Source organism: Litorivivens lipolytica, assembly GCF_014191715.1.
GTDB lineage: Bacteria > Pseudomonadota > Gammaproteobacteria > Pseudomonadales > Spongiibacteraceae > Litorivivens > Litorivivens lipolytica.
Genome location: NZ_JACHWY010000001.1, coordinates 1,666,830 through 1,779,931, shown reverse-complemented (window position 1 = coordinate 1,779,931; position 113,102 = coordinate 1,666,830). Strand labels below are relative to the sequence as shown.

At 55.5% G+C, this 113,102-nt stretch carries 111 protein-coding genes, 1 tRNA gene, 1 other RNA gene and 1 riboswitch (2 of these 114 cut by a window edge); of the genes, 81 read left to right on the top strand and 32 right to left on the bottom strand.

The genetic code is table 11. The annotated features are described in order from the left end of the window. The 3 genes in view from wrbA to sppA are tightly spaced (at most 16 nt apart) and all read left to right on the top strand, a layout consistent with a single transcriptional unit that may run on beyond the window. Positions 1-325 carry the 3' portion of an NAD(P)H:quinone oxidoreductase gene (gene wrbA / locus FHR99_RS08240; protein ID WP_183410023.1) on the top strand. 281 nt of this gene lie to the left of the window's left edge, so only the last 325 of its 606 coding nucleotides appear in the window; its start codon lies off the left edge, out of view; the stop codon is at positions 323-325. Further along, positions 318-737, top strand: coding sequence for a DUF2069 domain-containing protein (locus FHR99_RS08235; protein ID WP_183410022.1), 420 nt, complete (start codon positions 318-320; stop codon positions 735-737). The genes wrbA and FHR99_RS08235 overlap by 8 nt, the downstream gene beginning before the upstream one ends. Positions 738-753: 16 nt before the next feature. Beyond that, positions 754-2,547, top strand: coding sequence for a signal peptide peptidase SppA (gene sppA / locus FHR99_RS08230; protein WP_183410021.1), 1,794 nt, complete (start codon positions 754-756; stop codon positions 2,545-2,547). Positions 2,548-2,590: 43 nt separating this feature from the next. On the opposite strand, the gene glpE is transcribed toward sppA, so the two are convergent. Continuing rightward, entirely contained in the window at positions 2,591-2,899 is a 309-nt protein-coding gene (glpE, locus tag FHR99_RS08225) for a thiosulfate sulfurtransferase GlpE (protein WP_183410020.1), read from the bottom strand. A gap of 77 nt (positions 2,900-2,976) precedes the next feature. Here glpE and FHR99_RS08220 point away from each other — a divergent pair, with 77 nt between their 5' ends. Next, complete coding sequence (locus FHR99_RS08220) at positions 2,977-3,375, top strand: diacylglycerol kinase family protein (RefSeq protein ID WP_343067459.1); 399 nt, start codon at positions 2,977-2,979, stop codon at positions 3,373-3,375. A gap of 21 nt (positions 3,376-3,396) precedes the next feature. Here FHR99_RS08220 and FHR99_RS08215 read toward each other — a convergent pair whose 3' ends face one another. Beyond that, positions 3,397-6,528, bottom strand: a complete 3,132-nt coding sequence (locus tag FHR99_RS08215) for an efflux RND transporter permease subunit (RefSeq protein ID WP_183410019.1) — start codon at positions 6,526-6,528, stop codon at positions 3,397-3,399. 1 nt (position 6,529) lies between these two features. Then, positions 6,530-7,768, bottom strand: a complete 1,239-nt coding sequence (locus tag FHR99_RS08210) for an efflux RND transporter periplasmic adaptor subunit (RefSeq protein WP_183410018.1) — start codon at positions 7,766-7,768, stop codon at positions 6,530-6,532. A 245-nt stretch (positions 7,769-8,013) separates the two neighbouring features. Between FHR99_RS08210 and FHR99_RS08205 the strand changes: the two genes are divergently transcribed. The 3 genes from FHR99_RS08205 to FHR99_RS08195 all read left to right on the top strand — a co-directional run bounded on the left by FHR99_RS08205 (position 8,014) and on the right by FHR99_RS08195 (position 10,057). Further along, on the top strand, positions 8,014-8,472 hold the full coding sequence (locus FHR99_RS08205) for a MaoC family dehydratase (RefSeq protein WP_183410017.1): 459 nt from the start codon (positions 8,014-8,016) through the stop codon (positions 8,470-8,472). Between the two features lie 78 nt (positions 8,473-8,550). Next, the gene (locus tag FHR99_RS08200) at positions 8,551-9,393 is read left to right on the top strand and encodes a peroxiredoxin family protein (protein ID WP_183410016.1); all 843 of its coding nucleotides are present in this window, start codon (positions 8,551-8,553) and stop codon (positions 9,391-9,393) included. Then, the gene (locus FHR99_RS08195; RefSeq protein WP_183410015.1) at positions 9,386-10,057 is read left to right on the top strand and encodes an NUDIX hydrolase; all 672 of its coding nucleotides are present in this window, start codon (positions 9,386-9,388) and stop codon (positions 10,055-10,057) included. The genes FHR99_RS08200 and FHR99_RS08195 overlap by 8 nt, the downstream gene beginning before the upstream one ends. A gap of 92 nt (positions 10,058-10,149) precedes the next feature. On the opposite strand, the gene FHR99_RS08190 is transcribed toward FHR99_RS08195, so the two are convergent. Then, a complete protein-coding gene (locus tag FHR99_RS08190; protein ID WP_246386475.1) occupies positions 10,150-10,761 on the bottom strand; it encodes a lytic transglycosylase domain-containing protein in 612 nt (203 codons plus the stop codon). Beyond that, entirely contained in the window at positions 10,724-12,442 is a 1,719-nt protein-coding gene (locus FHR99_RS08185; protein WP_183410014.1) for a proline--tRNA ligase, read from the bottom strand. The genes FHR99_RS08190 and FHR99_RS08185 overlap by 38 nt, the downstream gene beginning before the upstream one ends. 86 nt (positions 12,443-12,528) lie before the next feature. Here FHR99_RS08185 and FHR99_RS08180 point away from each other — a divergent pair, with 86 nt between their 5' ends. The 17 genes from FHR99_RS08180 to queC all read left to right on the top strand — a co-directional run bounded on the left by FHR99_RS08180 (position 12,529) and on the right by queC (position 25,301). Beyond that, complete coding sequence (locus tag FHR99_RS08180) at positions 12,529-12,933, top strand: HIT domain-containing protein (RefSeq protein WP_183410013.1); 405 nt, start codon at positions 12,529-12,531, stop codon at positions 12,931-12,933. A 226-nt stretch (positions 12,934-13,159) separates the two neighbouring features. Continuing rightward, entirely contained in the window at positions 13,160-13,618 is a 459-nt protein-coding gene (locus tag FHR99_RS08175; RefSeq protein WP_183410012.1) for an HU family DNA-binding protein, read from the top strand. A 176-nt stretch (positions 13,619-13,794) separates the two neighbouring features. After that, positions 13,795-14,040: an FmdB family zinc ribbon protein gene (locus tag FHR99_RS08170; protein WP_183410011.1), complete on the top strand. Its 246-nt coding sequence runs from the start codon at positions 13,795-13,797 to the stop codon at positions 14,038-14,040. Between the two features lie 61 nt (positions 14,041-14,101). Next, positions 14,102-15,874: an aspartate--tRNA ligase gene (gene aspS / locus FHR99_RS08165; RefSeq protein WP_183410010.1), complete on the top strand. Its 1,773-nt coding sequence runs from the start codon at positions 14,102-14,104 to the stop codon at positions 15,872-15,874. A gap of 3 nt (positions 15,875-15,877) precedes the next feature. Continuing rightward, complete coding sequence (locus FHR99_RS08160; RefSeq protein WP_183410009.1) at positions 15,878-16,624, top strand: YebC/PmpR family DNA-binding transcriptional regulator; 747 nt, start codon at positions 15,878-15,880, stop codon at positions 16,622-16,624. A gap of 64 nt (positions 16,625-16,688) precedes the next feature. Continuing rightward, positions 16,689-17,216: a crossover junction endodeoxyribonuclease RuvC gene (gene ruvC, locus FHR99_RS08155; protein WP_183410008.1), complete on the top strand. Its 528-nt coding sequence runs from the start codon at positions 16,689-16,691 to the stop codon at positions 17,214-17,216. Further along, positions 17,213-17,815: a Holliday junction branch migration protein RuvA gene (gene ruvA / locus FHR99_RS08150; protein WP_183410007.1), complete on the top strand. Its 603-nt coding sequence runs from the start codon at positions 17,213-17,215 to the stop codon at positions 17,813-17,815. Before ruvC ends, ruvA begins: the two co-directional genes overlap by 4 nt. A gap of 63 nt (positions 17,816-17,878) precedes the next feature. After that, positions 17,879-18,949 carry a Holliday junction branch migration DNA helicase RuvB gene (ruvB, locus tag FHR99_RS08145; RefSeq protein WP_183410006.1) on the top strand — a complete coding sequence of 357 codons (1,071 nt, stop codon included), beginning with the start codon at positions 17,879-17,881 and terminating at the stop codon, positions 18,947-18,949. Next, the gene (gene ybgC / locus FHR99_RS08140; protein WP_183410005.1) at positions 18,949-19,350 is read left to right on the top strand and encodes a tol-pal system-associated acyl-CoA thioesterase; all 402 of its coding nucleotides are present in this window, start codon (positions 18,949-18,951) and stop codon (positions 19,348-19,350) included. Before ruvB ends, ybgC begins: the two co-directional genes overlap by 1 nt. Position 19,351: 1 nt before the next feature. Beyond that, positions 19,352-20,038 (top strand): protein TolQ, encoded by a 687-nt coding sequence (tolQ, locus tag FHR99_RS08135; RefSeq protein WP_183410004.1) that lies wholly within the window; start codon positions 19,352-19,354, stop codon positions 20,036-20,038. A 9-nt stretch (positions 20,039-20,047) separates the two neighbouring features. Then, the gene (gene tolR / locus FHR99_RS08130) at positions 20,048-20,467 is read left to right on the top strand and encodes a protein TolR (RefSeq protein ID WP_246386474.1); all 420 of its coding nucleotides are present in this window, start codon (positions 20,048-20,050) and stop codon (positions 20,465-20,467) included. A 3-nt stretch (positions 20,468-20,470) separates the two neighbouring features. Continuing rightward, complete coding sequence (gene tolA, locus FHR99_RS08125) at positions 20,471-21,208, top strand: cell envelope integrity protein TolA (RefSeq protein ID WP_183410003.1); 738 nt, start codon at positions 20,471-20,473, stop codon at positions 21,206-21,208. Next, a complete protein-coding gene (tolB, locus tag FHR99_RS08120; protein ID WP_183410002.1) occupies positions 21,205-22,500 on the top strand; it encodes a Tol-Pal system beta propeller repeat protein TolB in 1,296 nt (431 codons plus the stop codon). The genes tolA and tolB overlap by 4 nt, the downstream gene beginning before the upstream one ends. Positions 22,501-22,618: 118 nt before the next feature. Continuing rightward, a complete protein-coding gene (pal, locus tag FHR99_RS08115; protein WP_183410001.1) occupies positions 22,619-23,128 on the top strand; it encodes a peptidoglycan-associated lipoprotein Pal in 510 nt (169 codons plus the stop codon). A gap of 22 nt (positions 23,129-23,150) precedes the next feature. Next, the gene (gene ybgF, locus FHR99_RS08110) at positions 23,151-23,903 is read left to right on the top strand and encodes a tol-pal system protein YbgF (RefSeq protein ID WP_183410000.1); all 753 of its coding nucleotides are present in this window, start codon (positions 23,151-23,153) and stop codon (positions 23,901-23,903) included. A gap of 63 nt (positions 23,904-23,966) precedes the next feature. Continuing rightward, positions 23,967-24,617: a 7-carboxy-7-deazaguanine synthase QueE gene (gene queE, locus FHR99_RS08105; RefSeq protein WP_183409999.1), complete on the top strand. Its 651-nt coding sequence runs from the start codon at positions 23,967-23,969 to the stop codon at positions 24,615-24,617. 3 nt (positions 24,618-24,620) lie between these two features. Further along, positions 24,621-25,301, top strand: coding sequence for a 7-cyano-7-deazaguanine synthase QueC (gene queC, locus FHR99_RS08100; RefSeq protein ID WP_183409998.1), 681 nt, complete (start codon positions 24,621-24,623; stop codon positions 25,299-25,301). A gap of 72 nt (positions 25,302-25,373) precedes the next feature. Here queC and grxD read toward each other — a convergent pair whose 3' ends face one another. Then, positions 25,374-25,709, bottom strand: a complete 336-nt coding sequence (gene grxD / locus FHR99_RS08095) for a Grx4 family monothiol glutaredoxin (protein WP_183409997.1) — start codon at positions 25,707-25,709, stop codon at positions 25,374-25,376. A 196-nt stretch (positions 25,710-25,905) separates the two neighbouring features. On the opposite strand from grxD, the gene FHR99_RS08090 reads away from it, so the two are divergent. Further along, a tRNA-Lys gene (locus FHR99_RS08090) sits at positions 25,906-25,981 on the top strand. Positions 25,982-26,224: 243 nt separating this feature from the next. Here the strand turns inward: FHR99_RS08090 and FHR99_RS08085 are convergent. Beyond that, positions 26,225-26,701 carry an Lrp/AsnC family transcriptional regulator gene (locus FHR99_RS08085; RefSeq protein WP_183409996.1) on the bottom strand — a complete coding sequence of 159 codons (477 nt, stop codon included), beginning with the start codon at positions 26,699-26,701 and terminating at the stop codon, positions 26,225-26,227. A gap of 88 nt (positions 26,702-26,789) precedes the next feature. Between FHR99_RS08085 and FHR99_RS08080 the strand changes: the two genes are divergently transcribed. Further along, positions 26,790-27,938, top strand: coding sequence for an acyl-CoA dehydrogenase family protein (locus tag FHR99_RS08080; RefSeq protein WP_183409995.1), 1,149 nt, complete (start codon positions 26,790-26,792; stop codon positions 27,936-27,938). A 50-nt stretch (positions 27,939-27,988) separates the two neighbouring features. Here the strand turns inward: FHR99_RS08080 and FHR99_RS08075 are convergent, their stop codons facing one another. Together FHR99_RS08075 and FHR99_RS08070 are read right to left on the bottom strand one after the other, a co-directional pair. After that, a complete protein-coding gene (locus FHR99_RS08075; RefSeq protein ID WP_183409994.1) occupies positions 27,989-28,792 on the bottom strand; it encodes a sterol desaturase family protein in 804 nt (267 codons plus the stop codon). Between the two features lie 136 nt (positions 28,793-28,928). Continuing rightward, positions 28,929-29,444, bottom strand: coding sequence for a glycoside hydrolase family 108 protein (locus tag FHR99_RS08070; protein ID WP_183409993.1), 516 nt, complete (start codon positions 29,442-29,444; stop codon positions 28,929-28,931). Between the two features lie 124 nt (positions 29,445-29,568). Between FHR99_RS08070 and FHR99_RS08065 the strand changes: the two genes are divergently transcribed. Then, a complete protein-coding gene (locus tag FHR99_RS08065) occupies positions 29,569-31,359 on the top strand; it encodes a cation:proton antiporter (RefSeq protein ID WP_183409992.1) in 1,791 nt (596 codons plus the stop codon). Positions 31,360-31,424: 65 nt separating this feature from the next. Continuing rightward, on the top strand, positions 31,425-33,221 hold the full coding sequence (locus tag FHR99_RS08060; protein ID WP_183409991.1) for a carboxylesterase/lipase family protein: 1,797 nt from the start codon (positions 31,425-31,427) through the stop codon (positions 33,219-33,221). A gap of 27 nt (positions 33,222-33,248) precedes the next feature. Here the strand turns inward: FHR99_RS08060 and FHR99_RS08055 are convergent, their stop codons facing one another. From FHR99_RS08055 to serA, 5 genes are all read right to left on the bottom strand, one after another. Beyond that, complete coding sequence (locus FHR99_RS08055) at positions 33,249-33,791, bottom strand: lipocalin family protein (protein WP_183409990.1); 543 nt, start codon at positions 33,789-33,791, stop codon at positions 33,249-33,251. 188 nt (positions 33,792-33,979) lie between these two features. Next, positions 33,980-35,641 (bottom strand): energy-dependent translational throttle protein EttA, encoded by a 1,662-nt coding sequence (ettA, locus tag FHR99_RS08050; RefSeq protein ID WP_183409989.1) that lies wholly within the window; start codon positions 35,639-35,641, stop codon positions 33,980-33,982. A gap of 163 nt (positions 35,642-35,804) precedes the next feature. Beyond that, positions 35,805-37,409, bottom strand: coding sequence for an ABC-F family ATPase (locus tag FHR99_RS08045; protein ID WP_183409988.1), 1,605 nt, complete (start codon positions 37,407-37,409; stop codon positions 35,805-35,807). A gap of 66 nt (positions 37,410-37,475) precedes the next feature. After that, the gene (locus FHR99_RS08040; RefSeq protein ID WP_183409987.1) at positions 37,476-37,841 is read right to left on the bottom strand and encodes a hypothetical protein; all 366 of its coding nucleotides are present in this window, start codon (positions 37,839-37,841) and stop codon (positions 37,476-37,478) included. Between the two features lie 123 nt (positions 37,842-37,964). After that, positions 37,965-39,191, bottom strand: coding sequence for a phosphoglycerate dehydrogenase (gene serA, locus FHR99_RS08035; protein ID WP_183409986.1), 1,227 nt, complete (start codon positions 39,189-39,191; stop codon positions 37,965-37,967). Between the two features lie 114 nt (positions 39,192-39,305). Here serA and FHR99_RS08030 point away from each other — a divergent pair, with 114 nt between their 5' ends. Both FHR99_RS08030 and FHR99_RS08025 read left to right on the top strand, forming a co-directional pair. Then, positions 39,306-40,718 carry an FAD-binding oxidoreductase gene (locus FHR99_RS08030; protein WP_183409985.1) on the top strand — a complete coding sequence of 471 codons (1,413 nt, stop codon included), beginning with the start codon at positions 39,306-39,308 and terminating at the stop codon, positions 40,716-40,718. Positions 40,719-40,882: 164 nt separating this feature from the next. Further along, positions 40,883-43,285, top strand: coding sequence for a TonB-dependent receptor (locus FHR99_RS08025; protein WP_246386473.1), 2,403 nt, complete (start codon positions 40,883-40,885; stop codon positions 43,283-43,285). A gap of 64 nt (positions 43,286-43,349) precedes the next feature. Here the strand turns inward: FHR99_RS08025 and metF are convergent, their stop codons facing one another. The 4 genes from metF to FHR99_RS08005 form a co-directional block, all read right to left on the bottom strand. After that, positions 43,350-44,174, bottom strand: a complete 825-nt coding sequence (gene metF / locus FHR99_RS08020) for a methylenetetrahydrofolate reductase [NAD(P)H] (RefSeq protein ID WP_183409984.1) — start codon at positions 44,172-44,174, stop codon at positions 43,350-43,352. A gap of 61 nt (positions 44,175-44,235) precedes the next feature. Further along, positions 44,236-45,627, bottom strand: a complete 1,392-nt coding sequence (ahcY, locus tag FHR99_RS08015; protein ID WP_183409983.1) for an adenosylhomocysteinase — start codon at positions 45,625-45,627, stop codon at positions 44,236-44,238. A 104-nt stretch (positions 45,628-45,731) separates the two neighbouring features. Then, positions 45,732-46,940 carry a methionine adenosyltransferase gene (gene metK / locus FHR99_RS08010; RefSeq protein ID WP_183409982.1) on the bottom strand — a complete coding sequence of 403 codons (1,209 nt, stop codon included), beginning with the start codon at positions 46,938-46,940 and terminating at the stop codon, positions 45,732-45,734. A gap of 172 nt (positions 46,941-47,112) precedes the next feature. Continuing rightward, positions 47,113-48,096 carry an ArsR/SmtB family transcription factor gene (locus tag FHR99_RS08005; RefSeq protein WP_183409981.1) on the bottom strand — a complete coding sequence of 328 codons (984 nt, stop codon included), beginning with the start codon at positions 48,094-48,096 and terminating at the stop codon, positions 47,113-47,115. 204 nt (positions 48,097-48,300) lie between these two features. Between FHR99_RS08005 and tkt the strand changes: the two genes are divergently transcribed. From tkt to FHR99_RS07980, 5 genes are all read left to right on the top strand, one after another. Next, on the top strand, positions 48,301-50,295 hold the full coding sequence (tkt, locus tag FHR99_RS08000; protein ID WP_183409980.1) for a transketolase: 1,995 nt from the start codon (positions 48,301-48,303) through the stop codon (positions 50,293-50,295). Next, a complete protein-coding gene (locus tag FHR99_RS07995) occupies positions 50,292-51,287 on the top strand; it encodes a type I glyceraldehyde-3-phosphate dehydrogenase (RefSeq protein ID WP_183409979.1) in 996 nt (331 codons plus the stop codon). The genes tkt and FHR99_RS07995 overlap by 4 nt, the downstream gene beginning before the upstream one ends. A 114-nt stretch (positions 51,288-51,401) precedes the next feature. Continuing rightward, positions 51,402-52,571: a phosphoglycerate kinase gene (locus tag FHR99_RS07990; protein WP_183409978.1), complete on the top strand. Its 1,170-nt coding sequence runs from the start codon at positions 51,402-51,404 to the stop codon at positions 52,569-52,571. A gap of 165 nt (positions 52,572-52,736) precedes the next feature. Beyond that, positions 52,737-53,801: a class II fructose-bisphosphate aldolase gene (fba, locus tag FHR99_RS07985; protein ID WP_183409977.1), complete on the top strand. Its 1,065-nt coding sequence runs from the start codon at positions 52,737-52,739 to the stop codon at positions 53,799-53,801. Then, entirely contained in the window at positions 53,801-54,763 is a 963-nt protein-coding gene (locus tag FHR99_RS07980) for an alpha/beta hydrolase (RefSeq protein WP_183409976.1), read from the top strand. The genes fba and FHR99_RS07980 overlap by 1 nt, the downstream gene beginning before the upstream one ends. Here the strand turns inward: FHR99_RS07980 and FHR99_RS07975 are convergent. After that, positions 54,748-54,951, bottom strand: a complete 204-nt coding sequence (locus FHR99_RS07975) for a hypothetical protein (protein WP_183409975.1) — start codon at positions 54,949-54,951, stop codon at positions 54,748-54,750. The genes FHR99_RS07980 and FHR99_RS07975 overlap by 16 nt on opposite strands. A gap of 140 nt (positions 54,952-55,091) precedes the next feature. Here FHR99_RS07975 and FHR99_RS07970 point away from each other — a divergent pair, with 140 nt between their 5' ends. The 18 genes from FHR99_RS07970 to ribA all read left to right on the top strand — a co-directional run bounded on the left by FHR99_RS07970 (position 55,092) and on the right by ribA (position 71,226). Further along, complete coding sequence (locus tag FHR99_RS07970; protein WP_183409974.1) at positions 55,092-55,907, top strand: PhzF family phenazine biosynthesis protein; 816 nt, start codon at positions 55,092-55,094, stop codon at positions 55,905-55,907. Positions 55,908-56,061: 154 nt separating this feature from the next. Continuing rightward, positions 56,062-57,324: a serine hydroxymethyltransferase gene (glyA, locus tag FHR99_RS07965; protein WP_183409973.1), complete on the top strand. Its 1,263-nt coding sequence runs from the start codon at positions 56,062-56,064 to the stop codon at positions 57,322-57,324. 86 nt (positions 57,325-57,410) lie between these two features. Beyond that, positions 57,411-57,887, top strand: a complete 477-nt coding sequence (gene nrdR / locus FHR99_RS07960) for a transcriptional regulator NrdR (protein WP_183409972.1) — start codon at positions 57,411-57,413, stop codon at positions 57,885-57,887. After that, positions 57,884-58,996, top strand: coding sequence for a bifunctional diaminohydroxyphosphoribosylaminopyrimidine deaminase/5-amino-6-(5-phosphoribosylamino)uracil reductase RibD (gene ribD / locus FHR99_RS07955; RefSeq protein ID WP_183409971.1), 1,113 nt, complete (start codon positions 57,884-57,886; stop codon positions 58,994-58,996). Before nrdR ends, ribD begins: the two co-directional genes overlap by 4 nt. Then, the gene (locus FHR99_RS07950; RefSeq protein ID WP_183409970.1) at positions 58,996-59,682 is read left to right on the top strand and encodes a riboflavin synthase; all 687 of its coding nucleotides are present in this window, start codon (positions 58,996-58,998) and stop codon (positions 59,680-59,682) included. Before ribD ends, FHR99_RS07950 begins: the two co-directional genes overlap by 1 nt. Positions 59,683-59,704: 22 nt before the next feature. Then, complete coding sequence (ribBA, locus tag FHR99_RS07945; RefSeq protein WP_183409969.1) at positions 59,705-60,844, top strand: bifunctional 3,4-dihydroxy-2-butanone-4-phosphate synthase/GTP cyclohydrolase II; 1,140 nt, start codon at positions 59,705-59,707, stop codon at positions 60,842-60,844. A gap of 25 nt (positions 60,845-60,869) precedes the next feature. Continuing rightward, on the top strand, positions 60,870-61,343 hold the full coding sequence (gene ribH, locus FHR99_RS07940) for a 6,7-dimethyl-8-ribityllumazine synthase (RefSeq protein WP_183409968.1): 474 nt from the start codon (positions 60,870-60,872) through the stop codon (positions 61,341-61,343). Between the two features lie 8 nt (positions 61,344-61,351). After that, positions 61,352-61,807, top strand: coding sequence for a transcription antitermination factor NusB (gene nusB / locus FHR99_RS07935; RefSeq protein WP_183409967.1), 456 nt, complete (start codon positions 61,352-61,354; stop codon positions 61,805-61,807). Further along, positions 61,808-62,773 carry a thiamine-phosphate kinase gene (gene thiL / locus FHR99_RS07930; RefSeq protein WP_183409966.1) on the top strand — a complete coding sequence of 322 codons (966 nt, stop codon included), beginning with the start codon at positions 61,808-61,810 and terminating at the stop codon, positions 62,771-62,773. Next, complete coding sequence (locus FHR99_RS07925) at positions 62,770-63,240, top strand: phosphatidylglycerophosphatase A family protein (protein ID WP_183409965.1); 471 nt, start codon at positions 62,770-62,772, stop codon at positions 63,238-63,240. Before thiL ends, FHR99_RS07925 begins: the two co-directional genes overlap by 4 nt. Before the next feature lie 86 nt (positions 63,241-63,326). Then, positions 63,327-63,428: riboswitch (TPP riboswitch) on the top strand. Between the two features lie 64 nt (positions 63,429-63,492). Next, positions 63,493-65,373, top strand: coding sequence for a phosphomethylpyrimidine synthase ThiC (gene thiC, locus FHR99_RS07920; RefSeq protein ID WP_183409964.1), 1,881 nt, complete (start codon positions 63,493-63,495; stop codon positions 65,371-65,373). Between the two features lie 7 nt (positions 65,374-65,380). Further along, entirely contained in the window at positions 65,381-66,463 is a 1,083-nt protein-coding gene (locus tag FHR99_RS07915) for an FAD-dependent oxidoreductase (protein ID WP_183409963.1), read from the top strand. Then, positions 66,460-66,663, top strand: coding sequence for a sulfur carrier protein ThiS (gene thiS / locus FHR99_RS07910; RefSeq protein ID WP_183409962.1), 204 nt, complete (start codon positions 66,460-66,462; stop codon positions 66,661-66,663). The genes FHR99_RS07915 and thiS overlap by 4 nt, the downstream gene beginning before the upstream one ends. A 23-nt stretch (positions 66,664-66,686) precedes the next feature. Further along, the gene (locus FHR99_RS07905; protein WP_183409961.1) at positions 66,687-67,475 is read left to right on the top strand and encodes a thiazole synthase; all 789 of its coding nucleotides are present in this window, start codon (positions 66,687-66,689) and stop codon (positions 67,473-67,475) included. 40 nt (positions 67,476-67,515) lie between these two features. Further along, complete coding sequence (locus tag FHR99_RS07900; RefSeq protein ID WP_183409960.1) at positions 67,516-68,418, top strand: LOG family protein; 903 nt, start codon at positions 67,516-67,518, stop codon at positions 68,416-68,418. Between the two features lie 37 nt (positions 68,419-68,455). Beyond that, positions 68,456-69,934, top strand: coding sequence for a thiamine phosphate synthase (gene thiE / locus FHR99_RS07895; protein WP_183409959.1), 1,479 nt, complete (start codon positions 68,456-68,458; stop codon positions 69,932-69,934). Beyond that, the gene (locus FHR99_RS16455) at positions 69,931-70,566 is read left to right on the top strand and encodes a TIGR02281 family clan AA aspartic protease (RefSeq protein ID WP_183409958.1); all 636 of its coding nucleotides are present in this window, start codon (positions 69,931-69,933) and stop codon (positions 70,564-70,566) included. Before thiE ends, FHR99_RS16455 begins: the two co-directional genes overlap by 4 nt. A gap of 69 nt (positions 70,567-70,635) precedes the next feature. Beyond that, complete coding sequence (gene ribA, locus FHR99_RS07885) at positions 70,636-71,226, top strand: GTP cyclohydrolase II (protein WP_183409957.1); 591 nt, start codon at positions 70,636-70,638, stop codon at positions 71,224-71,226. A 9-nt stretch (positions 71,227-71,235) separates the two neighbouring features. Here the strand turns inward: ribA and FHR99_RS07880 are convergent, their stop codons facing one another. Together FHR99_RS07880 and ssrS are read right to left on the bottom strand one after the other, a co-directional pair. Next, positions 71,236-71,820, bottom strand: coding sequence for a 5-formyltetrahydrofolate cyclo-ligase (locus FHR99_RS07880; protein ID WP_183409956.1), 585 nt, complete (start codon positions 71,818-71,820; stop codon positions 71,236-71,238). Between the two features lie 73 nt (positions 71,821-71,893). Further along, a non-coding RNA gene (gene ssrS / locus FHR99_RS07875) (6S RNA) lies at positions 71,894-72,073 on the bottom strand. Positions 72,074-72,205: 132 nt separating this feature from the next. Here ssrS and FHR99_RS07870 point away from each other — a divergent pair. Beyond that, positions 72,206-72,832, top strand: a complete 627-nt coding sequence (locus FHR99_RS07870; RefSeq protein ID WP_183409955.1) for a 2OG-Fe(II) oxygenase — start codon at positions 72,206-72,208, stop codon at positions 72,830-72,832. A 9-nt stretch (positions 72,833-72,841) separates the two neighbouring features. On the opposite strand, the gene FHR99_RS07865 is transcribed toward FHR99_RS07870, so the two are convergent. Continuing rightward, a complete protein-coding gene (locus tag FHR99_RS07865) occupies positions 72,842-74,104 on the bottom strand; it encodes an inorganic phosphate transporter (RefSeq protein WP_183409954.1) in 1,263 nt (420 codons plus the stop codon). 26 nt (positions 74,105-74,130) lie between these two features. Continuing rightward, on the bottom strand, positions 74,131-74,811 hold the full coding sequence (locus FHR99_RS07860; protein WP_425488615.1) for a TIGR00153 family protein: 681 nt from the start codon (positions 74,809-74,811) through the stop codon (positions 74,131-74,133). Between the two features lie 153 nt (positions 74,812-74,964). On the opposite strand from FHR99_RS07860, the gene tfpB reads away from it, so the two are divergent. From tfpB to FHR99_RS07820, 8 genes are read left to right on the top strand one after another with little or no spacing between them, the layout of a single operon-like run. Next, complete coding sequence (tfpB, locus tag FHR99_RS07855) at positions 74,965-76,743, top strand: type IV pilus assembly ATPase TfpB (RefSeq protein ID WP_183409952.1); 1,779 nt, start codon at positions 74,965-74,967, stop codon at positions 76,741-76,743. 28 nt (positions 76,744-76,771) lie between these two features. Then, entirely contained in the window at positions 76,772-79,651 is a 2,880-nt protein-coding gene (gene glnE, locus FHR99_RS07850; RefSeq protein ID WP_183409951.1) for a bifunctional [glutamate--ammonia ligase]-adenylyl-L-tyrosine phosphorylase/[glutamate--ammonia-ligase] adenylyltransferase, read from the top strand. A 27-nt stretch (positions 79,652-79,678) separates the two neighbouring features. After that, positions 79,679-80,608, top strand: a complete 930-nt coding sequence (locus FHR99_RS07845) for a branched-chain amino acid transaminase (RefSeq protein WP_183409950.1) — start codon at positions 79,679-79,681, stop codon at positions 80,606-80,608. 8 nt (positions 80,609-80,616) lie between these two features. After that, positions 80,617-81,666: a lipopolysaccharide heptosyltransferase II gene (gene waaF / locus FHR99_RS07840; RefSeq protein WP_183409949.1), complete on the top strand. Its 1,050-nt coding sequence runs from the start codon at positions 80,617-80,619 to the stop codon at positions 81,664-81,666. Next, positions 81,666-82,667 carry a lipopolysaccharide heptosyltransferase RfaC gene (rfaC, locus tag FHR99_RS07835; protein WP_183409948.1) on the top strand — a complete coding sequence of 334 codons (1,002 nt, stop codon included), beginning with the start codon at positions 81,666-81,668 and terminating at the stop codon, positions 82,665-82,667. The genes waaF and rfaC overlap by 1 nt, the downstream gene beginning before the upstream one ends. Beyond that, the gene (locus FHR99_RS07830) at positions 82,628-83,779 is read left to right on the top strand and encodes a glycosyltransferase family 4 protein (protein ID WP_246386472.1); all 1,152 of its coding nucleotides are present in this window, start codon (positions 82,628-82,630) and stop codon (positions 83,777-83,779) included. Before rfaC ends, FHR99_RS07830 begins: the two co-directional genes overlap by 40 nt. Beyond that, positions 83,772-85,175, top strand: a complete 1,404-nt coding sequence (locus FHR99_RS07825; RefSeq protein WP_183409947.1) for a lipopolysaccharide kinase InaA family protein — start codon at positions 83,772-83,774, stop codon at positions 85,173-85,175. Before FHR99_RS07830 ends, FHR99_RS07825 begins: the two co-directional genes overlap by 8 nt. Then, a complete protein-coding gene (locus tag FHR99_RS07820) occupies positions 85,169-86,068 on the top strand; it encodes a glycosyltransferase (protein WP_183409946.1) in 900 nt (299 codons plus the stop codon). Before FHR99_RS07825 ends, FHR99_RS07820 begins: the two co-directional genes overlap by 7 nt. Positions 86,069-86,071: 3 nt before the next feature. Here FHR99_RS07820 and FHR99_RS07815 read toward each other — a convergent pair whose 3' ends face one another. Both FHR99_RS07815 and FHR99_RS07810 read right to left on the bottom strand, forming a co-directional pair. After that, positions 86,072-87,034, bottom strand: a complete 963-nt coding sequence (locus FHR99_RS07815) for a glycosyltransferase family protein (protein ID WP_183409945.1) — start codon at positions 87,032-87,034, stop codon at positions 86,072-86,074. Between the two features lies 1 nt (position 87,035). Continuing rightward, positions 87,036-87,917: a glycosyltransferase family 2 protein gene (locus FHR99_RS07810; protein WP_183409944.1), complete on the bottom strand. Its 882-nt coding sequence runs from the start codon at positions 87,915-87,917 to the stop codon at positions 87,036-87,038. 119 nt (positions 87,918-88,036) lie between these two features. On the opposite strand from FHR99_RS07810, the gene rfbA reads away from it, so the two are divergent. The 6 genes from rfbA to FHR99_RS07780 are packed head-to-tail and all read left to right on the top strand — an operon-like array spanning position 88,037 to position 93,290. Beyond that, positions 88,037-88,918, top strand: coding sequence for a glucose-1-phosphate thymidylyltransferase RfbA (rfbA, locus tag FHR99_RS07805; protein ID WP_183409943.1), 882 nt, complete (start codon positions 88,037-88,039; stop codon positions 88,916-88,918). Next, positions 88,915-89,463, top strand: coding sequence for a dTDP-4-dehydrorhamnose 3,5-epimerase (gene rfbC / locus FHR99_RS07800; RefSeq protein ID WP_183409942.1), 549 nt, complete (start codon positions 88,915-88,917; stop codon positions 89,461-89,463). Before rfbA ends, rfbC begins: the two co-directional genes overlap by 4 nt. Continuing rightward, positions 89,463-90,320, top strand: a complete 858-nt coding sequence (rfbD, locus tag FHR99_RS07795) for a dTDP-4-dehydrorhamnose reductase (protein WP_183409941.1) — start codon at positions 89,463-89,465, stop codon at positions 90,318-90,320. Before rfbC ends, rfbD begins: the two co-directional genes overlap by 1 nt. A 33-nt stretch (positions 90,321-90,353) precedes the next feature. Beyond that, positions 90,354-91,415: a dTDP-glucose 4,6-dehydratase gene (rfbB, locus tag FHR99_RS07790; RefSeq protein ID WP_183409940.1), complete on the top strand. Its 1,062-nt coding sequence runs from the start codon at positions 90,354-90,356 to the stop codon at positions 91,413-91,415. Positions 91,416-91,439: 24 nt separating this feature from the next. After that, positions 91,440-92,408: a glycosyltransferase gene (locus FHR99_RS07785; protein WP_183409939.1), complete on the top strand. Its 969-nt coding sequence runs from the start codon at positions 91,440-91,442 to the stop codon at positions 92,406-92,408. A gap of 54 nt (positions 92,409-92,462) precedes the next feature. After that, entirely contained in the window at positions 92,463-93,290 is an 828-nt protein-coding gene (locus FHR99_RS07780) for a rhamnan synthesis F family protein (protein ID WP_343067451.1), read from the top strand. 27 nt (positions 93,291-93,317) lie between these two features. Here the strand turns inward: FHR99_RS07780 and FHR99_RS07775 are convergent, their stop codons facing one another. From FHR99_RS07775 to FHR99_RS07760, 4 genes are read right to left on the bottom strand one after another with little or no spacing between them, the layout of a single operon-like run. Continuing rightward, entirely contained in the window at positions 93,318-94,241 is a 924-nt protein-coding gene (locus tag FHR99_RS07775) for a glycosyltransferase (RefSeq protein ID WP_183409937.1), read from the bottom strand. A gap of 17 nt (positions 94,242-94,258) precedes the next feature. Beyond that, positions 94,259-95,359 carry a DegT/DnrJ/EryC1/StrS family aminotransferase gene (locus FHR99_RS07770; RefSeq protein ID WP_183409936.1) on the bottom strand — a complete coding sequence of 367 codons (1,101 nt, stop codon included), beginning with the start codon at positions 95,357-95,359 and terminating at the stop codon, positions 94,259-94,261. Beyond that, entirely contained in the window at positions 95,359-95,766 is a 408-nt protein-coding gene (locus FHR99_RS07765) for a sugar 3,4-ketoisomerase (protein WP_183409935.1), read from the bottom strand. Before FHR99_RS07765 ends, FHR99_RS07770 begins: the two co-directional genes overlap by 1 nt. Before the next feature lie 42 nt (positions 95,767-95,808). Then, the gene (locus tag FHR99_RS07760) at positions 95,809-96,504 is read right to left on the bottom strand and encodes a class I SAM-dependent methyltransferase (RefSeq protein WP_183409934.1); all 696 of its coding nucleotides are present in this window, start codon (positions 96,502-96,504) and stop codon (positions 95,809-95,811) included. 228 nt (positions 96,505-96,732) lie between these two features. Between FHR99_RS07760 and rfaP the strand changes: the two genes are divergently transcribed. The 9 genes from rfaP to FHR99_RS07715 all read left to right on the top strand — a co-directional run bounded on the left by rfaP (position 96,733) and on the right by FHR99_RS07715 (position 106,053). Beyond that, positions 96,733-97,515: a lipopolysaccharide core heptose(I) kinase RfaP gene (gene rfaP, locus FHR99_RS07755; protein ID WP_183409933.1), complete on the top strand. Its 783-nt coding sequence runs from the start codon at positions 96,733-96,735 to the stop codon at positions 97,513-97,515. 136 nt (positions 97,516-97,651) lie between these two features. Further along, positions 97,652-97,927 (top strand): hypothetical protein, encoded by a 276-nt coding sequence (locus FHR99_RS07750; protein WP_183409932.1) that lies wholly within the window; start codon positions 97,652-97,654, stop codon positions 97,925-97,927. Position 97,928: 1 nt separating this feature from the next. Continuing rightward, a complete protein-coding gene (locus FHR99_RS07745; protein ID WP_183409931.1) occupies positions 97,929-98,606 on the top strand; it encodes an SDR family NAD(P)-dependent oxidoreductase in 678 nt (225 codons plus the stop codon). Continuing rightward, positions 98,606-99,901 (top strand): ANL family adenylate-forming protein, encoded by a 1,296-nt coding sequence (locus FHR99_RS07740; RefSeq protein WP_183409930.1) that lies wholly within the window; start codon positions 98,606-98,608, stop codon positions 99,899-99,901. The genes FHR99_RS07745 and FHR99_RS07740 overlap by 1 nt, the downstream gene beginning before the upstream one ends. Before the next feature lie 6 nt (positions 99,902-99,907). Then, positions 99,908-100,462, top strand: a complete 555-nt coding sequence (locus tag FHR99_RS07735) for a GNAT family N-acetyltransferase (RefSeq protein ID WP_343067449.1) — start codon at positions 99,908-99,910, stop codon at positions 100,460-100,462. A gap of 289 nt (positions 100,463-100,751) precedes the next feature. Then, positions 100,752-102,812 (top strand): acyltransferase family protein, encoded by a 2,061-nt coding sequence (locus FHR99_RS07730; protein ID WP_183409928.1) that lies wholly within the window; start codon positions 100,752-100,754, stop codon positions 102,810-102,812. A gap of 133 nt (positions 102,813-102,945) precedes the next feature. Beyond that, positions 102,946-104,262, top strand: a complete 1,317-nt coding sequence (locus FHR99_RS07725; RefSeq protein WP_183409927.1) for a glycosyltransferase family 4 protein — start codon at positions 102,946-102,948, stop codon at positions 104,260-104,262. Continuing rightward, on the top strand, positions 104,249-104,980 hold the full coding sequence (locus FHR99_RS07720) for a methyltransferase domain-containing protein (RefSeq protein WP_183409926.1): 732 nt from the start codon (positions 104,249-104,251) through the stop codon (positions 104,978-104,980). Before FHR99_RS07725 ends, FHR99_RS07720 begins: the two co-directional genes overlap by 14 nt. After that, positions 104,977-106,053 carry a prenyltransferase/squalene oxidase repeat-containing protein gene (locus FHR99_RS07715; RefSeq protein WP_183409925.1) on the top strand — a complete coding sequence of 359 codons (1,077 nt, stop codon included), beginning with the start codon at positions 104,977-104,979 and terminating at the stop codon, positions 106,051-106,053. Before FHR99_RS07720 ends, FHR99_RS07715 begins: the two co-directional genes overlap by 4 nt. Before the next feature lie 12 nt (positions 106,054-106,065). Here the strand turns inward: FHR99_RS07715 and FHR99_RS07710 are convergent, their stop codons facing one another. From FHR99_RS07710 to FHR99_RS07700, 3 genes are all read right to left on the bottom strand, one after another. Further along, positions 106,066-107,796, bottom strand: coding sequence for an alpha/beta hydrolase family protein (locus FHR99_RS07710; protein WP_183409924.1), 1,731 nt, complete (start codon positions 107,794-107,796; stop codon positions 106,066-106,068). A gap of 111 nt (positions 107,797-107,907) precedes the next feature. Continuing rightward, on the bottom strand, positions 107,908-109,599 hold the full coding sequence (locus FHR99_RS07705) for an alpha/beta hydrolase family protein (RefSeq protein ID WP_183409923.1): 1,692 nt from the start codon (positions 109,597-109,599) through the stop codon (positions 107,908-107,910). A gap of 159 nt (positions 109,600-109,758) precedes the next feature. Further along, complete coding sequence (locus FHR99_RS07700; RefSeq protein WP_183409922.1) at positions 109,759-110,370, bottom strand: class I SAM-dependent methyltransferase; 612 nt, start codon at positions 110,368-110,370, stop codon at positions 109,759-109,761. A 120-nt stretch (positions 110,371-110,490) separates the two neighbouring features. Between FHR99_RS07700 and hldE the strand changes: the two genes are divergently transcribed. The 4 genes in view from hldE to FHR99_RS07680 are tightly spaced (at most 33 nt apart) and all read left to right on the top strand, a layout consistent with a single transcriptional unit that may run on beyond the window. After that, entirely contained in the window at positions 110,491-111,927 is a 1,437-nt protein-coding gene (hldE, locus tag FHR99_RS07695; RefSeq protein WP_183409921.1) for a bifunctional D-glycero-beta-D-manno-heptose-7-phosphate kinase/D-glycero-beta-D-manno-heptose 1-phosphate adenylyltransferase HldE, read from the top strand. 33 nt (positions 111,928-111,960) lie between these two features. Continuing rightward, positions 111,961-112,578 carry a class I SAM-dependent methyltransferase gene (locus FHR99_RS07690; RefSeq protein ID WP_183409920.1) on the top strand — a complete coding sequence of 206 codons (618 nt, stop codon included), beginning with the start codon at positions 111,961-111,963 and terminating at the stop codon, positions 112,576-112,578. Next, a complete protein-coding gene (locus FHR99_RS07685) occupies positions 112,575-112,988 on the top strand; it encodes a gamma-glutamylcyclotransferase family protein (protein ID WP_183409919.1) in 414 nt (137 codons plus the stop codon). Before FHR99_RS07690 ends, FHR99_RS07685 begins: the two co-directional genes overlap by 4 nt. Further along, positions 112,985-113,102 carry the 5' portion of a GNAT family N-acetyltransferase gene (locus FHR99_RS07680; RefSeq protein WP_183409918.1) on the top strand. It continues 464 nt past the right edge of the window, so the window shows 118 of its 582 coding nt (coding positions 1-118); its start codon is at positions 112,985-112,987; its stop codon lies off the right edge, out of view. The genes FHR99_RS07685 and FHR99_RS07680 overlap by 4 nt, the downstream gene beginning before the upstream one ends.

The following is a 113,102-nucleotide window of genomic DNA, read 5'->3' as shown; positions in this document are numbered from 1 at the left end:
TCTCGACAGCAGCTCAGCGCTCTGGCTCAGCGGTGCGCTGATTGGTAAACCGGCAGCGGTCTTTACCTCCAGCAATTCCCTGCACGGCGGCCAGGAATCGACCTTGCTGACCATGATGCTGCCACTACTGCACCACGGCATGATGCTGCTTGGCTTGCCATACAGTCATGCGGAGCTGTCATCGACTACCACCGGGGGTACGCCCTATGGCGCGTCGCATGTGAGCGGTTCCAATAATCGCCCACCGGATAATACGGAACTGCATTTATGTCGCGCGCTCGGTGAGCGGGTGGCAACGACGGCGAGGGCTCTGCTCAATGCGTGAACCGAAAATACCCGATGCCAGTGCAGAATCCCTGCAAGCGAAGGCCGATCTCGCCTGGCGGGTGCTGCTCGTGTGTTTTGTCATCGAATTGGTCGTGCTGACCCTCACCACCTGGTGGCTGCATCAGGAGGGGCGTCAGCCCAGCCTGACGATCTGGCTGGTGCGTATTGTGCCCTTGCTGGTATTTGTGCCGGGGATGCTGAAGCGCAATCCGCGCAGTCTCGCCTGGCTGTGTTTTGTGATTCTGATGTACTTCATGATCGCGGTTACTGAGGCTATGTCGCCGCTGCGATTGTGGATCAATCATATTGAAGTGGCGCTGTCGGTGGTGATCTTTCTTAGCGCCATGATGACTATTCGTTGGCAGGCGCAGGCTGAACGAAAGCGCCGGGCTGTTATCAGACAGGAATAAACAAGCGGGGATAAACATGAGTCAACGCAGGGGCGTGTTTTCACGCATTGGCGGTTTTCTGGAAGGCCTGCGGCGCTTCCTGATCAATACCGTTTTTTTGTTGTTTTTGATCGCGCTGGGTTTTGCCCTGTTTTCCAAGGGGCCAACCCTGCCCGAGCGCTTTGCGCTGGAACTGAACTTGCGCGGTCTGGTGGTGGATCAGTTGAGTCCGGCCGATCCGCTGTCGGAGCTGGTGGAAGGTGAGGCACTGGCGGAAACGCGGCTGCAGGATGCGATTGATGCGATTGATCGCGCCAGTGGCGATGAGCGCGTTCAGCTCCTGCAGTTGTCGCTCGGTGAGCTGGAACATATCGGCATGAGTAAGACCTCCGAGCTGGCGGCGGCTATTGCCCGCTTCAAGGCTACCGGTAAGCCGGTTCTGGCGATCAGTGATGCCTACGATCAGGACAGCTACCTGTTGGCCAGTCATGCAGACGAAGTTTATCTCGACCCGATGGGTGGCGTGGTGCTCGAGGGTTTTGCGGTGTATCGCAATTACTTCAAGGCCGCCCTCGACAAACTGGCGGTCGACTTTCATGTGTTTCGGGTGGGCGAGTTTAAGTCCGCGATGGAACCCTTTATGCGAGATTCCATGTCCGAAGAAGCGCGCGAGGCGAACCGGTCCTGGCTCGGCTCTCTGTGGACAGACTATCGCGAGCGAATCCTGGTCAATCGCGGATTAAGTGAGGAAGCCTTTGATCACTATGTAAATCATATCGATCAGGTGATGGCGGAACACGAGGGCAATTTTTCCGAGGCGGCACATCTGTCCGGGCTGGTAGATCAGGTGGTGAGCCAGCGGCAGTGGTTGGGCATGATGCGCGCGAAGGTTGGCAGCGATGCCGATGGTGATTACAACCGGGTTGGCTTTCGTGAGTATTTGAGCCTCAGTGATGCGCCACTGGAAACGACTACTGACTCGGTGGGTGTTCTGGTCGCGCAGGGCGTGATCGCCGACGGCGAGGTCAGTGACGGTATTGGGGGCGACAGTTTCTCTGAGCTGGTGCGCCGTGCCCGCGAAGACGACAGCATCAAGTCGGTGGTACTGCGGATCGACAGCGGCGGTGGCTCGGCCTTTGCTTCGGAGCAGATTCGGCAGGAACTGCTGGAGCTGAAGCAGAGTGGCAAACCCTTGGTGGTGTCGATGGGTAGTGCGGCGGCGTCCGGTGGCTACTGGATCGCCGCCAATGCGGATGAAATCTGGGCAACGCCGGCCACCATTACCGGCTCCATCGGTATCTTCGGAGCCTTTCCCACGGTTCACCGCAGTCTCGAGAAAATGGGTATCAACACCGATGGTGTGGGCACTACCGCGGTGGCCGGCGGGCTGCGTCCGGATCGTCCGCTAAACCCGATCGTGAAGCGTGCCATGCAATCGGGTATTGAACACGGCTATCGGCAGTTTCTTGAGATCGTGGCCGAAGGTCGCGATATGCATCCGGAGCAGGTCGATAAGCTGGCGCAGGGCCGGGTTTGGACTGGTAGCGACGCCCGGCAGATGGGCTTGGTAGATCAGCTCGGTGGTCTGGAAGATGCAATTGCCTCAGCGGCGAGTCTGGCCGGCATGACCGATTACCGCAAGGTCTGGGTCGAGCCGCAGCTGCCACCGCTGCAGGCCCTGGTCAGTCATTTTCTTGAGCAGTCTGGGCTCGGTTCACGGATTAGCTTGCCGCAATGGTGGTCGCCAATCGGTCAGCTGGGCAAGCACTTGCAAGCGATGTCAGATCCGCGCGGACACTATGCCTATTGCGTTGAGTGCACGGCGCCCTGAGGCGCCTCCTCTCTATAATGAATCCGGCGTCAGGTTTGCTGATTTAAAGCTGCTGACGCCAGACTTCAAAGCCACCATCGATACTGTAAACCTCCGCGAAGCCCTGTTCGGCGAAATACTGTGCGGCGCTCTGGCTACTGTTGCCGTGGTAACAGTAAATGATCAGCGGCTGTTCGCGATTGGCTTCTTTCAGAAACTCTTCGACGGAATTGCCATCCAGGTGGGCCGCGCCGGGCACGTGGCTCATGGCATACGACTGGCCATCGCGGATGTCAGCGAGGGTGCAGGTCTGTTCGTTCAGCAGATTTTGAGCATCAGCGACGGAAATACGTTTAAAAGCAGGTGTTGTCATATGGCGTTATCGGCAAGTTTGCGAAAGCCCTAGGGTAACCGCTATGCTCGCTCGGCGAAATCCAAAAAGAGCTGCCTGTGTCGACACACTCCCACGAAAACTCCCCGTCTCGCTTTTCAGTGCGCGCCCGGCTGCGCAGCTTTGTCTTTGCCTGGCAAGGGCTTATGACGCTTTTGCGCGAGCAGCACAATGCCCGAATTCACTTGCTCGCACTGGTGGGTGTGGTGGGTTTGAGCATCTGGCTGGGGCTGAGTGCTCAGGAATGGGCTCTCGTTTTGCTGGCCAGTGCCTTAGTGATGGGGTTTGAAGCGCTGAACTCGGCCGTTGAATATTTGTGTGACCGGGTGGAGCCGCAACACGACCCGCTGATTCGCAAGGCCAAGGATGTCGCTGCGGCCGCGGTGCTGATCGCTGCTTTGGTAGCAGCGATCATCGCGCTGATTATTTATCTGCCAAAACTGCTGGCGTTTCTTTAAATTTTATTTGAGATCACGTGGTCAGGCTGAGGCGGGCTCTGCGTGAGCTGTCTCACTTGGGCGGCGAGTAAAATCCGCAAGGATGACGTACAGGCAGGGGATCAGTATCAGCGTGATCACGGTTGCGAAGATAATGCCAAAGCCCAGCGAAACCGCCATGGGGATAACGAATTGTGCCTGTACGCTGGTTTCCATCAGCATGGGCGCCAGACCAAAGAAGGTGGTCAGTGAGGTGAGCATGATGGCGCGGTAGCGCTGCGTTCCAGATTGCACCACCGCGTCGACAACCGACATGCCATTGGCCATCGCCCGATTGGTGAAATCCACCATAATCAGACTGTCGTTCACAACCACGCCTGACAGGGCGATGATGCCGAAGAAAGACATCATATCGACCGGCAGCCCCATCACCAGATGGCCAATAATGGCACCGATAATGCCGAAAGGAATAACGCCCATAATGATGATGGGTTGCAGGTAGGATTTAAGTGGCACGGCGAGAAGCGCGTAAATGCCGAACAGGGCCAGAGCAAAGCCCACAAAAAGACTGTTAAACACTTTGCTGGATTCTTCCGTCATGCCATCGGCCTGATAGTCCAGACCGGGATACCTCTGCTTCAGTTGGGGAAGGTAGTTGGCGAGCAGATCGCCGGCAATGCTGTCGGGCTCGGCGTAATTGCGGTCTACCGCGGCTCCAACCGTGACCGCGCGCTCACCGTCGATGCGCGTCAGCTTGCTGTAGCCGGGTTCGATGCTGGCGTTGGCGAGCACAGAAAAGGGTACGAAGTTGCTGTCGCCGGTTTTCAGATACAGGTTTTCAAGATCGGAGATGGCTTCGCGCTCCGCTTTCGGCAGGCGCGCCATGACTTTGACTTCGTCATTGCCGCGCTGCATGCGTTGTGCTTCCGCGCCGTAAAACGCATGGCGAACCTGGGTGGCGATATCCGCCAGACTGATTCCCAGTGCTTCCGCCATGGGTTTTGTACTCAATACAATCTCGTCCTGCGAGGCGTCAGCGCTGTTTCTGACATCGTAGGCGCCGTCGTAAGTTTCCAAGTAGGCGGCAAAGTCTCGCGCAGCGGCTTTGAGTTGCTGAGGCGAATTGCTGATCAGTTTGAACTGCACATCCTGACCGCCGCCCATATCTTGCGCGGTAGAAACTGAAATGACGCGAGCGCCCGGGATATTGCCGATTTTTTCGCGCCACTGTTTGGAAAGCTCGTCACTGCCCATGGTGCGTTGCTCGGCCTTCGTCAGCTCGGCCATAAAATTGACGAAACGCCCGCCATAGGCATAGGCGAAAATATGTTTGATCAGCCCTTCTTCGTTGCCGGTTTTCGCAATGTAGTCCGAATTGACTTCAATGATCGCCTCGTTAAACGCGCGGTAGCCGTCCAGCAATTGCGCTTCGGTGGTGCCCTCCGACATTTCCAGTTTTGCCTGAATAAAGTCGTTGGGTAGCGAGGGCATCATCACCAGTCTGACCAGTCCACCGGCGACCAGTCCGCCGGCCAGAATCATGGCGGCGACGAAGACGGAGGCAGTGATGTAACGGTTTTTGATGGCGGCCCGCAGAAAGGGCTGATACATGCCGAGCACGAAGGCCTGCAGCACCCGATTGCAGGTTCGCTGCAGAGCGTCGGTCAGGGCGAAAAAGCCGCGGGTGGAAGGCTTAGAATGCACTAGGTGGGCGGGCAAAATCAGCTTGGATTCGATCAGCGAGAAGCTCAAACAACACAGTACAACCCAGCCGAAGGCTGCGGGGAAGGGCGCGAATACCCCGTCGGCAAACAGGGTTGGCAAAAAGGCCATAATGGTTGTCAGGACGCCGAAAGTTGCGGGTGTTGCGACCCGTTTTGCCCCGGCGATAATGGCGTCGGTGCTATGCCCGTATTTCTGGGAAAAGTCTCCGGCGCTTTCACCGATAATAATGGCGTCATCGACGACGATTCCGAGCACCAGAATGAAGCCAAACAGGCTGATCATGTTGAGACTGACATCGATCATCGGCGTGCTCATCATGGCGAAGGTGCCAAGAAAACACAGGGGTAGACCGACCATCACCCAGAACGCGAGCTTAATATCCAGAAACAGGGTGAGAATGATAAAGACCAGGAGGGCGCCCATCCCGAGATTTTTCATCATCATTCCCAAGCGGCCTTCGAGGTAATACGAGATATCTGCCCAGTAGGCGATATTCACGCCCTCAGGCAATTCGAGTTTCTTGCGCTCGACGTAGGCCTTGGCGGCATCGGCGACTTTCAAGAGGTCTTGATCGTTGGCGGCATAGACCGTAACGCCCATGCTGAAACCGCCGTTGAACAATGAAAAGCCGCTGGATTCCTCGAAGCCATCATTGATTGTGGCGATATCCCCAAGTTCCAGACGCGTGCCATCCGGGTAGGTGATCAGCGGGATGCGTTCGAATTCGTGCTGGCGGTAGGCCTGGCCCTTGGTGCGCAGCATGATTTCGCCTGTATCTGTTTTTATCGCGCCGCCCGGCAGATTCAGTGATGAGCTGCGGATGGCCGCGGCGACTTCGGCCAGAGAGAGCTGGTATTTGAGCAGGTTGGCTTCCGGAACTTCGACGGATACTTCGTAGTTTCGACCACCAAAGGCTTCCGCGATTCGAATGCCCGGTTCCTGCAGCACTTCATTTTTGATCTGGTCTATCAGGGATTTCATATCCCGTTCGGAGAGATTGCCCCAGATCTGAATATTGGCCGCGTGTTCCTTGAATTCCAGATGATTGATAACGGGTTTCTCGGATTCTTCGGGTAGATTGGCAATCCCGTCGACCGCACTTTTGACTTCGTCGAGCACTTCATTGATGTCGACCTTGTCGTTGATATCCAGGCTCAGGGTTGCCAGTGATTCCTGTGCGGTGGCCTGGAGCGTTTCGATATCGTCGATATCCTTGAGCGCTTCCTCGATTTTCAGAATGATACCGAGCTCGACTTCCTCGGGGGAGGCACCAGGGTAGGGGGCCGTGATTTGGATGGTGTTCGTTTCAAACTGCGGCTGAACCGTCTTGGGCAGTTTCAGGGCTGCCCCGATGCCAGTGGCGAGAATCAGGGCCATCAGTAGATTGGCCGCAACGGAGTTGCGGGCAAACCAGGCAATCAGTCCGCGCTGAGTGTCGATGTTTTCCATATCAAGCTCCCGTGTCCCGGAAGCGGCTGTCTGACTTCGCCGATTTACCGGTGAGGAGCGAACTGGTTTTAACCTGATTGTTGAGTTCTACCTGAGTGCCGGCCACCGCGTGGGGCGCAGATGACAGCGAAACCCGCTCGCCTTCTTCAAGCCCCTGGTAGATATAGGCTAGTGCCCCGTCCGTGCGCAGCAGCTTGACCTGTCGATTGATCAGTCGATTTTTATCATCGATCACCCAGACCTGATTGCCGGTACGCAGAATATGCCGCGGCAGTACCACGATGTCGGGCATGGTTTTGCCCGAAATGGAAGCTTGGACAAAGGTGCCGACCCTGAGCGGTGTGTCCCGTGGTGTCAGGATACCGTAGGGGTCGACGACTTCGGCTACCGCGAACAGGACGCGACTGCGATCATCCAGCACGCCTTCGGTTCGAACTAATTTTGCCGGCCATTCCACGACCTGATCGCCGAGTTGCGCGCTCAGGGTGACGGATGGCAGAGCGCTCTGATCGCCTGTGAGGGTCGGCAGGTTGAGGTAGCTGAGGCGGTCGTCGGGAATCGGCAGGCGGACTTCTACAACATCAATGGCGAAGGTTTTTGCCAGTTGGGTGCCGACCGTAACATATTGTCCAATATCGACCTGCTTGGCCTGAACCATTCCGGCGTAGGGCAATTTTAGGGTGGTTCGCTCGAGGTTATCGCGAGCCCGCTGGAGATCTGCTTCTGCGGAATCGAGCTTTGCCTGCGCTTCGGCCAGCTGGGGTTTACGCTGTGCCAGCGCGTCGGCTTCGCTATTGCGTTTCACTCCGTTGGAAAACTTTAGCCAGTCGCGGTAGGCCACTTGCGCGCGACCCTTTTCCAGAGCGAGATGGCTGCGGGCGCTGGCGACGGCGGCTTCTGCCCGTTTCAGTTCGGCCCGATAATCGCGATCGTCAATTTGGAGCAGGGTTTCACCGGCTTCAAAAAAACCGCCGGCTTTAAATTTGTCGGACACTTGCACGACCCGGCCTGAGACTTCGGCGATCAATGTGGTCTGGGTGCGGGGGCTGACGCTGCCTTGTGAGTCGATACTGACCGGGACGTCTTGCTTTACGACTTCGGCCGCGTCGACGACCAGCGGGGTCGATTCGATCTCAACCTTGGCAGGTTCTGGGCGGTTCAAATACAGGGTGAGGGCACCGGCAGCGGCCAGGCCGAGAATAACCGCACAGAAGAAGAGGTTGTAAACGAATTTGCCCACAGGAAGCTCTCGGAAAATTTTAGTGATTACAGTGTTTTATAACACGTTCACCGGTGTCGATCATTACCGGACGCTTACCGGTGGGTTACTGATGAAGCCTACTCGTCAAGAGGTTTTACCGGCGGTTTGTTAGCGAATATGGCAAAAACGGACGATGTGATCCGTGGCGTGGGCGATGCTATAGTCCCGCAGCTTTGCAAAATCGATAACACGCAATGACGCAATCAAGGTAATAGGACATCATTATGACCAGAGTTTTCTCCCATCCCGCCGAATTGAAAGACGCGCAGGGCGAACACCTCGGCTACAGCGATTGGCTGGAGATCGACCAGAATCGTATCAATCTTTTTGCGGATGCCACCGGTGATCACCAGTGGATTCACGTCGATCCCGAGCGCGCCAAAGACGGCCCTTTCGGCAAGTGCATTGCCCACGGCTATTTGACTCTGTCGCTGGTCAACCTGTTTCTGCCGCAGATTATCGACGTGCAGGGCATCTCCATGGGGGTGAATGTGGGCTGCGAGAAAATCCGCTTTCCTTCGCCCGTGCCGGTAGGTTCGCGCGTGCGTGGTAGCGGTGAGCTGGTATCGGTTGAAGAGATGAAAGGCGGTATTCAGTCGGTTGTGCGGGTTACGGTAGAAATTGAAGGTCAGGACAAACCGGCCTGTGTTGTAGATACCATCAGCCGTTATTTTCCGGCGTAAAACGCCGGAAAAAGCCGCATTTGGCATTCCGTCGGCGCTCGGCAATAATGGCAGCATAATTATAAAGCGGCTGATTTCATGCACTCCTTAAAACGCTATTTTGTCGTTCCCTTTTTGCTCGCCTGCCTGCTGGGCGCGGCTCATTCACTGTGGCACATTGCGACCGCGTCTCCGGTTGATCTGGCGTGGTATGGCGCTGCTCTGGCACTGTTGCCGATGCTCGGCTTCATGATTTACCTCGGTGCGAGCTCACAGGCGCGGACGTCGGAGACGATGCCGCTTCAGGTGGGTGCCGCTGCAGTCGGGGCCCTGCTCAGCCTTGCCGGCGATCAACCGCTGCTGCCGATGATCTATGCGTGGGTGGTTGGGCTAGGCGGTGTTTTAGCCTATGTGTTCTGGTATTCCCGGCTTGGACGCAGCGATAATGCTTTGCTGAAGGCTGGGCAGGCGCTGCCGGATTTTGAGCTGGAGGATGCCGACGGCAACGCGATTCCCTCCAGAAAGTTGCTCGGTCGCAAACTGATTCTCCTGTTTTATCGTGGCAACTGGTGCCCGTTGTGTGTGGCCCAGGTGCGGGAGCTCGCCGAGCGGTATCGAGAGTTGGCGGAGCGCGGTGTCGATGTTGCGCTGGTCAGTCCCCAGCCTCACAAACAGACCCGAGAGCTCGCGGCGAAATTTGACGTTCCCCTGCAATTTTTTGTAGATCGCGATGGCCGGGCAGCGCGCAAACTGAATATTTTGCATGAGGGTGGCATTGCCGCGGGTATCAGCGGTTACGGTGTCGATACGGTTTTACCGACGGTCTTGATGGTCGACGAGCAGGGAACACTGCTGTATGCGGATCTGACCGATAACTACCGGGTACGCCCCGAACCCGAAGCCTTTTTATCCCTCCTCGATAAGGAAACAGCAAATGTCTGACAGCGCGGCGATTAGACCGGCCGCAACTCTGGTTTTACTGAGGGAAGCCAATGGCCAGATTGAAACCCTGTTGCTTCGTCGCCTGAGTAAAAGTGGTAGAGGTGCATGGGTTTTCCCCGGCGGTGTGGTGGAGCCACAGGATGGTGGCGATGCGGATGAAGAAAACTCTGCCCGCGCGGCTGCGGTTCGCGAAACCCACGAAGAGGCTGGCATTACGGTTGCTCAGGAATCCCTGCAGTTTATTTCTCACTGGACCACCCCCGATGCACCGGAAGTATCGAAAAAGCGCTTTTCCACCTGGTTTTTTCTGAGTGATCAGCCGGTGGGCGAGATCGAGGTTGATAAGGTCGAGATCGATGCCTACCGCTGGTGTGTGCCGGCGGATGTGATTGCCGAGCATCAGGCGGGTGAGTTGAAAATGCTGCCGCCAACGCTGGTGACCCTGACTGAATTGGCCGCGTGTGAAAGCATCGAAGACGCAAAGGCTTTTTATAAGTCACGCACGGTGCCTTACATTGAGCCCCGCATGGCCACAGCCGACGACAAAATCTGCATGTTGTATGCGGGTGATGCGGGTTATGAGGCTACAGACGGAACAGCGGCCGGCGCGCGCAACCGCTGTTGGCTGGAAGGGCATTACTGGCGCTACGACTTTACTGGTTAATGCCACGTCATTGCGAGGCGCGCAGCAACGAAGCAATCTAGTGGGTAGTTGGAGGTTGCTTCGTCGTTATACTTCTCGCAATGACAAATTCTCTATAGATTCCCCGCCCGCCAGCGCCGCTCCCAGGCATCAAATACCCGTCGTGGGTACCAGTACTTACCGTAGCTGCCGTTGTAGCGCGCCAGCGCATGCATCAGGTTGCCTTTTTCCTTTTCTACGTAATATTGAAGAATGCGGCAGCCGTAGCGCAGGTTGGTGTAGGGGTCGGTGAGGTTGTCTTCAGGCCGCCCAATCTCGTTTTTCCAGAAGGGCATGACCTGCATCAAGCCTTGCGCACCGGCGCTGGAAACCGCGTAGCGATCAAAGGCGCTTTCTACTTCGATGAGTGCCAGTACTAAATCGGGCTTCAGGTTGGCAGCGCGGGCCTCCTGATGAATAGCTCGGAGAAGGTCAAGGCGAGTCTGCGGATCATCGATAAAACGCTCCAGCCTGCCGGACATATCCAGCAGCCAGACTTCGGCGTCAAAGCGATCCTTGAAGCTGCTGGCTTCATTGATGGTATTGAGCAGGAATTGACGTAATTCCCGACGTTCAGTGTCGGCGGGCGTCGGCTGAGCCCATGCTGCGGTGGCGGTTAGCCACAGCAGCAGGGCCAGTAAGGCAGGTTTAAGCGAGCTTGCTCTGAATAAAGCTGACAACATCATCTAGGCTGATATCTTCGTTATTTTCCGCGCGGCGATGGCGGTATTCGAGTGTACCGTTATCCAGTCCGCGATCGCCAATCACAATGCGATGGGGAATGCCCATCAGTTCAATGTCTGCGAATTTAACACCGGGGCGCTCGTTGCGATCGTCCATCAGCACATCAATGCCGGCGGCCGTGAGTTCCTGATACAGCTTCTCGGCGGTCTCTTTAACGCGCTCGGATTTCTGCATATTCATCGGTACCAGCGCGAGCTGGAAGGGCGCAATCGACTCCGGCCAGATAATGCCCTGGGCGTCGTGGTTCTGCTCGATGGCAGCGGCTACCACGCGGGTAACGCCTATGCCGTAACAGCCCATGGTGACCACCGACTCTTTACCGGACTCATCCAATACTTTGGCATTCAGAGCTTTGGAATATTTATCGCCAAGCTGGAAGATATGACCGACTTCGATACCGCGCTTGATCAGCAGGTTACCCTTGCCATCGGGGCTGGGGTCGCCTTCAACCACATTGCGAATGTCGGCAACGGTGGCGCATTCTGCGTCCCGCTCCCAATTGGCGCCGGTGTAGTGGAAGCCGTCTTCATTGGCGCCACAGACAAAGTCGGTCAGGGCGCTGGCGCTGCGATCGACGATGACGGTGAGTTTCATGCCCACGGGGCCGATGGAGCCGGCGCTGCAACCCAGCGCTTTTTTGATGTCCTCGTCGGACGCCATGGTCAGGGGGGCATACACGGCGGGTTGTTTTTCGGCTTTGATTTCATTCAGCTGGTGATCGCCTCGCAGTACCAGTGCAACCAAGCCCTCGCGCTCGCCTTCTTCATTGACGCCATAAACCAGTAGGGTTTTGACGGTCTGTTTTGGGTCGACGGACAGGGTTTTGCAGACTTCCTCAATGGTTTTTGCATTGGGCGTGGCGACCTTTTCCAGGTCGGCAGTGGCGACGCCACGCTCGCCCAGCTGAACCGCCTCGGCCATTTCGATATTTGCGGCATAATCGCTGCTGTCGGAAAACGCGATATCGTCTTCACCGGAATCTGCCAGTACGTGAAATTCGTGGGAACCGGTGCCGCCGATCGAGCCGTTGTCGGCGATAACTGGGCGGAAATCCAGACCAATACGATTAAAGATGGCTGAGTAGGTCTGGTACATCACATCATAGGTCCGCACCAGCGAATCCTGATCCAGATGAAAGGAATACGCATCTTTCATAATGAATTCCCGCGAGCGCATCACCCCGAAACGGGGGCGAATCTCGTCGCGGAACTTGGTCTGGATCTGGTAAAGATTGATCGGTAGCTGTTTGTAGCTGCGAATCTCGTTGCTGACCAGATGGGTGATAACCTCCTCATGGGTTGGCCCCAGACAGAAGTCGCGGTCGTGCCGATCCTTAATACGTAGCAGTTCGGGGCCGTATTGTTGCCAGCGACCGGACTGTTCCCACAGCTCGGCGGGCTGAACCACGGGCATCAGCACTTCCAGTGCGCCGCTGCGGTTCATTTCCTCGCGAATGATCTTTTCAACCTTTTGCAGAACCCGCAGACCGGCTGGTAGCCAGGTATAAAGGCCAGAGGCGAGCTTGCGAATCAGGCCGGCGCGCAGCATCAGCTGATGACTGATCACCTCGGCGTCTGCAGGGGTTTCTTTCTGGGTGGCAATAAGAAATTGACTGGCTCGCATGCGACTCTTAGCCTTGCTGGGAAAATTTGCCGCATTTTACACGCTTCCCCGGTCGGATTGTTAGGGGCGGCGACACAGGAGAGAGCATGTTTCAACTGGACGAGCGATTAGCTGCCGATACGATTGAGCTGGGTGACCTCACCCTGTGCCGGGTGTTGCTGATGAATGATGCCCAATACCCGTGGGTCATTCTGGTGCCCCGGCGAGAAGGTATAAGGGAAATCTTTGAGCTGAGCGATACCGATCAGCAACAATTGTTGCGTGAATCCAGTGCGGTTTCGCAGGCGATGGCGGACTATTTTAAGGCAGAAAAAATGAATGTTGCGGCGCTGGGGAATATGGTTCCGCAACTGCACATACACCATATTGCGCGATTCAGTAGCGACGCGGCGTGGCCAAAACCGGTGTGGGGAGTTCATCCGGCAAAGGCCTACGATGAATCGGAATTGGCTTCGCAGGTCGAAGCGTTGAAAAGAATTCTGATCGGCTGATTTCGAAAGTCCGGTTTGGTACTCGGCATAAAAGCCGAATTTCTGATCAAATCGAACAAAATTTAAGCCTTTTTTGCCTGAAAACCCTTGTATTACAGTACGGGATGCGCTTATATCTTGCGCAGGCTCTATATATACAGTGTGAAATCAACAGATTGTCTACTGATATATGACCTAACGACCTGTCGGGGAAACCTACTCAAACAACAAAATGGGACTATCGCGTATGGCAAAGAAAGCTGCTCCGAAGAAGAAAGCACCGGCCAAAAAAGCTGCCGCCAAGAAGGCGCCTGCTAAGAAAGTCGCTGCTAAGAAAGCACCCGCCAAAAAAGTAGCTGCTAAGAAAGCAGCACCGAAGAAAAAGGCCACTGGCCCGATCAAAGAGAAAATGACCAAGAGTCAGATCCTCAACGAGATCGCTACCGCTACTGATCTGAACCGCAAGCAGGTATCTGCGGTGATGGACGAGCTGGAATCTCTGATCGGTCGCAGCGTGTCCAAGAAAGGCCTGGGTGAGTTCACCATTCCTGGCCTGATGAAAGTGGTTACTGTGAAGAAGCCTGCTCGCAAGGCACGCAAGGGCATCAACCCCTTCACTGGCGAAGAGACCACCTTCAAGGCCAAGCCTGCCAGCATCGCGGTGAAGATCCGCCCGCTGAAAAAGCTCAAGGAATACGCTTCCTGATAGCCCTGCCGGCCTCTTTCGGGGCCGGCTTCCGTTCTCTTGGCCCCTTGTCGGCCATTGCCATTTATCCCTCTCCTCTGTTTACGGTATAATCCGGCTCCTTTTTTGGGGCATCCTCCCCCGTTGGCTCTAGCGCCCCTGGCGCTAATGAAAGGTAAGGTAGCGAGGATTTCGTTATGCCAATTTACGAATACAAGTGCGAAGACTGTGCTCATGAGCTGGAAGCCATCCAGAAAATGAGTGATGACCCGCTGGTGGATTGCCCCAGCTGCAACAAGCCGACCCTGAAAAAGCGGATTTCCGCTGCCGGTTTCCGCCTGAAAGGCGGTGGCTGGTATGAAACCGACTTTAAATCCGGCAATCGCAAGAATATTGCGGGTGGGGGAGGTTCCGGCGGCTCCTCTAGCTCCGACGCCAGCTGATTTTACTTTAAGACGAATTCGGGTGCCTCGCGGCGGCCCGGAACGATACAGGACAGAACGAATGCGAAGCCATTATTGCGGCACTCTCCGCAAGGAACACATTGATCAGGAAGTCACCTTATGCGGTTGGGTAGACCGGCGCCGGGACCACGGCGGCGTTATCTTCCTGGATTTGCGCGACCGCGATGGCATCGTACAGGTGGTGTTTGACCCGGATACCGAAGAGCACTTTCAGCGCGCTGACAAGGTGCGCAGTGAGTTCGTTCTGCAGGTGAAAGGTCGCGTGCGCGCCCGTACCGAGAGCACCGTGAACCCAAATATGGCGACCGGTGAAATCGAAGTGCTGGGCAAGGAGCTGGAAATTCTGAATAGCTCTGAAACACCGCCCTTCCAGCTCGATACCCATACCGACGTGGGTGAGGACGTACGCTTGCGCTACCGTTTCCTCGACCTGCGCCGTAATGACATCGCTGACAAGCTGCGTCTGCGTTCGCGCATCACCTCGATTCTGCGCAACTATCTGGACAGCAACGGCTTTCTGGATATTGAAACGCCGATTCTGACGCGTGCGACCCCAGAAGGTGCCCGCGACTATCTGGTGCCCAGCCGTACCCACGCTGGCAAATTCTTCGCGCTGCCCCAGTCGCCTCAGCTGTTCAAGCAGCTGCTGATGGTGGCGGGCATGGATCGCTACTACCAGATCGCCAAATGTTTCCGCGACGAAGACCTGCGCGCCGACCGTCAGCCCGAATTTACCCAGATCGACCTTGAAACCTCCTTTATGGATCAGGACGAGATCATGGCCATCACCGAAGGCATGATCCGCGAGCTGTTCCAACAGGTACTCAACGTCGATCTCGGCGATCTGCCGCGCATGAGCTACGCCGAGGCTATGCTGCGCTTTGGCAGCGACCGCCCGGACCTGCGTATTCCGCTGGAGCTGACCGACGTGGAAGACCTGATGCAACAGGTCGACTTCAAGGTATTCAACGGTCCCGCCAATGATCCGAAAGGCCGCGTTGCGGCGCTGAAAGTGCCCGGCGGTGCCAAGCTGTCGCGCAAGGAAATCGACGAGTACACCAAATTTGTCGGCATTTACGGCGCCAAAGGTCTGGCTTGGATCAAGGTCAACGAACTGGCCAAGGGCGTTGAAGGCCTGCAGTCACCGATTCTGAAATTCATGCCCGACGACATCGTTATGCAGATGATGGAGCGTCTGGCGGTGGCCGATGGCGATATCATCTTCTTCGGTGCGGACAAAACGTCGGTGGTCAACGAAGCCCTCGGCGCGCTGCGGGTGAAGCTGGGCGAAGACCTGAACATGATCGAGCGCGAGTGGGCACCGTTGTGGGTGGTCGACTTCCCCATGTTCGAAGAAATCGATGGCGGCTGGACTTCACTGCACCATCCTTTCACCGCGCCGACCTGCTCGCCGGAAGAGCTGGAAGCCAACCCCGGTGCTGCCCTGTCCAAAGCCTATGACCTGGTGCTGAACGGCACCGAGCTGGGCGGTGGTTCGATCCGTATTCACAAGAGCGATATGCAGCAGGCGGTATTCCGCATTCTGGGTATCGGCCCGGAAGAGGCCGACGAGAAGTTTGGCTTCCTCTTGGATGCGCTGAAATACGGCTGCCCGCCCCACGGTGGTCTGGCCTTTGGTCTGGATCGCATCGTGATGCTGATGACCGGTGCCAAGTCTATTCGTGACGTTATTGCCTTCCCCAAAACCCAGACCGCCGCCTGTCTGATGACTGATGCGCCCGGTGTGGTGGAAAGCAAGCAGCTCACTGAACTCAATATCCGTCTGCGCAAAACCGAGGAAAAACAGGGGTAAGTCATGGCGGGCCACAGTAAATGGGCCAATATAAAACACCGCAAGGCCGCGCAGGATGCTAAGCGCGGCAAGGTGTTCACCAAGATTATTCGTGAAATTGTAGTCGCTGCCAAAATGGGTGGCGGACTACCCGAGGACAACCCGCGACTGCGCGCGGTCATGGACAAGGCCCTTGCGGCCAACATGAAGAAAGACACCATCGAAAAGGCCATTGCGCGTGGCACGGGTGATGGTGACGACAGCAACTACGAAGAAGTGACCTACGAGGGCTACGGCTCTGGCGGTGTTGCGGTGCTCGTGGAATGCATGACCGACAACCGCAATCGCACCGTGGCCGAAGTGCGCCATGCCTTCAGCAAGCGCGGCGGCAATCTCGGTACTGATGGTTCCGTTGCCTACTTGTTCAGCCGTGTGGGCCTGATCAGCTTCGCGCCCGGTGCCGATGAAGATGCGCTGATGGAAGCGGCATTGGAAGCCGGTGCGGATGATCTGGTGGCCACCGACGACGGCTCCATCGACGTCTATACACCGTGGGAAGAATTCACTGCGATCAAAAACGCCATCGTTGAGGCGGGTTTCGAACCGGCCAATGCCGAGGTGACCATGAAGCCCTCGACCACCGTTGAGCTGGATCAGAGCGGCGCGGAAACCATTCTGGGTCTGATCGATATGCTGGAAGATCTCGACGATGTGCAGAATGTCTACACCAATGCCGAGATTCCCGACGCAGTGCTGGAAGCACTTTCCTGATACACTCCCCTGCATAGAATAAGGATGACCGCTCCCCCGCGAGCGGCTTTCGCAGGCGGTGACCATGCGTATCATTCTGGGGATTGACCCCGGCTCCGTAAAAACCGGTTTCGGTCTGATTGCCTGTGAAGGCAGTCAGCATACCTATATCAGCAGCGGCGTAATCCGCCTGCCGGTTGGCCCTCTGCCTGCTCGCCTGAAAGTGATTTTTGAGTGTATTTCCGAGATTCTTGAAGAGCACACCCCCACCGAAGTCGCGGTGGAGGAAGTGTTTATGGCGAAGAGCGCCGGCAGTGCGCTCAAGCTGGGCCAGGCTCGCGGCGCAGCGGTAACCGCCTGCGTGAGTCGCGGCTTGCCGGTCGCGGAATACACCGCCCGCCAGATCAAACAGTCGGTGGTGGGAACGGGCGCAGCCAATAAAGAGCAGGTGCAGCATATGGTAAAAACCCTGCTGAAGTTGCCGGCCGCGCCGCAGGAAGATGCTGCCGATGCGCTGGCGGCGGCGCTGTGCCACGCCCACAGCCAGCAGAGTTTGAATAAATTGAATCAACCGACCGTGCGCGGTCGGATGCGACGGGGACGTTTGTCTTGATAGGAAGAATTCGCGGCACGCTAGTCGAAAAGCGTGCACCGGAAGTACTGGTTGAGTGCGCTGGTGTCGGTTACGAAGTGCTGGTTCCCATGACCACCCTCTATCAACTGCCGGAGGTCGGCGCCGAAGTTATTCTTCTGACGCATCACGTTGTCCGCGAGGATGCCCAGCAACTATTCGGCTTTATCGACGCACAAAGCCGGGCTCTGTTTCGCGATCTGATCAAGGTGAACGGCGTTGGCCCGAAACTCGCACTGACCGTTCTCTCCGGTGTCGATGTCGGTGAATTTGTGGCGCTGGTGCTGGCGGAAGATGCGGCGGCATTAGTGAAGTTGCCCGGCGTAGGCAAGAAAACTGCCGAGCGGCTGGTGATTGAAATGCGCGACAAGCTCAAGGATTACGAGCCCGTCGCCGGTGCGCCGGTCACTCATGCGTCAGCCGTTAAAGCTGATGCCGCAGGCGAGGCCGAAGAGGCCCTGATCGCGTTGGGCTACAAGCCACAAGAAGCGGCGCGAGCCATTGCCGCGGTTGAGGGCGAAGGGCTGGCCGTGGAAGACTTAATCCGTCAGGCCTTGAAGGCTATGATAGGTAAGAAATAGTCCTCTCTCCTGTGGGAGAGGGTTAGGGTGAGGGCATACCTCCCAAACTGAATGAACTGACTGATGATTGAAACCGACCGACTGATAGCGCCCGAGCAACAAGATCCCCAGGAAGAAAACCTGGATCGCGCGATTCGCCCGAAAACCTTGGCGGACTATGTCGGTCAGGAAGCGGTGCGCGAGCAGATGGAGATTTTTGTCAGCGCTGCCCGCAAGCGCGAAGAGCCGCTGGATCACACCCTGATCTTCGGTCCGCCCGGTCTGGGTAAAACCACGCTGGCTTCCATTCTCGCCAACGAGATGGGTGTTTCCTTGAAAACCACCTCCGGCCCGGTACTGGAAAAGGCGGGCGATCTGGCGGCGTTGATGACCAATCTTGAGCCGGGTGATGTGCTCTTTATCGACGAGATCCATCGTCTCAGCCCCCATGTGGAGGAGGTGCTGTACCCGGCGATGGAGGATTACCAGCTCGATATCATGATTGGCGAAGGCCCTGCGGCCCGCTCCATCAAACTGGATCTGCCCCCCTTTACCCTGGTGGGCGCCACCACCCGCGCCGGTCTACTGACCTCGCCATTGCGCGATCGTTTCGGCATTGTGCAGCGGCTGGAGTTTTATCAGGTTAAGGATCTGACGCATATTGTTAAGCGCTCGGCCGGGATTCTGGGTATCGGGATTGACGATGGCGGTGCCTTGGAAATTGCACGCCGGGCGCGGGGTACCCCCCGGATTGTCAATCGCCTGCTCAGGCGCGTTCGTGACTACGCGGAAGTGAAAGGCGATGGCTTTATCGATAAGGGCATCTCTGACCGGGCGCTGGATATGCTGAAGGTCGACGCCCTTGGCTTCGATCGTCTCGACCGCCGCTTGTTGATGGCGATGATCGAAAAGTTCGATGGTGGCCCGGTCGGTGTCGACTCACTGGCGGCGGCGATTAGCGAAGAGCGTGGCACCATTGAAGATGTGCTTGAGCCCTATTTGATTCAGCAAGGCTATATCATTCGCACCCCGCGTGGCCGGGTTGTGACCCAGAGCGCTTACCGTCACTTCGGTTTGAAGCTGCCCCAATCGCACAGCCAAGCTCACACCCAAGCCCAAGATCAACTGCCCCTTGATGATCGGGATGAGGGCTGATGCGTGAATATTCCCTGCCAGTTCGTGTCTATATAGAAGATACTGACGCTGGCGGTATTGTCTATTACGTCAACTACCTCAAGTTTATGGAGCGGGCTCGCACCGAATGGATGCGCTCGGCCGGTTACGGCAAAACGGCCATCTTCAGTCACGACAGTATGTTTGTGGTGACCGAGACCGCCATCAAATATTTAAAACCGGCAACGCTGGACGATGAACTTATCGTCACGGCTGCAGTCTCTGCGGTTCGGGGTGTTTCTATTACCTTTGAGCAATCGGTGAGACGCGGTTCTGAAATTTTATGTCAGGGGTCTGTTCAAGTCGCCTGTGTTGACCGTCAGAGCTTGAAACCCCGAAGAATTCCTGCTGATATGCGCGCGCAACTGCAAAACGGAGAATAAGGTGAACCACGAACTCACGATAATGGATCTGATTCTGAATGCCAGCCTGTTTGTACAGTGCATCATGGGCATTCTGGTGCTGGCGTCGGTTGTATCCTGGTTCGTCATTATCCAGCGCTGGTCCTATTTTAGTGCGGCCCAGCGTGCCTACCGTCTGTTTGAACAACAGTTCTGGTCTGGTATTGATCTCGGCGACCTGTATCAGGAAGGCAGCGCCAAGGCGGAAAAAGGCTATCGCGCTATCGGCACCGAAAGTATCTTCCGTTCAGGCTTTAAGGAGTTCAATCGTCTGCGCCGCAAGAATGCCAGCCCCGAAGTGATTATGGATGGTGCCGAACGCGCCATGCGTGTTGCGTTGTCACGCGAAGATGACAGTCTCGAGAAAAACCTGCCGTTTCTGGCCACCGTTGGTTCCACCAGCCCCTATGTCGGTCTGTTAGGTACGGTGTGGGGCATCATGGGTTCTTTCCAGGGCTTGGCGACCATGCATCAGGCCACGCTGGCGGTTGTGGCGCCGGGTATCTCCGAGGCCTTGGTGGCAACCGCAATGGGTCTGTTCGCAGCGATTCCTGCGGTGGTTGCGTTCAACCGCTTCTCGGCCACTGCGGATTCTCTCGAAAACAAGTACCAGACTTTTGCCGAGGAATTTTCCAGCCTGCTGTACCGTCAGGTACACAGCAGCCGCTAAGGGGGCGTTATGAAAGCCGCGCGCAAAAAACGCAAACCCATGGCCGAGATGAACGTCGTTCCCTATATCGACGTGATGCTGGTGCTGCTGATTGTTTTTATGGTGACGGCGCCGCTGCTTATGCAGGGCGTTAAAGTGGAATTGCCCAAAGCCCCGGCCGAGCCGATGGGCGAACAGGATGATGAGCCCCTGATCGTATCGGTCAAAGCCGACGGTACTCTCTACATTAATATGGGTGATGCGGAAAAGGCTCGTGCGCTGGATGATATTACCGAGCGTGTGCGCAAGGTCATGAAGCAAAAGCCCGAAACCAAAGTGTTGGTGTGGGGCGATGAGGCCGTCCGCTACGGTGAAGTGGTTACCCTGATGGCCGCGCTGCAGGGTGCCGGTGCGCCATCAGTTGGGCTTGTGACGGAAAATCCCCGCTAGCCTATGTGGCTCTCATTTATTAAACCGCTCCTGTTAACCCTGCTGATGCATGGTATTGGCATCGCTTTGCTGGTGTTTGGCCTTCCCGATGCTGAAGACAAGCTGCTGGCTCGCCCCATGCCCAAGTTCGTCAATGCTGAGTTGGTGGTGCTGGAAAAACCTCAGCCCAAACCCAAACCAGCGCCGAAGCCCAAACCAGAACCCAAGCCAGCACCAAAACCCGAGCCCAAGCCTGCTCCTAAGCCGGAACCCAAACCCCAGCCCAAACCCGAGCCGAAAAAAGAGCCGGCGCCCAAGCCCAAGGTCGATGAGGCTAAAAAGAAGGCTGAGCAGGAGAAGGCGGAGCAGGCGCGACGTGATGCCCTTAAAGAACAGCAGCGTCGGGAATTGGAAAGCGCCCTGTCTGAAGATGAAGAGCTGCTCGAGGCGCAGGAACAGCGTCAGGTCGCTGCGACTTACGAGAGCCGGATAGCGCGTGCGGTAGAGTTGGCCTGGAGTCGCCCGCCGAGCGCGCGTGACGGCATGCGGGTCAAGCTGCGTATTCGCCTGATTCCCACGGGCGAAGTCGTGGATGTTAAGGTTATCGACAGTAGCGGTGATGCAGCCTTTGACCGATCGGCCCTGCAGGCAGTGCAGAAAGTCGGCGGCTTCCCGGAGCTGCAGAATGTGGAATACCGGGTGTTCAAGCAGTATTTTGAAACCTTTGTCTTTGATTTCCGACCGGAGGATTTACGGCGATGAGAAAGATAGTGGCCAGCCTGCTGTTGTGTGGTGGCATGATTGTGAGCGCGCTGGCGCAGGCGGAGCTGACCATCGAAATCACCCGCGGCAGCGACAAGCCGGTCTCGATCGCTGTTGTGCCCTTCGGCTGGGAAGCCGGGGTCTCGCTGCCGGATGATATTGCGGCCATCGTCGGTTCCGACCTGCACCGCACCGGTCAGTTTGAGCCGATGAGTCCGGCCGATATGCTCAGTCAGCCCAAAACCGAGGCCGAGGTGTTCTACCGCGACTGGCGTTCGCTCGGTGTCGACTATCTGGTGATTGGCAAAACCCGCGGCCTGCCGGAAGGCGGTTATGCGGCAGAGTTCACCCTGTTCGATGTTAACCTTCAGCGCAAGATGATGACCGGCGAAGAGCGGGGTGGTCGCGCCAATGTTCGGGACATGGCCCACGGCATCAGTAATCAGATATATGAAAAAATAACAAATATAAAAGGCGCTTTTGCAACAAAGCTTCTGTATGTTTCCGCGCGCAGGCTGGAGGGTGGAAAACAGGTCTTCCGGCTGGTGATGAGTGATATTGATGGTGCCCGCGAGCAAGTGTTGCTCGAGCAGAGTGAGCCCATCCTCGCACCAACCTGGGCGCCCAATGGCAGAATCATTGCCTACGTCTCCTTCGAAACCACCCGTCCCGCTATTTACATGCACAATCTGGATACTGCGCAGCGCGTTCAGCTGACCAATTTCCGGGGTATTAACGGTGGGCCCGTGTGGTCGCCAGACGGTAAGTCGATGGCGATGGTGCTCTCCAAGGATGGTAACCCGGAAATCTACGTGATGGATTTGGCGACGCGCGCTCTACGGCGAGTGACCAATCACTTCGCGATTGACACAGAGCCGGACTGGATGGACAACAACTCCCTGATCTTTACCTCTGATCGGGGTGGTAAGCCGCAAATCTACCGCGTTGATTTGCGGTCCGAGCGAGTTCAGCGCCTGACCTTTGAGGGTGACTACAATGCGCGTGGTCGTGTACTGAAAGGTGGAGAGGGCTTGGTGATGGTGCACCGTGTAAACGGTCAGTTCCACATTGCCCTGCAGGATTTGAAGCGCAACCGGGTATCCATCCTCACCGAAACTTCGCTGGATGAATCCCCGAGTATGGCGCCTAACAACACGATTCTGCTGTATGCGACGAAGCATCAGGGCAGAGGCGTGTTGGCTGCGGTGTCGGTTGACGGCAATGTGCACTATCGATTGCCGTCAGATTATGGCGATGTGCGAGAACCGGCCTGGTCGCCATTTTTGAAGTAATTGTTGGCTACTTCACGAGTTATCGTTGACAGTAGTCTCAAAGCGTCACATTCTTTCGAACCAGATGAATGTGTTATTGTCTAGCCAGAGACACTTTTTGGAGAAATAGAGGAAGTCCATGGAAATCAAAAAATTGCAGATGTTGGGTGTGGTTTTCGCAGCGATGATGCTGGCGGCCTGTTCTAGCACTGATACTGAGGAAGGCGGTGAAGTAGACAGCGGTCAATCTCTGTCAGGTTTTGACGGTTCTGCCAACGTTCAGCCTGCCAAATCTCAGGCCGAGATCGATCGCGAAGAAGCAATGAAAAACCTGCAAACGGTTTTCTACTTCGAGTTTGATTCATCGACTCTGACTGCTGAAGCTCGTCGTAATCTGGATGCCCAGATTTCTTTCCTGAAAGACTCAGTAGGTACCATCCGTCTGGAAGGTCACGCTGACGAGCGCGGTACTCGTGAGTACAACATTGCTCTGGGTGAGCGTCGTGCCCAGGCTGTTGCTGACTACATGGTGCTGAACGGCATCTCTCGCTACCGCATCGAAACCGTTAGCTACGGTGAAGAGCGCCCGGTAGCCTTCGGTCAGGGCGAATCTGCCTGGTCACAAAACCGTCGCGTTGAACTGAAGTAATTCAGTCCGACTTAGCGGTTAAATGAACGTACTGAAATACCTGATGCCGGCAGCAGCAATGCTGTCGGCACAGTTGTGGGCCCAGGCGCCCATTTATGATGCTACCCAGCCCCCCGCCGGCAGAGCGCCCGCTCAAGCCGTGGGTGAAATCCCTACCGAACAATCCCTGCAGATGGAAATCTACAGCCAGCTGAAAACCCTTCAGCGGGAAATGATGGAACTGCGCGGTATTGTGGAGGAGCAGGGTCACGAGATTCGAACCCTCAAACAGCAGAGCCTGGATCGCTACATTGAACTGGATCGCCGCATCGGTGGTGCCGGTGGCAGTGCTAGCTCCCGCTCCAGCGGCTCCAGCAGCAACAAAACCGTTGCGACCGGAACCGTGCCGGTTGAGGAAGTCGATGCTTATCGTGAGGCCTATGAGTTGGTTAAGGCCAAGCAGTTTGAGCAGGCAATTGCCGGCTTTGAAGATTTTCTGCAGCGTTTTCCCCAAGGCAATTACGCACCCAATGCCATTTACTGGACGGGTGAGTTGCAGTTGGTGAAAACTCCGCGCAATCTCAAAGCAGCGGAAGCTGCCTTTAGCTCTCTGTTGAAGCAGTACCCGGATCACAGCAAGGTGCCCGATGCCATGTATAAGCTCGGTAAGGTGCATTTTCTGTCGGGTAATAAACCGGCCTCCAAGAAAATCCTGAGTGAGCTGATTGCCAAGCACGGCGACAGCAACCGCTCGGCGATTAAATTCGCCCGGCAATTCCTGCAGGATAATTTCTGACAATCGGGTATCATTGCCTTCCCCGGAATTCCAATCCCGGCTTATGCCGGGATTTTTGTATTTATGACCGATACCAGCCTGCGCATTACTGAAATTTTCTATTCCCTGCAGGGTGAGGCACTCACTGTGGGCCTGCCGACGGTCTTCGTGCGCCTGACCGGCTGTCCTTTGCGCTGCCAGTATTGCGATACCGAATATGCCTTTCACGGTGGCGAGCGGCTCACTCAGGCCGAAGTGCTGGAAAAAGTCGCGGCGTTTTTGCCGCGTCATGTCTGTGTGACCGGCGGCGAACCGCTGGCCCAGCCATCCTGTATACCCCTGCTCACGGCTTTGTGTGACGCCGGTTATGAGGTCTCGCTGGAAACCAGCGGCGCCATGCCGGTTAATAAGGTCGATCCGCGCGTATCCCGGGTGGTCGATCTGAAAACCCCGGATTCTGCCGAAAGCAGTCGTAACCTGTGGGACAACATCCCGCTGCTCACAGCACATGATCAGGTCAAGTTTGTTATCTGCTCGCGGCGAGATTATGACTGGGCTCGTCTCCAGCTTGATCACTATCAGCTGTCGGACAAAGTGGGTGCGGTGCTGTTTTCGCCGAGCTTCGGGCAGCAAAACGCATCCGAACTCGCAGACTGGATTGTCGCTGATAACCTTACGGTACGGTTTCAGCTCCAGTTGCACAAACTTCTCTGGAACGATGAGCCGGGCCGCTGAGTTATGACTGCTAAAAAACGCGCTGTTATTCTAGTCTCCGGTGGATTGGATTCCGCCACCGTACTGGCGATGGCCCGCGCGGAAGGCTATGAGTGCTATGCACTGGCCTTCGATTACGGCCAGCGTCACCGGGCTGAGCTGTTGGCAGCCAGCCGTGTGTCTACAGATCTGGGGGCCGCCGAGCACAAGGTCATTCCGCTGGATCTGACCGCCATTGGTGGCTCTGCGCTCACTGACGACAAGATCGCGGTGCCGGATCACAGTGATGAGGGCGGTATCCCCATCACCTACGTGCCGGCGCGCAATACGGTGTTTCTTTCCATTGCGCTGGGCTGGGCCGAAGTGCTTGAAGCGGATGATATTTTTATCGGGGTCAATGCGGTGGACTACTCGGGCTACCCGGATTGCCGCCCGGACTTTATCAAAGCCTTTGAGACTATGGCTAACTTGGCGACCAAGGCCGGTGTCGAGGGGCACCCCCTGCGCATTCGCACGCCACTCATCGATTTGAGCAAGGCCGAGATCATCCAGCGAGGCATGGCATTAGGGGTAGACTATGCCTTGACCGTATCCTGCTACCAGGCGGACAGTGACGGCCGTGCCTGCGGAAAATGCGACAGCTGCTACCTGCGGCGGGAAGGCTTTGTGGCGGCCGGGGTCAATGATCCAACCCGCTACGTTTGAGGCCTAGTTGACGACCAATAACAAAAACGCCCTGACTGATCATCAGGGCGTTTTTGTTATGGCGTAACGGGATTACTGCTGGGGAGCGGGGTGCTTTGCGGCAACTTCCTTGAGCAAGGTCTGCAGCTCACCATTCTCGTGCATTTCGCAGACGATGTCGCAGCCGCCAATCAGCTCACCTTCAACCCACAGTTGGGGGAAGGTCGGCCAGTTGCCTACTTTCGGCAGGTTGGCGCGCACGTCCGGGTTGGACAGCACGTCAACAAAGGCGAAGCGCTCGCCACAGGCCATAACCGCCTGTGAGGTGCGGGCCGAGAAGCCACACTGGGGCTGGTTGGGTGAGCCCTTCATGTAGAGGATGATGGGGTTGTCTTCGATCTGCTTTTTGATCGTTTCGATAATATCCATGGTTACCACCTGCTGAATCGGTTTCACAAGTACGCTAGGCGCGCCATTTTACAGGTTTAGACCACAAAACGCTCGCAATGACGGCGCTGTCGGCACACAAAGCTGATGCATTTTTAGTCAGTTTTAGCGCGCTTAAATTTCTCCAAAAAAAGGTTGTCTTTTGTCAGGAAATCATTACCATATGCGCCTTCTTTAAGGGTCGTTAGCTCAGTTGGTAGAGCAGTTGGCTTTTAACCAATTGGTCGCTGGTTCGAATCCAGCACGACCCACCATACACAAAAGCCTCGCTCAAATGAGCGGGGCTTTTTTGTATGCGGGCCTTTCTGGTTTTTGTTTCCTCAAGCTGGTTCGACAAAACGCACAGCGTTTTAGACGCCGCAGCATCGCTGAGGCGCCCCGCAGGGGTGATTGCGGCCCTGAGGCCGAAATCATCAATCCAGCACGACTCACCGCCGCCGTCGGGTCAGCAATTAAGCTCAAGAATTCCTACGGACAACTTTCATTTCCTAACCAGACTAAAGTTGAGTGTCGAGCGGCAGCTCTGTGGTATTTTTGATTTCCGTTACGGCAATGTGGGAGTGGGTTTCACCTACCATCGGCAGGCTCAGCAGGCGTTCGCGCACGAATACCTCGTAGTGGCGAATGTCTTTGGCCACCACTTTTAGCATATAATCCCAGACGCCGGTCATGGTGTAGCACTCGATCACTTCGGGCAGCGTGCGAACGGCGTCTTCAAAATCTTCCAGATATTGTCGACCCACAGTCGTCAGGTTCACGGTGGTAAACACCACCAGTTCCATGCCGAGTTTTTCTCTGTCCAACAGAGCAACTTTCTTCCGGACGAATCCGGCTTGCTCAATACGGTTGATGCGACGCCAGCACGGCGACTGTGACATATTCAGTGTTTCAGCAATTTCAGTCGAGGTTTTGCTGGCGTCTTTCTGCAGAATATCCAAGATCGTAATGTCCTGCTTGCTGAGTTCTGTAGCCATTTTCAGTCCTAATTAAAGAATAATTATTCCACTATATCGAGAATATAGGTCTACGCAACACGGGTCTCACACATGGGATAAGACAGGTATGGATTTTCAACTCAGCGAAGAACAAACCATGATTCGCGACACCGCCACTCAGTTTGCCGAAAGCGAACTGGCACCGCTGGCGGCAAAGTTTGATCAGGGTGAAGAAAAAGACGCCTTTATGGGCAATCTCAAAAAGCTGGCGGAACTCGGCTTTATGGGTTTAAACATCAAGGCTGAATACGGCGGCACCGAAGCTGGCGTGGTGGCCTTCAGTTTGGCGATTACGGAGCTGGCCAAGGCGTGCGCTTCAACGGCCGTAACGACCTCGGTCACCAATATGGTGGCGGAAGTGATTCAGGCGATGGGCAACGAAGAGCAGCGCCAAAAGTATCTGCCCAAAATTACCTCTGGTGAATATGCGGCCGGCGGATTCTGTTTGACCGAACCGGGCGCAGGTTCTGATCCGGCCGGTATGCGCACCACAGCCGTTAAAGATGGCGACAGCTATATCCTTAACGGTTCCAAAGCCTATATCACCAGCGGTGAATACGCCGGCGTGTTTGTAGTGTGGGCCGTGACCGATAAAACTGCTAAGCGTGGAAAGGGCATCTCGGTTTTTTTGGTGGAAAACGGTATCCCCGGTCTTGTGGTTTGCCCGGCAGAAGAAAAGATGGGCCAGAAAGCCTCGGCAACCAATGCGGTGTACTTTGAAGACTGTCGCATTCCCGCCAGTGCCCTGATGGGTGAGGAAAATCGCGGGCTGCAGGTGGCCCTCGGTGAATTGGCCGGCGGTCGTATTGGCATCGGTTCGCTGGCGCTGGGCATTGGCCAGGCCGCGTTGGACTACGGTCGTGACTACATTAAAGAGCGTGAACAGTTTGGTCAGCCCCTGTCGAACTTTCAGGGTCTGCAGTGGATGCTGGCCGATGGCTACACCGAAATGGAAGCGGCGCGCCTTCTGTTAATGCAGGCGGCCTGTTTAAAAGAGGCGGGCAAACCCTTCGCAACACAGGCCTCCATGGCAAAGTTGTTTGCCACCGAAGCAGCCAATAAAGCCTGTTATACCGGCCTGCAGTTGTTGGGCGGGAATGGTTATAACAAGGAATATCCGCTGGAGCGGATGGCGCGCGATGTGCGGATTACCTCCATCTATGAAGGTACCAGTGAGATTCAGCGCTTGGTGATTTCTAGGGATATTTTGAGCTGATCTTGTTTGCTGCGGGTAGTGTATACCCGCAGTGTTTTTGCGTGTTTGTTCTACTGGCCTGCCTTCGATTTTTCCCGAAATACCGGCCACGCGAGTTCCTCAAGTGTATTGAGTTTGCGCGGACCTAGGCCGAAGCGCTCTTGCTTGCCGTGCGGGAAGTAGGCTGTTCCGAATATCACATCCCATAAAATCAGTGAGGTCGCATAGTTGCTTTTAATGCGCCCATTTTTGCCGAGGCCATGATGCGCGTGGTGGGTGTCGGGCAGAGTGATCACGCGTTCCAGAACCCACATAAAAGGGCGCAACGACGGGATTTGGTGAAGTTTGAGATCCCAGCGCCACTGCACATGGGTGAGCAGTCCAATGCCGAAGGTCATGATGATAAAGGGCAGATAGACGTGTTCCAGCCCCAGGTAGATGGCGATAACCGCAAACCAGCCTTGTGGCTGCAGCATGGGCCAGAATATGTTGTAGCGGAACAGCACGGGCATGCCAAGTTGTTTGGCGGAATGATGAGTGCGGTGTAGCTTCCAGAAATGTTTGTTGGTGTGGGCAAAACGGTGCACCCAATAAAAGCAGAATTCCTCACTCACCCACAGTAACAGGAAGGCGGGCCAGAACGGCGCATCTTCCAGGCTCCCGGCATGCTGCGGAATCATCCAGACCAGCAAAAAGCCGAATAAGGCACCAACAACACGGCTGGAAATCGCCTGCCCGGTCAGGCCGCCAATAGAAAGCAGATAATCACGCGCGGTGGGCCGCTCTGGAAGCTTTCGGCTGTTAATCAGCTCTATGACAAAGCCGAGTACAAAGAGTCCAGCGACCGCTGTCAGGGCCCATTGTTGTGTTGTCATGGTGGTCTCCACTCCCGTGAGTCGCAATGGAGATTATCATAGGCAATAAAACATGTGTTTTAAAGTGGGTGCGCGCAAAATTTGCCGATTCTGAACGGCTTTTAATTTTAGGGGGTAGCTGTGAAGCGGTCGTTCCTTAGGCCACGCCCTTCAGGGTCCGATTGATCCAGCCCAGCAAAAACTTGGACTGGCTGCCGTCGCGATTGACGATTTCGGCGTAGCGGGCCACCTTCGCCATGGCGTAGCGGTAGAGGAATTCCTGTGCCGGGTAGGCGTTGAGCTTGCCGACGGTTATTGGGCCGAGAATGCCGTCGGGGTGGGTTTCGAGGACGTTCTGGGCCAGTTTGACCGCCGTGCCTAGACCGGCGTTTACCGCAAAGTCAAAGAGGGTTTCGGCAATCCGCTGGTCTGTAATCTCGTCGCCACGCAGGCGGCGCCAGAACTGGTCGCGGTAAAACGCTTTGACGCTGTCGCTGAGGGCGGGGTTCTGCAGGTCGTCATTGTCTATATATTGCCAGCCAGACCAGTGCGGATTGTAGCGCCGGGCTATGCCAGCGTAGGTGTCGCCGCCGCGATCACCGGGCACATTATGCAGAATGTAGCCACCCTCGTTGCGGATCATTTCCTCATAGGCAGGTTCGAATTCGGCCATTGTTATTCTCTTATTTACGCCTGTTGCCAAAACAATACACCCGTCTTTTGTGCGGCGTCAAAAATCACATGGCGCCATTTCTTACGTAGCACTAAGCTGAGAACAGTTGAAAAGGGGAGAAGGCATGGAGTTGTCACTGGCACTGGTGGTTATTCTGGTCAGCGGGATTTTGTGCCAATGGCTGGCCTGGCGCCTGAAAATACCCGCCATTGTGCTGTTGGCAACGGCTGGCCTGATTCTGGGGCCGATTTCCGGCTGGGTAAAACCGGCGGTGGACTTTGGCCCGAGTCTGAATGCAGTCATCCAGCTGTTTGTGGCAGTGATCCTGTTTGAAGGCGGCTTGAATCTGCAACTGCATGAGCTGCGCGAAGCCGGTCGTGTGGTGCGCCGCCTGACCTCGGTGGGGGTGGTGGTTGCCTGGGTGCTGGGTTCCGTGGCGGCACATTTTGTCGGTGGTTTAGGCTGGCCCGTGGCGCTGTTGCTGGGTGCCATTTTGGTCGTGACCGGGCCGACGGTCATTATGCCGCTACTTAAGCATGCCAACCTGAATCGTCGCACCGCGTCTTACCTGAAATGGGAGGGTATCATTAATGACCCTCTCGGTGTGATGCTGGCGGTAATCGTCTACCAGTACTTCCTCTATTCCGGCGAAGCGACCGGGCTGGGGCATGCCCTGTATACGCTGGCGGAAGCGATTGTTATTGCGGTATTGGTTGGCGGCGGCGGTGGCTACCTGCTGGGTTTTGCTTTTCGTCGCAGCTGGGTGCCGGAGTATTTAAAGGCGCCGATGATTATTGCGGTGGCGCTTGGCGTTTATGCCCTGTCGCATCTGGTGCTGCATGAAAGCGGCCTGCTGGCAGTCACCGTCATGGGTGTGGTGATGGGCAATATGGGGCTGCGCAGTATTGAAGAAATGCGCCGCTTCAAGGAATACATCACTATTATTCTGGTGTCCTTCCTGTTCGTGATTCTCACCGCCTCACTCGAGCCGCGCGTGCTGACCGAAATCAACTGGCAGCTGATTGCGATGTTGCTGGCCTTTCTGTTTGTGGTACGTCCGCTTACGGTTTGGATCTCCACTGCGCGTATCAACATGCCCTGGCAGGAGCGTTTGCTGGTGGGCTGGATTGCGCCGCGCGGCGTGGTGGCGGCCGCTTCAGCAGGTGCCTTTGCACCGGCCATGATTGAGGCGGGTTACGAGGGCGCTGAATTACTGGTGCCTGCGGTTTTTCTGGTGATCTTCGCAACGGTGATTTTGCATGGCTTCAGCCTCGGGCCACTGGCATCGCGCCTGCGCCTGCGGGCGGAAGGTTCTGGTCGGGTTTTGATTGTCGGTGCCTCACCTTGGTCGGTCGAACTGGCTAAGGTTCTAAAAGAATTGAAAGTTGATGTAATGCTGGCTGATACGGATTGGGCGCGCCTGCGACCTGCTCGCCAGCAGGGTGTGCCAACCTGGTACGGTGAGATTCTCTCTGAACGGGCTGAAGAAGCACTGGAACTCGATGGCGTAAAAGTCATGCTGGCCGCGACTGGTAATGTCGCCTACAACTCAATGGTGTGCAATCACTTTGCTTCCGAGATCGGTCGCAACCGTGTGTATCAGCTGACCGACTCCGAGAACAGTGAAGAGAACGAGCGTCGCAGGGTGTCACACGTTCGGCGCGGCGTTAGCGTATTTTCCCGTAAGGTGACCTTTGGCACCCTGTGGAACAATCTGATCCGCGACTGGCGCTTTCAGAAAACCCGTGTCACCGAAGAATACAGTGGCGATGACATCATCATGCAATTGCCTGATGACGCCATCATGGTAGCGGTCGTCGATAAAGAGGGGCGACTGAACTGGGTGGCAAAAGAAAACCCGAGTTTAAAAGTGGGTGATACCTTGCTGAGTTTTGTGCCGCCGGCCCAGAGCTGATTTGCCAGCGCCTGACGGCCAGCTTACTGTATAGCGCAACATCACAATAATGAGAGGGCGCGGTTATGCGCAAGGGATTGGTATTGGCGGTCATTGTTGTCGCGGCTGTGAGTGGTTATCTGTTTGTGGGTGGCGATGAGCCAGCGCCGGAACGAATTGCTGATCCGCAATCGCTGCGTAAGCTACCTGCGGGCGAAATAGTGGGCTATCGCGATAAATTCGAAACTCACGCCTGGCGTGGAGTCCCCTTTGCACAACCCCCGGTAGGCGAATTGCGCTGGAAGGCACCGCGATCTCTCGCGTCTTGGTCGGGGCAGCGCAACGCGCTGGAGGTCGGCCCACCCTGTGTGCAGTTTTGGGGTGGCAGTGCTGGGGTTCCCGGTGACGAAGGCGAGTTGGTCGGCTCTGAAGATTGCTTAACCTTGAGCGTCTGGGCGCCAGCGATGTTGCCTACTGAACTCGCGGCGGCGCAACTGCCCGTTATGGTCTGGGTTCACGGTGGCGGTAACAGCGTGGGTACCGGCAATACCTACAACGGGCATCATCTCGCGGGTAGTCAGCAGGTTATTGTCGTAACGGTAAATTACCGGCTTGGTGTGCTTGGCTGGTTCAGTCATGAGGCCTTGCGAAATGAAGATGCAAGTGCTGAAGATGTCTCCGGCAATTATGGTCTGCTGGATATTGTCGCGGCTCTTAAGTGGGTGAAATCGAATATTGCAGCGTTTGGTGGTGATCCGGATAACGTGACGGTATTTGGTGAATCCGCGGGTGGACGCAATGTTTACGCGCTGATTGCTTCACCGTCTGCCAGCGGTTTGTTTCATCGGGCTATTGTGCAAAGCGGTTCAACCTTAACGGTTGAGCGCAGTTGGGCGGAAAACACATCGGATCAGTCACCGCGCGGCGCACCCAACAGCTCCGGTAATGTCATTCAAGCATTGCGCGAGGCTGGTGTTCTAAGCACCGTGACTGAGAGCAGCTTGCGCGCTTTGTCCATCGCTGATCTGCACTCCGTGTTTGAAGCGGGAGGTTTCGGTATGTACTCGATTCCAAGCAATATTCGTGATGGTAAGGTGCTGCCGTTGACCTCACTGCAGGCCGCCTTTGCCAGCGGTAGCGGTTATAACCGGGTGCCAATCATGGTTGGTACTAACCGGGACGAGTCCAAAGTGTTTATGGCGCAGGATGAAACGTTAGTCACCCAGCGTTTTGGGCTGTTTCCGACAGTAAAAGACCAGGAGCACTACGACACCTTGGCTGCGCTGTATTCTGACCAGTGGAAGGTGCTTTCAGTGGATGAGCCCGCCCGTTTGCTGGCGGCCAACGATGGCCCAAACGTGTACGCTTACCGCTTTGATTGGGACGAAACGCCCTCTAACTGGTTGGTTGATATGCCCTCGGTACTGGGTGCCGGGCACGCCCTGGAATTGGGTTTCGTATTTGGTGATTTCGAAGGCGGCATCAGCCTCCCTTTTCTCTACAACGAAGAGAATCTTCCCGGACGAGAACAGCTTTCGCAAACCATGATGGGCTACTGGGGGGAGTTTGCGCGCAGTGGTGATCCAGGGCGTGGCAACGGCCAATCACCGCAATGGGAACCTTGGGATGCGCAGCATGAAGTACGGATGGTGTTTGATACCGATGCCGATAACGGCGTTCGAATGGTGTCTGAGTCAGACAGCGTGTCAGCCCTCAAACAGCGCCTGACATCATCCATTGCTTCCCATGACCTACGTTGCAAAATATATGTCGAGCTCTTCCTCACCGGATTCCAAAGTCGCGAATACTGGAGTCAGCAGGAATATACGGCAGCGCAGTGCTCAGAGATTGATCCCTATCAGCGCGCGTTTGCTTCGCCTTGATGTGAGTAAGCCAGCGCTCCGCGAGAGTCAGTGCCCGCTCAGCTCGGCGTCATCGCGATTTTGCTGATCGACAAAAATGAGCTCGTCGGTGTTAAAACCTTTGCTGGCGGCTTCGCTCAGGAAACGCTGCTTTAGCGCGTCGTCGATGGTTGGCGTGCGCGACAGCAGCCACAGGTAATCGTTGTTGAAACCGCTGACAAAGGCGTAGTCGTAATCCTTGCCCAGCTCGAAAATAACGTAGGAGCTGTAAAAAGGCCCAAAGAAGGAAACTTTTAGATAGCCCTGATTGGGTTCGGCGGCAAGCTTGGCTTTACCGACCGCTTCCTTCCACTCACCCTCATTGGTGTCGAAACCGCGATTGCGCACCTCAACCGTACCATTGTCTTGCAGGGTGTACTCGGCGGTTACCTGTTCCAGGCCGCGTTCAAAGGAATGATCGAGGCGGGCAACTTCGTACCAGGTGCCCAGATAGCGCTGAAGTTCAAAGTTATCGACGGGCTGGACCTTGTCGGGCATGCCCATGCAGCCACTGAGGAAGACAGTAGTAAGCAGAATCAGAAGAGGTCTCATGTGCGTGCTACCTTGTTGTTTTGCAGACTATTGTTTTTTAACAAGTGTAGCAGCAAACGCGTGAGGTCTATGCCATTCGGCTTGAGATTGCTTCGTCGTTGCACTCCTCGCAATGACGGTGTGGGCTTGTTGATAGTACAACACCCCGTCATTGCGAGCCTGGCGAAGCAATCTCGCGCCTTCACTGCTTACTTCAACTTTTTGTACTTCACCCGCTCTGGCTGAGCCTTCTCGCCTTTACGCGCGATCAGATCCTCGTGGTACTCGGTGTAGTTGCCTTCAAAGAACACTACTTCCGAGTTGCCTTCGTAGGCGAGGATGTGTGTGGCAATACGGTCGAGGAACCAGCGATCGTGAGAGATCACCATGGCGCAGCCGGGGAAGGTGAGCAGGGCTTCTTCCAGAGCGCGCAGGGTTTCCACGTCCAGATCATTTGAGGGTTCGTCGAGCAGCAATACGTTGCCACCTTGGCGCAGTGTGCAGGCCAGTTGCAGACGGCCGCGCTCACCGCCGGACAGTTCGCCAACGCGTTTTTGCTGGTCGGAGCCTTTGAAGTTGAAGCGGCCGATGTAGGCGCGCGAAGGCACTTCGTAGCCGTTGATGTTGAGAATGTCGTGACCGTCGCTGACGGCTTCCCATACGGTTTTGCTGTCGTCGAGGTTGTCACGCATCTGATCCACAGAAACCAGCTTGACGGTTTCGCCCATCTCGATGCTGCCGCTGTCAGGCGTTTCTTTGCCGGTGAGCATGCGGAACAGAGTCGACTTACCAGCACCGTTACCACCGATCACGCCGACGATGGCGCCCTTGGGCACGGAGAAGCTCAGGTTGTCGAACAGCAGTTGGTCGCCGTAGGACTTGCTGATGCCATTGACCTCAATCACCTTGTCGCCCAAGCGTGGGCCCGGTGGAATGTAGATTTCGTTGGTTTCGTTGCGGGTCTGGAATTCCTGACTTTGCAGTTCTTCAAAGCGCTGCAGACGAGCCTTGCTCTTGGCGCGGCGGCCTTTGGGGTTGCTGCGCACCCATTCCAGTTCCGACTCGATAGTCTTCTTGCGCGAGGCTTCGGATTTGGCTTCCATTTCCAGGCGTTTTTCCTTGGCTTCCAGCCAGTCGGAGTAGTTGCCTTCGTAGGGGATGCCGTGACCGCGGTCCAGTTCCAGAATCCAGCCGGCGGCGTTGTCGAGGAAGTAGCGATCGTGCGTGATGGCGACCACTGTGCCGCTGAAGTCGCAGAGGAAGCGCTCCAGCCACGCTACAGATTCGGCATCCAGGTGGTTGGTGGGTTCGTCTAGCAGCAGCATATCCGGGCCGGACAGCAGCAGGCGACACAAGGCGACGCGGCGCTTTTCACCCCCCGACAGATTAGCGATTTTGGCATCCCACGGGGGCAGACGCAGGGCGTCGGCGGCCACTTCCAGCTGGTGATCCAGATTGTGGGCGTCCGCGGCCTGAATGATGTTTTCCAGTTGCTGCTGCTTTTTGGCGAGTGCATCGAAGTCAGCGTCGGGCTCAGCGTAGGCGGCGTAGACCTTTTCCAGCTCAGCCTGGGCTTCTTTTACTTCGCCCAGACCTTCTTCCACGCTTTCGCGTACGGTCTTTTCTGCATCCAACTCCGGTTCCTGGGGCAGGTAGCCGACCTTGATGCCGGGCTGGGGGCGGGCTTCACCGTTAAATTCGGTGTCCACGCCAGCCATGATGCGCAGCAGGGTGGATTTACCGGCCCCGTTCAGACCGAGTACGCCGATCTTGGCGCCGGGGAAAAACGACAATGAGATGTCTTTAAGGATTTCGCGCTTGGGCGGCACAACCTTGCCGACCCGGTTCATGGTGTATACGTATTGGGCCATGTTGGGTTCCCGTGACTTGCGTTTGAGAGGTGGGCGCAAGTTAGCTGACTTGCGCCTTTGAATCAATTGCGAAGCAGTTTTCCCCTCTCCCTCGGGAGAGGGAACCTATATTCTGGCTTCAGTGCGCCCCCTCTCCAGAGGGAGAGGGCCGGGGTGAGGGGATTCATCCAGCCTTGCGGCTTTCCACTTCCTGCTGGGCCAGATACTCGTCGTAAGTACCCTGAAAATCGATCAATTGCTGATTCTTGATTTCGATCACGCGGGTGGCCAATGAGGAGACAAACTCCCGGTCGTGGCTGACAAAGATCAGGGTGCCGTCGTAGTGCTCCAGCGCGAGGTTCAGGGCCTCGATGGACTCCATATCCAGATGGTTGGTCGGTTCGTCCATGATCAGCACGTTGGTGTCCATCATCATCAGTTTGCCGAATAGCAGGCGGTTCTTTTCGCCCCCTGAGCAGACCTTGGCTTGCTTGTTGAAATCATCCGAGGAGAACAGCAAGCGGCCCAGTGTGGCGCGCACAATCTGGTCGTCGTGGTTGGGTTTGCGCCATTGGCTCATCCAGTCGAACAGGTTCAGGTCGTTGTCGAAATCGCTGCTGCTGTCCTGAGGGCAGTAGCCCAGCGTGGCGTTCTCCGCCCACTTCACTACGCCTTCGTTAATTTGCAGCTCATCCATCAGGCAGCGCAGTAGGGTGGTTTTGCCAGCACCGTTCTCGCCAATAATCGCCAACCGGCTGCCCGCCTCGAGAATCATATTGCCCTTGGCAAACAGGGTTTCGTCAAAACCGTGACCGATGTTTTCCAGCGTCAGCGCCTGACGGTGTAGTTTCTTTTCCTGTGTGAAGCGGATATAGGGCGATACCCGGCTGGAGGCTTTGATCTCGTCGAGCTGGATTTTCTCGATCTGCTTGGCGCGGGAAGTGGCCTGTTTGGCCTTGGAGGCGTTGGCGGAGAAGCGGCTGACAAATTGCTGCAGGTCGGCAATCTGCGCAGATTTTTTCGCGTTCTGGGCCTGCAGTCGCTCGCGCGCGGCGGTGGAGGCGGTCATGAAATCGTCGTAGTTGCCGGGGTAAACGCGCAGCTCGCCGTAGTCGATGTCCGCCATGTGAGTGCACACAGCATTCAGAAAATGGCGGTCGTGGCTGATGATAACCATGGTGCTTTTGCGCTGGTTGAGCACGTCTTCCAGCCAACGGATGGTGTGAATATCGAGGTTGTTGGTGGGCTCGTCCAGCAGCAAGATGTCCGGATCGGAAAACAGGGCCTGGGCCAACAGTACCCGCAATTTCAGGCCGGGAGCGACTTCGCTCATCGGGCTAAAGTGGTATTCCAAATCAATACCCGCGCCGAGCAGAATTTCACCGGCGCTGCTTTCGGCGCTGTAGCCGTCCAGCTCCATAAACCGGGTTTCCAGCTCGGCGACCTTCATGCCGTCTTCTTCAGACATCTCTGCCTGCGAATAGATACGGTCGCGCTCCTGTTTGATTTCCCACAGCTCGGTGTGGCCCATAATCACGGTGTCGATGACCGTGAATTTCTCAAAGGCGAACTGGTCCTGAGACAGCTTGGCGATGCGCTCATTCGGGTCGGTGGACACATTGCCGGAGGTGGGCTTGAGGCTGCCGTCCAGAATTTTCATAAAGGTGGACTTGCCGCAGCCGTTGGCGCCGATCAGCCCGTAGCGGTTGCCGCCGCCGAACTTTACCGAGATATTTTCAAACAGGGGCTTGGCACCAAATTGCATGGTGATATTGGCGGTGGTGATCAAAAAGAAAATCCTTTGCGCGTGCAGCGCAGCGAGAGAAATGTAGAGAGTTTGAAAAGCGTTTGGGAGTTAGCCTACAGTCGGCGGTACAGTACAGGGCACCCATTCCCACCATTCATGCTGACCTTCTTCACCGTCTTCCTTTTTGCGGTGAACATCCCAGGTCACCAGAAAATCCGGGTTTTCGATTTTCTGATCCTCGCTATCGGTAAACGCCCCCTTGGGGGCAATAAACCAACAGCTCAATTCCGGCGGCAGGGTAAAGTCGCGCTCGTCCTGCAAGGGGCGCAGCACAATGCCGTCTTCGCTGGCGCTGTACACCCGCGCGGCGAGCATGCGCTGGTTCAGCACCTCACCGGCGGGGTTGTAGTAGCTGAGGCCGAGAACGCAGGTTTTACCTGTGAGGTCGGCCAGATTGCTGACGGCGTTGGCCATTGTTAAATCATCTTTGGTTATTCAAGTGCCCCGTCATTGCGAGTATAGCGAAGCAACCTCCCATCTGTGGCTCCAGTAGCCTGAGATTGCTTCGTCGTTACACTCCTCGCAATGACGAGTAAATTAAAAAAGAATGCGGCAGCGCAGGGTGCCGGTCACATCTTTCAGTTTGCTCTTGGCCAGTTCGCCGTATTCCTGATCGACATCGATCACAACATAGCCGACATTCTCATTGGTTTGCAGGTACTGGCCAGAGATGTTGATGTTGTTTTCCGAGAAAATCTGGTTGATGGCGCTCATGACGCCCGGCACGTTTTTGTGCACGTGCAGCAGGCGGTGGCGACCGTCTTGCGAGGGCAGGGCCACTTCCGGGAAGTTGACGGAGGTGACGGTGGTCCCGTTGTCCGAGTACTTCACCAGCTTCTCGGCGACTTCCATGCCGATGTTTTCCTGGGCTTCCATGGTGGAGCCGCCAATGTGGGGCGTCAGGAAAACATTGTCGAACTCGCGCAGGGGCGAAATAAATTCGTCGCTGTTGCTCTTGGGCTCAACCGGGAAGACGTCGATGGCCGCACCCAGCAGGCGTCTTTCGCGCAGGGCGTCGCACAGAGCATCGATATCCACCACTGTGCCGCGCGAGGCATTGATCAGAATCGAGCCTTTTTTCATCTGCTCGAATTCTTTCGGGCCGATCATGTTTTTGGTGGATGCGGTTTCCGGTACGTGCAGGCTGACGATGTCGGCGGTGGTCAACAGCTGACTCAGGCTTACCTGCGTCGCATTACCCAGCGGTAGTTTGTTGACCGTGTCGGCAAACATCACTTCCATGCCGAGGCCTTCCGCCAGTACCGAAAGCTGCATGCCAATGGAGCCGTAACCGATAATACCCAGCTTTTTGCCACGAATTTCGTAGGAATCCGTAGCCGTTTTCATCCACTCGCCACGGTGGGCAGCGGCGTTTTTGGCGGCAATGCCGCGCAGCAGCAGGATGGCTTCGGCCAACACCAGTTCAGCCACCGAACGGGTGTTGGAGTAGGGGGCGTTGAACACGGCGACGCCGCGCTCGACCGCTGCGCCGAGATCGACCTGATTGGTGCCGATGCAGAAACAGCCAATGGCGTTCAGTTTAGGGGCGGCTTCCAGCACTTCGCGGGTAATCTGGGTGCGCGAACGGATGCCCACAAAATGGGCGTCCTTGATGCTTTCCAGCAGTTCGTCGCCTTCCAGCGCCTTCTTGTGGTACTCGATATTGGTATAGCCAGCGTTCTCCAGCAGGCTCACGGCGGACTGGTGTACGCCTTCCAGCAGGAGGAATTTGATCTTGGCCTTGTCGAGGGATTTCTTTGCCATGGGTGTCGGAGCGTCCAGCGGTACAGGAAAAGGCGCGTATGGTACCATAAGCGCCCTTTCGGAATCGCCCATTTCACGCCGTTTCAACTGCCAGATATTGAGGTTATAAGCTCCATGAATTCAGCCGCGTCCCGCGAGAGCGCCGAGGTCATTGTTTCCCAGTTACAAGAGATCGTTGGCGAGGCCAATGTGCGGGTTTCAGACGAGGATTTTGCCACCTTTGGTCGGGATTGGACCCGCGCTGTCGACCCCAATCCCGTCGCCATTGTCTTTCCACGCTCCATCGAGCAGGTGCAGGCGGTGATTCGCCGGGCCAACGATCTGGAGTTCGGTATCGTGCCCAGTGGTGGTCGCACCGGCCTGAGCGGTGGCGCGGTGGCGGCTAACGGTGAAGTCGTACTGGCGCTGGACTATATGAACGCTATCAGCGGTTTTGATCCCATCGACCGCACGGTGGTTTGCGAGGCCGGGGTGATCACCGAACAGCTGCAACAATACGCCGAGGAGCAGGGCCTGTTTTACCCGGTGGATTTCGCTTCAGCGGGTTCTTCACAGATTGGCGGCAATATCTCCACCAATGCTGGCGGTATTAAAGTGATTCGCTATGGCATGACCCGCGACTGGGTGGCCGGTTTGAAGGTCGTGACCGGAACCGGCGAGCTGCTGGAGCTGAACAATGGTTTGCTTAAAAACAATGCCGGCTACGACCTGCGGCAGCTCTTTATCGGTGCTGAGGGCACCTTGGGTGTGGTGGTGGAAGCGACTATTCAGCTCACCCGTCAGCCCCATGACCTGACCGCGCTGGTGCTGGGTGTGCCGGATTTTGATGCCTTGATGAAGGTGTTTAATCAGTTTCAGTCTGGCATTGATCTGACTGCCTTTGAGTTCTTCTCCGAGCAGGCCTTGCAGAAAGTGGTTGAGCATCAGGGGCTGGCCCGCCCCTTTGAAAGCGTCACGCCCTTTTACTGCCTGTTGGAGTTCGAACGCCTGAATGAACACGTGGAAGAACAGGCCATGGCAATGTTTGAAGCAGCGGTCGAGCAGGGCTGGGTCGTGGATGGGGTGATGAGCCAGTCACTGGAACAGCTGAAAAACCTGTGGCGCCTGCGTGAGGATATCTCCGAGACCATTTCCCGCTGGACGCCCTACAAAAACGATATTTCCACGGTGATCTCCAAAGTGCCCGAATTTCTGGTGGCGGTGGAAAACGTGGTTAACGCCCGTTATCCGGATTTCGAGATTATCTGGTTTGGCCATATCGGCGATGGCAATGTCCACCTGAATATTCTCAAACCCGATAGCCTCGACAAGACTACGTTTTTTGAGCAGTGCAGCGAAGTGAGTCTGGAAGTGTTTGATATCGTCGAGCGCTTCGGTGGCAGTGTGTCCGCCGAACACGGCGTCGGCCTGCTGAAAAAGCCCTACCTCAAGTACACCCGCAGCGCGGCTGAAATTGCGGCGATGAAGGCGATCAAGGTGGTGTTTGATCCCAAGGGTGTGATGAACCCCGGTAAAGTCTTTGACTGACCCTGCGTTATCGTCTACGCGTTAGATCTGACGCAGTTCCCAGTCGGGGCTGCCGGTTATTGATCTGGCGCGATTTCGCAATTGTTTTATGTTTTCCTTGATAACATTCGCCGCGGTTTGATCGCAGCGGTGGCTGCGATCCGTTGCTTTTCAGGGGAAATATTTTGTTGCGTCGAAAAAATTCTTACCGCTATCTGATGGCGGCATCCCTGCTGTCTGCAGGTGCTATTCAGGCTGCACCTGTGCTCGAAGAGGTGCTGGTCACCGCCCAAAAACGTAGTGAAAGCACACAGGATATTCCTGTCGCGGTTACCGGCCTGTCGGGTGATTCGCTGGATAAGCTCGGTTTTGATAACGCCGTTGATGTGGGTGCTCAGGTGCCGAATATGCAGGTCAGCGGTGCCTATGGTGAGGTCCAGCCGATCTTCGCCATTCGCGGTGTGAGCATGTCCGACTACAGCTCCAATCAGGCGAGTCCAATTGGGGTTTATGTCGATGAGGCTTATCTTGGCCCGACTTACAGTCACGGTGCCAACTTCTTTGATGTCGCTCGCCTGGAAGTACTGCGTGGCCCGCAGGGTACGCTCTACGGCAAAAACACCACCGGCGGCGCCATTAATATCATTACCCGCACGCCGGGCTTTGATGGCGAAGGTACTCGGTACCTAAAAGTCGGCACTGGCAACTACGATGCCCGCAGTGTTGAGGCGGGAGCGGAAGCTGAGTTGATTTCCGGTGTGCTGGCGGCGCGTTTGTCCGGCAAGATCAAGGAAAGCGACGGCTGGATGGAGATCAAAGGCCAGGACGAGAACGGCGCCGCGACCGATTTCAAAGGTGGACGACTGGCGCTGAACTGGTTGATCAATGATCGCTGGGATGCGGTATTCAAATACAGCGCATCGAAAAACGATGGCACCAGCACGTCGCCTAAAGGTGTGGGCCGTACCCGTACTTCTGATGGTGAAAGCATTGATTACACCGGTTATGACCGCCCGGAAAGCCTGGGTTTTCACGAAGTAGAATCCAATGAGTCCGGTGATCTGATTACTCACTCTGACCTGTCAGTGTTCACCGTGAACTACAACGCCGACAGTTATACCCTGACTTCGGTGAGTTCGTATCTGGATGCGGATTATTATCAGGAGCAGGATACTGACGGCGGCCCCAACGGTTTGCTGGAAATTCTGTGGGCCTCGGATTCCCAGAGCTATAGTCAGGATCTGCGTTTTACCTCGGCCTTCGAGGGCATGTTTAATATCATCGCCGGCCTGTACTACGGCTATGAAGATCTGGCCATGCGCAACACCTACTATATTTTCCGAACCACGCCGGACCCGCGTGTAGTCACAGCTAAACCGGATACGCTGGGTGATGCGCCTTACCTGATTGATGTGGGTGAAATCATTCACCGCATGGAAGTCGAGAAAGAAAGCGCCGCAGCCTATACCCAGATGCGTTTTGATATTACGCCGGACTTTGGTGTGGATATCGGTCTGCGCTATACCCGCGATACCAACACTATGCCCTACCTGAACCTGTCTCGTTACGACGACAACGGTAACGGCGTGGGCACCTGGGTGCCGGGCAACCCGACCGGCGTCGACAACGGTTGGATTCGTCTCGACCCCGCGACCGCCTTGCTGGCTTTGTCGAATCCAGCAGCTCTGTCTGCCATTACCGCAGGCGGTTACACCCACGGTCCTTTCACTACCGCTTCAGCGCCGGAGCTGGAATCTACCGAGCGTGAGTGGACCGGTAAAATCGGTGTCGACTATCGCTTCAGTGAAGAGTGGATGGCTTACGCGAGCTACAGCAAGGGATATCGTGCGGGCAGCTTTAACGGCGGTGTGTACTATGTCAGCCGCACGCTGGATGGTGGCGCCTATGCGGCACCGGAATATATCGATGCTTACGAAGTCGGGTTTAAAGCAGACCTGCTGGGCAACAGCATGCGCCTGAACGCGGCAGCGTTTTACTACGACTACACCGATCAGCAATTCATTAACGTGGTAGGTATTTCCAACTTTCTGGAAAATGCCGGCGCCTCAAGCATCAAAGGTGTGGAAGCCGAGTTGTGGGCGCGGGTCACCGAGCGCCTGACCGTGCAGGCAGCGATTGGCATGTTGGATACCGAGTTTTCCGAGCTGACGCTGGCCAATACCGAAACGTTGGATGATCCGGACGATCAGGTTGACCTGTCGGGTAATGAACTCATCTCAGCGCCGAAGTTGAATGCAAGTTTCTCCATCGACTACGACCTGCTGCTGACCGACTACGGTTATCTTAGCCTGAACACCAACGCCAGCTATCAGGACGAGCAGTGGTACAGCGCCTACAACGATCAGTACGGCTATGGCGAAATCCGTCAGGATGCCTACTGGCTGGTGAATGGCCGCTTGGGCTGGTATGCCAACGATGGCAGCTACAGCGTATCGCTCTGGGGCAAGAATCTGGCCGATGAGGAATATCACGTTTACGGCCTGAACCTGCAGGCGAACTTCGGCTTTGACGAATACATTGCCGGTGAGCCCCGCACCTATGGTGTTGAGGTTAGCTGGAATTTCTAAGCGGATGTTTGAAACTAAAAAGCCCGGCAAATGCCGGGCTTTTTTATTTTCCTGAAGCGCTGAATTACAGACCGAGATTGTTCCAGATAGAACGTACGGGCTCGACCGTATTCATTGTATAGAAGTGCAGGCCGGGTGCGCCGGCTTCCAGCAATTGCTCGCTGAGGCGGGTGACGACGTCAATGCCAAAATCTTTTGCAGACTCTGCATCATTACCAAAGCTTTCAAACTTCTGTGTCATCCAGCGGGGCAGCTCCGCGCCGCAGTTGCGGGAAAAACGCGCCAGATTGGCAAAGTTAGTGACGGGCATGATGCCGGGGTAGATCGGCTTGTCGATACCGGCTTTTTGGCAGTGATCCATAAAATAGTGCCAGGCATCGATGCTGTAAAAGTACTGGGTGATGGCACTGTTGGCGCCCGCATCCAGTTTGGCTTTCAGAAAATCGATATCTGCCTGATAGCTTTTCGCATCCGGGTGAATCTCCGGATAGGCCGCCACTTCCAGCTGAAAGTGATCGCCGGTGTGCTTGCGGATAAACTCCACCAGCTCCTTGGCGTACACCAGTCGGGTGGCACCCATGCCTGACGGCAGGTCGCCGCGCAGGGCTACGATGCGATCAATGCCCGCGTCTTTGTAGGTGTTGATCAGATCCAGCATGGAGGCTTCGTCGTCACCACCAAAAGACAGGTGGGGTGCAACCGATAAACCTTCGGCCTTCATCGCTTTGACAATGCCGAGGGTGTTGTCGCGGGTGGAGCCACCAGCTCCATAGGTCACAGAGAAAAAGCTCGGGCCGAGGGCGTTCAGTTCGGCGCGAACGGTCTGCAGTTTTTCCCGGCCGACATCAGTCTTCGGCGGGAAAAATTCAAAACTGTAGCGTTTGCTCATCTTGTTTTATTTCAATCCGTTTTCGCGAGCAGGGCAGTCATTGCCCCACCCGCGAAGGGTTTTAGTACTTGTAGCTTTCCGGCTTGTAAGGGCCGTCGACCGGTACATTGATGTACTTGGCCTGCTCGTCAGTCATGCGGGTAATCACGCCGCCAAAACCGCGTACCATTTCTGCAGCCACTTCCTCGTCGAGTTTCTTCGGCAGAACCTTCACATACAGGTTGGCTTTTTTCTCGTCGGCAGGCAGATCGGCAAACTTGCGCTCCCACAGGTACATCTGCGCCAGCACCTGGTTGGCGAAAGAGCCGTCCATGATGCGCGAGGGGTGACCGGTGGCGTTGCCTAGGTTAACCAGACGACCTTCAGACAGCAGGATCAGGTGGTCGCCGTTGGACTCGTCGCGAACAATGCGGTGAACCTGCGGTTTGATCTCTTCCCACTTCCAGTTCTTGCGCATGTAGGCGGTGTCGATTTCGCTGTCGAAGTGACCGATGTTACATACTACGCAGCCGCTCTTAAGGGCTTTCAGCATGTTGGCGTCACACACGTCAACGTTGCCGGTGGTGGTCACAACCAGATCAGTGGTGCCCAGCAGTTGCTTGTCGATGCTCGCCTCAGTGCCATCGTTAATGCCATTCAGGTAAGGCGAAACCACTTCGTAACCGTCCATGCAGGCTTGCATGGCACAGATCGGATCGATCTCGGTGACTTTAACGATCATGCCTTCCTGACGCAGTGACGCAGCAGAGCCCTTGCCTACGTCACCGTAGCCGATAACCAGTGCTTTTTTACCGGACAGCAGGTGGTCGGTGCCGCGCTTGATGGCATCGTTCAGGCTGTGGCGACAGCCGTACTTGTTGTCGTTTTTGGACTTGGTGACCGCATCGTTAACGTTGATAGCCGGAACTTTCAGTGTGCCTTTTTCCAGCATTTCCAGCAGACGGTGAACGCCTGTGGTGGTCTCTTCAGAGATGCCGTGGATCTTGTCCAGCATGTGCGGATATTTGTCGTGCAGCAGCAGGGTCAGGTCGCCGCCGTCGTCCAGAATCATGTTGGCATCCCACTCTTTGCCTTCGCTCAGAACGGTCTGCTCGATGCACCACCAAAACTCTTCTTCGGTTTCGCCTTTCCAGGCAAACACGGGAATGCCGGCAGCAGCGATGGCCGCAGCGGCGTGGTCCTGAGTGGAGAAGATGTTGCACGAAGACCAGCGGACTTCTGCGCCGAGCTCGATCAGGGTTTCGATCAGAACGGCAGTCTGAATGGTCATATGAATACAGCCCATGATCTTGGCGCCAGCCAGCGGTTGCTCGGCTTTGTACTTGGTACGCAGGGCCATCAGGGCCGGCATTTCGGTTTCCGCGATTTCAATTTCGCGGCGGCCCCATTCGGCCAGTGAAATGTCGGCGACTTTGTAGTCGGTGAAGTTGCTTTGTGCTGCAGTGGCAGTCATATCTATTTCCTCTTGTTGGGTTCTGTCCCCCCTCCCATCGGGAGGGGGTTAGGGGGAGGGGGTTCCCTCACCCCGGCCCTCTCCCAAAGGGAGAGGGGGAGTTCTTACAGCGCAGCTTTCAGGGCTTCAGCTTTGTCAGTTTTTTCCCAGCTGAACGCGGTGGCCGTTTCGGAGCGCTCTTCACCGTTCTCTTTAAATGTGTAAGTGTGCTCGAAGGGCTCGCGACCAAAGTGGCCGTAAGCGGCGGTCGGCTGATACATCGGGTGCAGCAGATCCAGCATTTTGGTGATGCCGTAGGGGCGCAGGTCAAATACTTCGCGCACAGCGGCGGCCAGTTTGTCTTCGCTCACCTTGCCAGTGCCGAAGGTGTTGATCGACACAGAAGTCGGCTCAGCAACACCAATGGCGTAAGACACCTGGATTTCGCAGCGATCGGCCAGGCCGGCAGCAACGATATTTTTTGCAACATAACGGCCCGCATAAGCGGCGCTACGGTCAACTTTTGAGGGGTCTTTACCGGAGAAGGCGCCACCACCATGACGGGCCATGCCGCCGTAGGTATCAACGATGATTTTACGGCCAGTCACACCACAGTCACCTACTGGGCCACCGATCACGAAGTTGCCAGTCGGGTTGATGTGGAACTGGGTGCCGGCGTGGAGCAGCTCGGCAGGCAGTACATGCTTGACGATTTCTTCCAGCACGGCTTCGCGCAGATCTTTCTGGCTGATCTCAGGGTTATGCTGGGTAGACAGAACGACCGCGTCGATGGCGCAGGGCTTGCCGTTTTCGTAGCGCAGGGTTACCTGGCTTTTGGCATCCGGGCGCAGCCAGGGCAGTACGCCATTCTTGCGCAGGTAGGCCTGACGCTCTACCAGTCGGTGAGAGTAGAACAGCGGTGCCGGCATCAGTACGTCGGTTTCGTTGGTGGCGTAGCCAAACATCAGGCCCTGGTCGCCAGCGCCTTGGTCTTCGGGCTTGGCGCGGTCAACACCCTGGTTGATGTCCACAGATTGTTTGCCGATGGCGTTCAGAACTGCACAGCTCGCACCGTCAAAACCAACGTCGGAGCTGGTGTAACCGATGCCGCTGATCACGTCGCGGATAATGTCTTCCAGATCCACGTAGCAGGAAGTCGTAACCTCACCAGCAACGACGGCCATGCCGGTTTTTACCAGTGTTTCCACCGCCACGCGCGCGTGTTTGTCGCGGGCGATAATGGCGTCGAGAACCGCATCAGAAATCTGATCCGCCATTTTGTCAGGGTGGCCTTCAGAAACTGATTCTGAAGTAAACAGTGCGTATTCGGACATTGCTCTTCCTCTTGTTAACGCTACTTATTAAAAGTGGTTGTGGTTAAAGTTAATCAATTCTCTAACTTCGCCGTCATTGCGAGGAGCATCGCGACGAAGCAATCTCCCGATCAATGGCAGCGGTCCTTGGAGATTGCTTCGCTAGGCTCGCAATGACGAGAGTCCTATAAATTCAGGGCTTCAGAAATTGTCTGAGTTGCACCCGAAAGCCATTTTTCTGGGCCAGAAACACGGCTGGCCCTTCCTCCAGACCGGCGGCTGCCGCCCAGTCTGTTAATTCGTCGGGGTCGATCCCCAGCCACAAATCGCCGCAGGCCTCTTTGGCCCAGCTCTGATTGTGCGGGCAGAGATCGGTAATGCTGAGCACACCGCCGGGTTTCAACCAGCGCGCTGCATCGGCCACGATGTCCGCCGGTGAGGGCACGTGGTGCAGCACCATGTTGATCACCGCACAGTCCACACTGTGCTCGTCAATTCCAGCACTGGCCGTATCTGCCAGTACAAAATCAATATTGTTCAGGCCGTTTGCCGCAGCGGCCTCGCGCGATTTGTCGAGCATTGCGCTGGCGTTATCCAGTGCAATTACGCCTTCGTATCGCTTGGCCAACTCCGGCAGAAAACCGCCTTCGCCGGGACCGACCTCAACCGCCAGTGCGCCACCGCGTTGGGTGCCGCCCAGCAGCTCGGCACTGGCCGGGCCGTACAGGCTGTAATCGACAATCTGTTCCTGCTGGCGACGAAATTCCCCGGCATGCTCTTCAAAGAAGGCGCGGGAGCTCTCGGCACGAGCCTCATTAATCAGTGCCAGTTGACGCTCGGCCACCGCATCCAGTGTCAACAGATCCGCGCTGGCGAGAATGGCTTCCTGCAGCTCAGCCAGTTCTGCTTCACGGGCGGTGTGGGCGCGTCGGTAAAAAATCGTGCTGCCTTCGCGGCGGGTGGTCACCAATCCTGCTGTCGCCAGAATCTTCAGGTGGTGGCTCATGCCGGGTTGGCTGACGTCCAGAATCTGGCTCAGCTCCTGCACGCTAAACGTGTCGCGCCGCAGAATCCGCAATACCGACAGGCGCAGCTGATCGGCCGCTGCCTTGAGCAGGCCGACCAGAGTGTCGCGGGTGTCGTTCCCGCTGCGTATGTGCAGGGCGGATTCAGTCATGGTTGGGGAGTGTAGCAGCGCCTCTCCAAATATCAAAATATTTTTATATAAGAAATCTTTGATGATTTGGAGTGCGCGTAATGGGGTGTGGCGCAGGCCACGTGAACTCTGGCCTCAAACCGATTTGCTGTATTGCGCTGAGTAGGGGAAAATAGCGCCTCTTTTTTTCCGGCACATGCACCAAATACCCCACAGGAGCCCTCAATGCCCTCACGCCGCGACCTTGCCAATGCCATACGCGTTCTGAGTATGGATGCTGTTCAACAGGCCAATTCTGGCCACCCCGGCGCACCGATGGGCATGGCCGATATAGCCGAAGTGCTGTGGCGTGACTTTCTCAAGCACAACCCGGCCAACCCCAACTGGGCTGATCGCGACCGCTTTGTGCTGTCGAATGGTCACGGCTCCATGCTTCTGTATTCGCTGCTGCACCTGAGCGGCTATGAACTTTCTCTCGACGATCTGAAAAATTTCCGCCAGCTCCACGCCAAAACCCCCGGTCACCCGGAATACGGTTACGCGCCGGGTGTTGAAACCACCACCGGCCCGCTGGGACAGGGCATCACCAATGCAGTGGGTTTTGCATTGGCAGAGAAAGTGCTGGGCGCCCAGTTCAACCGCGATGGCCATGAGATTGTTGATCACTACACCTATGCTTTCCTCGGCGACGGCTGCTTGATGGAAGGTATCTCCCACGAGGCCTGCTCGCTGGCCGGTACACTGGGTTTGGGCAAACTGGTTGCCATTTACGACGACAACGGCATTTCCATCGATGGTGATGTGGAAGGCTGGTTTACCGATGACACTCCCGGTCGCTTTGAAGCCTACGGCTGGCACGTGGTGCGCGGTGTAGACGGTCACGATGCCGAAGCCGTTAAGAAGGCAATTGAAGAAGCGCGCAGCGTGACTGACAAGCCGAGTCTGATCTGTGCCCGCACCGTGATCGGTTTCGGTGCCCCCAACAAGCAGGGTGGCCACGATGTGCACGGCGCCCCGCTGGGTGGCGACGAAATTGCGGCCGCGCGCGAGCATCTGGGCTGGAACCACGGCCCCTTCGAAGTGCCGGCTGACATTTACAGCGAGTGGGACGCCAAAGCCAAGGGCGAATCTGCCGAGGCTGAGTGGAACAAGGTGATGGACGCCTACCGCGCGGCCTACCCGGATCTGGCGGCGGAATTCGAGCGCCGTATCGCCGGTGAGCTGGTTGAAGACTTTGATGCCCGCGCCCAGGCGCTGGTGGAAGAAGCTCAGGCGGCCATGGAAAAAGTGGCGACTCGTAAGGCCTCGGAAAAAGCCCTGAACGGTTTCGGCCCCTTTATGCCGGAACTGCTGGGCGGCTCTGCCGACCTGACCGGCTCTAACAACACTTGGTGGAAGGGCTGCACCCTGATGTCACCGAGCGAGCCGGGTGCCAACTACATTTCTTACGGTGTGCGCGAATTCGGCATGGCCGCCATTATGAATGGCGTGGCTCTGCACGGCGGCTTTATCCCCTACGGCGGCACCTTCCTGGTGTTCTCTGACTACGCCCGCAACGCCCTGCGCATGGCGGCGATCATGAAACAGCGCAGCATCTTTGTGCTGACTCACGACTCTATCGGTCTGGGCGAAGATGGCCCGACCCACCAGCCGGTCGAACACGTGCCGTCGCTACGGATTATTCCGAACATGAGCGTATGGCGCCCCTGTGACGTAACCGAAACCATGGCGGCCTGGCGCTCGGCCCTGAGCCGCAACGACGGCCCGACATCGCTGGCCCTGACTCGCCAAGGCTTGGCACCGCAAGAGCGCAGCGCCGAGCAAGTGGCCAATATCGCCAAGGGCGGTTATGTATTGAGTGACTGCGACGGAGAGCCGGATGCCATCATTATTGCCACCGGTTCCGAAGTGCAGATAGCGATGGATGCCAAGGCCAAGCTGAGCGACAAGAACATCCGCGTGGTGTCCATGCCCTCGACCGACGTGTTTGAAAAGCAGGATGCGGCTTACCGCGAGTCGGTACTGCCGAGCCATGTGCTGGCCCGCGTGGCGGTGGAAGCTGCCCATGTGGATTACTGGTACAAGTATGTGGGCCTCGACGGTCGCATTGTCGGTATGAGCACCTTCGGTGAATCGGCGCCCGCCGGTCAGCTGTTTGAGTACTTTGATATCACCGCGGATGCGGTGGTTGCGGCGGTTGAGGATTGTCTGCCGGAATGATCCGTCTCGCGATCAATGGCTATGGTCGCATCGGGCGCTGCGTACTGCGCGCCCTTTATGAATCCGACTATCGTCGCCAGATGCAGATTGTGGCTATTAATGAGCCCGCCGATCTGGCGACGATTGTTCACCTGACCAAATACGATTCCACCCATGGCCGTTTTCCCGGCCAGGTGTCTGCCGCCGACCAGTCGCTGGTGGTAAATGGTGATCGCATTGCCGTAACCCACCATCGCACACTGGATGAAGTGCACTGGGCTGGCGTGGACGTTGTGTTGGAATGTACCGGCCATTACGACAGTCGCGAGACCGTGAGCGCGCATCTGGAGCAGGGTGCGAGTTACACGCTGTTGTCCCAGCCGGGGCAGTCCGATATTCCGGCGATTGTCTTTGGTATCAACGAAAAAACACTGGATGACAGCGCACATATTGCCTCGGCGGCGTCCTGCACTACCAACTGCATCGTGCCGGTGATTGATGTGCTGGATCGCGCCTTCGGTATCGAAACAGGCACCATTACCACCATCCACTCGGCGATGAATGATCAGCCGGTGCTGGATGCCTATCACCACACGGATTTGCGTAAAACCCGCGCGGCGGGGCTGTCGATGATTCCGGTGGATACCGGTCTGGCGGCGGGCATCGGTCGCATATTGCCGAATCTCGACGGGAAATTTACCTCCCGCGCCCTGCGCATTCCGACACACAATGTCTCTGCGATGGAAATGACCGTACACTGTCGCGAAGCTGCGACGGTCGAGGCGGCTAATCGGGCCTTGCTGGCTGCGTCAGAGGGTCAGCTGAGAGGCTTGCTCGGTGTCAGTAATGAGCCTCTGGCCAGCTGTGATTTCAACCACGATCCGCGCTCGGGAGTGGTGGATGCGGGACAGACCCGGGTGAGCGGGCAACTGATTAATGTGCTGGTGTGGTTTGATAACGAATGGGGCTACGCCAATCGTATGCTGGATGTGGTAAGTCACTGGCAGCAATAGAACTTTGTGAAATTGTTGCGTGACCCGCATGCAGTAATTTCGTTTGAATCGGCGTCGGAAGTCACGCGTCCGTTAGTGCCGCTTAAGAATTTTTACTAGAGGAAACAACAAGGAATGGCCCTTTCAGTACTGAAAATGAGCGATCTGGATTTGGCAGGCAAGCGTGTGCTGATCCGTGAAGATCTCAATGTCCCGGTCAAAGACGGGGTGGTGACCTCGGATGCGCGGATTCGCGCGGCCCTGCCAACCCTGAAACTGGCTCTGGAGCAGGGCGCCAAGGTGCTGGTGATGTCTCACCTCGGTCGCCCCACTGAAGGCGAGTACGATGAGGTCTTTTCTCTGAAGCCGGTAGCCAAGCGTTTGGGTGAATTGCTGGAGCGCGAAGTTGAGGTGATTCCCAACTGGCAGGATGGCGTGACCGTGGATGCCGGTCAGTTGGTGCTGCTGGAAAATGTGCGCTTTAACAAAGGCGAAAAGAAGGATGCGGAAGAGCTGTCGGAAGCCTATGCCTCGCTCTGCGATGTCTTTGTGATGGATGCCTTTGGCACCGCCCACCGCGCCCAGGCCTCTACTCACGGCGTGGCCCGTTTTGCGCCGGTGGCCTGCGCTGGTCCGCTGCTGGTGGATGAGCTGGAAAATCTGGAAAAGGCGTTGAAAGAACCGGCTCGCCCGATGGTGGCAATTGTCGGCGGTTCGAAAGTGTCGACCAAATTGGAAGTGCTCGATGCCCTGTCGGACAAGGTGGATCAGTTGGTGGTGGGTGGCGGTATTGCCAATACCTTTCTGGCGGCATCCGGTCTGAATGTAGGTAAATCCCTGTGTGAAAACGATCTGATTCCGGCAGCCAAAAAGCTGATGGAAAAGTGTGATATTCCGATTCCCACCGATGTCATCACCGGCAAGCAATTCGACGAGAATGAGCCTGCAACCCTGCGCCCTGCAGAGAATGTGGGTGACGATGATATGATTTTCGATATCGGCCCGGTTTCAGCGGCCTGTCTTGCAGAGATTTTGAAGCAGGCGGGTACCATTATCTGGAACGGCCCGGTGGGTGTATTTGAATTTGATCAGTTTGCCGATGGCACTGAAGCGATTGCCGAAGCGATTGCCGAATCACCGGCCTTCTCCATCGCCGGTGGCGGCGATACGCTGGCAGCCATCGACAAGTTTGGTATTGCCGATAAAGTCTCTTACATTTCGACGGGCGGCGGTGCCTTCCTGGAATATGTGGAAGGCAAGGTGTTGCCGGCGGTGGCGATTCTGGAAGAGCGGGCGAAGGGCTAGTTTTCGATAACTAACCCACCCGTCATTGCGAGGAGTGCAACGACGAAGCAATCTTGTGAAGTTGGCAGAGTGCTTGGTCAAGTTCACGGTGTGCGTCACGAGTTTGCTTCGCTTCGCTCGCAATGACGGAAGATTTTTAGACATTTAAAAATACAGAGGTAAACCATGGCACTTATCAGCATGCGACAACTGCTGGACCACGCCGCCGAGCACGGCTACGGCGTTCCGGCTTTTAACGTCAACAACCTGGAGCAGACCCGCGCCATTATGGAAGCGGCTCGCGAAACCGATAGCCCGGTGATCATGCAGGCTTCTGCCGGTGCCCGTAAGTACGCCGGTGCGCCCTTCCTGCGTCACCTGATTCTGGCGGCGATTGAGGAGTTTCCGGATGTGCCGGTGGTAATGCATCAGGATCACGGTACCAGCCCTGATGTTTGTCAGCGCTCCATCCAGCTGGGTTTTAGCTCGGTGATGATGGACGGCTCTCTGCGCGAAGACGGCAAAACCCCGGCAGAGTATGACTACAACGTCGATGTCACCCGTCGCGTTGTCGATATGGCCCACGCCTGTGGCGTTTCTGTAGAAGGCGAGCTGGGTTGTCTGGGGTCACTGGAAACCGGACAGGCTGGTGAAGAAGATGGCGTTGGCGCTGAAGGCACTTTGAGCCACGACCAGCTGCTGACCGACCCGGAAGAAGCGGCCGACTTTGTTGCCAAAACCAACGTCGACGCGCTGGCCATTGCCATCGGCACAAGTCACGGTGCCTACAAATTCAGCCGTCCGCCCTCAGGCGATATTCTGGCGATTGAGCGCATCAAGGCGATTCACAAGCGCATTCCCGATACCCATCTGGTGATGCACGGTTCGTCCAGCGTGCCGCAAGACTGGCTGGCCATCATCAATGAGTTCGGTGGCGAAATTCCGGAAACTTACGGTGTGCCGGTTGAAGAGATCGTTGAAGGTATCAAGCACGGCGTGCGCAAGGTCAATATCGATACCGACCTGCGTCTGGCGTCTACCGGCGCCGTGCGACGCTTTCTGGCAGAAAACCGCGCCGAGTTCGACCCGCGCAAATATCTGAAAGAAACCGTTAAGGCCATGAAGGATATCTGTGTTGCCCGTTACGAGGCGTTTGGTACTGCCGGCAATGCGAGTAAGATCAAGCCGATCTCGCTGGAAGGCATGTTCGAGCGCTACGCAAAAGGAGAACTCAACGCTAAGGTCAACTAATGAGTGACTGGGTAAGTCTAGCTGTTTCCAATCGCGACACACTGAACTTACCCCGGCTGGCCGCGGCGGAGGATTCCACGCCGCTGGCCGATGCCTATTTTCAGTTTTACGGCATTGATTTCGAAAACCGGTATGAGGGGTTGAAACACCACTTTGGTGTATTTGACTCGGCGGGTTTCGAGATCGCCGCACACGTCTTTATCCCCCCGCAGGCGAAAAAAACCGCTTGGCTCTATCACGGTTTTTACGATCACGCCGGGCTGTTTAAACACGCCATCGATTACTGTCTGCAACGCAACTGGGCAGTGGTGGTGTATGACTTACCCGGTCACGGTCTGTCGACCGGGAAGCCCGCCGAAATAGATAGTTTCGATCAGTATCTGCAGGTTTTGCGCGACGCCTTCGCGGCAGCTGCATGCTTTGACTTGCCTGCGACGCGGATCGCCATGGCTCAGAGTACGGGCGGCGCGATTCTAATGACGTATTTGCTGCAGGGCGGCGAGGCGTTTGAACACGCTGTCTTGCTGGCGCCACTGGTTCGCCCCAAGGGTTGGCGGCTGGGCAAGCCGCTTCATCACCTCATCGGGCGACGGATTGCCAGTTTGCCACGGCGCTGGGCGGAAAATTCCGGGGATGCTGAATTTTGTGCCTGGCTGCGCGAGGCCGATGCCTTGCAGTGCGGTGTGCTACCCATGAGCTGGGTGAATGCGCTGAAGCATTGGGAGCGGGCTTTTCATCGGCTGCCTACTTCACCCGTGAGTGTGCTGGTAGTGCAGGGTGATGCCGATGCGACGGTGGATTGGCGCTTTAACTTGCCGGTGATCCGGAAACATTTTCCGGAGGCTAGAATCTGTCAGCTGGAAGGAGCGCGCCATCATTTGGTCAACGAATCGGAAGGCATTCGGGAGCAGATCTGGGCGCAGGTAGATGAGTATCTGATGCCCGATCAGCTGTCGAGCTGACGCAGAATATCCAGGTTCTCTCGATGCACCGTGTCCGTTAAGCTATGGTAGTGGTTCACGTCCCATTGCACGGACGCGGAGGGCTTGTCGGCACGATAAGCTGCTTCAATTACAAGGGCTTCATTTGAAAGCCGTGCGTTACTGTCAGTGTGGCTGATAGCTTCAGGTTGCATGAGATAGCCTTCCATTACATTATTCCTTCTTATCTCTCAGGGTAAAGTTCTCCCAGCCAGTCAGGTATGAGAGCTTCTACTGCTTCCTGTCAGGGCTTCTACCTAGATGGCGTGCTGGCTGGAACAGGCTTTTCTGTATAGGAAGATTCCGCACAATGATGAAGATTTATCAGGTGGATGCGTTTGTCAGCGAGCGCTTCCGTGGCAATACGGCGGGCGTATGTCTGCTGAAAAACGCGTTGAATGAAGCCCAGATGCAGGCGATCGCCGCTGAGATGGGCTATGCCGAAACGGCCTTTGTTGTGCCTGAGGGAGACCATCGCTGGAATATTCGGTGGTTCACGCCGGCTGTTGAAGTGGCGCTTTGCGGTCATGCGACCCTGACCGCCGCGTGGGTTCTCGCTGAAATTGAAGGGGTGGAAGGTGAGCTGACCTTTTCTAGTCTCAGCGGTGATTTATCGGTGGCGGTTGAGGGGGAGTTTCTGACGCTGAATTTTCCCGCGTATTCGGCTGCGTCCCGGACACTGCCGGACGACATTCTGAAAGCGCTGGCATTGGAGTCTGATGCGCAAGGCTACTACTCCGAGGCCAATGGCGGCTATTGGATTGCCGAAGTGTCTACGGTTGGTGAAGTGCAGGCGCTGGAGCCAAATATGGCCGCGCTGCGCGAGGCGCTCCCCGGTGGCTTGATTGTGACCGCCCTGGGTGAAAACTGCGATTTCGTCTCCCGGTTCTTTGCTCCAGCGCTGGGGATTGATGAGGATGATGTGACGGGTAGCGCTCACTGCGCCCTCACGCCGCTGTGGTCAGAGCGCTTGGGTAAAACGGAGCTGTTGGCCCATCAACTGTCGGATCGCGGTGGCGAAATTCACTGCACCCTGAGTGGCGATCGCGTGCTGCTCAAGGGGCAGGCCCGACTGCGCACCGTGCGTCAGTTGAGTGGTTCCTTCTTCACCAACGATTTCGCTTGAAGATCGGGGCGACCGCCCGGTCGCTCGATCCCTTCCATTCCGCGGGATTTCAGGGTGCCCCAAAGGCCCAATTATTGTACAATGCGCGCCTTTTCCAGCCCGTGCCAGCCCAGTTAGCCGGCAGTATCTGAATCACATCTGTGGGAGACCGTGAATGTTTTCTAAAGACATGGCCATTGCCGGTTATGACGACGAAATTTGGAGTGCTATCCAGGAAGAGGAAACTCGCCAGGAAGAGCATATCGAGCTGATTGCCTCTGAAAACTACACCAGCCCCCGCGTTATGCAGGCGCAGGGCACGGCGCTGACCAACAAATACGCCGAAGGCTACCCCCGCAAGCGCTACTACGGTGGTTGTGAATACGTCGATAAAGCCGAAGAGCTGGCCATCGAGCGCGCCAAGGCCCTGTTTGGTGCCGACTACGCCAACGTCCAGCCCCACTCCGGTTCACAGGCTAACTCTGCGGTTTACCAAGCTCTGTTGCAGCCTGGAGAAACCGTGCTGGGCATGAGCCTGGATGCGGGTGGTCACCTGACCCACGGTGCCAAGCCCAATTTCTCCGGCAAAATCTACAACGCGGTGCAGTACGGTCTGAACCCGGAAACCGGTCTGATTGACTACGATCAGGTTGAAGCGCTGGCGCTGGAGCACAAGCCGAAAATGATCGTGGCAGGCTTTTCTGCCTACAGCGGCATCGTCGACTGGGCTCGCTTCCGCGAGATCGCCGACAAGGTTGGCGCCTACCTGATGGTCGATATGGCTCACGTTGCCGGTCTGGTTGCCGCCGGTGTTTACCCCAACCCGGTGCCCTTTGCCGACGTGGTAACTACCACGACGCACAAAACCCTGCGCGGCCCGCGCGGCGGTCTGATTATGGCCAAGGCCAACGAAGAGCTGGAAAAGAAATTCAATTCTGCGGTCTTCCCCGGTGGTCAGGGTGGCCCGTTGATGCACGTGATTGCAGCCAAGGCCGTCAGCTTTAAAGAAGCGATGGAGCCCGAGTTCAAAACCTATCAGCAGCAGGTTGTGAAAAACGCTCAGGCCATGGCGGCGACCTTTATCGAGCGCGGCATCAACATTGTATCTGGCGGTACCGAAAACCACCTGATGCTGGTGGATCTGATCGGCAAGCCCTACACCGGTAAAGACGCCGATGCGGCGCTGGGTGAAGCCAACATCACCGTGAACAAGAACGCCGTTCCCAACGACCCGCGCTCACCCTTTATCACCAGCGGTCTGCGCGTAGGTACCCCTGCCGTCACCACTCGCGGCTTCAAGGAAGACGAGTGCAAGCAGCTGGCGGGCTGGATGTGCGACGTGCTGGAAAGCCTGGAAAACGGCAATTCCGAGCAGGTCATCGCCGAAGTGAAGGCCAAGGTTCTGGAAATCTGCAAACAGTTTCCGGTTTACGCCTGATCCCTCCGGCAGCAGCGCGAGCGCGGGGTGAATCTCCGTGCTTGTGCTAAACTCTTGCCGCATAAAGCCTTTTTGAGAGCTGACGCATGCGTTGCCCGTTCTGTACCTTCGATGACACCAAAGTAATCGACTCGCGACTGGTCGCCGAGGGCGGGCAGGTTCGCCGCCGCCGCGAGTGTCTGTCCTGCTCAGAGCGTTTTACCACCTATGAGTCGGCTGAGCTGTTGATGCCGAAAGTCATTAAGAGCAACGATCGCCGCGAACCCTTTGACGAAGACAAGCTGCGTGCCGGCCTGCTGCGGGCGCTGGAAAAGCGTGCGGTTAGCGTCGAAAAAATTGAGGCCATGATCACCGATATAAAGCGGGTGTTGCAGTCCAAGGGCGAGCGTGAAATTCCCTCGCTGCTGATCGGCGAGCTGGTAATGGACCATCTGCAGCAGGTTGATCACGTGGCCTACGTGCGTTTTGCGTCTGTTTACCGCAGCTTTCAGGATCTCGATGAGTTTCGCGCCGAGATCGACCGTCTGTCAGCCAGCCCGGCTCCCGCGAAAAACGAACAATGAGCACTGCCCTCGATGCGCGCTGGATGGCGCGCGCCATCCAGCTGGCCGAGCGGGGGCATTTCACCACCAGCCCCAATCCGAAGGTCGGTTGTGTGCTGGTGCGTAACGACGAATTGCTGGCCGAAGGTTGGCATATCCGTGCCGGTGAGGGGCACGCGGAAGTGAATGCGCTGGCTCAGGTTGACGATGCCAGTGGCGCCACCGCCTATGTCAGTCTGGAGCCCTGTTCCCATCACGGTAAAACCGGGCCCTGCGCCGAGGCCCTGATTATGGCGGGCGTCAAGCGCGTGGTGGTGGCGATGGAAGACCCCAATCCCCAGGTGTCGGGGCGGGGCGTACAATTGCTGCGCGATGCGGGCATTGTGGTCGAAATTGGCCTGCAGCAAAGTGAAGCGGAAAAGCTGAATCCGGGGTTTATCAAACGGATGAAAACCGGTCTGCCGCGTACTCGGGCCAAGCTGGCAATGAGCGTGGATGGCCGCACCGCCATGGCCTCCGGCGAAAGTCAGTGGATTACCGGCGCTGAAGCGCGGCGCGATGTGCAGCGCTTGCGGGCCGCCAGTTGTGCCATTGTCAGCGGTGTCGACACCGTTATTTATGACGATGCGGCCCTGACTGTGCGCCCTGAGCAGGCGGAACTGGCGGAAGATCAATGTCGCCAGCCGCTGCGGGTGATTCTGGATTCAAAACTGCGCACGCCGGTAAAGGGCAAACTGTTTCAAGGGGGCGGCCCTGTGTTGATTGTTGCCGCCGCCGATATGCCCGAGGCGAGAGAAGCGCTGGAGCAGGCGGGCGCAGAAGTGATGATACTGGCGGGCGAGGATGGTCGGGTTGATCTCGCGGCCGTTTTGAAAGAACTCGGTCGCCGCCAATGCAATGAAGTGTTGGTGGAAAGCGGTGCGACTCTGGCAGGCGCTTTTCTGCAGGCAGAGCTGCTGGATGCACTGACGGTCTACATGGCGCCGACTCTGCTGGGCAGAAAGGCGCGACCGTTGTTTGAGTTGCCGCTGGATGACATGAACAGTCAGCGCCGACTTCATATTGATGACATCCGCGCTGTGGGTAACGATTGGCGTCTGGATGCCACACTGCATACGGTGGCCCACTGATGTTTACCGGGATTATTGAAGCCGTTGGTCATATTGCGGCCGTCGCCGACAGCGGGGGCGACAAGCGCCTGACCATTGATGCGGGTGCTCTCGATATGAGCGCCGTGAAGCTGGGAGACAGCATCGCCACCAACGGAGTGTGCTTGACGGTGACCAGTCTCAGCGGTTCGCGTTTTACTGCGGATGTTTCCCGCGAGACCCTGTCACTGGCGACACTGGGTGATTTAAAGGTCGGCGCGCCAGTCAATCTGGAGCGGGCCATGCCGGCTAACGGGCGGTTTGACGGTCATATTGTCAGCGGCCATATTGATGGCACTGGTGAGGTGATATCACGCGCAGAAGATGCGCGCTCGATACGTTTGTCGGTAGCGGTGCCGGAGAGTTTGCGCAAATACACGGCGCACAAGGGCTCGATCTGTATCGACGGCGTCAGCCTGACCATCAACGCCCTGAGCGATGATGGCGTAGAATTGAATATTGTGCCGCATACGGCGGCAGAGACGATCATTACCCACTACCAGAGTGGCACCAAGGTGAATCTGGAAGTGGACGTGATTGCCCGCTATCTGGAGCGTTTGTTGCTCGGTGGGCAGGACGGACAGGAACAGAGAACTTCGAAACAGAAAGCTTCGCGCTTGAGCGAAGGTTTTCTCGCAGAACACGGTTTTACCGGGCGCAAACGCTAGCGCCCAATCAACAGGAAGGCTTATGAATCTCAATACGGTGGAAGAACTCATTCAGGATATTCGCCTCGGCAAGATGGTGATCCTGATGGACGACGAAGACCGCGAAAACGAAGGCGATATCGTGATGGCGGCCGAGTGTGTAAGGCCCCAGGACATCAACTTTATGGCGATGCATGCGCGCGGCCTGATCTGCATGCCGATGACCCGCGATCGCTGCGAACGCCTCGGCCTGCCGCTGATGGTAGATCGCAATGCCTCCGGTTTCGGTACCAAGTTCACTCTGTCCATTGAAGCCAAAGAAGGGGTGACGACCGGTATTTCTGCGGCGGATCGCGCCCACACCGTGCGTGTGGCGGCGGCTAAAAATGCGACCAAGGATGATATCGTTCAGCCCGGTCATATCTTCCCGCTGATGGCCGAAAGCGGCGGCGTGCTGACCCGCGCCGGTCACACTGAAGCGGCCTGTGATCTGGCTCGTCTGGCAGGCTTTGGCCCGGCCGGTGTGATCTGCGAAATCATGAATGACGACGGCACCATGGCGCGACGCCCGGATCTGGAAAAGTTTGCGGAAAAGCACGATATCAAAATCGGCACCATCGCTGACTTGATTCACTACCGTGTGGTCAACGAGCAAACCATTCACAAACTGGCAGTGGAAACCATTAACACCGATTTTGGTGAGTTCCAGCTGCACAGCTATCGCGACGACGTGAATGACGATATTCACTTTGCCGTGACCAAGGGCGAAATCAATCATGAAACGCCGGTGCTGGTGCGGGTACACCTGGGCTCATCAATTCGCGATCTGCTGCATATCCAGCTGCCGGGCGAAAATAGCGGCTGGAACATGAACCGCTGCCTGAAAAAAATCTCGGAAGAGGGCGGTGCAGTGGTCTTGCTGGCCAATGCCGAATCCTCAGCGGATCTGATCAGCAGCCTCGATATTGCGCGCGGCAACAAACCGGCGCCGATGGGTGACAGCGCCCAGCATCAGAACACCTATATGAATGTCGGTCTGGGTTCTCAGATCCTGCGTGATCTCGGCGTTGGTAAAATCCGGCTGATGGGCGCGCCGATCAAGTATAATGCGATCTCCGGTTTTGATTTGGATATCGCCGAATTTGTCAGCGCCGACGGGGAAGTCACCCCGGCTGAACATTAATTTTTAAAGTTTCGGGAAACTGATTATGAGCACAAACAAACCCATCGAAGGCACCTTTGCGAACTGTGAAGGCAAATACGCGATTGTGGTCGGCCGCTGGAATGCCTTTGTCGTGGAGAGCCTGCTGGAAGGCGCCAAAGACAGCTTGATCCGCCACGGCATAGCCGAGAGCGATATCACTGTGGTGCGCGCACCGGGAGCGTTTGAGATCCCTCTGGTGTGCCAGAAAGTCGCCGAAACCAAAAAGTACGATGCGATTATTGCGCTTGGCGCGGTGATTCGCGGCGGTACGCCCCACTTTGAATATGTGGCGGGTGAGTGCACCAAGGGTCTGGCTCAGGTTTCCATGCAATACGGCCTGCCGGTGTCTTTCGGTGTGCTGACGGTTGATACCATTGAGCAGGCTATTGAGCGTGCCGGTACCAAAGCGGGCAACAAAGGCGAAGAAGCCGCCCTGTCTGCGCTGGAAATGGTCAGCCTGCTCAAGAACATCGGCTGAGGTTTTTCGTGTCGCAAGCCCCTGAAAACAATCTACCGGCGCTGCGTCGCAAGGCGCGGCACTATGCTCTGCAGGCTCTCTACCAGTGGGAGATGGCCAAGCAGCCCCTGCACGAAATTCAGGCCCAGTTCCTGACCGACTACGACATGAAGCATGTGGATACCGAGTATTTCGGCGAAATGCTGCATGAGATTCCGGCCAATCTGAATGAGCTGCAATCTGAGTTCGAGCCCTTGCTGGATCGCAAATTGAGCGACCTTGATCCCATCGAATTGAGTCTCTTGCGCATGGGTGTGTGGGAACTCAAGCACCGTATTGATGTGCCCTACAAAGTGGTGATCAATGAGTGCGTGAATCTGGCCAAGCGCTTTGGCGCCACCGATGGCCACCGCTACATCAATTCCCTGCTGGACAAGGTAGCGGCCAATACCCGTCAGATCGAGATCGCCGCTGCGCGGAAGTAAATGGCGCTCTCCGAGTTTGATCTGATTCGGCGGTACTTCACTTCCTTTCAACAAGGCCCGGCCGTCGTTACCGGCATTGGTGACGATTGCGCCGAGCTGGCACTGTCTCCCGGTCATACCCTGTTTACCTCCATCGATACCATGGTGGAGGGCGTACATTTTCCGAAGAACCCGGATGTGAACGGTCTTGGCTGGCGTGTGTTGGCAGCGGCGGTGAGTGATCTGGGTGCATGCGGTGCAAAGCCGCTCGGGTTTTGTCTTGCGTTGACTCTGCCAGAGGCCGATGAGCGGTGGTTGAGTGATTTCGCAGAAGGTTTGGCTGAAGCGTCTCAGCATTTCTCCATCCCTTTGGTCGGTGGCGATACCACTCGCGGGCCCTTGTGTTTGTCTGTGCAGGTTTTCGGCGAAGCACCCGCGGGTAAAGCGCTGCTGCGCAGCGGTGCCAAGGTAGGCGATGATCTCTGGGTAACCGGCACCTTGGGCGACGCGCGGGCGGCCTTGGATGTTTTGGAAAAAAAGAATCCGGCAGGCAGTGAACGACATTTTCTGCAGCAGTATTATCGCGCTGAGCCACCGCTGAGCTTTGCGGTCGGTCTGCAGGGTGTAGCGAGTTCGGCGATTGACCTGTCCGACGGCTTGGCGGCTGATCTCGGTCATATCCTTCAGGCCAGCAAGGTCGGGGCAGAACTGGATCTTGAAAGCCTACCCCTGTCAGATGCATTGATGTCGAGTTATAGCGCTGAACAGGCGCAATACTATGCGTTGACCGGTGGGGATGATTATCAGCTCTGTTTTTCAGCGTCTGTGGAGCAGCGTGAATTGATAAGTGATTTAGCACGAACTGAAAAACTGCGCTGCACTCGTGTTGGAACAATCACCGGGAGCGGTGAGCTCGCCGTAAAACGCGGCAGCATCGATGTGGATCTAAACGCCTATAAAAACAAGGGATACCAGCATTTCTCATGAATCAGTTTGCTCTGTGTCGTAACCCCATTCATTTAGCCAGTTTCGGTTTTGGTTCGGGTCTGGCACCCAAAGCACCGGGCACTTTCGGTACGCTGATGGCGGTACCGCTCTGGCTGGGCTTGTCACAACTTGAGCTGCCCATTTACCTCGCCGTGCTGGTTGCCACGTTTGTGTTCGGCGTGTTTTGCTGCGGCTATACCGCCAAAGCCATGGGCGTGCACGACCACGGCAGCATTGTCTGGGATGAGTTTGTCGGCTTCTGGATCGCGATGATCGCGGTGCCGGCAGAACCTCTGTGGATCATCGCCGGTTTTGCCTTGTTCCGCCTGTTTGATATCGCCAAGCCCTGGCCCATTAAATGGCTGGATAAAAAGGTGCATGGTGGCTTCGGCATTATGATCGACGATGTATTGGCCGGGGTGTTTGCGGCGGTAGTATTACAGATAGCCCTGCGATATCTGGTTTAGATAAGCAATTTTCCACTGCGGAGATCTAAGTCGACACCCCTGTCCACTTGCTCCTTGCGCCTGAGCCCCCACCAGCGCTACACTGCTCGCTCTTGTCGGGGTGCCGGTTCCCAAATGGAACGGGCTGAGAATCACCCGCTGAACCTGACCTGGATAATGCCGGCGTAGGGAACAAGACTTCTGCCCTTGCGGCCGCCCTCTGTTTCCCGCCCTCCATCCGTCCAGGTGCCACTGACAGCGCGCGAGGGTACTATGTCATCGTCTTCCGAATACCAGTTTCTGCGTGAGACCGCTCAGGTCGATCACGATTCCGTTCAGCCATTTCCGGCGTCCAGCAAAATCTATGTTGAAGGCAGCATGGAGGGCGTTCGCGTGCCGATGCGCGAGATCAAGCTGACGCCGACGCCGGTTGCTGGCCAAGACGGTGAAACCCGACTGGAGCCCAATGCACCGGTGCGGGTTTACGATACCTCCGGCCCCTACACTGACCCCAATGTTGAAATTGATATCCGCAAAGGTCTGGCACCCCTGCGTGAGCAGTGGATTGAACAGCGCGGTGATACCGAGGTGCTCAGTGGTGATACCTCTGAGTACAGCAAAAAGCGCGCGGCGGATCTGACCCTGGAAAAACTGCGTTTTGATCTGAAACGCAAGCCGCGTCGCGCACTGGCAGGCAAGAACGTGTCGCAGATGCACTACGCCAAGCAGGGCATTATTACCCCGGAAATGGAATATATCGCCATCCGCGAGAACATGGCGCTGGCCGAAGCCAAAGCTCAGGGTGTGCTCGACAAACAGCATCCGGGGAATTCCTTTGGTGCCGCCATTCCCGATGAAATCACTCCGGAATTTGTACGCGACGAAGTGGCACGTGGCCGCGCGATTATCCCCGCCAATATCAACCACCCGGAGCTGGAGCCGATGATTATCGGCCGCAACTTCCTGGTGAAGATCAACGGCAATATCGGCAACTCGGCCCTGGGTTCTTCCATCGAAGAAGAAGTGGCCAAACTGACCTGGGGTATCCGCTGGGGTGCAGATACCATGATGGATCTCTCTACCGGCAAGAATATCCACGAGACCCGCGAGTGGATTATCCGCAATTCACCGGTACCTGTGGGCACGGTGCCGATCTATCAGGCGCTGGAAAAAGTGGATGGCGTGGCCGAAGACCTGACCTGGGAAATTTTCCGCGACACGCTGATTGAACAGGCCGAGCAGGGCGTGGATTACTTCACCATTCACGCGGGTGTACTGCTGCGCTATGTCCCCATGACCGCCAAGCGCGTGACCGGCATTGTGTCGCGTGGCGGCTCCATCATGGCCAAGTGGTGCCTGGCCCACCACAAGGAAAATTTCCTTTACACCCATTTCGAAGACATTTGCGAAATCATGAAGGCCTACGACGTTTCCTTCTCGCTGGGTGATGGTCTGCGTCCGGGCTCCATTGCCGACGCCAACGACGAAGCACAGTTTGGTGAACTGGAAACCCTCGGAGAGCTGACCGAGATCGCCTGGAAGCATGACGTACAGGTCATGATCGAAGGCCCCGGCCATGTGCCCATGCACATGATCGAAGCCAATATGAAAAAGCAGCTGGAGCACTGCAAGGAAGCGCCGTTCTACACCCTTGGGCCGTTGACCACCGATATTGCCCCCGGCTACGACCACATCACCTCCGGTATCGGTGCCGCTCAGATTGGTTGGTATGGCTGTGCCATGCTTTGTTACGTTACCCCGAAAGAGCACTTGGGCCTGCCGGATAAGGATGATGTAAAAGAAGGCATCATCACCTACAAAATCGCCGCTCACGCCGCTGATCTGGCGAAAGGTCACCCCGGTGCTCAATTGCGCGACGATGCCTTGAGCAAGGCCCGCTTTGAATTTCGTTGGGAAGACCAGTTCAACCTTGGCCTTGATCCCGATACCGCTCGCGCCTATCACGACGAAACCCTGCCGAAGGAATCCGCCAAGGTGGCTCACTTCTGTTCCATGTGTGGTCCGAAATTCTGTTCCATGAAGATCACGCAAGAGGTTCGCGACTACGCAGCCCAGCAGGAACTGGAAGCGGAAATGGCGAAGAAATCCGACGAGTTTAAATCGCAGGGCAGCGAGATCTACCACAAGGTCTAAGCTGCATATGAAGGTGGGAATCGCTGGCGCTGGCCTGCTCGGTCGGCTGCTGGGCTGGCAACTGCAACGCCGGGGTCATCAGGTGACTTTGTTTGATGCCGGTGACGAGCTCGCTACGGACAGCGCCGCCTATGTGGCGGCGGCTATGCTGGCGCCTTACAGTGAAGCTGTGACCAGCGGCGCGGAACTGTTTGGTGTTGGCAAGCAGGCCGTGTCGCAATGGCGGGAGTTGTTACAGCAACTGTCGGAAAGCAGCGCGCACGCGGTGACATTGAATGACAGTGGCTCGGTTGTCATCGCCCACGAACTGGATCGCGCCAATCTTCAGCATTTTTCGCAGAAGCTGCGAGCCGCTGTAGGCGATGACAGCTCCATCAAGACGCTTGATCGTGCGGGTATTGCCGAACTTGAGTCCGAATTGCCGATCCGCTTCAGTCAGGGGCTTTGGCTGGCGGGCGAGGGCTGTCTCGATAATCGCGCTTTGCTGCGTGCATTGCACGATGTTCTCCAGGCAGGTGGTGCGGAGCTGCGCTGGCACTGTCCGGTGAGTCGGGTTGAGGCAGGGAAATTAAATACACCTGCCGGTACGGAAAGCTTTGACTGGGCCATTGATTGTCGCGGTCTTGGTGCTAAAACCGATTGGCCTGAGGTACGCGGTGTTCGCGGAGAAATCCTGTGGGTGCGGGCGCCGGAAGTGCAGTTGGGTCGGCCAGTCCGGCTGATGCATCCGCGCTATCACCTGTATATCACGCCGAAACCGGGTGATATCTATGTGGTGGGCGCTACCGAAATTGAAAGCGAATCCCAGGCCCCGGTCACTGTGCGATCACAATTGGAATTGTTGTCTGCGCTTTACAGTGTGCATTCGGGCTTTGCCGAAGCGCAAATCGTTGGCAGCTATGCCCGTTGCAGGCCGTCCTTGCCAGATAACCTGCCTCAGGTGCAGGTTAGTGATGGTCTGCTCAGGTTGAACGGACTTTATCGGCACGGTTACTTGCTCGCGCCAACGGTCGTAGAGTCGGCGATCAACGCGCTGGATGGCGACGTAACTGGAACCTTTGTTCAGAATGCTTTGACAGTCACATCATGATTGAAGTTAGCGTAAACAGCGAAAGCAAACAGATAGACGGCGCTAAAACCCTGGCTGAACTGTTAGGTGAATGGGGTTTTGAATGTCAGCGTGTAGCCGTGGCCGTCAACGAAGATTTTGTGCCGCGTTCCACTTACGCCAGTGTTTCTCTGAAGGCGGGCGATCGGGTGGATGTGGTGGCGCCTGTGCAAGGCGGTTAGGTAAGGGGAAGCAGAGGTAAATAATGACAGATACCTGGACACTGTACGGTCAGACTTTCAGTAATCGCTTGCTGATCGGCAGCGCGTTGTACCCCTCGCCACAAGTCATGAGTGAGGCGATCGAAGCCTCGGGTTCAGAGATTATTACCGTGGGGCTGCGGCGCCAGTCGCCGGAAGAAGCCGGTGGCCAGTCCCTTTGGACCCATATTCAAAAACTTAACAAAACTCTCCTGCCCAATACCGCCGGATGTCACTCGGTTAAAGAGGCTGTGACCCTAGCGCAGATGAGTCGCGAGATGTTCGAGACCGACTGGATCAAGCTGGAAGTGGTGGGTGATGATTACAACCTTCAGCCCGACCCAATCGGCACCATTGAGGCGGCTGAAAAACTGATTAATCTCGGTTTCAAGGTCTTCCCCTATTGCACGGATGATCTGGTGATCTGCCAGCGCCTGCGCGACGTGGGCTGTGAAGTGCTCATGCCCTGGGGCTCGCCGATCGGTACGGGGCGCGGTCTGATGAATCCCTACAACCTGCAGACTATTCGCGAGCGGCTGCCGGATATTCCCTTGATAGTCGATGCGGGGATCGGCAAACCGTCCCATGCAGTCATGGCGCTGGAATTGGGGTACGATGGAATTCTGCTGAACACGGCGGTGGCGCAGGCCACGGATCCGGTGCGGATGGCCAAGGCCTTTCGCGATGCGATTGCGGCTGGTCGTCAGGGCTATCTCGCCGGCGCCATGCCCGAGCGGCAAACAGCCAGTCCGAGCACGCCCACGCTGGGGATGCCGTTCTGGCACCAACAATAGCGCCCTTAACGGCGCTTCAGGCTGACAGTAAGGGTTGTGGATGAGTGAAAAAAAGAACCGCCGCAGTTTTGGAAATGTTGCCTTTCCCTCCGCCGCTGAAGACGCACATCGCGCGCGAGAAGTAGAAGAAACCCCTCAAACCCGAGCCTCCGCCTATCGGCTGGCTTTTACCGACGAAGAGTTTTTGCTGCGCAACGAGCTGCGGCCGATCCGCTTGCAGCTGGAATTATTGAAGCCGGAAATGACCATGCTGGAGCGGGAAATTGACGCCACGATTGTCATGTTTGGCAGCGCGCGTTTGCCCGATCCCGACAAGGCCGCTGAACAGATAGCTCAGGCCCAGCAACTGCTGAGCGACAACCCTGACGATCCAGCGATGCAGCGTCGCTTGGAGATTGTCGAGAAGCGAGCGTCGCTCAGTACTTACTATGAAGAGGCCCGTCGGCTGGCTGCCATCGTTGGTGAACATTACTCCGGTACACCGGGTAAACCACGGGTTCATGTGATGACCGGCGGTGGCCCCGGTATTATGGAGGCGGCTAACCGAGGTGCTGATGATGTGGGCGCAGAAAGCATCGGGCTCAATATTGTGCTGCCCCACGAACAGCATCCTAACGAGTGGATCACGCCGGAGCTGAGTTTCCGCTTTCACTATTTCGCCATTCGTAAGATGCACTTTCTGATGCGGGCGAAAGCGCTGGTGGTTTTCCCCGGCGGCTACGGCACCCTCGATGAGTTTTTTGAGACTCTGACCCTGCTCCAGACACAAAAAGTTAAAAGCCTGCCGATTCTGGTTTTTGGTAAACCGTTCTGGGAGCAGGTTCTAAACTTTGATGCATTGGTGGACTACGGCATGATCAGTGCAGAGGATATTCATCTCTTCACGTATGTCGATACTGCCGAGCAGGCGTGGGCGATTATTCGCCAACACTGCGAAAACTGATTTCCCCGTGTGAGCGGGCACCCACTAAGGACACCGTATGGCAACACACAGTAAACCCATCGCCTGGAGTATCGCCGGTTCCGATTCCGGTGGCGGCGCGGGTATTCAGGCGGATCTCGCAACCTTTCAGGATTTTGCGGTACACGGTTGCACCGTTATTACTGCCATTACTGCTCAGAACAGTTTCGCGGTAGGTTATGTGGCGGTGACCCATCGCCGGGCGCTGGCTGCACAGATCAACGCCCTCGACAGTGACCTCCCTGCCGATGCCATTAAAGTCGGCATGCTCGCCAGCGAGGAAGTGGTGGAGATGGTCGCCAAATACCTCAAGGAATATCAGGGCTTTGTGGTTTGCGATCCAGTAACGCGTGCCAGCAGCGGCGATTCCCTGATCACGGGGGATGCCACCAATGCCTTGCTGGATCAGTTGCTGCCACGGGTCGATCTGCTGACGCCCAATCGCAACGAAGCGGAAGCTATTCTCGGACGCCAGCTGCGTGGCCTTGAGGATGTAGAGAAGGCGGGTAAGGAAATCGTCAAGCTCGGTGCGCGTTCGGTACTGATTACAGGGGGGCACTTTGATGCCCTCAACGGCGAGCGTCTCGACTACTGGACCGACGGCGACAGCGGCTTCTGGTTGCACGGCCGCGATGTGCAGACCGTGAACAGCCACGGTTCCGGTTGTACCCTGTCGTCGGCAGTGGCCGCGGCGGTTGCGCGGGGCTACGACCTGAAAGATGCGCTGGTGCTGGGCAAGGCCTATGTGACCCAGGGTTTGCGCTTGTCGACCCAGTTGGGCGGCGGCCCCGGCGCAGTAGCCCACATGGGCTGGCCGACACACTGGTGGGATTTGCCTACCGTTAGCCCGACGCTTCGCCAAACAGCGATGAAGCCTTTCCCCAGTTGCGGTGGAAAACTGGGGCTGTACCCGGTGGTGGATAGTGCCGATTGGATTGAGCGTCTGTTACCGCTGGGCATCACCACCATCCAGCTCCGCGTCAAAGACAAAAGCGGCGAAGCCTTGCGTGCGGAAATAGAGCGCGCGGTAGCAATCAGTGAACGTTATAAGGCTCGCCTGTTTATTAATGACTATTGGCAGGAAGCCATCGCGGCGGGTGCTTACGGTGTTCACCTTGGTCAGGAAGATCTGCAGACCGCCGATATCAACGCCATTCGCGAAGCGGGTTTGCGGCTCGGCGTCAGTACCCACAGCTACTTTGAAATCGCCACGGCTCACAGCGTGAAGCCGAGCTATATCGCATTGGGGCCGATCTACGCGACGACCAGCAAGGTCATGCCATTTGATCCGCAGGGCTTGAGCCAGCTGCAGCATTGGGTTGAGCTGTTGGGCGAACAGTACACGCTAACGGCCATTGGCGGGATTGATGTGCGCCGGGCCAAAGACGTATTGGCAACGGGCGTCGGCAGCGCGGCGATGATCAGCGCCATTACTCAAGCCGAGGATGTTGAGGCGACGGTTGCTGAACTGATGGCGCTGCACGAGGCTGCCCAGTGAAGCGCCGGCTGGCCTACCTGCTGGCGGCGACTTGCATGCTGGCACCAATGGTCTGGGCCGATGTGCAGGTGAATGCGTTGTTTGAAGGGTCGGCCTATCTGACGGTCAATGGCCAGCAAAAGCTGCTGCGAAAGGGGCAGAGCTTTGAAGGCATCACATTGCTCGATGCCAATCCCTCGCGCGCGCTGGTGGAGATAGACGGCCAGCAGCAAGAGCTGACCCTGACATCCCGCATCAACGCCAGTTATCGGGCCAATGATACTCTCGAAGTTGTGCTTCGGCGGGATAGTCAGCTGAAATATATGACGCAGGCGGTTATCAATGGGCGCAGTATTGCTGCGCTGGTTGATACGGGTGCCAATGTGATGGCGCTCAGCAGTCGTCATGCCAGCCAGCTAGGCATAGATTTCAAAAAGGGCGAGCGTTCCGCCGTGACCACGGCGAGCGGCGTTGCCCCCTCCTATCGGGTGATCTTGCGATCGGTCAGTGTGGGTGGCATCAAGGTGCACAACATACAGGCGGTGGTGGTAGAGGGGGATTATCCTCAGGAGGTTCTACTCGGAATGAGCTACCTCACCCACGTCGATATGCAGGAACGGGACAACATCCTGACACTTCGGGCCCGTTACTGACATTGCGGTCGAATTTGCCTGCCAATCAGGCTAGAATTGCGCCTCCCTGCAATCTGGCTGGAGTTCAGCGTGTCCCTTAGGTTTGTCGAATCCTCCAAACTGCCCACTCAGTGGGGCATATTCGATATTCATGGTTTTGAGGATAGCGAAAACCAGAAAGAGCATATCGTGTTGACGCTGGGTGACGTCAGCACCGGCGGCCCGGTGCTGGGCCGTGTGCATTCCGAATGCCTCACTGGTGACGCCCTGTTCAGCATGCGCTGTGACTGCGGCCCGCAACTGCAGGCCGCGCTGCAGCAAATTGCGGCGGAAGGTCGTGGTGCGCTGTTCTATCTGCGTCAGGAAGGCCGTGGTATTGGCCTGCTCAACAAGATTCGCGCTTACAAACTGCAAGATGGCGGCGCTGATACGGTCGAGGCCAACGAAAAACTGGGCTTTCACGCTGATCTGCGCGACTACAGCATGTGTAAGGTCATGTGCGACCATCTGGGCATTACCCAGCTCAAACTGATGACCAACAATCCCCGCAAGGTGAATGCCCTGACCGAGCACGGGATCGATGTGGTTGAGCGCCTGCCCCTGCGCATCGGTGAAAACCCCCACAATGCTCGTTATCTGGCTACCAAGGCCGGCAAGCTGGGGCATCTGTTCGATCACTGATCGCCGCTGTCAGCGCTTCTTCAGCCAGATCACCCTTTTATCCGTCGCTACTGCATCCAGCGGGATATCCCAGCTCTGAACCGGGAGTTGTTCGACTTCCTGGCAGTGGTGGGCCAGCCCGATTAATAGCGGGCGGTCTGTTTTTGACAGGCCGGCCAGCGTCCGGTCGTAAAAGCCTCCGCCCATGCCAAGCCGATTCCCTTTTCGGTCAAAACCCACCAGAGGCAGCAAGATCACATCCAGTGCGTTTACCGATACAGCGCTGCCTCGGGTCGGCGGCGGTTCGGGAATCTGAAAGCGATTATTTTTCAGGGTTTGCCCCGGTCGAAAACGTCTGAATTGCAGGGCTTTGTTTTTGAGGCAGGGCAGGTAGCAGCGTCGACGCATGCGGGCGAGTCGTCGCAGGGTGATCTCCGGGGAGATTTCTCCGTCGTTGGCCAGATACAGGGCAAGCTTTGAGGCCTCGCGCAGCGCCGGTAGCGTGCGCAATTGGCGGTCGAGCGCTTTACTTGCGATGCGTTGCTCGATAGCGGAAAGGTTCCGGCGACGTTCGCGAAGTTGGCGGCGTAATTCAGATTTCTGCAGGGAAGTCATGCGCTTAGTGTGCGCAAAGGCCAGAGGCCGAGCAAGCGGAAAAATATAGAGGTAAAAAGAGCGGGCGGAAGATAAAAACCCCGGTGGTACCGTTGGCCGCGTGACCCTTGAACCCAGAGGTTCAAGGTGGCGGTTTCCGCGTCGCATCAGGCTTCCCGTCAAGCGGGCATGCACAACAGCAACGGCTGGAAACAGCCTGGGTAAAAAGCATCGGCTCAGGGATCTAGCGGCCTGACGCATACCCCAGGGTCGTTGCAGAGTATAACACTGGCGGTAGGCCACCTATAGGGGCTAACCACGATTCACAATGTGAATCTTTGCTTGAATTTGCGTGACAGCCGCAGGTTTTTGCCTTAAAAAGCCGCGTCCTTTCGCGAGTGCTGCCGTGAACAGTTTGCCCCCTGTGTTTTTGCCCGACGCCTTTGATCGGATCGCCGATGACTTGGCTCGCGACGGCTATAGCCTGTGTGACTCACTGGTGCCCGAGGATCTGTTGTGGGCGCTCTATGAACGGGTTGGGCCACGCAGCCGGGCGGGCTTCAAACGGGCCGGTGTCGGCCGTGAAGATAGTTTCAGGGTGAGTGAGCGTTTGCGCTCGGACACGATCCACTGGCTGGATCACGATTACCCGGCGGAGTCGGCATATTTGCATTGGATGGAGCAGCTGAGGCTGGAATTGAATCGGCGGTTGATGCTTGGCCTGTTTGATTTCGAGTGTCATTTTGCCCGCTATAAACGGGGCGCATTTTACAAAACCCACCTCGATGCCTTTGCCGGGCAGACCAACCGGATACTGTCGAGTGTGCTGTATCTGAATCCGACCTGGGCGCCGGATTGGGGCGGAGAACTGGTGATGTATCGAAATTTTGACGGGGATGTGGTGGAAACCGTAGCGCCCCTGTTCGGGCGTCTGGTGTTGTTTCTCAGCGAGCGTTTTCCCCACGAGGTAAAGCCAGCCCGGCGCCAGCGCTACAGCGTAGCGGGCTGGTTCCGGGTGCGGGAAATACTATAAGGGCGATCCTCAGCCGAAGATCGCTTTGAACAGAAAGAAGAATACGATAGCCAAAGCGGCACCGGCGGGCAGGGTGATCAGCCAGGACAGGAAGATATTGCCGATCACGCGCAGGTTCAGTGCTGCAATACCCCGGGCCAAACCGACCCCGAGAATGGCGCCAACCAGCGTGTGAGTTGTGGAGATCGGCAGGCCCGTGGCCGAAGCCAGTACAACGGTAGTTGCAGCGCCCAGCTCAGCAGCAAAACCACGGCTGGGAGTCAGCTCGGTGATTTTCTTGCCGACGGTGGCGATAACCTTAAAGCCGTATGTGGCCAGACCCACCACGATACCGCCGCCACCGAGCAGCAGAATCCACCAGGGCAGGGCTGATTTTGCGGCAACTTCACCGCCGGAATTGATTACCGACACCACAGCGGCGAGCGGACCAACCGCATTGGCCACGTCGTTGGAGCCGTGAGCAAAGGCCATGGCGCAGGCGGTGAAAATCATCAGTACCGCAAACACGCGCTCTACGTTGGCGTAGCGGAAGTTACCGGTAATGGGCTCTTCCTTGATGCGGCTCAGCAGGACGTAGCCCAGCCCCATGATGACCAGACCGACCAGCGCTGCGTAACCCAGGCATTCCTGAAAGCTCAGGCCCAGACCGATATGTTTGAGGCCTTTAACCATGGTGACCATGGCGATAATGAAGCCCACCGCAAACATGTAGAAGGGAATGTACTTCTTGGCGGCTTTAAAGGGCTCGGGGGCGTCCAGAATCAGTCGTTGGGCACTCATAAAGAGCAGGAAGGAGATGGTCCCGGCGAGGAGGGGTGAGACCACCCAGCTTGCAGCGATCTGACCGACCTTGCCCCAGGCGACCGCATCGACACTGATACCGACTGCCGCAAAACCGACCAGCGCGCCCACAATGGAGTGCGTTGTGGACACGGGCCAGCCCATAATGGAGGCGATCAGCAGCCAGGTTCCCGCTGCGAGTAGGGAGGCCATCATCCCATACACCAATAGCTCTGGTGTATCGGTTAGCACCGAGGAATCAATGATGCCCTTGCGGATGGTGGAGGTGACCTCACCGCCTGCCAGATAAGCACCGGCGAACTCGAATACCATGGCGATCAGAATCGCCTGTTTGATGGTCAGTGCCTTGGAACCTACCGAGGTCCCCATGGCATTGGCCACGTCGTTGGCGCCCACGCCCCAGGCCATGAAAAAGCCGAACAGGCAGGCCAGAATCAGCAAAATATGGCCGTGTTCTGCAATAACAGACATGTGTTATCCCCAATAATCGTAAGTCGTTAGCGTGCCAGCAGAATCTGCAGGCGCGCGCCTACTTTCTGTGCTTCATTGGCGAGTTCACCCACCCAGTCGATGATCTTGTACAGGAACATCACATTGACGGGGGGCAGCGAATCTTCCTGCTTGAACAGGACGGCTCTGATTTTGACCTGGGCCTTGTCGTTTTCGTGCTCGAGCTTATCCAACTCGTTGATCAGAGATTCTACAAAGTCGACTTCGCGGCCGCGGAAGCCGCTTTCCAGCAGCTCATCAAGCTCGTCGATAGCGCGGTGGGCCTGATTGACCGTGTCGATGGACAACTGCAGATAGTCGCGCATCAGATCGGTCAGTTTTTCCGGAATTTCCATCTGGCGGCCCAGCATCAGACCGGCGATGTCCTTGGACAGGTTGGCGATATGGTCCTGAATGCGCACCAGATCGAGCAGATCCGAGCGCGGTACCGGTAGAAACAGGTTCTTGGGCAGTTGAATCCGTACCTGCTTTTTCAGCTTGTCGGCTTCGTGTTCGAGTTTTGTGATGGCTTTCTGTTGTTCCTTGGCGGCATTCCAATCGCCCTCGACCGCGGCATCCAGAAACAGCCCCAGTGTCTGGGCGCAATCGCGCACACTGGTCATGTGTTGTTGGATGGGAGCGATCGGCGATTTGCCGAACAGATTGGTGAGAGGATTGCTGGCCATAATGCTCTCCTGAGTCGCGAGGGCGCCAGTATACTGGCTTGTCATCAAATTGTAACAGTTGACGTGTCAGGCCTTTCGAGGCAGGCCATTGGGCTGCTCTGGTAATTATGGGGCGGTGACTGTGATAATACGGTGAAAAACAGGCGGGAATTATTCATGCAGAACATGGCTTCAACCCTGTCCGGGCCTCTGTCGGTCAAAGATTTGCTGAACCGGCTGGAGCAGGAGGGCTATATCTCGACTGCCGACTTTCGCCGCATCCCTCATTTTACCTCCAAGCGCGAAGGCAAACCGGTGCACCCGGTGGAGCATATCGCCAACTTCGACTTGGAAAACCTCAAGCGTCCCGGTCGCCGGTTGACCGAAGAGTTTCTGATGCAGTGGCTCGCCGAGCACTGCGGTCTGGAATTTCGACATATCGACCCGCTGAAAATCGATGTGCCGGCAGTGACCGAGGTGATGTCTTTTGCCTTTGCCCAGCGCTACAACATTCTGGCGCTGGAAGTCACCGATGAAGAAGTCGTGGTGGCGGTGCTGGACCCCTTCGAGCGCAAGTGGGAGGACAATCTGGCGCCGACCCTGCGCAAACCCATTCGCAAGGTGCTGGCCAAACCCTCGGATATTGCCCGATACACTGTCGAGTTTTACACCCTTTCCAACTCGGTGATGGGGGTGCAGGGTGCCGAGAAGAAGGATTCCGGTGTCACCAATCTGGAGCAGTTGCTGCAGATGGGGGGCGGGAAGGATCTGGATGCCAATGACGGTCACGTCGTAAAAATCGTCGACTGGCTGCTGCAGTACGCCTTTGATCAGCGCGCCAGTGACATTCATATCGAACCACGCCGGGATATCGGCAATGTGCGTTTCCGAATTGATGGCGCTTTGTATAACGTTTACGAAATGCCCTCCAGCGTCATGGCGGCGGTGGTCAGCCGCCTGAAGATTCTCGGGCGCATGGATTTGGCGGAGAAGCGCCGGCCACAGGACGGCCGGCTTAAAACCAAAAACCCGCAGGGCGGTGAGATTGAACTGCGACTGTCGACGCTGCCGACTGCCTTTGGCGAGAAGCTGGTGATGCGGATTTTTGACCCGGAGGTGCTGCTGCGCAGTTTTGACCAGCTCGGCCTGCGCGGCGAGGATCTCAAGCGTTGGCAATCCATGATTAGCCAGCCCAACGGGATTGTGCTGGTCACCGGGCCAACCGGCTCGGGTAAAACCACGACTCTCTATTCCAGCCTGAAACAGATTGCCACTTCGGACGTCAACGTCTGCACCATCGAAGATCCGATTGAGATGGTGGAAGGCAGCTTTAACCAGATGCAGGTGCATTCCCAGATCGGCCTGACCTTTGCCGCCGGGGTGCGAGCCCTGCTGCGGCAGGATCCGGACATTATCATGATCGGTGAGATTCGCGATCGTGAAACCGCAGAAATGGCCGTGCAGGCGGCGCTCACCGGTCACCTTGTGATTGCTACCCTGCACACCAACGATGCGCCCAGTGCCATCACGCGTCTGCTGGAGCTGGATGTGCCCGCTTACCTGCTCAAGGCCACCGTGCTTGGGGTAATGGCCCAGCGGCTGGTGCGCACCCTGTGTCCTCACTGCAAACAGCCTGAAGAAACGGATCCTCTTGGCTGGCAGCAGTTGATTGCGCCCTGGCGTGCAGAGAATCCCAAACAGGTCCACCGCGCCGACGGATGTCTGGAGTGTCGCAACACCGGTTTTTATGGCCGCCAGGGTATTTATGAAGTGCTGACTATGGGTGATGGCGTAAAAGATATGATCAATGCCGACATGAACCTTGCCGGTCTGCGTCAGGCGGCTGTCAAAGGCGGCATGAAGACCCTACGCCTGAGCGGTGCCCAGAAAGTGGCTGCGGGTGAAACCACCATTGCCGAAGTAATGCGCGTGGCCCCCAGCCCGCAAAGCAACTGATCTACCACCTGCCTAGTTAAGGAGTGTTATGGCTCTGCTTGTCGATACGGTTCCGGAACTTCTGCGCGAAGATGCCACTCGCAATTGGCAGCAGTTGCTTGAGGCCTGCAGCGATGAACAGCGCAGCTGGTATGAAAACGCCGTAGAAAACACGGACTTTGCCCAGCGTCTTGCTTGCGTGCTGGCGGCCTCTCAAGCGTGGTTTGAGCTGGCGCGACAGCAGCCGCAGGCCGTTATTGATTTACAGGCGGCGGGTCAGTTGGACGCGGATCAGCCGGAGCTTGCCTTTGACCGTGAACTGGCCTCGGCCGCCGAGCTGGATAAGGCTCTGCGACGTTTTCGCAATCGTCATTGGTTGCGCATTGTCTGGCGTGACCTCAATCGGCTGGCCGATACCACGGCCACCACCCGCGATCTGAGTCTGCTGGCCGATCGCTGCCTGCAGCTGGCGCTGGATTATCACCACCGGGAACTGGCGGCGGAGTGGGGTGAGCCCCACAGCCGCAGCGGTGAGCCCCAGCGTCTGGTCGTAATTGCCATGGGTAAGCTCGGCGCCTGTGAGCTGAACCTGTCCTCGGATATTGATCTGATCTTTACCTACCCCGAATCCGGCGAAACCGTCGGCGGCGTCCGGCAGGTCGATAACCAGCAGTTCTTTATCAAACTGGGGCAGCGATTGATTGCCAGTTTGGATCAGCGCACCGCAGACGGCTTTGTATTCCGCATGGATATGCGTCTGCGACCCTATGGTCAGAGCGGTCCATTGGTCATTAATTTTGATGCCATGGAAGAGTACTACCAGGATCAGGGGCGGGAGTGGGAGCGCTACGCCATGATCAAGGCGCGCGCCGTTGCCGGCGACATCGACGCTGGCGAGCGTCTGCTGGCCGACCTCAAGCCGTTTGTCTACCGGCGCTATATCGATTTCTCGGTCATTGAAGCCCTGCGCGAAATGAAGGGGATGATTCGGCGCGAGGTGAAACGGCGCCAGCTACAGGACAATATCAAGCTCGGCAGCGGCGGTATTCGCGAGGTGGAGTTTATCGCCCAGTGTTTTCAGCTGGTGCGGGGGGGGCGCGAACCTGGGTTGCAGGAGCGACGTTTGCTAGTGGTGCTGAATGAGCTCTTGGAGCTGGAGCAACTGCCACAGGATGCGGTGCAAGAATTGACGGTTGCCTATGGTTTTTTACGTGACAGTGAGCACGCCATTCAGGCCTGGCTCGACCGCCAAACCCAGCATTTGCCCAAAGAACCCAAGGAGCGCGCAGCACTGGCCTGGGTGATGGGCTTTGACGACTGGGATGCCTATTACATGGCTCTTGAGCAGCACCGCGAAAATGTGACAGCTCACTTTGAGGCCGTCATTGCCGACCCGGAAGAGAGCGATGAGATTGAGTTGTCCGAGCGCCCCTGGGAAGACCTGTTGCACAGTGCCGATCACGCCTCGCTGCTGGCAGAGCTTGAGGATGCTGGCTTCGATGAGGCGGAAGAAATTGCCCGTCTGACCCTAGCCATGCTGGAGGGCGGGACGGTAAAGCGGATGCAGAGCATTGGTCGGGAGCGGCTCTACGATTTTCTGCCGCGTCTGCTCGATGCCTGCGCGGATGCACAACTGCCCGGCCGTTGTTACCTGCGCATTCTGCCCTTGGTGGAGGCGGTTTTGCGCCGTACTGCCTATCTGGTGTTGTTGATTGAAAACCCGGGCGCCCTGAGCCGGCTGGTGCGCTTGTGCGATGCCAGCCCGTGGATTTCGCGGCAGCTGTCGCGCAACCCGGTGTTGCTCGATGAGCTGTTAAACGAAGACACACTCTACTCCGTACCCGACAAGGACGGCCTCTATAGTGAGCTGCGCCAGCAACTGCTGCGTATTCCGGGGGATGATCAGGAAGCGCAGATGGAGGCCCTGCGTTACTTCAAGCTGGCTCATATTCTGCGGGTGGCGGCTTCGGAGATCGTCGGCACCTTGCCGCTGATGAAGGTTAGCGATTACCTGTCGGCTATTGCAGAAGTGGTGTTAAGCCATGTGCTGGAACTGGCCTGGCAGGATATTCAGGCCCGCCACGGCAACCTGCCCGGTTGTGAGCAAGAGCTGCCCTTTGTGGTGGTCGCATACGGCAAATTGGGTGGTTTGGAGCTGAGTTACGGCTCGGATCTGGATCTTGTCTTTATTCATGATCTGGAAGGTAGCGCCGTTTCTGATGGTAAACGACCCGTTGACGGGGCGACCTTTTTTACCCGCCTCGGCCAGCGCATGATTCATATCCTCAATACCAATACCGGTCTCGGCCAGCTCTATGAAGTGGATATGCGGCTGCGTCCCTCCGGTAATTCGGGGCTGCTGGTGTCGTCTTTCCGCGCCTTTGAGGAATACCAGCGCACCAGTGCCTGGACCTGGGAACATCAGGCTCTGGTTCGGGCCCGGGTGGTCGCCGGGGGTGAGGGGCTGGCCGCGCGCTTTGGCGAGCTGCGCGCCAACCTTTTATCCCAGCAACGAGACGAAGCGGCCCTGAGGGAGGAGGTGGTCGTGATGCGCGATCGCATGCGTGAGCATCTTTCCAGTGACGCTGCAGGCAAAAAAAATGAAAGCTTTGAGCTGAAACAGGGGCTTGGAGGTATCGTTGATATTGAATTTATGGTGCAATATGCGGTTCTCGCCCAGGCCTGTCGGTACCCTTTGCTGACGCGATATACCGACAATATCCGGATACTGGAGTCGCTGCAGGCCGAGGGCCTGTTGAGTGAATCCCAGGCGCTTGCTCTGATTGATGCCTACAAGACTTTCCGCAGTTTTGTTCACCGCTCAAGCCTGCAGGAGGAAAAGGGGGTTGTGCCCCTGGCCGAGGTCATGGAACAGCGCCAGCAGGTGCTGGATCAGTGGCAGCACTGGATGGTACCGGGCGAAGCGTAAAACGAATTTTCTTGAGGAGACTCTGCAATGTCCATGGCTGATCGCGATGGCGTGATTTGGTTTGATGGTGAAATGGTGCCCTGGCGCGAGGCCAAGGTGCATGTGCTGACCCATACCCTGCACTATGGTCTGGGGGTGTTTGAAGGGGTGCGCGCCTATAAAACCGACAGCCACGGCACGGCAATTTTTCGTTTAAAAGAACACACGGATCGCCTGTTCCGTTCGGCTCACATCCTGAATATGACAGTGCCTTTTTCCAAGGACGACCTGAATGCGGCTCAGCGCGCTGTGGTCCGTGAAAACGGCCTGGAAGAAGCCTACCTGCGACCGATGGTGTTCTTTGGTTCCGAAGGCATGGGCCTGCGAGCAGACAATCTGCAAACCCATGTCATCGTAGCAGCTTGGCACTGGCCGGCTTACATGTCACCGGAAGCCAAGATCAACGGCATCAAGGTTCGCACCTCGTCCTATACTCGCCATCACGTCAATATCTCCATGTGTAAGGCGAAGGCCAACGGTCACTACATCAACTCCATGCTGGCGTTGAAAGAGGCGCTGGACAGCGGTTGTGAAGAGGCCCTGTTGCTCGACAACGAAGGTTACGTAGCGGAAGGCTCTGGCGAGAACATCTTTATTGTTCGCGAAGGCAAACTCTATACGCCGGAGCTGACTAGCTGTCTCGACGGCATTACTCGCAACACCTTGTTCGCACTGGCCGAAGATCACGGCTACGAGATCATCGAAAAGCGCATTACCCGCGACGAAGTGTATATTGCGGATGAGGCCTTCTTTACTGGCACGGCGGCAGAAGTTCTGCCCATCCAGTCGCTGGACGGTCGTCGCATCGGCGAAGGCAAGCGTGGCCCGATTACCGAGAAGCTGCAAAATGCGTACTTCGATGCGGTAAAGGGGCGGGGTAATTTCCGTGCCGAGTGGCTTGCTCCGGTCGCTGACTGATCGGGCTCATGTCGAACCGTCGCATACTTATCATCGGCCCGTCCTGGGTCGGTGACATGGTGATGGCGCAGACCCTGTTCAAGGTGTTGCGCCAACTTCATCCCGGCTGTGAGATAGACGTACTGGCGCCGGCCTGGAGCAAACCCCTTCTTGATCGGATGCCGGAAGTGCGCAAGGGCTTGAGCATGCCGGTCGGTCATGGTCAGCTGCAGCTTGGCACACGCCTGGGTATCGGTCGTGAGCTGCGTGAGGCCGGGTATGATCAAGCCATTGTGCTGCCGAACTCCCTTAAATCGGCCTTGATTCCCTTCTTTGCCAAGATCCCCCAGCGCACCGGCTGGCGCGGAGAAATGCGCTACGGCCTTCTCAATGATGTGCGCAAGCTGAACAAAGCCCATTATCCGCTGATGATAGAGCGCTTTGTGGCGCTGGCTCTGCCGGAAGGTGCGGTATTGCCTCAGCCGATTCCTCGCCCGGCCCTGACCGTTGATCAGAAGGCGGCAGCAAAATTGCTGGAGGAAAAGGGGCTGGCAGGCAAGGTGCTGGCACTGTGCCCCGGCGCTGAATTTGGCCCGGCCAAGCGCTGGCCTGACAAGCACTACGCTGCGGTAGCCGCAGAGTACGTCGGGCGTGGTTGGCAGGTGGTATTGATGGGCTCCGCCAAGGACTCCGATGTGGCTGAGCGAATTCGTTCCGCACTGCCACCAACCGCTGCAGCACGCTGTGTGAACCTGTGCGGAAAAACCTCTCTGGGTCAGGCCATTGATATCCTGTCGCAGGCAACAGCGGTTGTGTCTAATGATTCGGGGCTAATGCATATCTCTGCGGCCCTCGGGCGACCGCTTGCTGTGGTGTACGGTTCCACCTCTCCCGGTTTTACGCCGCCGCTGGCTGAGCGCGTTGCGGTCGAGCAGATTCCTGTCGACTGTGGGCCCTGTTTCAAACGTGAATGTCCGCTGGGGCATCTCAAATGTCTCGTTGATCTCGAGCCGGCGCGGGTGATCCGCTCGCTGGATGCTCTCTTGGTCGACGGGCCGGTCAGTAAAGAATTGATCTGATGCGTGTACTGATTATCAAAACCTCGTCGATGGGCGATGTGGTTCATACCCTGCCGGCACTGACCGATGCTGCCGCCGCAATCCCCGGGATTGTCTTTGACTGGGTGGTGGAAGAGGGTTTTGCTGAAATACCGGGTTGGCATCCGGCGGTTGATAAAGTGATTCCGGTCGCCATTCGACGCTGGCGGAAATCGCCCTTGGCGGCGGTGAAAGGCATTGAGTGGAAGGCCTTCAAAACCCAGATTCGCAAGGAAAACTACGATCTGGTGATTGACGCACAGGGTCTGCTCAAGAGCGCAATTCTGATGCGCCTAGTGAAAGCTCCCCGCGCCGGCATGGACAGCGAGACTGTACGCGAAAAAATTGCAGCCTGGTTTTATCATCGCAAATTTCATATTCCGCGTGAGCAGCACGCGGTTGAGCGAACCCGTCAGTTGTTTGCGGCGGCCCTGAATTACGACCGACCGACAAGTCGTGGCGACTACGCCATTGATTGCAGCAAGTTTAAACTCGGCGGCGAGCGCGAGCCCTACGCCGTGTTTTTGCATGGTACGACCCGGCATGACAAACACTGGCCGGAAACCTACTGGCTGGAATTATGCAAGCAGGCAGTTGATGCGGGTTATGAAATCCGCTTGCCGTGGGGAAGCGATGCAGAGCGTGAGCGCGCGCAACGTCTTGCCGCGCTAACCGATCAGGTAAAAGTGCTCCCCCGCCTCAATCTGCAGGGAGTGGCGGCTGAACTTCAATACGCCAATTTTGTGGTGTCGGTGGATACCGGTCTCGGTCATTTGGCTGCGGCCCTTAACCGGCCGACGGTTGCTCTCTACGGCCCTACCTCGCCAGATCTGGTGGGTACCTATGGTGCCAATCAATGCCATCTGCTGGCGGGCGACTTTCCGCGAGGCGAGTTGCCGGCGACTGATCCGGTGGTGATGACCTCACTTACACCGCGCCGGGTATGGCAGGCGTTGACGGCACTGCTAAAGGAGAGCGCCTGATGCATTTCGGCTTTGCGCTGTTCAAGTTTTTCCCGTTTGGGGGCTTGCAGCGCGATATGCTGGCTATCGCCCGTGCCTGCATCGAGCGCGACCATCGTGTTACGGTTTTCTGCGGTAAATGGGAAGGGGAGCGCCCCGACGATATCGCGGTCGTGGAAGTCCCGGTTGCGGGCCTGACCAATCACGCCCGCGATCGCTCCTTTGCTGACGCGTTGCCCGCCGCGGTGGCGGCAAGCGACATTGATCGTCTCGTGGGTTTTAACAAAATGCCGGGGCTGGATGTGTATTACGCCGCCGACAGCTGCTTCGCTGCCAAGATCTACGAAGAGCGCGGAGCCTACTACCGCTTTCTGCCGCGCGCCCGCCAATATCAGCGGATGGAGGAAGCGGTATTTTCCCCGTCTGCAGCAACGCAAGTTCTGCTTATCTCCGAACCGGAAAAAGCGGTGTATCAACAGTATTACAACACGCCGGACAATCGTCTCCACCTTTTGCCGCCCGGCATTCGCCGCGATCGCATCATGCCGGACCATTACAACGAGCGCCGGGCCTTACTGCGTAAAAAGTTCGACTGGCAAGACGACGAAACCCTTGTGCTGTTCGTCGGCAGTGGCTTTCGTACCAAGGGGCTGGATCGTGCCATTCGCGCGTTCTCTGAATTAAAGGCTTCGCGCCCCAAAAGCCGCCTGCTGATTCTGGGCAAGGATCGCGCGGAGAAATTTGTAAAGCTGGCCACTCAGCTCGGCGTCTCCGAATCGGTTGAGTTCCTTGGTGGTGTTGATGCGGTCAGCGAGTATCTTTGGGCGGGTGACGTTTTGCTGCACCCCGCTTATCGGGAAAACACCGGCACGGTTTTGCTTGAGGCGATGGTTGCTGGTCTACCTGTGATTACAACAGATGCCTGTGGTTATGCGCGTTACGTGAAAGAGCAGGACATGGGGGCGGTGATTGAACGCCCCTTTGATCAAGCGCTACTTGATACGGCCCTGAAATCCATTGTCGAGGCGCGGGCCGAGCCCTGGCGTGAGCGTGGCCGCCATTTCGCAGAGACGTCGGATATTTTCAGCATGCCGCAGCGCGCTGCAGAATTTCTGGAGAAAGCTTATGACTGAGGCACTCCGCGGGACATTGGAAGCCAAGCATTGGCAGGTCACAGTTCCTATTGGCTATGAGCTCGACGGTGAGCCATTGGTGCTTGAGGAAAGCCTGAGATTGCTGCCGGGCAAACGCGCAACTTTTTCCGGACAGTGGGGGAGTCGTGCGGTTGTGGCCAAACTGTTTCTGCCCTCTGCCGAGCGAGAGCAGCAGGCAGAGATTGCCGGTTTCAATGCGCTGCAGAAAGCGAGCTTGCCCGCGCCAGCGTTGCTTTGGGCGGGCGGCTTGGATGATGGTCTGCTCGCGGTGGTATATGAAAAGCTGGAGGGTGCCGAGTCTCTCGGAGCGGGTTTGCAAGGCGAGCGTCGCAACGCTTTTCTGGCGGCAACCTGTGAACTGCTGGCCCGTATGCACCGCGCCGGTATTTGGCAGGATGATATCCACTTCGATAACTTTCTACTCGCCGATGGCAAGATGTATATCGTCGACAACGCCTCGCTGAAAGCCGTCGAGGGCGCTTTGTCGGTCGAGAAGTCACTGGATAATCTCGCGGCTTTCATTGCCCAGTTCCCCTGGCGTGAGCGACAGGCGCTGTTGGAGAGCCCTTACCTGCCGTTGTCGCTGGATATCGCTGAGGAAAAAGCGCGGCGCCTGCTCCATGAAAAAACGCGTAAAGGCTGGTGGGTTCGCACCAATAAGTATCTGGAAAAAATCTACCGCACCTGCACGGAAATTGTTGTCCGCCGAGATGGTGGCTGGTTTCTCGCCTTTAAACGCGGGCTAGATGAAAGCTGGATAGAGCAGTTCAAGGCCGCGCCAGACAGTGTGATGGTGCGCGCAGAGATGCTGAAAGACGGCAATAGCGCCACGGTGGTACGCACCGAGCTGGCCGGCCGGCCAGTGATTATCAAGCGCTATAACATCAAAAGCACGGGGCACAGGCTGCGCCGCCTGTTTCGCGAAACCCGGGCCAGCAATGCCTGGCGCGCCGCGCATTTGTTGCAGATGGCGGGTATCCGGACCCCGGCGCCACTGGTCTTGCTGGAGCAGCGGCGTGGTCCGCTACGTGGAGTGGCCTACCTGATTACCGAAGATGTCGGCGGTGACGAAATGCTGGATGCCTTCACCCAGCGAGAGCCGACGGAAGCGGAGCTTCAAGATGTCGGCGAGACCTTTCGAGTAATGCGGGAGTTGCAACTTTGTCACGGCGATTTAAAAGCGACCAATTTTCTTGTGACGGATCAGGGAGTGCAGTTGATTGATCTGGATGTGCTTCATGCGGTGTCTTCAGTGAGTAACTTCAAGCGCTGCCACCAGAAAGACCGCGAGCGTTTTTTGCGGAACTGGTATGCCCACCCCGGCGTTGAGCGTCAGTTTAAGCGGCTGCTCATTGGGCAGGAGCCAGCGTGGTGATCCGCTTTTCGATTGTCATTCCAGCCTACAACTATGGCGCGGTGGTGGAGCGCGCGGTGCGCTCGGCCTGTGAGCAGGCGGGCGATGATTTTGAAGTTATTGTGATCGATGACGGCTCCACTGACGATACACCGCAGGTTCTGGATCGTATTACGCAGGATTTTTTGACGCTGAAGGTGATTCATCAGGACAACGCCGGGCTTGCCGCAGTAAGAAATCGGGGTGTTAAGGAAGCTCGGGGCGACTACCTGATTTTTCTGGATGCGGACGATGCTTTCGAGGCGAATGCCTTGGCGGTTTTTCGAGCTGGTGCAGAGTCGCATCCGGATGCTGGGCTCCTGATTGCGCCGACCGTTTCGGTGTTTGATGATGGTCGAATGGTAAGCGGCGGCTCGGTGCACGTTGCCGAAGTGCCGCAGCAGCGGTTTCTGGATTATCTGTACAAACGGCTCTCAATCAGCAATGGTGCGGTGGCGATGCATCGCCGTGTGTTTGGGCTGGTATCGTATAATCCCGCGTTGCGTCAGACCGAAGATATACCCGTCTTTGCCCAGTGTCTGGCGAATTTCGAGGCAGTGGGACTCAGTGAGCCTACAACGCGGATTTACAAGCACGCGGGGAGTATGCGCCACAATGCGGATACGGCGCTGGCGGTTGGTTTGTCTCTGGTAGACGAAGTTTTTAACCCCGAGCGCCTGCCTTCTGAGTTTCAGCAGTATCGTGCGCATTACCGAGCTCGGCGGGCCCTGTCCGTATTTCGTATCTGCAAGCGCGCGGAGCGCTACCCAGAGGCTTGCGACTATTTCAAACTGGCCTGGCAAGCGGATTGGAAAGCCTGCCTGCGCAAGCCGGAGTATCTGTTGAAGTACCTGAGCTGTAAGATTAAAGCCTGAAGCTTAAAAACCTGTTAGCTTTTCCCACCAGCTTGGTGCGCGCGCCGGCTCCATCGTCATGGGCTTGCGGGCAAGCTCCATTAGTCGATCTGCAATGTGCTGGTGGCTGAAACTTGCGCGAGCATGGGCTTCGCCGTTTTCTGCGATCATCGAGAGCAATTCCGGTTTTGTCTGCAGTTCTCGTATTTTCTGGATGGCTTCATCGGCTGAGTCGTAGAGCACGATATTCTGCATATCAACTAGGCCCAGCGCCTCTTCCTCGCCGCTGCCCTGCCGAGCGGCGACCACGGCACAGCCGCAGGCCATCGCTTCAAAGTTTTTGGCCATGTACTCGCCAATGCCGACGTCAGCGCTGAGGAAAATCCGAATTCGGTTCAGGGTGTCGCGATAATCCTCACGACTCTCCGTGCGCAGCAGATGGACTCCTAATGCCTGATCAACAGCCTCCAATAGCTCACGGCGCTGGCTGTACACCGCCGACTGTACCCGGCCAATAAAGCCGATCTCGATATCGCGAGCTGTATTGTGGTTTTGCAATGTTGAGGCGTCGAAGCCCTTGGGAATAACTTCGTTCTCTATGCCCAACTGGCGGAATCGTTGTCCGGTCGCGTAGCCACTGAGTATGATCTGTGCGTGGGGTAGCTGCCTGTAGTAGTCGGCAAAGGCGCCCTTCCAGCGCGATTGCTCGAGAAAGTTCTGGCAGGCGTCCTCCTCGAAAATGATCAGGCCGGGTAGTGTTTGGAGCTGCTTGGCAAAACGGTGAACTTTGGCAAACGGCAGGTCGAGGATAATGCGATCATACTGGCGAGGTTTGAGTCGTCGGAGTGTTCGCGGAAGTGCCTTGATCTCTTTTTTGTTAAGCGAGGCAACCGTTGCGCCGGGCTGGCGCTGCACGTAACTGTATAGCCAGCTAAAGTCGATATCTCTGTCCTGCTGGCCGAGCAGAAGAATGCGGGGTTCGCTCATATCAGAACAACAGGCGGAGCATGCCGCGCAGGGTTTTTCGGGTGAAGTAGCGAGGTTGTATTTCCTTCAAAATGCTCCGAGCCAAGGGCTTCTGCTTTTGTTTGGCTGCGGTCAGGAACAGGCTGTTCATCTCTTTGCTGTAGACCGCCTCAAAACTGGGGTGGTCGCTGTATTCACGTAACGTTTTGCTGATGCAATCGCGCATAAAGGCTGTGTTTTTATAAGTGTTGCTGCCATGCTTGCGGTAGTAGAGCATGATGTCGTTGAGGGCGTAGAAGCGGTAGCCCTCCGACGATAGCTTCATCCACATGTAGATATCTTCCAGTGGGATATCCGGGCGGTAGCCACCCACCTTGCGCATGGCTTCTGTGCGAACCAGCGCTGTTGAAGCGGCGAAACCCGGCTTGCGGCCTTCAAAGAAGTCTTCGAATACGAGCTCTCGCGCCGGGTGGAAGACCTGACGTTTGTTCAGGAGGGTGCCGTCTCCATCGATATACAGAGCATTGCCGCCGCAGACGGTAAATTCGGGATTGGCTTCCAGAAAGCTGACCTGCTTTTCGATCTTGTCCAGAAAAGCGATATCGTCAGAGCCCATCTGAAAGAAATATTCGCCTTTGGCCCTTTCCAGTGCCTGATTCAGGGTGGCCGATAGGCCGATATTGGCTTGCGGCTGAAAGAAAAAGCCGTGCTGATCTGCCAGTGACTGCAGGATCGCAACGCTACTGTCAGATGAGCCGTCGTCGTAAACCAACAACTCTACCTGAGGGTAGGTTTGCCGCAGAATGCTGAGGACGGCTTCGCCGATGTATTTCTCGTGGTTGTAGCATGACAGCGCCACTGTTACCAAGGGTTGATGGCCAGAATCAGGGCTGGGGTTGTCCATAGGGGCTGTCTTTGCTGAGGGTGAGCCGGAATTCTACGGCATGAGCGCGGCGGGGTGCTACTTCGGCCCATAAAGTGAGATAATCCCGGGCTTAATTTTTCAGGCCCAATTTCAGCACAATGAGAAAAGGTATTATCCTAGCAGGCGGCAGCGGTACCCGCCTCTACCCTCTGACCAAGGCCGTCAGCAAGCAGCTGATGCCGGTTTACGACAAGCCGATGATTTTCTACCCCCTGTCGACACTGATGTTGGCGGGAATCCGCGATATTCTGATTATCACCACACCTCAGGATGCGCCCCACTTTCAGCATTTGTTGGGAGATGGTAGTCAGTGGGGTATCAGTCTGCAGTATGCCGTTCAGCCCAGTCCGGACGGGCTGGCTCAGGCCTTCATCATTGGTGAAGAATTTATCGGTAGCGACAGCGTATCGCTGGTGCTTGGCGATAATATCTTCTATGGCAGTGGTTTTGGCACCCAGCTGGAGGCCGCCAGCAAGCTGGAGCAGGGCGCTGAAGTCTTTGGTTATTATGTGGATGATCCTGAGCGCTACGGCGTGGTCGCCTGCGATGAGCAGGGCAATGTCACCAGCATTGAAGAAAAGCCGAAAAGCCCTAAATCAAACTACGCCGTCACTGGACTCTATTTTTACGACAATCAGGTGGTGGATATTGCGCGAAATATCAAGCCTTCGTCTCGTGGCGAGCTGGAAATCACCGACGTTAACAATGTCTACCTCAGTCAAGGCAGCCTCCGGGTGAATTTTATGCCCCGCGGAACGGCTTGGCTGGATACAGGGACCCATGAGTCCCTGCTGGATGCGGCCAACTTTGTACGTGTGGTCGAAGCCCGGCAGGGTTTGAAAGTCTGCTGCCCAGAAGAAATTGCCTGGCGCAAAGGCTATATAACAACTGAAAACTTGCTTGAAATTGCCCGAGAAACCGAGAAAAGCGGTTACGGCGCTTATCTCAAGAAAATCGTACAGCCGGGAACGCCCCAATGAAGGTACAGACGACGCAAATTGAAGGCCTCCTTGTCATCGAGCCGAAAGTCTTTGGCGACGAGCGCGGCTTTTTCTGTGAAACCTGGCAGGCGGAGCGCTACCGCGAGGCGGGCGTAGAAGGCGAGTTTGTGCAGGATAACCACAGCCGATCACGTCAGGGCGTGTTGCGCGGCCTGCACTACCAAATTAAACAACCGCAAGGGAAGTTGGTGCGGGTGACGCATGGTGAAGTGTTTGATGTGGCCGTTGATATGCGTCGTTCATCCCCGACTTTTGGTCAGTGGTACGGTGTAGTGCTGAGTGGCCAGAATCATCGTCAGTTTTGGGTGCCACCGGGCTTTGCCCACGGATTTTATGTGATGTCTGAATCGGCAGATTTTCACTACAAATGCACGGACTATTATGCACCTGAACACGAGCGCAGTCTGTTATGGAGCGACAAGCAGGTGGGTATTGAGTGGCCTCTGGTGGATACGGGGGAACCTGAGCTATCAGCCAAGGATGCTCAAGGCGTGCCGTTCGTGGACGCAGAGGCCTTTGACTGATGCGCGTGTTGATACTGGGGCGCAGCGGTCAACTGGCGCAGGCCTTGCTGGAAAGCTGCCCTGAAGGAATAGAGGCGGCCGCCTGGGGGCGGGCTGACTTGGATCTGTCGAAAACAGAAAACATTACCCCCGTTCTGAGCGATTACGGGCCAGACGCAATAATCAATGCCAGCGCCTATACCGCGGTGGACAAGGCTGAATCTGAAGCCGAGCAGGCGAGAAAGCTGAATGTTGATGCCGTAGAAAAAATGGCTGAAACAGCTAAGACTTTGGCCATCCCTTTTGTTCATGTCTCGACGGACTTTGTGTTTGGGGGTGACAAGACGTCAGCGTATCTGCCCGAAGATATATGTAATCCACTGGGGGTTTACGGTAAAACCAAGCGGCAGGGTGAGGAAGCGATACTTACGATTTACCCCCAGTCGGCGATAGTACGTACCGCGTGGGTATACCGAGCCGGTGCTGCGAATTTTATGTCGACGATGCTGCGTTTGATGGCTGAGCGGGATGAGCTGGGTGTCGTTAGCGATCAGATTGGTGCACCGACTTCGGCTGACAATTTGGCCAATGTATTGTGGCGAGTGCTAGATAAACAGCTGTCGGGTATTTGGCATTACACCGACGCGGGTGTTGCCTCGTGGTATGACTTTGCAAGTGCAATTTATCATGAGGCTCGCGAGGCAGGCTTGCTATCGAGAGCGGTTGAAGTAAAGCCAATACTTACTTCCGATTACCCCACACCTGCAAAGCGACCAGCGTTTAGTGTGCTCGATTCGCGTGAACTGCTTACGGCCATAGAGTGGCCAGCTGTGCATTGGCAGGTCGCGTTGCGTGAGCAGGTCCGCAAGCTCAAATAAGATGATTGAATTTAAAGACGGTAGATTAGATTAATGTTACGAAAATTATTGGTAACCGGTGGTGCCGGTTTTATTGGCTGCAACTTCGTTCACTACTGGTTGAAGCAGCACCCCGGCGACGAAGTAGTCGTGCTGGATGCGCTGACTTACGCCGGTAATCGCGCCAGTCTGGCGTCTGTGGAAGATAATCCACGCTTTACTTTTGTACATGGCGATATCAACGACACGGCGTTAGTGGAAAGCCTGTTGCGTGATAGACAACTCGATACGATTGTTCATTTTGCTGCTGAGAGTCATGTTGATCGCTCGATCACAGGGCCAGATGCCTTTATCGAGACGAACGTGTTGGGGACGCATTCCCTGTTGAAAGCCGCGCGCAGTGTCTGGTTGGCCGGTGATGGCATGCCCCATCGATTTCATCATGTGAGTACAGATGAGGTATATGGTTCGCTGCTGCCCGATGATCCGGCGTTTACTGAAGAAAACCAATACCAGCCAAACTCACCGTATTCGGCTAGCAAGGCTGCCTCAGACCATTTGGTTCGTGCGTATCACCATACCTATGGTTTGGACGTGACAACCAGTAATTGCTCCAACAATTACGGCCCCTATCATTTTCCCGAAAAGCTGATCCCGCTGGCGATTACCAATCTTCTACGTGGCAAGCAGATTCCAATTTACGGCGACGGTAAAAACATTCGTGATTGGCTCTATGTTGAAGATCATGCTCGAGGTATTGAAGCCGTACTTGAGAAAGGTGTTCCTGGTGAGGTTTACAATATCGGTGGGAATAACGAGTGGGATAATCTTGAGCTGATTCGGGTGCTTTGTGAAAAACTGGATGCGGCATTTGAGCAGGATCCGAGTCTACAAGCGCGCTATCCGGACGCTCCAGCATCGAAGGGCAAGAAGAGCGTCGACAGCATTGCCTTCGTGGCAGACCGGGCAGGGCATGATCGACGTTATGCGATCGACTGTGGAAAAACTACCAGTGAATTGGGCTATGTGCCGGCATTTCAGTTCGAAGAGGGTATACAGGCTACGATCAATTGGTATCTTGAGAATGAGAGATGGTGGATTAAACTTGTAGCGTAGAATTTAATAGAGAAGGGAATATCTATGATAGAGGCAGTGGATGAAAATAAGAATCCGCTAATTAGCGTAGTCCTCATCTCGTACAATGGTGCGCGCTACATAGGTGAACAGATCAGGAGTGTGCTCTCGCAGGATTACCCTAATATAGAAGTTGTGATATCAGACGATGGCTCCAATGATGAGACGTTAGAGATTGTTAATCAGTATGCTGCGGAGAACGAAAATGTCCGTGTTTATCCCAACGAAGGGCGTAGGGGGATACACGGAAATTTAAGTAATGGTCTGTCAAAGGCTAGAGGTCAGATAATAGCGATTTGTGACCAAGATGACATATGGCACACCGAGAAATTGTCGATATTAAACTCCTATATTCAGGGCTTCTCTGCCTCATACTGTGATAGCGCATTGATCGATGAAGTGGGGCATCCAATTGGTATCACGATGAGCCAGTTTATTGGCGGTGCAGACTTGGATATAGGAACAAACTACAAAGCTCTAATGATGGACAACTGCGTATCTGGACATGCAATGTTGTTCAGGCGTGAGCTCTTAGCCAGTGTGCTTCCCTTTGCTGATGTTCCGATGTATGACCAACAGATTGCGCTGGTCGCGGCATCGGAAAATGGTATCGCGTATGTTGATCGGGAATTGGTGCTTCATAGGCAGCACGAGAGTAACTCCAATAACCAGATAGTGGCAAAAAAAGTTAGTAGAAGAGACACTTCGCGAAATAGGAAAAAATTGGTAATGCTACGAGAAACCTCGAAGCTCCTTAGTCGTAGTTGTGGCTCTGTGTCCCTTAGGTCCAAAGATAGAAGTAGGTTCCATGCCATAGAAAGGCACCTCGATAATAAGTTCCTTGAGGGGCCTGCTAGGCAAACTTTTGACCTAAAATTATTTATCTTGTTGCTGCCGATCGCTCGTTCTTTGTTTTACTTTTCTTCTCGAAAGAGCGTTTGGCTCAAGCGTCTCTATAGGCTTTGCAGATATTGATGGGTGGGTGCATTTGCTCTCTGGTTTTTTTAGTTTGTGCTGGTTTGGTGTTGAATGATGACTAGACGAGCCATTCTTTTTGCGAGCTATTCTCGAGATGGAGTTGTTGGCTCTCATGTTCTCCGCTTGATTCGCGAATTGACACATTATGCTGAGACGATAATTTTCGTGTCCGCTTCAGGGAAGAGTATTGATTTGTCTAGTGTAAGACCGTTCTGTGATTTGGCTATTTCAAGAGAGAATGTGGGATACGACTTCAAAAGTTGGCATGTGGCATTAGGCGTGTTGGATAAGCCTGATCAATACGATCAGGTGATTCTAATGAATGATAGTGTTTTTGGGCCTCTCTACAGTATGGATCGTATATTTGGTTGGCTGGACGAGTCGGGGTTGGACTGTGCAGGCTTGAGTAGTTCGATGCAGCTTGGATATCACTTGCAAAGTTATTTTCTTTGCTTTAGTAGTCGCTTGATTAAAGATGGAGTGCTGGCTCGATTCTTATCGAGTGTTGTGCAAGAGGACTGCAAGAGCAGCATCGTAAGGAAGTATGAGGTAGGTTTGAGTCATATGCTGTTGGCTGAACACTGGAGGATTGGCGCATATTACGATGTTAAAGAGTTGAGAGGCTGGCAGCGCTTATTGGCAGTGTTCCGCAACGGGAAGAATAAAGGACGAGGTTACTTTCAGCTCTCAAAGCGGGCGCTTCGAGGCGATGTTGGGAATCCTTCGCTTAGCCATTGGAGAAGTCTTATCGAGTCAGGTGTCCCTTTTGTAAAGGTTCAGTTGCTGAGAGACAATCCTTTAGGCATGAACTTGGGGCGCATTCATAGGTATCTGGAGAGGTTTCCAGTGTATGATGATATTCAGGATTACCTGAAGTGACGAGCATTGTTTTAGTCAACCTGTTGTCTATGAAGTCAGCTTTTTCCTTTGGCGTAGGTAGATTCTTGGATGTATCGCCAAATAGATTAGAGACTTTAGAGGGGTCTCTAATAAGCTGATCTGGATGCTTGTCTTTAGCATTTCCCGGTGGAGTTTCTTTTCAATTGTTGCCTTATTCGGGTAATCAATACTTTGAGAGTCGCAAACTCTCTGTTTCAAGACCTCTCTATAAAGCCTTAGTTTATTTAATCTGGACGCCTTTTTTTCTTGTGGGCTCTTACCTTCATGTAGTTTCCATGAGATACCTACGTTTGTTCTGTATTTTACTAGTGGTTTGTCGATGTAAACCACTGCCTTGACTAGAGCTGAGCGGAATCCCCATACCAAGTCTTCGTAGGTCCTTTTGTTCTGTATGGGGGGGAATAAGGCAAGTAGTGATCTCGAGTACGCTGCGGTAGCACCTATGTAAAGTGCAGGGGAAAGGGCTGAATGTGCTATTTGAGGCTCACTGATTCCCCATTCTGGTTTTATTTCGCCGGCTTCAATGTCTTGGTGGTCTATCTGGATTGCGCTGCTATGTACCAAGGTCGGTCTTTCATTGTTTTGTAGGTACGCCTCGACAATCTGATTAACTCGGTCTGGTAGGCTAATGTCATCGCCGGCTGCAACTGCAATGATTTCACCAGTGACCATGCTGAAGGCTTTATTTATGTGCTCGATCAGTCCGAGGTTTTGTTCATTTCGATTTATTTTTACGGAGTGTCTGCCCGAATAGTCTTTTGTAATTTTCTCGATCAGAGAAAAAGTCTTGTCGGAAGAGCAGTCGTCGCTTATGAGGATTTCGAGTGGTTCATAGTTTTGAGATAGTGCTGAATGTACAGCACTTTCGATGTAGTCTTCTTGGTTGTATGCAAAGAGAATTAAGCTGGCGGGGATATTTCTAGGCTTCATACGGTATAACCTATGGGCTAACTAGGTGAAAAAGCATTTATGGCATTCACCACGGATTCGAGTTGTTTGGTTGTCATTCCTGGGTAGATCGGAAGACTGAGAACTTGATTTGACAGTTGTTCTGCTGTCTCAAGCCCGCTAAAGGATTGATGGCGGTAAGCTAGCTGTTTGTGGGGGGGGATAGGGTAGTGAATCAGTGTTTCGATCTCATGCTTTGCGAGCCAGAATTGCAGTTCATTCCGATGATTGCACCGAATAACATACTGATGCCAGACGGGTGTTGACCATATTGGAGTGGTTGGAAGTTGGCAGCTTTTGTTTGTTATATGCCTACTGTAATAGTCTGCATTGTTCTGGCGCTGGGTATTCCATGTGTCTAAATGTTTGAGTTTGACTGATAGTATGGCCGCTTGTATTGGGTCTAGGCGGCAGTTGTAGCCAATGGAGTCATTTACGTATCGTTTTGTGGATCCATAGTTCCGCAGTGAGACTAGGCGATCTCTCAACTCTAGTGAGTTAGTAGTGACGGCGCCTGCATCGCCTAAAGCTCCAAGGTTTTTTCCAGGGTAGAAACTCCAGGCCGTCATGTGACTAATTCCGCCTATCTTTCGCCCTTTGTAATAAGCACCATGTGCTTGTGCAGCATCTTCTATCACTACCAGGTTGTGAGCTTTGGCGAGTTCGATGATCGGGTCCAGATCGGCTGTTTGTCCGTACAGGTGTACAGGGATAATAGCCTTTGTGTTGGAAGTAAGTTTGTTGGCGATCTGGGCGGGGTCTACTAAGTGATTGAGACTGTCTGGCTCAACGGGTACAGGCGTCGCGCCACAGTGAGAGACAGCCAGCCAGGTTGCTATAAACGTATTTGAAGGTACGATTACTTCGTCACCAGGACCTATATTCGAAGCAAGTAGTGCCAGGTGAATGGCGCTTAAGCCGCTTGAAACGCCTACGGCGTATGAGGACTCGACGTACTCAGCGAATTCGTCCTCAAATTTATCAAGTGTTTCTCCTCCGACATAATGATTCGAACGGATAACTTGGATTGCTGCATCTTCTATATCTTGAAGGATTGGTTGGTGGAAGGCGTCGAAATCGAAGAAGCGAACTTTAGTCATTACTTTTGGGAGTCCGTCAAGAATTTATCGTAGTCTCGATAATAATCGTCTTCATCGTACAGGTTTGAGGCAAGTACTAGACAGACTGAGCCCGAGGAGAAATTGTCGAGTTCGCGCCAGATCATAGGACATATGTATAGGCCTTGGTAAGGCCTATTCAGCGTAATCGTGCGCCTTTTTGAGCCATCATCAAGCTGAACATCGAAGCTTCCTGCGACTGCAATAATGAGCTGTTCTAGGGCTTTGTGTGCATGGCCTCCGCGGTTTCCTCCTCCAGGGACGTCGTAGAGGTAATAGGTTCTAGAGATATCGAAAGGGATGTGGCGATTTTCTTCGATAAACGTCAGGTTTCCTCGGTGATCTTGGATTTTGGGAAGCTCGATAAGTCTACAGTTTTTAAGGCTCATTTATAGCTCTCGGGGTCGACCTTGTCGTTCCGTTCTTCTGGTTTAATCTGCTAGTACGCCGGAAATGATGCTTTTAACGTGTTCCATAGAGGCCCATTTTCTTTCTGCAAAGATCTTTTTGGTGTCTCGAACCACGGCGTCGTAGCCGTATCGTGGGTGTGCATCATGTACCGCTACTCTCGCTCCGGGGGCAAGGTATGGCTCAAAGGACTTGAAATCTAGGTACGCTTGGTCATGATTTCCATCAATCCAGAGGAAGTCGATTTTGATATCCGGGTTCCAGTTGCTGGCAACCTCCTGTGAATACCCTTCGATAAGCTCAAATAAGCCTTCAAAGCCATTCTTGTTTAGGCGCTGCTCCACAATTTTTTTGGTCGGCTTGTTTTCGAGTGGGACGCAGTCGTCCGTGAGCTCTGCTTGCTTGTCTAGGTCGGAGTTGAAAGGGTCTATAGCATATACTTTTCCACCGACGGAGCGCAGGCCTGATAGAAGGTAGCTGGTGGAGAGCCCTCCATAACATCCAATCTCTACCGCTGTTCCACCGCGGCGGATGCTGGATGCCCACTTTTTCAACATGGCAGCTTCTGTGTGGCGAATCATGCCGCCGTAGTCGCGTTTATTGTAGCGGTAGCCGTGCAGCAGGCCCATTAAGTTATGGTATAATGGGCGAGAAAATCCGCTAATTATTTTGGGGCCTTCGTTTGCCCAAGCTTTTTCGAGAAATTCGCTAGTGTCCATGTCCGGGCCTTCTGGTTTGGAGTCGGTGCTCCGCAATTTGGTTCAAGGATTTAGTTGGGCGTATGTTAATACAAAACTTGCAGAATTGCGCCTCGCTCTGCTGACAAAGTCTGGGTTTTGAGATGTTTTTGGCCGTGTTGTGAGGATGAATTGAACCCACTTCTACACTTTCTAGATCGAGTAAATATATGCCTTTTTGGAACGCCTCCAGAGGGGGTGCCGTTGGTTGTGTCTGGAAGTCTAAATGTGGGTTCCGCTCCCGAGGAGGCTTTTAATTTCGCAGCTTCTAGGGAAGGGAGGGTTTTTCGAGACTTGCCTGGTCGGAAGACCTTGCGGTTTGAGTACTGTGGTAAAAGCTATTTTCTGAAATATCACTCGGGCGTAGGTTGGAGGGAGATACTAAAGAACATCTGCCTGCTTAAAAGGCCAGTTATCTGTGCCCAGGACGAGAGACGAGCTATTGAGGTTTTATCGCAAGCTGGCGTAGATACTATGACGTTGGCGGCATTCGGTGTTAGGGGAGTGAACCCTGCGGCGATTGAGTCTTTTCTGATCACTGAGGAGTTAAAACCCACACTGAGTCTAGAGGACTTTATAGGGAGCGATAGGGCCGCAGATACCAGGTTAAGGCGGGGGATAATTAGGAAGGTTGCGAAAATGACATCAATCATGCACTCGGTTGGAATGAACCATAGGGACCTCTATCTATGTCATTTTTTGCTTGATACTGCATGCTTGGAAAAGGGGGGAATTAAAATATCACTTATCGACCTTCATCGCGCTCAGATTCGCTCTCAAGTGCCGGCTAGGTGGCGTGCAAAAGATTTGGCTAGCTTGTATTTTTCTGCGTGGGCAGCGGGCCTAACGGATCGGGAGAGATTACTGTTTCTTTCGTGTTATTTTGAGCTTCCGTTGAAAGTGATTTTTAAGCGTGAAAAACGCCTCCTGCAGTGGCTGGAGTTAGAATCATATAGGTTAAGGGTTAAATTTGAGCGAAAGTATGCTGGCTAGGGCAGGCTTGATACATATTAAGTATATGCGCCAATTCCGGATTGAGAATGTATGCGTTTGAGTGGAGTGGCTTGCGAGATTTGCTTGTGTAAGCTGGGTTCGATATTAGGTACGTGGAGTTAAGGAACGAGAGAAGATGAAGTTGGATGAGGCTAAGAAGCTGGTTATGGAAGTCGTTGATCAGGTTCTGGAGGGGAAGTTAACAGTCGATGAAGATATGCAGCTTATTGGTGATGGCTCGGTGCTCGACTCGATGAAGCTAGTTGAAGTGTGTCTCGCTTTGGAAGATCGCGCCGATGAGTTGGGGTTTGAGTTTGATTGGACCTCGGATGCGGCGATGTCTAAATCGCGGAGTATGTTTAGATCTATCTCGAGTCTTTCAGCTGAGTTTTCTGCTCAGTCGGAGAATTGATTTGATTGTTGTAACGGGAGCAAGCCGGGGGCTGGGCAGGGCAGTTGCTGATCGCTTGATAGAGCGAGGACACAACGTAGTGGGTTTGGTTCGGTCTACGGAAGGATTGCCTTTCGAGGCTATCAAGTGTGATGTAGCAGATTATGACACCGTAAAAAAAGCGGCGCGAACAGTCAAGAGGCTAGGAGAGCCTGTCGATGCGGTGATTAATGCTGCGGGTATCGCGTCAATGAATATGGCTGTCACAACAGATGCCATGACCGTTCAGAGGCTGATCCAAACCAACCTCATGGGGACTATTTATAGTTGTCAGTTGTTTGCGCCGATTTTGATGAGGCAGCGCGCAGGGGTGATAGTTAACTTCTCGACTATTGCAGTTGCTTTGGCGTTAAAGGGTGAATCAGTTTACTCCGCGTCTAAGGCGGGTGTGGAGGCATTTTCTCGCTCATTTGCTCGCGAAGTTTCTGATTTTGGGGTTCGTGTGAACTGTATCGCACCAGGGCCGATAAAAACTGATTTGTTGCGAGGGATTACAGATTCGCAAATCGAAAATATCACGTCTCAGCAAGTAATAACCCGGCAGTTTGAAAAGTCTGACGTTTGTGACCTCGTTGAACTTCTGATTGATCCGCGCGCATTGTCGCTAAGCGGGCAGACGTTGAACATCGGAGGGGTCTAATGAAAATTGTTGAGAGTTTGACCCAAAAGTGGGCTGGGCTGGAAAGGCCTTTTCTAATACACGCGGATGGTGAATTGAGGTTTAGTCAAATTGCTACGCAAGGCGATGTAGATTTGACTGAAATAGGTGATGGAGATGTGGTCGCGTTAATTGGGGATTTCGATCCGCGTTCCATTTCAACGCTTTTAAGGCTTATTGATAAGAACGTAATCCTTGTGCCGTTGACCAGTGACACCCGCAGTCAGCATGAGTATTTTTTTGAATCGGCCCTTGTGGATTTTGTCATAGAAGGCTCTCACGTCGAGAGGGTGGGGCATGGAGGATCACACCAGCTCCTAGATTGTTTGCGAGCCAAAAAGCATGCCGGGCTGGTGCTGTTTTCGACAGGTACAACAGGGCGTCCTAAAGCAATATTGCATGATTTGACTGTATTTTTAAAGCGTTTTTCGACGCCTCGGCCAACTTTTCGGACATTGAATTTCCTCTTGTTTGATCACATCGGTGGTCTGAATACGCTGCTGCATACCTTGTTTAATACAGGTACCGTGATAGCGCCGAGGTCGAGGCAGGTTGAGGATATATTGCGTTCTTGTGAAGAATTTGATGTTGAAGTGCTTCCGGCAACGCCAACGTTTCTGCGGATGATGCTGATGAGTGGGATGATACCAGAGCGCGTTCCTCCTTCACTCAAGGTTATCACGTACGGAACTGAGCGTATGGATCAGTCCACCTTGAATGCGTTGTGCGAGTTATTGCCAAGGGTTGATTTTAGGCAGACATTTGGCATGTCTGAGCTGGGTATTCTGAGGGTGAAGAGCAAATCACGGGATAGCCTTTTCATGAAGGTTGGAGGTGAAGGGGTAGAGACTAGGGTTGTCGACGGTGTGCTGGAGATAAAGTCCGAAAATAGGATGTTGGGTTATCTCAATGCAGAGTGTCCATTTGATGAAGAAGGCTGGTACAACACCAAAGATCTCGTTGAGGTTAGTGGTGAATACTACAAAGTGGTTGGTCGCACTTCTGAGATGATAAATGTGGGTGGCCTCAAATTTATGGCGTCAGAAGTTGAGCGAGTGGTGCTAGAGCTTGATACGGTTGAGCTTGTTAAAGCTGAGGGTAAGTCAAACCCCATAACTGGACAACATGTTGAGCTCAGTGTGCAGCCTCGCAGTGGAGAAAGCGTTGACCCGAGTGAGCTGAAACGCTTGCTGAAAGACACATTGCCTTCCCATATGGTGCCCAAAAGAATCAAAATAAAGAAAGTGGAAGTTGGGCACAGGTTTAAGAGAGGGTAGCGCAAAGTGAGATTGCGTAAGGCGAGTCTCGTGGAAGGGGTGAATGTTTCGTTGCGGAATGCCGTGATTAGTGATTCGGAATTTATCCTTTCTTTGAGGCTAGATCCAGACAAGGGGCGATATCTGAGCGCTACGGTGCCCTCTTTAGTTGAGCAGGAGGCCTGGATGCAAAAATACGAGAAAAGTTGCGATCAGGCCTATTTCATCATTCAGTCTAAAGACGGGCGCAGATTGGGTTGTGTTCGGATGTATAACCCCAGCGGGAAAAGCTTTGAGTGGGGATCATGGCTAATGATTAGTGGAGCTCCTCCTTTTGCGGCTCTTGAGTCAGCACTTCTGATTTATCGATATGCGGTAGATCTGGGCTTTGAGGAGGCTCGGCTTGAGGTTCGCCAAGACAATGTTAGTGTTTGGAAATTCCACGAGAACGTTTTTGGAGCGCGGTTGGTAGATGAATCGGAGCGAGATAGATTTTACATTGTTGAAAAGAGTATGATAAAGCGCGTTTTGCGCGTGCACGCGAAGCGTCTGCGATCCTATAAGAGCCTCCCGATCCAGTAGAGCAGGGTGCTCGTACTCCACTTATCTCGCGTGATTGCTGGCATTGTTTACGCTCTGGAATGATTCTCTTCGCCTAACTGGCTAGCCGGTATCGGGCAGGTTTGTGGTTGTGGCGAGGACCAGCCGATTTTTTGCCTCATGAATTTGTGACTGAAATCAACTAAATCGGTAATTTTACCGTTTATCATTGCACTTCCTTTTTGGGGGGCATTGAAGGCCTTTGTTCCCATCTGATTGCCGTGCGTCGATTAAAAGTGTGATTGCGGTATCGTGCAGCGAAGCAATGTGCATGGCTGGAAACGGAGGAGTGAGCGTGGTATCGCCGCTGGCATTTCGGGTTGAGCTAGAGGGTCTGCGAGGACTCCTAATGCTCATAATTGCCTTTTATCACGCTGGCGCGCAGCTTTTTGGCAGCAGCTTTTTTTCTGTTGATGCTTTCTTCGTCGTCAGCGGTTATCTAATGGCCGCAATCATCATCAAAGATATGGAGCTTGGCCGCTTCAGTCTAGTTGATTTCTACGAGCGGCGCGCTCGCCGCCTTCTGCCTGCGCTTTATCTGGTCGTGTTCACTGGTGTCGTATTCGCTTACTTTGTTCTGCCGCCAGTGGATTATGAGACCTTGGCGGAAAGCGGCATTTGGGCGCTTGCCATGGCTGGCAACGTGTTTTTTGCTGATGCGGGGCCGGGATATTTTAGTTCTAGCATCAGTTTACAGCCGTTCATGCACCTTTGGTCGTTGGGACTTGAGCAGCAGTATTATCTCCTAATTCCCTTGGTGTTTTTGTTTTTTACCCGAATTGGTCGAGGCTGGCTAACTTTTGCGCTGTTTGGGTTGATGCTCTTGTCTTTGTCTTTTGCTTTTTCCATGGCAACCAACGAGAACAGTGCACGAGCCTATTATATTTTCTCGGCTCGGGTGTGGGAGTTTCTTGTGGGCGGCCTAGCGGCAATCTACCAATGTCGAATACGCAAGCGAGTTCCGCTTGTTGCTCACCGTTGGTTGGCTGATCTTGGTTTTGCGATGCTTTTGGGCGTATGTTTTTTAGCCAGTGAGCACTCGCTTCACCCTGGTGGTATTACGTTGGTGCCGGTGTCCGGTGTGTTGCTGTTGCTGCTATTCGCCAGCGAGGGCAGTCTGGCGGTGCGCTTCCTAAGTTGGTCACCACTGGTTTGGTTGGGCGGTCTATCCTACTCGCTTTATCTTTGGCACCAGGTTTTTCTTGCATTTGGGCGTTGGGTTTTTATTGATAATTTCGACCTATTGATCGCTACGTCTTTGTTGGCTGTATCAGTCGCGTTATCTGCAGTTACCCGAAAATATGTAGAAGAGCCTTTTCGAAGCGCAACTCGAGTATCTAAGCCGAAGTTCTGGTGGGGGGTCGCTTGCTCAACATTAGTGGTTTTCTCAGTCGCTAATTATGTAGATAACAAGCATGGTTTTCGTCACCGATTGCCGATAGCTTTTGTGGAAGAAACGCTGCAGCGCAGTGGCTCTTCTAGTGTGTCAATGACTGCCGATGGTAGAGATTGTCGCTCCAAGATCGAGGCCGGAGAGATCTGCGAAATTGGTGATCCAGAAGCGATGCGTACATGGGCTTTGATTGGTGACAGTCATGCCTCCCAATATACGGCCTCCATAGATGCTTTATTTCGCGAGGCTAATGAATCCGGCTATCTTCTAGCTCGATACACCTGTGGCTATGCTATCGGGGTACGCTTGGTAGGAGATCATGAAGGTCTGTGTGAGGAGCACAACGAGAGTGTGCAAAAGTGGCTGCTCGATAACGCTGATATAGAGACAGTAATTGTGGCCGAGAGGGGGCCATATTATTACAGCAAGCAACGGTATGATAACGGGTCCGGCGCAAGAGAAAGCGGGCAGAAATACTGGTTTGAGCCGAAACAAAAGTTGCGAGATATGGCCTACGAAACGGCTGTTCTTAGTTCAATGATGCAGCCTCTCCGGACTCTGCTTGAGGCGGGAAAAAGGGTCGTGATTATACAGCCTATACCCGAGTTTGGCTGGGACGTGCCTAGGTATTTTTATCGACAGGTTATGAGAGGCCAGCAAGAGATTGATATATCAATAAAAAGTGCGGTCTATGATGAGCGAACTGCTCCGTTTCGGAGGGCGGTGGATCAAGTAGCAGGGTTAGAGTCAAATTTGGTGGTAGTTGATCCTAAGCCTGTTTTTTGTGATGAAGAGCGGTGCAAGGCATACAAGAATGGTTACTTGCTATACCAAGATGATGATCATTTAACGCGCTTTGGGGCTGACCAGGTGGTTGGTCGGGTTGCTTCAGAGTTGGGTATCGCTCCGCTATCCAGTCGTATAGTGACTAGATTTTGACCGTTTTTGTCGCTACACTCCGTCCTCGTTTTCAGTAATATAACAGCCTCTATAGGTTCATGACCCCTCGGCATCGCAGCCGAAAAGCCGCTACTGGCTATGCAGGGGATAACAACTCACGCCAGTATCGGATATGCGTTCAGAGCAGCTAGCCAAATCACAGCAGGCGCGGCCCCAGATTGCCGACGTCGTACCCATCGCCGAGGGCTTGCACCAGCACTCCCTGAAAATCTGCATCCTGGGATACCGCAGTCACCCCTATGGTGGCGGTCAGGGTATCTATATTCGCTATCTCAGCAAGGCCCTGCGTGAAGCCGGGCATGAAGTGGATGTGATTTCGGGTGAGCCATACCCTCATCTGGACGACGGCATTCGTCTTATCAAGATGCCGGGCCTCAACCTGTTCGAAAATGGACTCGGTTCCTTGCGGCCGCACCATCTGCGGTCGGCGACTAATATTATCGAGTGGACAAGCAAGCTGACGGGCGGCTTTGCCGAGCCCTATTGCTTTGGCCGACGGGTGGTGAAGTATCTTCGCGAGCACGGTCGTCATTACGATATTATCCATGACAATCAAAGTCTTAGCTGGGGCATGCTGCAGCTCCAGAAAGAGGGCTTTCCGCTGGTAACGACTATTCATCACCCGATCACCAGTGATTTGGACATTGCTCTCAAAGCTGCGCGCAGCGCTTGGCAGCGCGTGCTGATCCGCCGCTGGCATTCGTTTATCACCATGCAGCGCAAGGTGGCGCCAAAGCTGCGCAATGTCGTCACGGTGTCTGAGTGTTCGCGGCATGATATTGCCGAGGCTTTCGGGATGGCGCCCGAAAGCATTGATCTGGTGCATTGCGGCATTGATACCGATGTATTTCATCCCATGCCAGAAGTGGAGAAGAAGCCTTTTCGCTTGATGGCGACTGTATCTGCAGATGCGCCCTTGAAAGGTGCTCATTACCTGATTAATGCCTTGCCCGCTCTGATTGAGCGGTATCCTGAGCTTGAACTGCTGCTAGTCGGTAAGCCTAAGCCGGGTGGTTCAACGGAGCGCCTGATCGAACGGCTTGGTCTTGCTGAGCGCATTCGCTGCGTGACTGGAATAAGTACCGAAGAGTTGGTTCGTTACTACAACGAGGCGGAAATTGTTGTTGTGCCCTCGGTGTATGAAGGTTTCGGGCTGCCGGCCGGTGAAGCAATGGCTTGCGGCACGGCGGTAGTCTCGAGCAATGGTGGGGCCCTGCCTGAGGTGGTGGGCGACGCCTGTATTCAGGTGCCTGTGCGTGATAGCGACGCGATAAGCAATGCGGTGATCAAGCTGTTTGATGACCCCGAACTACGCCAGCGCCTAGCTCGCGAAGGACGAGAACGCATGGAAAACATATTCTGCTGGCGCAAGGCTGCGCTGGAAATGACGGACTTTTACTGGAAGGTCATCGATCGTGCAAACCGTTGACTTTAAACACTTTATTCTTCAAACGGGCGACCGGGTTCTGGATCTGGGTTGCGGCGAAGGGCGCCACGTTATCTCGGCTTTTGTCGAGGCGGATGTGACTGCAGTAGGCGTTGACCTCTGCCTGAAAGACCTGCAAACGGCTCAGTCCAAATTTGCGGATTTTGCTGAGCCGGCTAACGAGGCGAAAGGCTTCGGTCTCAGTCAGGCGAACGCGCTGCAGCTGCCGTTTGCTGACAATACCTTCGACAAGATTATCTGCTCGGAAGTGCTGGAACATATTCCCGATTATCGCTCGGTGCTTAAAGAGATTGAGCGGGTGCTCAAGCCGGGTGGATTGTTCTGTGCGAGCGTGCCGAGGGCGTGGCCAGAACGGATCTGCTGGGCCTTGAGTGAGGCCTACCACAAGGTTGAGGGCGGTCATGTGCGGATTTTCGATGCCGCTAAACTGCGCGGTCAGATTCAGGCGCTGGGCTTTCAGTTTTATCACCGTCACTGGGCGCATGCCTTGCATGCGCCGTTTTGGTGGCTGAAATGCCTGTTCTGGAAAAGTCAGGACAGCAACTTTCTGGTTCGCCAGTATCATCGCCTGTTGGTGTGGGACCTGCTGGAGCGTCCCAAAACCACACAGGTTTTGGAACAGGCCCTGAATCCCGTAGTGGGCAAAAGTGTGGTCATGTATTTCCGTAAACTGGCCGATGCCCAAGGAGCCGCACAATGAGTGGCGTATTCCTCACTAAGGGTTTATTTCCCAAGTCCTTTTTCAGCTCAACGGTCGAGTTTATCAAGCACGTTCAGCGCCCCGATGGCCTGATTCCCTGGTTTGAGGGTGGTCATGCCGATCCTTGGGACCATGTCGAAGCGGCAATGGGCTTGAGTATTGGCGGCGAATACACGGCTGCTGAGCAGGCCTACGACTGGTTGGCAGAAAATCAGCTGGCCGACGGTAGCTGGTGGGCGGCCTACCGGGATGGCGAAGTTGATAATCGAGAGCGTCGTGAAACTAATTTCGTTGCCTATGTCGCAACCGGTGTTTGGCACCATTATCTGATTACCCGCCGTGAGGGTTTTCTGCGTCGCCTGTGGCCCGTCGTGGATAAGGCCATTGGCTTCGTTCTGGCGCAGCAGAGTCGCCATGGCGAGATTAACTGGGCCGTGGATACCCACGGCAAGCCGATGGAAGACGCTCTAGTAACCGGCTGCAGTTCTATTTATAAAAGCCTGGAGTGCGCCCACAATATTGCCGTAACACTGGGTGAAGATCGCGCTCACTGGTTGTCGGCACGGGAACGTCTCGGTGATGCTTTGCGAAATAAACCGGAGCGCTTCGATCGCACCTGGGAAAGCAAGGCGCGCTATTCGATGGACTGGTTTTACCCAGTCCTGTCTGGTGCTTTTCCGAAAGCGCGGGCGAAAGAACATCTGCAAAAGCGGTGGTCAGAGTTTGTCGAGCAGGATATGGGGTGCCGCTGTGTGTCGGACGAGCCCTGGGTCACGGTAGCAGAGTCTTGCGAATTGGTTATGGCCTTGCTGGCTGCGGGTGATCATGCCCGTGCGGTCACCCTCTATAGCTGGCTCCATCAGTGGCGCCTCAAGAGTGGTGAATACTGGACCGGTTATCAGTTTGTAGAAGATCTCATGTGGCCGGATGAAAAACCGACATGGACGGCTGGCGCCATTCTGCTGGCCGCGGATGCTCTGACTGAACACACCGCAGCTCACCACCTGTTCAACCGGGTTACTTTGCTGGAAGCGGAAACCTCAGAATCGCTGGATCTCGAGCGAGCCCACTAAAAGCGATCAACTTTAGCGCCGGTCCAGCGAGTTGGCTTCAATAATCGGCAGATCTACGGTGCCAAACACGGTGGCGACATTGCCGTCCCAATTGGTTCCCAGCTCATTGCTGCCAATTGGGTGGTTCTCGTAGAGATCATGCTTGCCGTAGAGTAACACCCCAACCCGATCACCCACTTCCAGTTTCTCGGCAACGGCTACCAGTTCGATGGGCTGCTGGGTGCCATCGGTGCGAGGATCCGTCGACAGAATGGGTTGAACCTGATCGTCGACGAGATAGATCTGATTATTTCGCAGAATGCCAACTCCGATAAATATACCGGCCGCATTTGGACCTGTGGCTGGTGTGGGGTCATCGTTAGTCACGCCGGCGTTGACCGTAACCCGGGCCAAGGGCGTTCCCAGCAGTATCAGGTTCGACTGGGTAATGGGCTGCCCCAAGGGATAAAAGAGCGCTTCGTTCGCGGCTGAGCGCACGTTGTTTTCGCTGATGCCCTGAAGTGTGGTCGAGGGCGGAATGGCAACCCGGTAGCTGCCTGAGGCCGGGGCGATGCTTGAAACTCGTATGCCGGTTCGGTTGTCCAGTGCGACGCAAATGTCGGGTAGTGCAACGCTATTGCGACGATATAATTTCTCGTCGAACCAGCGACGGATAGTGGTGATGGCGTCGATGGAACCGCAGTAGGCTTGCCCGATGGGGCCTTGCGACCCGGCTCCTGAGCGAACTCCGCTGTGACCACTTTCATGGGCAATGATTTTTACGTCGCCGCCGCCACTTAGCAGATAGCGTCGCATCTTCAGCGCTTCATTCATCGGGAACAGTGTGTCGCGAACCCCCTGTAGGATCAAGGCGTCGACTTTTGGCATGCGAAACGTCGGGTCTGCTTCGTAAGACGCCAGACTATTATCAAAAAACAGGTTCTCGGTGACTCGGGCATCCTCGATTTCCCGTGAATCGTCTAGTCGAACCTGAGTGCAGGCGAGCTCCATTTCAGTGGAGAGCTCTGCTCCGTCTTCGTCCACAACTTTATTGCAAATAGCAATCAGCCAAGCCTTTTTAAGGACGCCATTGGGGGCAAATGAGGCTTCAAGGTTATGCCAGGTCATGGAGGGAACAATGGCGTCTATACGAGGATCTTCTGCTGCTAGCATAGGTTGAAAGGCGCCACCATAGCTGCTGCCGAGCAGACCGATTCGTGGGTCGTCCCCGTCGGCAAGCAAGTTGAGCCTGCCGGCTTGCCACTCGTCTACGGCCCATTGCACAACGGCTTTGGCATCTTCTATTTCAAAATCTGGCGACATGCCGTGACTGCCGCCTTCTGACCCATTGTCTCCGTCATCGCCGTTGCGGCCAAAGCCGCGTTGGTCAAAGGAAATAATGGCGTAGCCAGCTTCACGAAGAGCCGCTAGTTGGGAGTTCACTTGCGACCCATAGTCGCTGGTTGACGCAGCCGTTGCGGGAACCATATTGCGCAATTCGCTGGAAGAGACCCGGCTGCCTCCCCAGCTGTGGCTGTGTATGATCAATGGGTAAGCTTGGCCATTGCGGTGTTCATCAGGAAGAAAAAGCGAAGCGGTTATCGCGGTGGTCAGGTTACCGTTGGAGTCGTTTGGGGCCTGAGAATTTATAATAATTTCCCGGGTAAGTTCTTCCGGAATGTCATCCCGATCACTGCTGCTGTTGCACCCACTCAGCAGAGGTGTCAGGACAATGGCTACTATGAATAGAAAACGGACACGCATAAATAAATAGCTACTAGGCACTTTCGGCCCCTTTGATTGTAAAACTGTACGAAAACAGACACATCACGGTTTTTCCGAAATGTGCGGTATTTTGCCTCGAATTGCGAAAATTCAACGGCGAGTTACCCGGTGTTGACTGATTGGCAAGTCTACGGTGCCAAATACAGAGGCGAGATTTCCCTCCCAGTTGCGGCTGGCGGTGCGTTGCAGGGTCTCCGGCGATTCAAACAGGTGATGTCGCCCAAAGAGCAATAGGCCAACCCGGTCACCCGGTTGCAGCGCTTCAGCAATCGCGGCCAGCTCGATGGTTTGTGGTTGGTCGTCTGACGCATCCAGCACAGGGGTTATCTGGTTGTCGATCAGTTGGAGCTGACCGTTGCGCTCCAGCCCGATTCCCACAAAGACCGCCGCCCGATTTCGTGAGGCGCTGCTCGGGTCGTGATTACCGGGGGCGGGGCGGACATTCAGCCGGGCAATAGGGCTGCCAGCCAGTGCAGAATGGCTGGCAATCGATTCTGACAGAGGCACGAACAAGGCCTCTCGGGTGGCGTGGAAGTCAGTGTGGTGGCGATCTCCCCGGACCAATGATAGTGGTACAGAAACCTGCCATGACGGGAAAGCATTCGGCGAATGACTCAGGTACACGCCCTCGGTATTGGTGAGCGACAGGCAGATAGGCGGGAGCCCGGGAGAAGGTCCGTCTCGCATTCGCCAGTCCAGCCAGGTGACGATGGATTGAAGTGCATCGAATTGCCCGCAGAATGCGCTGCCAAGGGATTCTGAATCGCGGTGAGGATAAAACGTAGTCAGGGAGTGCCCGGCCTCATGCGTCAGGAGATTGACCTGCCCACCCGTTTGCAAGTAATCGAATAGAGACAGGGCTTCGCTGAGATTGAACAGCGTGTCGCGGCTGCTGTGCAGGATCAGCGCATCAACATTGGGCTCTCGCCCCAGTGCGGCGTACATAGCGGGACCGTGGCGTAGAAATCCGCTGGCAGCTGCCGGTGCATCCGTTAGCTCACGGCTGAACGAAAAGCTTGTTTGGTTGCAGGCGCGAAATACGGAGGCAGAAAGTTCGGCACCGTCGCCGTCGATGATTTTTTCACATACCGCCGCTAGCCAGCGTTTTTTCAGTACGCCGTTGGGTGCCAATGATTGGGTGAGATTGAACCAGCCTGCCGAAGTGACAATGGCATCTACGCGCGTGTCTGCTAGGGCGAGCATGGTAGAGAAAGCACCGCCGAAGCTAGAGCCAATCAGCGCTACCCGCGGATCGCCAGCGCTATCAAGCTGAACATTCAAATTTTGCACCGCCCAGTTAAGAATCGCCTTACCGTCTTCGATTTCAAACTCGGGCGCCAGTGCATGGCTGCCGTCAGCAGAGCCGAAGTCGCCGTCGTCACCCCGACCAAAGCCTCTGAGGTCGTGAGAGATAACGGCGTAGCCAGCGGCGCGCAGTCTGGCGATTTCGCTCTCAAGGTAATAGAACAGGCTGTCCCCGTCGACGTTGCTGGCGTTTCCCGGAAACAGACCAAAAAAATCCTCGCGAGACAGTCGACTACCGCCCCAGGTGTGGCTATGAATGACCAGCGGATAGGGTTCGCCATCAGCGTAATTGTCGGGCAGAAAGACGGTCGCGGAAATTTGGGTCGTACTGCCACCCTGAGAATTGGGGGCATGTGAAGTGATCAGTACGTCATAGACTTCGTCAGGTGACAGTGAGTGGCTGAATGTGATTTCAAAACAAGCAGACAAGGTCAGCGTGACAAAAAGCAACAGCGGTCGGAAAAGGCTTGGCAGCATGATGCGCCTGTTTGGGGTTCAACGTGTTCTCACACGCTGAACCTGCACATTACCAGTCGCAAGCTCTGTAGTTTTAAACCGGGAAAATTGCCTTTGCCAAGGCGGTAACCTTCATAAATTGCCAAGCATTCCCGCGGGAAATGTAACTAAGTCGCAGTGTTAAAGGCGTTTTAATAACGCTAGGGAGGAAACGCGTTCAACAGGCTGGAACAACCCTGAGGCCACTGCGAGTCGGAAGATTGCAATGGGGGCTTGTCCGCCATTTTCCGGTTCATCAAACAGGTCATGTATGGCGAGGATGCCGCCGCGTTGAATATGTCCAGCCCAGCAGCGGTAATCGCTTAGCGCCGCCTCAAGGCTGTGACCGCCATCAATAAAGACCATGGAGAGGGGCGTTTGCCAATGCCGCGACGCGACATCCGAGCTTGAGACAATTGGCACGACGGTATCGTGCAGGTCGGCTTTCGCCATGTTTCGGCGAAACTCGCCAAAACTGTCAAACTGAGCTTCTGCTTCGTTGTAAAGCTCCGGATCATGAAAGAGCTCGCCTTTCTGGTGCTCTTCCGAGCCGCGGTGATGGTCCACCGCATAGAGCACGCTGTTGTGTTGCCGACAGGCGTGTCCTAGAACGACGGTCGATTTACCGCAATAACTGCCAATTTCCAGCACCGGGCCGTGTTGGGACCGGTCCAGCGCTGCGCGATAAAGCGCGTCAGCCTCGTCGTCGGCAAGAAAGCCTTTGATCGATCCGATATCCAGTGGCAGATCCATGAGCAGTCCAGTGAGGTAACAGAAGGCTGGGCACATTAACCAATTTGGCCCCGGGCGGCAACGGTGATTCCGGCCAGCCATATGCTATGATTTGCCCCCATTGAATTAAGGATGGTCTGCATGAAATTACATATGCCGCGTTTTGATCAGTCACGCGTTCTGGTGGTGGGTGATCTGATGCTGGATCGCTACTGGCACGGCAATACCTCACGGGTTTCGCCTGAAGCACCGGTGCCTGTGGTGGATGTAAAGCAGATCGAAGATCGCCCAGGAGGTGCTGGCAACGTCGCACTGAACATTTCTGCGCTGGGTAGCGCCTCGGTACTAGCGGGTCTGGTTGGGCGCGATGAGGCCGCCGGGGTACTGCAACAGCGACTCGAGGCGGCGAATATTCTCTGTCAGTTCCAAGTCTCAGAAACCCATCCGACGATAACCAAACTGCGGGTGATTTCCCGTCATCAACAACTGTTGCGTCTGGACTTTGAAAACCCCTTTGCGCCGGAAGACGCGCAAGCACTGTCGCAGACGGCTTTGACTGCGCTGAAAGATGCCAAAGCCTTAGTGATCTCTGACTATGCCAAGGGAGCTTTGCAAGACCCTCAGCCACTCATCCAGGCGGCGCGCGCGCAAGGTATTGCAATTCTCGTTGACCCCAAGGGCACAGATTTTCGGAAGTACCGAGGCGCCACGCTGTTGACGCCGAATCTTCACGAGTTTGAGGCCATAGTAGGCAAAACCACCAGCGAGCAGGATCTGGTAGAAAAGGCCCAGTCCATGATTCACGAGCTCGAATTGCAGGCCTTGCTGGTTACGCGCGGCGAACACGGCATGAGTCTGATTCGGCCGGGGGAACCTGAGTTTCACCTGCCGGCCCGTGCCCGTGAGGTGTTTGACGTCACGGGTGCCGGGGATACCGTGATTTCTGTGTTGGCGGCAGCCTTGGGTGCCGGAGATGATCTACCCAACGCCGTGGCGCTGGCCAATCTCGCGGCGGGTATTGTGGTCGGCAAACTAGGCACTGCCGCGATCAGTGCACCGGAATTGCGCCGCGCTGTGCAACGGGAGCAGGGCAGTGAACGCGGCGCGGTCACCGTCGAGCAACTCACACTCGCTCTGGAAGACGCCCGCGCTCACGGTGAACGCATTGTGTTTACCAATGGCTGCTTTGACATTATCCACGCCGGTCACGTGGGCTATCTGGAGCAGGCCAGGCAGTTGGGTGACCGTTTGGTTGTGGCGGTCAACAGCGATGCGTCGGTAACCAAGCTCAAAGGTCCCGGTCGTCCAATCAATCCCCAAGACCGGCGAATGAAAGTGTTGGCGGGTCTTGAAGCTGTCGATTGGGTCGTCTGCTTTGATGACGATACACCGGAACCCCTCTTGGACGTTTTGAAGCCAGAAGTTCTGGTGAAGGGCGGCGACTACGACAAGAAGGGCGTGGTTGGCTGGGAAATTGTGGAAGCTTACGGCGGTGAGGTGAAGGTACTGTCCTTCTTCGATGACTGCTCAACGACTGCCATCGTCAATAAAGTGCTGGAAAAGAATAACCCTCAATAAAACCTATACAAATAAAAAAGCTCCGGAGGCGCCATGTCGTTCTACGAGCAACACATCCTGCCACACGTGATCGATTTTGCCTGTGGTGACAAAGTTATCATGGAGCAGCGTCAGCAGGTGCTGGCCGCTGCCGAAGGACGGGTGCTGGAAGTCGGTATGGGCAGTGGCCTGAATCTACGCTACTACAACCCGGATAAGGTGGATTTTGTCTGGGGGCTAGAGCCCTCAGAAGGTATGCGTAAAAAGGCGCACAAAAACCTCGAGCAATCTCCCGTCAGGGTGGAATGGCTGGGCCTGCCCGGTGAGGAAATTCCACTTGAAAGTGACAGCGCCGATACGGTAGTTCTGACCTTTACCCTGTGTACCATCCCCGACTGGAATGCAGCGCTTCAGCAGATGCGCAGAGTGCTCAAGCCTGGCGGCAAACTGTTGTTCTGTGAACACGGCGCCGCGCCAGATGAAGCGGTCGCTCGCTGGCAGAACCGCGTTAACCCACTTTGGAAAAAAGTCGCCGGCGGTTGTCATCTCAATCGCCGGATACCAGAGCTGATTCGGCAGGGCGGGTTTGATATCAAAGATATCGAGGCGAGTTATTTGCCAAAAACACCGCGCATTGCCGGGTTTCGATATCGGGGTTATGCGATTAAATGAGCAACCTGTTCTGCTACGGCACGCTGATGTATAAGCCGCTGCTACGTGCGCTGCTTGAAAGAGACTTGAGCGCAGAGCCCGCAACGCTCGAGGGCTACGCCTGCTTCGCGATTCGGTCGGCGGCTTATCCGGGGATTGTAGCAGCGGAAGGGAATCGCGTTTCCGGGCTTCTGGTGCGTGACATTCCACCGGGCGCCTGGCTTGGACTGGATAGGTATGAGGGCGAGTTCTATCGACGGGAAACCGTTGCGGTGGTTTTGGCTGATGATTCCGAGGTTGAAGCCAGCACCTATGTTATGCGGCCGCGCTTTCGGTCACGGCTCAGCCAGCGAGCTTGGCAGTATGGCCCCGAGGCTGAACGCTATGCAGCAGCGCAGTGTGAGGCGCTCCTGCAGAGGAAAGGCAGATGATTGATTTGTTGCAGCCGGGCGAGCATGAGCTGATTGGCGATATTATCGCGGAAGGCTTTGCCGACGATCCGGTCAATCTCTGGTCTTTTCGAAATCCCGCGGTTTTGCGGCCAC

What these genes read in the sequence shown, in the direction of transcription:
- FHR99_RS08235 (WP_183410022.1), top strand. Translation starts at nt 318, where the DNA reads ATGCGTGAACCGAAAATACCCGATGCCAGTGCAGAATCCCTGCAAGCG.
- sppA (WP_183410021.1), top strand. Translation starts at nt 754, where the DNA reads ATGAGTCAACGCAGGGGCGTGTTTTCACGCATTGGCGGTTTTCTGGAA.
- glpE (WP_183410020.1), bottom strand. Translation starts at nt 2,899, where the DNA reads ATGACAACACCTGCTTTTAAACGTATTTCCGTCGCTGATGCTCAAAAT.
- FHR99_RS08215 (WP_183410019.1), bottom strand. Translation starts at nt 6,528, where the DNA reads ATGGAAAACATCGACACTCAGCGCGGACTGATTGCCTGGTTTGCCCGC.
- FHR99_RS08205 (WP_183410017.1), top strand. Translation starts at nt 8,014, where the DNA reads ATGACCAGAGTTTTCTCCCATCCCGCCGAATTGAAAGACGCGCAGGGC.
- FHR99_RS08200 (WP_183410016.1), top strand. Translation starts at nt 8,551, where the DNA reads ATGCACTCCTTAAAACGCTATTTTGTCGTTCCCTTTTTGCTCGCCTGC.
- FHR99_RS08195 (WP_183410015.1), top strand. Translation starts at nt 9,386, where the DNA reads ATGTCTGACAGCGCGGCGATTAGACCGGCCGCAACTCTGGTTTTACTG.
- FHR99_RS08190 (WP_246386475.1), bottom strand. Translation starts at nt 10,761, where the DNA reads ATGATGTTGTCAGCTTTATTCAGAGCAAGCTCGCTTAAACCTGCCTTA.
- FHR99_RS08185 (WP_183410014.1), bottom strand. Translation starts at nt 12,442, where the DNA reads ATGCGAGCCAGTCAATTTCTTATTGCCACCCAGAAAGAAACCCCTGCA.
- FHR99_RS08180 (WP_183410013.1), top strand. Translation starts at nt 12,529, where the DNA reads ATGTTTCAACTGGACGAGCGATTAGCTGCCGATACGATTGAGCTGGGT.
- FHR99_RS08175 (WP_183410012.1), top strand. Translation starts at nt 13,160, where the DNA reads ATGGCAAAGAAAGCTGCTCCGAAGAAGAAAGCACCGGCCAAAAAAGCT.
- FHR99_RS08170 (WP_183410011.1), top strand. Translation starts at nt 13,795, where the DNA reads ATGCCAATTTACGAATACAAGTGCGAAGACTGTGCTCATGAGCTGGAA.
- aspS (WP_183410010.1), top strand. Translation starts at nt 14,102, where the DNA reads ATGCGAAGCCATTATTGCGGCACTCTCCGCAAGGAACACATTGATCAG.
- FHR99_RS08160 (WP_183410009.1), top strand. Translation starts at nt 15,878, where the DNA reads ATGGCGGGCCACAGTAAATGGGCCAATATAAAACACCGCAAGGCCGCG.
- ruvC (WP_183410008.1), top strand. Translation starts at nt 16,689, where the DNA reads ATGCGTATCATTCTGGGGATTGACCCCGGCTCCGTAAAAACCGGTTTC.
- ruvB (WP_183410006.1), top strand. Translation starts at nt 17,879, where the DNA reads ATGATTGAAACCGACCGACTGATAGCGCCCGAGCAACAAGATCCCCAG.
- ybgC (WP_183410005.1), top strand. Translation starts at nt 18,949, where the DNA reads ATGCGTGAATATTCCCTGCCAGTTCGTGTCTATATAGAAGATACTGAC.
- tolR (WP_246386474.1), top strand. Translation starts at nt 20,048, where the DNA reads ATGAAAGCCGCGCGCAAAAAACGCAAACCCATGGCCGAGATGAACGTC.
- tolA (WP_183410003.1), top strand. Translation starts at nt 20,471, where the DNA reads ATGTGGCTCTCATTTATTAAACCGCTCCTGTTAACCCTGCTGATGCAT.
- tolB (WP_183410002.1), top strand. Translation starts at nt 21,205, where the DNA reads ATGAGAAAGATAGTGGCCAGCCTGCTGTTGTGTGGTGGCATGATTGTG.
- pal (WP_183410001.1), top strand. Translation starts at nt 22,619, where the DNA reads ATGGAAATCAAAAAATTGCAGATGTTGGGTGTGGTTTTCGCAGCGATG.
- ybgF (WP_183410000.1), top strand. Translation starts at nt 23,151, where the DNA reads ATGAACGTACTGAAATACCTGATGCCGGCAGCAGCAATGCTGTCGGCA.
- queE (WP_183409999.1), top strand. Translation starts at nt 23,967, where the DNA reads ATGACCGATACCAGCCTGCGCATTACTGAAATTTTCTATTCCCTGCAG.
- queC (WP_183409998.1), top strand. Translation starts at nt 24,621, where the DNA reads ATGACTGCTAAAAAACGCGCTGTTATTCTAGTCTCCGGTGGATTGGAT.
- grxD (WP_183409997.1), bottom strand. Translation starts at nt 25,709, where the DNA reads ATGGATATTATCGAAACGATCAAAAAGCAGATCGAAGACAACCCCATC.
- FHR99_RS08085 (WP_183409996.1), bottom strand. Translation starts at nt 26,701, where the DNA reads ATGGCTACAGAACTCAGCAAGCAGGACATTACGATCTTGGATATTCTG.
- FHR99_RS08080 (WP_183409995.1), top strand. Translation starts at nt 26,790, where the DNA reads ATGGATTTTCAACTCAGCGAAGAACAAACCATGATTCGCGACACCGCC.
- FHR99_RS08075 (WP_183409994.1), bottom strand. Translation starts at nt 28,792, where the DNA reads ATGACAACACAACAATGGGCCCTGACAGCGGTCGCTGGACTCTTTGTA.
- FHR99_RS08070 (WP_183409993.1), bottom strand. Translation starts at nt 29,444, where the DNA reads ATGGCCGAATTCGAACCTGCCTATGAGGAAATGATCCGCAACGAGGGT.
- FHR99_RS08065 (WP_183409992.1), top strand. Translation starts at nt 29,569, where the DNA reads ATGGAGTTGTCACTGGCACTGGTGGTTATTCTGGTCAGCGGGATTTTG.
- FHR99_RS08060 (WP_183409991.1), top strand. Translation starts at nt 31,425, where the DNA reads ATGCGCAAGGGATTGGTATTGGCGGTCATTGTTGTCGCGGCTGTGAGT.
- FHR99_RS08055 (WP_183409990.1), bottom strand. Translation starts at nt 33,791, where the DNA reads ATGAGACCTCTTCTGATTCTGCTTACTACTGTCTTCCTCAGTGGCTGC.
- ettA (WP_183409989.1), bottom strand. Translation starts at nt 35,641, where the DNA reads ATGGCCCAATACGTATACACCATGAACCGGGTCGGCAAGGTTGTGCCG.
- FHR99_RS08040 (WP_183409987.1), bottom strand. Translation starts at nt 37,841, where the DNA reads ATGGCCAACGCCGTCAGCAATCTGGCCGACCTCACAGGTAAAACCTGC.
- serA (WP_183409986.1), bottom strand. Translation starts at nt 39,191, where the DNA reads ATGGCAAAGAAATCCCTCGACAAGGCCAAGATCAAATTCCTCCTGCTG.
- FHR99_RS08030 (WP_183409985.1), top strand. Translation starts at nt 39,306, where the DNA reads ATGAATTCAGCCGCGTCCCGCGAGAGCGCCGAGGTCATTGTTTCCCAG.
- metF (WP_183409984.1), bottom strand. Translation starts at nt 44,174, where the DNA reads ATGAGCAAACGCTACAGTTTTGAATTTTTCCCGCCGAAGACTGATGTC.
- ahcY (WP_183409983.1), bottom strand. Translation starts at nt 45,627, where the DNA reads ATGACTGCCACTGCAGCACAAAGCAACTTCACCGACTACAAAGTCGCC.
- metK (WP_183409982.1), bottom strand. Translation starts at nt 46,940, where the DNA reads ATGTCCGAATACGCACTGTTTACTTCAGAATCAGTTTCTGAAGGCCAC.
- FHR99_RS08005 (WP_183409981.1), bottom strand. Translation starts at nt 48,096, where the DNA reads ATGACTGAATCCGCCCTGCACATACGCAGCGGGAACGACACCCGCGAC.
- tkt (WP_183409980.1), top strand. Translation starts at nt 48,301, where the DNA reads ATGCCCTCACGCCGCGACCTTGCCAATGCCATACGCGTTCTGAGTATG.
- FHR99_RS07995 (WP_183409979.1), top strand. Translation starts at nt 50,292, where the DNA reads ATGATCCGTCTCGCGATCAATGGCTATGGTCGCATCGGGCGCTGCGTA.
- FHR99_RS07990 (WP_183409978.1), top strand. Translation starts at nt 51,402, where the DNA reads ATGGCCCTTTCAGTACTGAAAATGAGCGATCTGGATTTGGCAGGCAAG.
- fba (WP_183409977.1), top strand. Translation starts at nt 52,737, where the DNA reads ATGGCACTTATCAGCATGCGACAACTGCTGGACCACGCCGCCGAGCAC.
- FHR99_RS07980 (WP_183409976.1), top strand. Translation starts at nt 53,801, where the DNA reads ATGAGTGACTGGGTAAGTCTAGCTGTTTCCAATCGCGACACACTGAAC.
- FHR99_RS07975 (WP_183409975.1), bottom strand. Translation starts at nt 54,951, where the DNA reads ATGGAAGGCTATCTCATGCAACCTGAAGCTATCAGCCACACTGACAGT.
- FHR99_RS07970 (WP_183409974.1), top strand. Translation starts at nt 55,092, where the DNA reads ATGATGAAGATTTATCAGGTGGATGCGTTTGTCAGCGAGCGCTTCCGT.
- glyA (WP_183409973.1), top strand. Translation starts at nt 56,062, where the DNA reads ATGTTTTCTAAAGACATGGCCATTGCCGGTTATGACGACGAAATTTGG.
- nrdR (WP_183409972.1), top strand. Translation starts at nt 57,411, where the DNA reads ATGCGTTGCCCGTTCTGTACCTTCGATGACACCAAAGTAATCGACTCG.
- ribD (WP_183409971.1), top strand. Translation starts at nt 57,884, where the DNA reads ATGAGCACTGCCCTCGATGCGCGCTGGATGGCGCGCGCCATCCAGCTG.
- FHR99_RS07950 (WP_183409970.1), top strand. Translation starts at nt 58,996, where the DNA reads ATGTTTACCGGGATTATTGAAGCCGTTGGTCATATTGCGGCCGTCGCC.
- ribBA (WP_183409969.1), top strand. Translation starts at nt 59,705, where the DNA reads ATGAATCTCAATACGGTGGAAGAACTCATTCAGGATATTCGCCTCGGC.
- ribH (WP_183409968.1), top strand. Translation starts at nt 60,870, where the DNA reads ATGAGCACAAACAAACCCATCGAAGGCACCTTTGCGAACTGTGAAGGC.
- thiL (WP_183409966.1), top strand. Translation starts at nt 61,808, where the DNA reads ATGGCGCTCTCCGAGTTTGATCTGATTCGGCGGTACTTCACTTCCTTT.
- FHR99_RS07925 (WP_183409965.1), top strand. Translation starts at nt 62,770, where the DNA reads ATGAATCAGTTTGCTCTGTGTCGTAACCCCATTCATTTAGCCAGTTTC.
- thiC (WP_183409964.1), top strand. Translation starts at nt 63,493, where the DNA reads ATGTCATCGTCTTCCGAATACCAGTTTCTGCGTGAGACCGCTCAGGTC.
- FHR99_RS07915 (WP_183409963.1), top strand. Translation starts at nt 65,381, where the DNA reads ATGAAGGTGGGAATCGCTGGCGCTGGCCTGCTCGGTCGGCTGCTGGGC.
- thiS (WP_183409962.1), top strand. Translation starts at nt 66,460, where the DNA reads ATGATTGAAGTTAGCGTAAACAGCGAAAGCAAACAGATAGACGGCGCT.
- FHR99_RS07905 (WP_183409961.1), top strand. Translation starts at nt 66,687, where the DNA reads ATGACAGATACCTGGACACTGTACGGTCAGACTTTCAGTAATCGCTTG.
- FHR99_RS07900 (WP_183409960.1), top strand. Translation starts at nt 67,516, where the DNA reads ATGAGTGAAAAAAAGAACCGCCGCAGTTTTGGAAATGTTGCCTTTCCC.
- thiE (WP_183409959.1), top strand. Translation starts at nt 68,456, where the DNA reads ATGGCAACACACAGTAAACCCATCGCCTGGAGTATCGCCGGTTCCGAT.
- FHR99_RS07880 (WP_183409956.1), bottom strand. Translation starts at nt 71,820, where the DNA reads ATGACTTCCCTGCAGAAATCTGAATTACGCCGCCAACTTCGCGAACGT.
- FHR99_RS07865 (WP_183409954.1), bottom strand. Translation starts at nt 74,104, where the DNA reads ATGTCTGTTATTGCAGAACACGGCCATATTTTGCTGATTCTGGCCTGC.
- tfpB (WP_183409952.1), top strand. Translation starts at nt 74,965, where the DNA reads ATGCAGAACATGGCTTCAACCCTGTCCGGGCCTCTGTCGGTCAAAGAT.
- glnE (WP_183409951.1), top strand. Translation starts at nt 76,772, where the DNA reads ATGGCTCTGCTTGTCGATACGGTTCCGGAACTTCTGCGCGAAGATGCC.
- FHR99_RS07845 (WP_183409950.1), top strand. Translation starts at nt 79,679, where the DNA reads ATGTCCATGGCTGATCGCGATGGCGTGATTTGGTTTGATGGTGAAATG.
- waaF (WP_183409949.1), top strand. Translation starts at nt 80,617, where the DNA reads ATGTCGAACCGTCGCATACTTATCATCGGCCCGTCCTGGGTCGGTGAC.
- rfaC (WP_183409948.1), top strand. Translation starts at nt 81,666, where the DNA reads ATGCGTGTACTGATTATCAAAACCTCGTCGATGGGCGATGTGGTTCAT.
- FHR99_RS07830 (WP_246386472.1), top strand. Translation starts at nt 82,628, where the DNA reads ATGGCAGGCGTTGACGGCACTGCTAAAGGAGAGCGCCTGATGCATTTC.
- FHR99_RS07825 (WP_183409947.1), top strand. Translation starts at nt 83,772, where the DNA reads ATGACTGAGGCACTCCGCGGGACATTGGAAGCCAAGCATTGGCAGGTC.
- FHR99_RS07815 (WP_183409945.1), bottom strand. Translation starts at nt 87,034, where the DNA reads ATGAGCGAACCCCGCATTCTTCTGCTCGGCCAGCAGGACAGAGATATC.
- FHR99_RS07810 (WP_183409944.1), bottom strand. Translation starts at nt 87,917, where the DNA reads ATGGACAACCCCAGCCCTGATTCTGGCCATCAACCCTTGGTAACAGTG.
- rfbA (WP_183409943.1), top strand. Translation starts at nt 88,037, where the DNA reads ATGAGAAAAGGTATTATCCTAGCAGGCGGCAGCGGTACCCGCCTCTAC.
- rfbC (WP_183409942.1), top strand. Translation starts at nt 88,915, where the DNA reads ATGAAGGTACAGACGACGCAAATTGAAGGCCTCCTTGTCATCGAGCCG.
- rfbD (WP_183409941.1), top strand. Translation starts at nt 89,463, where the DNA reads ATGCGCGTGTTGATACTGGGGCGCAGCGGTCAACTGGCGCAGGCCTTG.
- rfbB (WP_183409940.1), top strand. Translation starts at nt 90,354, where the DNA reads ATGTTACGAAAATTATTGGTAACCGGTGGTGCCGGTTTTATTGGCTGC.
- FHR99_RS07785 (WP_183409939.1), top strand. Translation starts at nt 91,440, where the DNA reads ATGATAGAGGCAGTGGATGAAAATAAGAATCCGCTAATTAGCGTAGTC.
- FHR99_RS07780 (WP_343067451.1), top strand. Translation starts at nt 92,463, where the DNA reads ATGATGACTAGACGAGCCATTCTTTTTGCGAGCTATTCTCGAGATGGA.
- FHR99_RS07775 (WP_183409937.1), bottom strand. Translation starts at nt 94,241, where the DNA reads ATGAAGCCTAGAAATATCCCCGCCAGCTTAATTCTCTTTGCATACAAC.
- FHR99_RS07770 (WP_183409936.1), bottom strand. Translation starts at nt 95,359, where the DNA reads ATGACTAAAGTTCGCTTCTTCGATTTCGACGCCTTCCACCAACCAATC.
- FHR99_RS07765 (WP_183409935.1), bottom strand. Translation starts at nt 95,766, where the DNA reads ATGAGCCTTAAAAACTGTAGACTTATCGAGCTTCCCAAAATCCAAGAT.
- FHR99_RS07760 (WP_183409934.1), bottom strand. Translation starts at nt 96,504, where the DNA reads ATGGACACTAGCGAATTTCTCGAAAAAGCTTGGGCAAACGAAGGCCCC.
- FHR99_RS07750 (WP_183409932.1), top strand. Translation starts at nt 97,652, where the DNA reads ATGAAGTTGGATGAGGCTAAGAAGCTGGTTATGGAAGTCGTTGATCAG.
- FHR99_RS07740 (WP_183409930.1), top strand. Translation starts at nt 98,606, where the DNA reads ATGAAAATTGTTGAGAGTTTGACCCAAAAGTGGGCTGGGCTGGAAAGG.
- FHR99_RS07730 (WP_183409928.1), top strand. Translation starts at nt 100,752, where the DNA reads ATGGCTGGAAACGGAGGAGTGAGCGTGGTATCGCCGCTGGCATTTCGG.
- FHR99_RS07725 (WP_183409927.1), top strand. Translation starts at nt 102,946, where the DNA reads ATGCGTTCAGAGCAGCTAGCCAAATCACAGCAGGCGCGGCCCCAGATT.
- FHR99_RS07715 (WP_183409925.1), top strand. Translation starts at nt 104,977, where the DNA reads ATGAGTGGCGTATTCCTCACTAAGGGTTTATTTCCCAAGTCCTTTTTC.
- FHR99_RS07710 (WP_183409924.1), bottom strand. Translation starts at nt 107,796, where the DNA reads ATGCGTGTCCGTTTTCTATTCATAGTAGCCATTGTCCTGACACCTCTG.
- FHR99_RS07705 (WP_183409923.1), bottom strand. Translation starts at nt 109,599, where the DNA reads ATGCTGCCAAGCCTTTTCCGACCGCTGTTGCTTTTTGTCACGCTGACC.
- FHR99_RS07700 (WP_183409922.1), bottom strand. Translation starts at nt 110,370, where the DNA reads ATGGATCTGCCACTGGATATCGGATCGATCAAAGGCTTTCTTGCCGAC.
- hldE (WP_183409921.1), top strand. Translation starts at nt 110,491, where the DNA reads ATGAAATTACATATGCCGCGTTTTGATCAGTCACGCGTTCTGGTGGTG.
- FHR99_RS07690 (WP_183409920.1), top strand. Translation starts at nt 111,961, where the DNA reads ATGTCGTTCTACGAGCAACACATCCTGCCACACGTGATCGATTTTGCC.
- FHR99_RS07685 (WP_183409919.1), top strand. Translation starts at nt 112,575, where the DNA reads ATGAGCAACCTGTTCTGCTACGGCACGCTGATGTATAAGCCGCTGCTA.